Origin of the sequence: Citrobacter sp. RHB35-C21 (assembly GCF_013816515.1) — a bacterium.
In the GTDB taxonomy this organism is placed as follows: domain Bacteria; phylum Pseudomonadota; class Gammaproteobacteria; order Enterobacterales; family Enterobacteriaceae; genus Citrobacter; species Citrobacter braakii.
In genome coordinates this window covers 4,253,071-4,368,413 of record NZ_CP057147.1, presented here as the reverse complement: position 1 = coordinate 4,368,413, position 115,343 = coordinate 4,253,071, and the positions used below count along the sequence as shown (strand labels likewise).

At 53.1% G+C, this 115,343-nt stretch carries 100 protein-coding genes, 1 pseudogene and 1 riboswitch (2 of these 102 only partly in view); of the genes and pseudogenes, 61 read left to right on the top strand and 40 right to left on the bottom strand.

All coding sequences use genetic code 11. The annotated features are described in order from the left end of the window. Together mog and HVZ39_RS21165 are read left to right on the top strand one after the other, a co-directional pair. Positions 1–240, top strand: the 3' portion of a protein-coding gene (gene mog / locus HVZ39_RS21170) for a molybdopterin adenylyltransferase (RefSeq protein ID WP_181632929.1). It extends 348 nt beyond the left edge of the window; only the last 240 of its 588 coding nucleotides appear in the window; its start codon lies beyond the left edge, outside the window; it ends in the stop codon at positions 238–240. Positions 241–364: 124 nt separating this feature from the next. After that, positions 365–1,672, top strand: coding sequence for an MFS transporter (locus HVZ39_RS21165; RefSeq protein WP_016151633.1), 1,308 nt, complete (start codon positions 365–367; stop codon positions 1,670–1,672). 34 nt (positions 1,673–1,706) lie between these two features. Here HVZ39_RS21165 and satP read toward each other — a convergent pair whose 3' ends face one another. Beyond that, positions 1,707–2,273, bottom strand: a complete 567-nt coding sequence (gene satP, locus HVZ39_RS21160) for an acetate uptake transporter (RefSeq protein WP_003018969.1) — start codon at positions 2,271–2,273, stop codon at positions 1,707–1,709. A gap of 611 nt (positions 2,274–2,884) precedes the next feature. Between satP and dnaK the strand changes: the two genes are divergently transcribed. From dnaK to nhaR, 6 genes are all read left to right on the top strand, one after another. Then, the gene (gene dnaK, locus HVZ39_RS21155) at positions 2,885–4,807 is read left to right on the top strand and encodes a molecular chaperone DnaK (RefSeq protein ID WP_016151634.1); all 1,923 of its coding nucleotides are present in this window, start codon (positions 2,885–2,887) and stop codon (positions 4,805–4,807) included. An 85-nt stretch (positions 4,808–4,892) separates the two neighbouring features. After that, positions 4,893–6,026, top strand: a complete 1,134-nt coding sequence (dnaJ, locus tag HVZ39_RS21150; RefSeq protein ID WP_008786151.1) for a molecular chaperone DnaJ — start codon at positions 4,893–4,895, stop codon at positions 6,024–6,026. A gap of 239 nt (positions 6,027–6,265) precedes the next feature. Next, positions 6,266–6,963 (top strand): IS1 family transposase gene (locus HVZ39_RS21145; protein WP_223335778.1). Its coding sequence is split into 2 segments (ribosomal slippage): positions 6,266–6,515 and positions 6,515–6,963, totalling 699 coding nucleotides; the frame shifts between segments, so codons are not numbered across the junction. Positions 6,964–6,984: 21 nt separating this feature from the next. Next, the gene (locus tag HVZ39_RS21140; protein WP_046274470.1) at positions 6,985–8,700 is read left to right on the top strand and encodes an aryl-sulfate sulfotransferase; all 1,716 of its coding nucleotides are present in this window, start codon (positions 6,985–6,987) and stop codon (positions 8,698–8,700) included. A gap of 156 nt (positions 8,701–8,856) precedes the next feature. Continuing rightward, positions 8,857–10,023 (top strand): Na+/H+ antiporter NhaA, encoded by a 1,167-nt coding sequence (gene nhaA, locus HVZ39_RS21135; RefSeq protein ID WP_016151635.1) that lies wholly within the window; start codon positions 8,857–8,859, stop codon positions 10,021–10,023. Between the two features lie 38 nt (positions 10,024–10,061). Continuing rightward, the gene (gene nhaR, locus HVZ39_RS21130) at positions 10,062–10,961 is read left to right on the top strand and encodes a transcriptional activator NhaR (protein WP_016151636.1); all 900 of its coding nucleotides are present in this window, start codon (positions 10,062–10,064) and stop codon (positions 10,959–10,961) included. Between the two features lie 292 nt (positions 10,962–11,253). Here nhaR and rpsT read toward each other — a convergent pair whose 3' ends face one another. Then, positions 11,254–11,517 (bottom strand): 30S ribosomal protein S20, encoded by a 264-nt coding sequence (rpsT, locus tag HVZ39_RS21125; RefSeq protein ID WP_003018940.1) that lies wholly within the window; start codon positions 11,515–11,517, stop codon positions 11,254–11,256. Positions 11,518–11,622: 105 nt separating this feature from the next. Between rpsT and HVZ39_RS26715 the strand changes: the two are divergent. From HVZ39_RS26715 to HVZ39_RS21085, 9 genes and pseudogenes are all read left to right on the top strand, one after another. Further along, positions 11,623–11,838, top strand: a pseudogene (locus tag HVZ39_RS26715) (DUF2575 domain-containing protein). A 7-nt stretch (positions 11,839–11,845) separates the two neighbouring features. Next, positions 11,846–12,784 carry a bifunctional riboflavin kinase/FAD synthetase gene (gene ribF, locus HVZ39_RS21120; protein ID WP_016155656.1) on the top strand — a complete coding sequence of 313 codons (939 nt, stop codon included), beginning with the start codon at positions 11,846–11,848 and terminating at the stop codon, positions 12,782–12,784. 37 nt (positions 12,785–12,821) lie between these two features. Further along, positions 12,822–15,638: an isoleucine--tRNA ligase gene (gene ileS, locus HVZ39_RS21115; protein ID WP_181632928.1), complete on the top strand. Its 2,817-nt coding sequence runs from the start codon at positions 12,822–12,824 to the stop codon at positions 15,636–15,638. Then, positions 15,638–16,135, top strand: coding sequence for a signal peptidase II (gene lspA, locus HVZ39_RS21110; protein ID WP_003018932.1), 498 nt, complete (start codon positions 15,638–15,640; stop codon positions 16,133–16,135). The genes ileS and lspA overlap by 1 nt, the downstream gene beginning before the upstream one ends. 117 nt (positions 16,136–16,252) lie before the next feature. Beyond that, positions 16,253–16,702 carry an FKBP-type peptidyl-prolyl cis-trans isomerase gene (gene fkpB, locus HVZ39_RS21105; protein ID WP_003018929.1) on the top strand — a complete coding sequence of 150 codons (450 nt, stop codon included), beginning with the start codon at positions 16,253–16,255 and terminating at the stop codon, positions 16,700–16,702. 1 nt (position 16,703) lies between these two features. Then, the gene (gene ispH, locus HVZ39_RS21100) at positions 16,704–17,654 is read left to right on the top strand and encodes a 4-hydroxy-3-methylbut-2-enyl diphosphate reductase (protein ID WP_047500149.1); all 951 of its coding nucleotides are present in this window, start codon (positions 16,704–16,706) and stop codon (positions 17,652–17,654) included. Positions 17,655–17,719: 65 nt separating this feature from the next. After that, positions 17,720–18,634, top strand: a complete 915-nt coding sequence (rihC, locus tag HVZ39_RS21095; RefSeq protein ID WP_181632927.1) for a ribonucleoside hydrolase RihC — start codon at positions 17,720–17,722, stop codon at positions 18,632–18,634. 97 nt (positions 18,635–18,731) lie between these two features. Then, entirely contained in the window at positions 18,732–19,295 is a 564-nt protein-coding gene (locus tag HVZ39_RS21090) for a glucose-6-phosphate isomerase family protein (RefSeq protein ID WP_016151641.1), read from the top strand. Next, on the top strand, positions 19,288–20,070 hold the full coding sequence (locus HVZ39_RS21085; protein WP_047414458.1) for a glucose-6-phosphate isomerase family protein: 783 nt from the start codon (positions 19,288–19,290) through the stop codon (positions 20,068–20,070). The genes HVZ39_RS21090 and HVZ39_RS21085 overlap by 8 nt, the downstream gene beginning before the upstream one ends. Before the next feature lie 41 nt (positions 20,071–20,111). On the opposite strand, the gene HVZ39_RS21080 is transcribed toward HVZ39_RS21085, so the two are convergent. The 5 genes from HVZ39_RS21080 to HVZ39_RS21060 are packed head-to-tail and all read right to left on the bottom strand — an operon-like array spanning position 20,112 to position 24,425. Beyond that, positions 20,112–20,930 carry a PTS system mannose/fructose/sorbose family transporter subunit IID gene (locus HVZ39_RS21080; RefSeq protein WP_181632926.1) on the bottom strand — a complete coding sequence of 273 codons (819 nt, stop codon included), beginning with the start codon at positions 20,928–20,930 and terminating at the stop codon, positions 20,112–20,114. Further along, positions 20,930–21,730 carry a PTS sugar transporter subunit IIC gene (locus HVZ39_RS21075; protein ID WP_181632925.1) on the bottom strand — a complete coding sequence of 267 codons (801 nt, stop codon included), beginning with the start codon at positions 21,728–21,730 and terminating at the stop codon, positions 20,930–20,932. Before HVZ39_RS21075 ends, HVZ39_RS21080 begins: the two co-directional genes overlap by 1 nt. Before the next feature lie 10 nt (positions 21,731–21,740). Next, positions 21,741–22,235, bottom strand: a complete 495-nt coding sequence (locus HVZ39_RS21070) for a PTS sugar transporter subunit IIB (RefSeq protein ID WP_003837349.1) — start codon at positions 22,233–22,235, stop codon at positions 21,741–21,743. Between the two features lie 11 nt (positions 22,236–22,246). Further along, on the bottom strand, positions 22,247–22,675 hold the full coding sequence (locus tag HVZ39_RS21065; RefSeq protein WP_181632924.1) for a PTS fructose transporter subunit IIA: 429 nt from the start codon (positions 22,673–22,675) through the stop codon (positions 22,247–22,249). 4 nt (positions 22,676–22,679) lie between these two features. Then, entirely contained in the window at positions 22,680–24,425 is a 1,746-nt protein-coding gene (locus HVZ39_RS21060) for a class I mannose-6-phosphate isomerase (protein ID WP_181632923.1), read from the bottom strand. Positions 24,426–24,612: 187 nt separating this feature from the next. On the opposite strand from HVZ39_RS21060, the gene HVZ39_RS21055 reads away from it, so the two are divergent. The 5 genes from HVZ39_RS21055 to caiF all read left to right on the top strand — a co-directional run bounded on the left by HVZ39_RS21055 (position 24,613) and on the right by caiF (position 32,093). After that, entirely contained in the window at positions 24,613–25,620 is a 1,008-nt protein-coding gene (locus HVZ39_RS21055; protein ID WP_016151647.1) for a LacI family DNA-binding transcriptional regulator, read from the top strand. Positions 25,621–25,753: 133 nt separating this feature from the next. After that, positions 25,754–26,575, top strand: coding sequence for a 4-hydroxy-tetrahydrodipicolinate reductase (dapB, locus tag HVZ39_RS21050; RefSeq protein WP_016151648.1), 822 nt, complete (start codon positions 25,754–25,756; stop codon positions 26,573–26,575). Between the two features lie 455 nt (positions 26,576–27,030). Then, the gene (gene carA / locus HVZ39_RS21045; protein ID WP_101741355.1) at positions 27,031–28,179 is read left to right on the top strand and encodes a glutamine-hydrolyzing carbamoyl-phosphate synthase small subunit; all 1,149 of its coding nucleotides are present in this window, start codon (positions 27,031–27,033) and stop codon (positions 28,177–28,179) included. 17 nt (positions 28,180–28,196) lie between these two features. Then, on the top strand, positions 28,197–31,424 hold the full coding sequence (gene carB, locus HVZ39_RS21040) for a carbamoyl-phosphate synthase large subunit (protein ID WP_016151650.1): 3,228 nt from the start codon (positions 28,197–28,199) through the stop codon (positions 31,422–31,424). A 273-nt stretch (positions 31,425–31,697) separates the two neighbouring features. After that, entirely contained in the window at positions 31,698–32,093 is a 396-nt protein-coding gene (caiF, locus tag HVZ39_RS21035) for a carnitine metabolism transcriptional regulator CaiF (RefSeq protein ID WP_016151651.1), read from the top strand. A 42-nt stretch (positions 32,094–32,135) separates the two neighbouring features. Here the strand turns inward: caiF and caiE are convergent, their stop codons facing one another. The 6 genes from caiE to caiT all read right to left on the bottom strand — a co-directional run bounded on the left by caiE (position 32,136) and on the right by caiT (position 39,266). Then, complete coding sequence (gene caiE, locus HVZ39_RS21030; protein ID WP_095715620.1) at positions 32,136–32,732, bottom strand: carnitine operon protein CaiE; 597 nt, start codon at positions 32,730–32,732, stop codon at positions 32,136–32,138. Positions 32,733–32,792: 60 nt separating this feature from the next. Continuing rightward, complete coding sequence (caiD, locus tag HVZ39_RS21025; RefSeq protein ID WP_019078347.1) at positions 32,793–33,578, bottom strand: crotonobetainyl-CoA hydratase; 786 nt, start codon at positions 33,576–33,578, stop codon at positions 32,793–32,795. A gap of 54 nt (positions 33,579–33,632) precedes the next feature. Then, positions 33,633–35,186 (bottom strand): crotonobetaine/carnitine-CoA ligase, encoded by a 1,554-nt coding sequence (caiC, locus tag HVZ39_RS21020; protein WP_181632922.1) that lies wholly within the window; start codon positions 35,184–35,186, stop codon positions 33,633–33,635. Positions 35,187–35,248: 62 nt separating this feature from the next. Continuing rightward, positions 35,249–36,466: an L-carnitine CoA-transferase gene (gene caiB / locus HVZ39_RS21015; protein WP_019078349.1), complete on the bottom strand. Its 1,218-nt coding sequence runs from the start codon at positions 36,464–36,466 to the stop codon at positions 35,249–35,251. A 105-nt stretch (positions 36,467–36,571) separates the two neighbouring features. Next, positions 36,572–37,714, bottom strand: coding sequence for a crotonobetainyl-CoA dehydrogenase (caiA, locus tag HVZ39_RS21010; RefSeq protein WP_003018898.1), 1,143 nt, complete (start codon positions 37,712–37,714; stop codon positions 36,572–36,574). A 34-nt stretch (positions 37,715–37,748) separates the two neighbouring features. Continuing rightward, complete coding sequence (gene caiT, locus HVZ39_RS21005; protein ID WP_016151655.1) at positions 37,749–39,266, bottom strand: L-carnitine/gamma-butyrobetaine antiporter; 1,518 nt, start codon at positions 39,264–39,266, stop codon at positions 37,749–37,751. A gap of 480 nt (positions 39,267–39,746) precedes the next feature. Here caiT and HVZ39_RS21000 point away from each other — a divergent pair, with 480 nt between their 5' ends. From HVZ39_RS21000 to folA, 9 genes are all read left to right on the top strand, one after another. Next, positions 39,747–40,517, top strand: coding sequence for an electron transfer flavoprotein FixA (locus tag HVZ39_RS21000; RefSeq protein WP_103766841.1), 771 nt, complete (start codon positions 39,747–39,749; stop codon positions 40,515–40,517). Positions 40,518–40,532: 15 nt separating this feature from the next. After that, on the top strand, positions 40,533–41,474 hold the full coding sequence (locus HVZ39_RS20995; protein ID WP_181632921.1) for an electron transfer flavoprotein subunit alpha/FixB family protein: 942 nt from the start codon (positions 40,533–40,535) through the stop codon (positions 41,472–41,474). A gap of 49 nt (positions 41,475–41,523) precedes the next feature. Further along, entirely contained in the window at positions 41,524–42,810 is a 1,287-nt protein-coding gene (locus HVZ39_RS20990; protein ID WP_016151658.1) for an FAD-dependent oxidoreductase, read from the top strand. Beyond that, positions 42,807–43,094: a ferredoxin-like protein FixX gene (gene fixX, locus HVZ39_RS20985; RefSeq protein WP_000203736.1), complete on the top strand. Its 288-nt coding sequence runs from the start codon at positions 42,807–42,809 to the stop codon at positions 43,092–43,094. Before HVZ39_RS20990 ends, fixX begins: the two co-directional genes overlap by 4 nt. A 109-nt stretch (positions 43,095–43,203) precedes the next feature. Next, the gene (locus HVZ39_RS20980) at positions 43,204–44,547 is read left to right on the top strand and encodes an MFS transporter (RefSeq protein ID WP_016151659.1); all 1,344 of its coding nucleotides are present in this window, start codon (positions 43,204–43,206) and stop codon (positions 44,545–44,547) included. A gap of 90 nt (positions 44,548–44,637) precedes the next feature. After that, positions 44,638–44,871: a YgdI/YgdR family lipoprotein gene (locus HVZ39_RS20975; protein WP_003018880.1), complete on the top strand. Its 234-nt coding sequence runs from the start codon at positions 44,638–44,640 to the stop codon at positions 44,869–44,871. 103 nt (positions 44,872–44,974) lie between these two features. Further along, on the top strand, positions 44,975–45,505 hold the full coding sequence (gene kefF / locus HVZ39_RS20970) for a glutathione-regulated potassium-efflux system oxidoreductase KefF (RefSeq protein WP_016151660.1): 531 nt from the start codon (positions 44,975–44,977) through the stop codon (positions 45,503–45,505). Next, a complete protein-coding gene (kefC, locus tag HVZ39_RS20965) occupies positions 45,498–47,360 on the top strand; it encodes a glutathione-regulated potassium-efflux system protein KefC (RefSeq protein ID WP_181632920.1) in 1,863 nt (620 codons plus the stop codon). The genes kefF and kefC overlap by 8 nt, the downstream gene beginning before the upstream one ends. 198 nt (positions 47,361–47,558) lie before the next feature. Beyond that, positions 47,559–48,038 (top strand): type 3 dihydrofolate reductase, encoded by a 480-nt coding sequence (gene folA, locus HVZ39_RS20960; protein ID WP_016151662.1) that lies wholly within the window; start codon positions 47,559–47,561, stop codon positions 48,036–48,038. 94 nt (positions 48,039–48,132) lie between these two features. On the opposite strand, the gene apaH is transcribed toward folA, so the two are convergent. Genes apaH through lptD form a run of 6 tightly spaced genes read right to left on the bottom strand, consistent with a single transcriptional unit; the run spans position 48,133 to position 54,878 of the window. Continuing rightward, positions 48,133–48,981: a bis(5'-nucleosyl)-tetraphosphatase (symmetrical) ApaH gene (apaH, locus tag HVZ39_RS20955; protein WP_181626528.1), complete on the bottom strand. Its 849-nt coding sequence runs from the start codon at positions 48,979–48,981 to the stop codon at positions 48,133–48,135. A 10-nt stretch (positions 48,982–48,991) separates the two neighbouring features. Next, a complete protein-coding gene (gene apaG, locus HVZ39_RS20950) occupies positions 48,992–49,369 on the bottom strand; it encodes a Co2+/Mg2+ efflux protein ApaG (protein WP_003018867.1) in 378 nt (125 codons plus the stop codon). 2 nt (positions 49,370–49,371) lie between these two features. Then, positions 49,372–50,193 (bottom strand): 16S rRNA (adenine(1518)-N(6)/adenine(1519)-N(6))-dimethyltransferase RsmA, encoded by an 822-nt coding sequence (rsmA, locus tag HVZ39_RS20945; protein ID WP_003018865.1) that lies wholly within the window; start codon positions 50,191–50,193, stop codon positions 49,372–49,374. Then, complete coding sequence (gene pdxA / locus HVZ39_RS20940; RefSeq protein ID WP_181632919.1) at positions 50,186–51,178, bottom strand: 4-hydroxythreonine-4-phosphate dehydrogenase PdxA; 993 nt, start codon at positions 51,176–51,178, stop codon at positions 50,186–50,188. Before pdxA ends, rsmA begins: the two co-directional genes overlap by 8 nt. Beyond that, a complete protein-coding gene (gene surA, locus HVZ39_RS20935; RefSeq protein WP_016151665.1) occupies positions 51,178–52,464 on the bottom strand; it encodes a peptidylprolyl isomerase SurA in 1,287 nt (428 codons plus the stop codon). Before surA ends, pdxA begins: the two co-directional genes overlap by 1 nt. A 53-nt stretch (positions 52,465–52,517) precedes the next feature. Continuing rightward, a complete protein-coding gene (lptD, locus tag HVZ39_RS20930; protein WP_049042515.1) occupies positions 52,518–54,878 on the bottom strand; it encodes an LPS assembly protein LptD in 2,361 nt (786 codons plus the stop codon). Positions 54,879–55,221: 343 nt separating this feature from the next. Between lptD and djlA the strand changes: the two genes are divergently transcribed. After that, positions 55,222–56,037 (top strand): co-chaperone DjlA, encoded by an 816-nt coding sequence (djlA, locus tag HVZ39_RS20925; protein WP_046276044.1) that lies wholly within the window; start codon positions 55,222–55,224, stop codon positions 56,035–56,037. A 94-nt stretch (positions 56,038–56,131) separates the two neighbouring features. Here the strand turns inward: djlA and rluA are convergent, their stop codons facing one another. The 3 genes from rluA to polB all read right to left on the bottom strand — a co-directional run bounded on the left by rluA (position 56,132) and on the right by polB (position 62,238). After that, positions 56,132–56,791 carry a bifunctional tRNA pseudouridine(32) synthase/23S rRNA pseudouridine(746) synthase RluA gene (gene rluA, locus HVZ39_RS20920; protein ID WP_016151668.1) on the bottom strand — a complete coding sequence of 220 codons (660 nt, stop codon included), beginning with the start codon at positions 56,789–56,791 and terminating at the stop codon, positions 56,132–56,134. Positions 56,792–56,802: 11 nt separating this feature from the next. Further along, positions 56,803–59,709: an RNA polymerase-associated protein RapA gene (gene rapA, locus HVZ39_RS20915; RefSeq protein WP_047498352.1), complete on the bottom strand. Its 2,907-nt coding sequence runs from the start codon at positions 59,707–59,709 to the stop codon at positions 56,803–56,805. Between the two features lie 177 nt (positions 59,710–59,886). Further along, positions 59,887–62,238 carry a DNA polymerase II gene (gene polB / locus HVZ39_RS20910; RefSeq protein ID WP_181632918.1) on the bottom strand — a complete coding sequence of 784 codons (2,352 nt, stop codon included), beginning with the start codon at positions 62,236–62,238 and terminating at the stop codon, positions 59,887–59,889. 600 nt (positions 62,239–62,838) lie between these two features. Here polB and HVZ39_RS20905 point away from each other — a divergent pair. Next, entirely contained in the window at positions 62,839–63,222 is a 384-nt protein-coding gene (locus HVZ39_RS20905) for a DUF4751 family protein (protein WP_016155677.1), read from the top strand. Positions 63,223–63,266: 44 nt separating this feature from the next. Here the strand turns inward: HVZ39_RS20905 and araD are convergent, their stop codons facing one another. The 3 genes from araD to araB are packed head-to-tail and all read right to left on the bottom strand — an operon-like array spanning position 63,267 to position 67,242. Then, complete coding sequence (araD, locus tag HVZ39_RS20900; RefSeq protein ID WP_016151673.1) at positions 63,267–63,962, bottom strand: L-ribulose-5-phosphate 4-epimerase; 696 nt, start codon at positions 63,960–63,962, stop codon at positions 63,267–63,269. Positions 63,963–64,019: 57 nt separating this feature from the next. Further along, positions 64,020–65,522, bottom strand: coding sequence for an L-arabinose isomerase (gene araA / locus HVZ39_RS20895; RefSeq protein ID WP_181632917.1), 1,503 nt, complete (start codon positions 65,520–65,522; stop codon positions 64,020–64,022). Positions 65,523–65,532: 10 nt separating this feature from the next. Further along, positions 65,533–67,242: a ribulokinase gene (gene araB / locus HVZ39_RS20890; protein WP_181632916.1), complete on the bottom strand. Its 1,710-nt coding sequence runs from the start codon at positions 67,240–67,242 to the stop codon at positions 65,533–65,535. Between the two features lie 339 nt (positions 67,243–67,581). Between araB and araC the strand changes: the two genes are divergently transcribed. Continuing rightward, positions 67,582–68,427, top strand: coding sequence for an arabinose operon transcriptional regulator AraC (gene araC / locus HVZ39_RS20885; protein WP_003018834.1), 846 nt, complete (start codon positions 67,582–67,584; stop codon positions 68,425–68,427). 119 nt (positions 68,428–68,546) lie between these two features. Beyond that, positions 68,547–69,314 (top strand): DedA family protein, encoded by a 768-nt coding sequence (locus HVZ39_RS20880; protein ID WP_016151676.1) that lies wholly within the window; start codon positions 68,547–68,549, stop codon positions 69,312–69,314. 49 nt (positions 69,315–69,363) lie between these two features. Here the strand turns inward: HVZ39_RS20880 and thiQ are convergent, their stop codons facing one another. From thiQ to sgrR, 4 genes are all read right to left on the bottom strand, one after another. Further along, positions 69,364–70,065: a thiamine ABC transporter ATP-binding protein ThiQ gene (thiQ, locus tag HVZ39_RS20875; protein WP_016151677.1), complete on the bottom strand. Its 702-nt coding sequence runs from the start codon at positions 70,063–70,065 to the stop codon at positions 69,364–69,366. Next, on the bottom strand, positions 70,049–71,659 hold the full coding sequence (thiP, locus tag HVZ39_RS20870; RefSeq protein ID WP_181632915.1) for a thiamine/thiamine pyrophosphate ABC transporter permease ThiP: 1,611 nt from the start codon (positions 71,657–71,659) through the stop codon (positions 70,049–70,051). Before thiP ends, thiQ begins: the two co-directional genes overlap by 17 nt. Beyond that, a complete protein-coding gene (gene thiB, locus HVZ39_RS20865; protein ID WP_047498368.1) occupies positions 71,635–72,618 on the bottom strand; it encodes a thiamine ABC transporter substrate binding subunit in 984 nt (327 codons plus the stop codon). Before thiB ends, thiP begins: the two co-directional genes overlap by 25 nt. Before the next feature lie 33 nt (positions 72,619–72,651). Next, positions 72,652–72,754: riboswitch (TPP riboswitch) on the bottom strand. A 239-nt stretch (positions 72,755–72,993) separates the two neighbouring features. Further along, on the bottom strand, positions 72,994–74,649 hold the full coding sequence (sgrR, locus tag HVZ39_RS20860; RefSeq protein ID WP_016155682.1) for an HTH-type transcriptional regulator SgrR: 1,656 nt from the start codon (positions 74,647–74,649) through the stop codon (positions 72,994–72,996). 99 nt (positions 74,650–74,748) lie between these two features. Here sgrR and sgrT point away from each other — a divergent pair, with 99 nt between their 5' ends. After that, positions 74,749–74,871 carry a glucose uptake inhibitor SgrT gene (gene sgrT, locus HVZ39_RS20855; RefSeq protein WP_016151681.1) on the top strand — a complete coding sequence of 41 codons (123 nt, stop codon included), beginning with the start codon at positions 74,749–74,751 and terminating at the stop codon, positions 74,869–74,871. 115 nt (positions 74,872–74,986) lie between these two features. After that, positions 74,987–76,165 (top strand): sugar efflux transporter, encoded by a 1,179-nt coding sequence (locus tag HVZ39_RS20850; protein ID WP_065554749.1) that lies wholly within the window; start codon positions 74,987–74,989, stop codon positions 76,163–76,165. A 45-nt stretch (positions 76,166–76,210) separates the two neighbouring features. On the opposite strand, the gene leuD is transcribed toward HVZ39_RS20850, so the two are convergent. Genes leuD through leuA form a run of 4 tightly spaced genes read right to left on the bottom strand, consistent with a single transcriptional unit; the run spans position 76,211 to position 80,892 of the window. Further along, positions 76,211–76,816: a 3-isopropylmalate dehydratase small subunit gene (gene leuD, locus HVZ39_RS20845; RefSeq protein WP_065554750.1), complete on the bottom strand. Its 606-nt coding sequence runs from the start codon at positions 76,814–76,816 to the stop codon at positions 76,211–76,213. 10 nt (positions 76,817–76,826) lie between these two features. Beyond that, positions 76,827–78,227: a 3-isopropylmalate dehydratase large subunit gene (gene leuC, locus HVZ39_RS20840; RefSeq protein WP_047498383.1), complete on the bottom strand. Its 1,401-nt coding sequence runs from the start codon at positions 78,225–78,227 to the stop codon at positions 76,827–76,829. A gap of 2 nt (positions 78,228–78,229) precedes the next feature. Next, a complete protein-coding gene (gene leuB, locus HVZ39_RS20835) occupies positions 78,230–79,321 on the bottom strand; it encodes a 3-isopropylmalate dehydrogenase (RefSeq protein WP_016155686.1) in 1,092 nt (363 codons plus the stop codon). Further along, entirely contained in the window at positions 79,321–80,892 is a 1,572-nt protein-coding gene (gene leuA, locus HVZ39_RS20830; RefSeq protein ID WP_016151686.1) for a 2-isopropylmalate synthase, read from the bottom strand. The genes leuB and leuA overlap by 1 nt, the downstream gene beginning before the upstream one ends. An 832-nt stretch (positions 80,893–81,724) precedes the next feature. Between leuA and leuO the strand changes: the two genes are divergently transcribed. From leuO to mutT, 23 genes are all read left to right on the top strand, one after another. After that, positions 81,725–82,672 (top strand): transcriptional regulator LeuO, encoded by a 948-nt coding sequence (gene leuO / locus HVZ39_RS20820; RefSeq protein ID WP_016151687.1) that lies wholly within the window; start codon positions 81,725–81,727, stop codon positions 82,670–82,672. Between the two features lie 318 nt (positions 82,673–82,990). Then, entirely contained in the window at positions 82,991–84,715 is a 1,725-nt protein-coding gene (gene ilvI, locus HVZ39_RS20815; protein ID WP_016151688.1) for an acetolactate synthase 3 large subunit, read from the top strand. Positions 84,716–84,717: 2 nt separating this feature from the next. Further along, a complete protein-coding gene (ilvN, locus tag HVZ39_RS20810) occupies positions 84,718–85,209 on the top strand; it encodes an acetolactate synthase small subunit (RefSeq protein ID WP_003829566.1) in 492 nt (163 codons plus the stop codon). Positions 85,210–85,384: 175 nt separating this feature from the next. Next, a complete protein-coding gene (cra, locus tag HVZ39_RS20805; protein WP_101700752.1) occupies positions 85,385–86,389 on the top strand; it encodes a catabolite repressor/activator in 1,005 nt (334 codons plus the stop codon). Positions 86,390–87,002: 613 nt separating this feature from the next. Continuing rightward, positions 87,003–87,461, top strand: a complete 459-nt coding sequence (gene mraZ / locus HVZ39_RS20800) for a division/cell wall cluster transcriptional repressor MraZ (RefSeq protein ID WP_181632914.1) — start codon at positions 87,003–87,005, stop codon at positions 87,459–87,461. Position 87,462: 1 nt separating this feature from the next. Then, complete coding sequence (rsmH, locus tag HVZ39_RS20795; protein WP_016151690.1) at positions 87,463–88,404, top strand: 16S rRNA (cytosine(1402)-N(4))-methyltransferase RsmH; 942 nt, start codon at positions 87,463–87,465, stop codon at positions 88,402–88,404. After that, the gene (ftsL, locus tag HVZ39_RS20790) at positions 88,401–88,766 is read left to right on the top strand and encodes a cell division protein FtsL (RefSeq protein ID WP_006686695.1); all 366 of its coding nucleotides are present in this window, start codon (positions 88,401–88,403) and stop codon (positions 88,764–88,766) included. Before rsmH ends, ftsL begins: the two co-directional genes overlap by 4 nt. 15 nt (positions 88,767–88,781) lie before the next feature. Beyond that, the gene (gene ftsI, locus HVZ39_RS20785) at positions 88,782–90,548 is read left to right on the top strand and encodes a peptidoglycan glycosyltransferase FtsI (RefSeq protein ID WP_016151691.1); all 1,767 of its coding nucleotides are present in this window, start codon (positions 88,782–88,784) and stop codon (positions 90,546–90,548) included. Then, positions 90,535–92,022, top strand: coding sequence for a UDP-N-acetylmuramoyl-L-alanyl-D-glutamate--2,6-diaminopimelate ligase (murE, locus tag HVZ39_RS20780; protein ID WP_016151692.1), 1,488 nt, complete (start codon positions 90,535–90,537; stop codon positions 92,020–92,022). The genes ftsI and murE overlap by 14 nt, the downstream gene beginning before the upstream one ends. Continuing rightward, positions 92,019–93,377: a UDP-N-acetylmuramoyl-tripeptide--D-alanyl-D-alanine ligase gene (gene murF, locus HVZ39_RS20775; RefSeq protein ID WP_181629223.1), complete on the top strand. Its 1,359-nt coding sequence runs from the start codon at positions 92,019–92,021 to the stop codon at positions 93,375–93,377. The genes murE and murF overlap by 4 nt, the downstream gene beginning before the upstream one ends. Further along, positions 93,371–94,453, top strand: a complete 1,083-nt coding sequence (gene mraY, locus HVZ39_RS20770) for a phospho-N-acetylmuramoyl-pentapeptide-transferase (protein WP_016151694.1) — start codon at positions 93,371–93,373, stop codon at positions 94,451–94,453. Before murF ends, mraY begins: the two co-directional genes overlap by 7 nt. A 2-nt stretch (positions 94,454–94,455) precedes the next feature. After that, positions 94,456–95,772, top strand: coding sequence for a UDP-N-acetylmuramoyl-L-alanine--D-glutamate ligase (gene murD, locus HVZ39_RS20765; protein ID WP_181629221.1), 1,317 nt, complete (start codon positions 94,456–94,458; stop codon positions 95,770–95,772). Next, complete coding sequence (gene ftsW / locus HVZ39_RS20760) at positions 95,772–97,016, top strand: cell division protein FtsW (protein WP_016151696.1); 1,245 nt, start codon at positions 95,772–95,774, stop codon at positions 97,014–97,016. The genes murD and ftsW overlap by 1 nt, the downstream gene beginning before the upstream one ends. Then, complete coding sequence (murG, locus tag HVZ39_RS20755; RefSeq protein ID WP_047499873.1) at positions 97,013–98,080, top strand: undecaprenyldiphospho-muramoylpentapeptide beta-N-acetylglucosaminyltransferase; 1,068 nt, start codon at positions 97,013–97,015, stop codon at positions 98,078–98,080. The genes ftsW and murG overlap by 4 nt, the downstream gene beginning before the upstream one ends. 51 nt (positions 98,081–98,131) lie before the next feature. After that, positions 98,132–99,607, top strand: a complete 1,476-nt coding sequence (gene murC / locus HVZ39_RS20750; RefSeq protein WP_016151698.1) for a UDP-N-acetylmuramate--L-alanine ligase — start codon at positions 98,132–98,134, stop codon at positions 99,605–99,607. Further along, entirely contained in the window at positions 99,600–100,520 is a 921-nt protein-coding gene (locus HVZ39_RS20745) for a D-alanine--D-alanine ligase (protein WP_016151699.1), read from the top strand. Before murC ends, HVZ39_RS20745 begins: the two co-directional genes overlap by 8 nt. 1 nt (position 100,521) lies before the next feature. Further along, complete coding sequence (ftsQ, locus tag HVZ39_RS20740) at positions 100,522–101,355, top strand: cell division protein FtsQ (RefSeq protein WP_003018758.1); 834 nt, start codon at positions 100,522–100,524, stop codon at positions 101,353–101,355. Next, positions 101,352–102,614, top strand: coding sequence for a cell division protein FtsA (ftsA, locus tag HVZ39_RS20735; protein WP_003018755.1), 1,263 nt, complete (start codon positions 101,352–101,354; stop codon positions 102,612–102,614). Before ftsQ ends, ftsA begins: the two co-directional genes overlap by 4 nt. 186 nt (positions 102,615–102,800) lie before the next feature. After that, on the top strand, positions 102,801–103,952 hold the full coding sequence (gene ftsZ, locus HVZ39_RS20730; RefSeq protein WP_003018753.1) for a cell division protein FtsZ: 1,152 nt from the start codon (positions 102,801–102,803) through the stop codon (positions 103,950–103,952). A gap of 100 nt (positions 103,953–104,052) precedes the next feature. Further along, positions 104,053–104,970, top strand: coding sequence for a UDP-3-O-acyl-N-acetylglucosamine deacetylase (gene lpxC / locus HVZ39_RS20725; RefSeq protein ID WP_006686706.1), 918 nt, complete (start codon positions 104,053–104,055; stop codon positions 104,968–104,970). Between the two features lie 285 nt (positions 104,971–105,255). Next, the gene (gene secM, locus HVZ39_RS20720; RefSeq protein WP_016151701.1) at positions 105,256–105,762 is read left to right on the top strand and encodes a secA translation cis-regulator SecM; all 507 of its coding nucleotides are present in this window, start codon (positions 105,256–105,258) and stop codon (positions 105,760–105,762) included. A 60-nt stretch (positions 105,763–105,822) separates the two neighbouring features. Next, positions 105,823–108,528, top strand: a complete 2,706-nt coding sequence (secA, locus tag HVZ39_RS20715) for a preprotein translocase subunit SecA (protein ID WP_016151702.1) — start codon at positions 105,823–105,825, stop codon at positions 108,526–108,528. Positions 108,529–108,584: 56 nt separating this feature from the next. Continuing rightward, a complete protein-coding gene (mutT, locus tag HVZ39_RS20710) occupies positions 108,585–108,974 on the top strand; it encodes an 8-oxo-dGTP diphosphatase MutT (RefSeq protein ID WP_016155691.1) in 390 nt (129 codons plus the stop codon). A gap of 88 nt (positions 108,975–109,062) precedes the next feature. Here mutT and yacG read toward each other — a convergent pair whose 3' ends face one another. From yacG to coaE, 3 genes are read right to left on the bottom strand one after another with little or no spacing between them, the layout of a single operon-like run. Further along, the gene (gene yacG, locus HVZ39_RS20705; RefSeq protein ID WP_115190995.1) at positions 109,063–109,257 is read right to left on the bottom strand and encodes a DNA gyrase inhibitor YacG; all 195 of its coding nucleotides are present in this window, start codon (positions 109,255–109,257) and stop codon (positions 109,063–109,065) included. 9 nt (positions 109,258–109,266) lie between these two features. Next, positions 109,267–110,010, bottom strand: a complete 744-nt coding sequence (zapD, locus tag HVZ39_RS20700) for a cell division protein ZapD (RefSeq protein WP_016151705.1) — start codon at positions 110,008–110,010, stop codon at positions 109,267–109,269. Then, positions 110,010–110,630 carry a dephospho-CoA kinase gene (gene coaE / locus HVZ39_RS20695; RefSeq protein ID WP_046275369.1) on the bottom strand — a complete coding sequence of 207 codons (621 nt, stop codon included), beginning with the start codon at positions 110,628–110,630 and terminating at the stop codon, positions 110,010–110,012. The genes zapD and coaE overlap by 1 nt, the downstream gene beginning before the upstream one ends. Before the next feature lie 225 nt (positions 110,631–110,855). Between coaE and HVZ39_RS20690 the strand changes: the two genes are divergently transcribed. Then, positions 110,856–111,899 carry a GMP reductase gene (locus HVZ39_RS20690; RefSeq protein WP_003829510.1) on the top strand — a complete coding sequence of 348 codons (1,044 nt, stop codon included), beginning with the start codon at positions 110,856–110,858 and terminating at the stop codon, positions 111,897–111,899. 55 nt (positions 111,900–111,954) lie between these two features. Here HVZ39_RS20690 and hofC read toward each other — a convergent pair whose 3' ends face one another. From hofC to nadC, 4 genes are all read right to left on the bottom strand, one after another. Then, a complete protein-coding gene (gene hofC, locus HVZ39_RS20685) occupies positions 111,955–113,157 on the bottom strand; it encodes a protein transport protein HofC (protein WP_181632913.1) in 1,203 nt (400 codons plus the stop codon). After that, on the bottom strand, positions 113,147–114,532 hold the full coding sequence (gene gspE, locus HVZ39_RS20680) for a type II secretion system protein GspE (protein WP_049269183.1): 1,386 nt from the start codon (positions 114,530–114,532) through the stop codon (positions 113,147–113,149). The genes hofC and gspE overlap by 11 nt, the downstream gene beginning before the upstream one ends. Before the next feature lie 9 nt (positions 114,533–114,541). Then, complete coding sequence (gene ppdD / locus HVZ39_RS20675) at positions 114,542–114,979, bottom strand: prepilin peptidase-dependent pilin (protein WP_016151710.1); 438 nt, start codon at positions 114,977–114,979, stop codon at positions 114,542–114,544. 244 nt (positions 114,980–115,223) lie between these two features. Then, on the bottom strand, positions 115,224–115,343 hold the final stretch of the coding sequence (gene nadC, locus HVZ39_RS20670; protein WP_016151711.1) for a carboxylating nicotinate-nucleotide diphosphorylase. It continues 774 nt past the right edge of the window; the window shows 120 of its 894 coding nt (coding positions 775–894); its start codon lies off the right edge, out of view; it ends in the stop codon at positions 115,224–115,226.

Sequence of the window (115,343 nt, the reverse complement as noted above, 5' to 3'; positions counted from 1 at the left end):
TCCCGTCAGGTTGGCGTGATTCGCAAGCAGGCGTTGATCCTGAATCTGCCTGGGCAGCCAAAATCGATCAAAGAGACGCTGGAAGGCGTGAAAGAAGCCGACGGTAAGGTTATCGTGCCGGGTATTTTTGCAAGTGTACCGTATTGTATACAGCTATTAGATGGGCCGTATGTGGAAACCGCAGCGACTGTTGTAGCATCTTTTCGTCCTAAAAGCGCAATACGCGATACAAATGCCTGAAAGTAGCCCGATCGTGACATTAGTGCCAATGACAGTGGAGTGTTGAATTGTTTACGATATAGTAATTTTTGCTTTACATATATCAACGAACAGATTCAATTACTTCACTGACTCATGGTTTGCTATGTCACAACACACTCGACCGCTGAATCGCCAGGATTATAAAACCCTTACGCTTGCTGCCCTTGGTGGTGCGCTTGAGTTTTATGATTTCATTATCTTTGTCTTCTTTGCCGCTGTTGTTGGCGAGCTCTTCTTCCCCGCAGACATCCCTGAATGGCTACGTCAGGTGCAAACCTTCGGCATTTTTGCCGCCGGCTATCTGGCGCGTCCGCTGGGGGGCATCATCATGGCGCACTTTGGCGATCTGGTCGGGCGCAAGAAAATGTTCACCCTGAGCATTTTGCTGATGGCGATACCGACGCTGGCGATTGGTCTGTTGCCTACCTACGCCTCAATGGGGATCCTCGCGCCGCTGCTGTTACTTCTGATGCGTATTTTGCAAGGCGCTGCCATCGGCGGAGAAGTTCCGGGCGCGTGGGTGTTCGTGGCGGAGCATGTACCGGAGCGTCGCATCGGCATTGCCTGCGGAACGCTGACTGCCGGCCTGACGGTGGGAATTCTGCTGGGGTCGGTGGTTGCGACGCTGGTGAACACCAGCCTGACGCAGCAGGCGGTGCATGATTACGGCTGGCGTATTCCTTTCCTGCTGGGGGGCGTGTTTGGGCTGGTGGCGATGTACCTGCGTCGCTGGCTGCAGGAGACGCCCATATTTCTCGAAATGCAGCAGCGTAAAGCGTTGGCGCAAGAGCTACCGGTGAAGTCAGTGGTGAGCAAACATAAAAAAGCGGTGGTTATTTCAATGCTGCTGACCTGGCTGCTATCGGCTGGGATTGTGGTGGTGATCCTGATGTCACCAGTCTGGTTGCAGAAGCAGTATGGCTTTGCGCCGGCGCTAACGTTACAAGCCAACAGTGTCGCTACCATTATGCTGTGCGTCGGTTGTCTGCTGGCCGGGTTTATTGTCGACCGGGTCGGCGCCAGCAAAACCTTTATTGTCGGCAGCCTGCTGCTGGCCTGTTCAAGCTGGTTTTTCTATCACCTGACCGGCAGCCATCCCCAGCATTTGTTCCTGTTATACGGGCTGGTAGGGTTATGCGTTGGCGTGGTGGGTGCTGTGCCTTATGTGATGGTGCGGGCGTTTCCGGCGGAAGTCCGCTTTACCGGAATATCCTTTTCTTACAACGTGTCGTACGCCATTTTTGGTGGTCTGACGCCAATCGCCGTCACGATGTTAATGAGCGTGTCGCCAATGGCTCCGGCCTGGTATGTGCTGGCGTTATCGCTGGTAGGGCTAGGTTTGGGGATTTGGCTGCGACAGGATCTTTATCATCGCGATTCGAGCGTACAGGCAGAGTTACAGCGCTTGTAAGGAATATCCCCCCGTCAGGGGGGATAGCATCAGATTAGTGCGCTTCACCAATCGGCAGGATGGTACGGCCAAATTGTTCGTTCAGCACTTCACCCATCGCCAGGTAAATGGCGCTTGCGCCACACACTAAGCCTACCCAGCCAGCAACGTGAATGATCGCTTCGTTACCCGCAATGTTGCCCACGGCCAGCAGGGCGAACAGCACTGTCAGGCTCAGGAACACGAACTGCAGCATGCGCGCGGCTTTCAGCGTACCGAAGAACATGAACAGAGTGAACACGCCCCACAGACCGAGGTAAGCGCCCAGGAACTGACCATTGGTTGCATCCGCCAGGCCCATTTTCGGCATCAGCAGGATCGCAACCAGCGTCAGCCAGAACGAACCGTAGGAGGTAAAGGCGGTTAAACCGAAGGTGTTGCCTTTTTTATATTCCAGCAGTCCAGCAAAAATTTGCGCGATACCGCCGTAGAAAATGCCCATCGCCAGAATAATAACGTCCAGAGCGAAGAAACCCGCGTTGTGCAGGTTGAGCAGAATGGTGGTCATGCCAAAGCCCATCAGGCCCAGCGGTGCCGGATTAGCCAACTTAGTGTTGCCCATAATTCCTCAAAATCATCATTGATTGAATGGTGAAATAGTTTCCCCGAATAACGATCGCTGTCTTCGGGGCGCGGCATGATAATCAGGGGAGAAGGCACTGTCTATGATCTAACGAAGGGAAAATGAATTATTTCCCCTGTGATGGGCATCACGCTTGCCAGTTACGGCGGTGCTGCTCAGCAGAAGGCCCATAAGCAGGCTGGCGGAAAGGGTTAATACAGATTTCATGGAGTTTCTCTTTGACGGCTGCAAAAGTGTGTGACTTCAGACCATATTACCGTCGTCATAAAAACGATTCATGCTCGTAATTTTTTATTTTTATTGCAATTTTTATGTGAATGGCTTTCCTGATTTAATTTGTTGTATGAATTAATTCTGGTTGGCGACTATTCATTTTTCTCTCTTTTTGCCTTTTTTCTGCGAATTTAATGCCACAAGGCTAAAAAAATTTTTCATGCCCCCCTTGATGACGTGGGTTACGACCCCATCTTGTAGACAACCGCAGTGGTGAGTCTGAAAAAAAACGATTCAGGGTAGTTGAAACCGCACGTTTCGCCCTTATTACAGATTCACAACCACATGATGACCGAATTTTTAGTGGAGACGTTTAGATGGGTAAAATTATTGGTATCGACCTGGGTACTACCAACTCTTGTGTAGCGATTATGGATGGCACTACTGCACGTGTGCTGGAGAACGCCGAGGGCGATCGCACCACGCCTTCTATCATTGCTTATACCCAGGATGGTGAAACTCTGGTTGGTCAGCCGGCTAAACGTCAGGCAGTGACAAACCCGCAAAACACCCTGTTTGCGATTAAACGCCTGATTGGCCGCCGCTTCCAGGACGAAGAAGTGCAGCGTGATGAAGCCATCATGCCGTACAAAATCATCGGTGCTGACAACGGTGATGCATGGATTGATGTAAAAGGTCAGAAAATGGCACCGCCGCAGATTTCTGCTGAAGTGCTGAAAAAAATGAAGAAAACGGCTGAAGATTACCTAGGTGAACCGGTAACTGAAGCAGTTATCACCGTACCTGCATATTTTAACGATGCTCAGCGTCAGGCAACCAAAGACGCCGGCCGTATCGCAGGTCTGGAAGTAAAACGTATCATCAACGAACCAACCGCAGCTGCACTGGCTTACGGTCTGGATAAAGAAGTCGGCAACCGTACTATCGCGGTTTATGACCTGGGTGGTGGTACTTTCGATATCTCTATTATCGAAATCGACGAAGTTGACGGTGAAAAAACCTTCGAAGTTCTGGCAACCAACGGTGATACCCACCTGGGTGGTGAAGACTTCGATAGCCGTATGATCAACTACCTGGTTGACGAATTTAAGAAAGATCAGGGTATCGACCTGCGTAACGACCCGCTGGCGATGCAGCGTCTGAAAGAAGCCGCTGAGAAAGCGAAGATCGAACTGTCTTCCGCTCAGCAGACCGACGTGAACCTGCCGTACATCACTGCAGACGCGACTGGTCCGAAACACATGAACATCAAGGTGACCCGTGCGAAACTGGAAAGCCTGGTTGAAGACCTGGTTAACCGTTCTATCGAGCCGCTGAAAGTTGCTCTGCAGGATGCTGGTCTGTCTGTTTCCGACGTTCAGGACGTTATCCTGGTCGGTGGTCAGACTCGTATGCCGATGGTACAGAAGAAAGTTGCTGAGTTCTTCGGTAAAGAGCCGCGTAAAGACGTTAACCCGGACGAAGCTGTAGCAATCGGTGCTGCCGTTCAGGGTGGTGTATTGACCGGTGATGTGAAAGACGTGCTGCTACTGGACGTTACCCCGCTGTCTCTGGGTATCGAAACCATGGGTGGCGTGATGACTGCACTGATCGCGAAAAACACCACTATCCCGACCAAGCACAGCCAGGTGTTCTCTACCGCTGAAGACAACCAGTCTGCGGTAACCATCCACGTGCTGCAGGGTGAACGTAAACGTGCCGCTGATAACAAAGATCTGGGTCAATTTAACCTGGATGGCATCAGCCCGGCTCCGCGCGGTATGCCGCAGATCGAAGTTACTTTTGACATTGATGCCGACGGTATCCTGCACGTTTCCGCGAAAGACAAAAATAGCGGTAAAGAGCAGAAGATCACCATCAAGGCTTCTTCTGGTCTGAACGAAGAAGAAATTCAGAAAATGGTTCGTGAAGCAGAAGCGAACGCAGAATCTGACCGTAAGTTTGAAGAGCTGGTTCAGACCCGTAACCAGGGTGACCATCTGCTGCACAGCACTCGCAAGCAGGTTGAAGAAGCAGGCGACAAACTGCCGGCTGATGACAAAACTGCCATCGAGTCTGCACTGACCGCGCTGGAAACTTCTCTGAAAGGCGAAGACAAAGCGGATATCGAAGCGAAAATGCAGGCGCTGGCACAGGTTTCCCAGAAACTGATGGAAATCGCTCAGCAGCAGCACGCACAGCAGCAGGCTGGCGCAGCAGGTGCTGATGCTTCTGCAAACAACGCGAAAGATGACGACGTTGTCGACGCTGAGTTTGAAGAAGTGAAAGACAAAAAATAATCGCCCTTTGAACGGGTAATTACTGGCACGGGCGAAGAGGTTTCCTCTCCGCCCGTGCACGCATGTTAGGGGCAGATAAAAAGAGATGGCTAAGCAAGACTATTACGAGATTTTAGGCGTTTCCAAATCAGCGGAAGAGCGTGAAATCAAAAAGGCCTACAAGCGCCTGGCCATGAAATATCACCCGGACCGCAACCAGGGTGATAAAGAGGCCGAAGCCAAGTTTAAAGAGATCAAAGAAGCGTACGAGATCCTCACCGATGCGCAAAAACGTGCGGCTTATGATCAGTACGGCCATGCAGCGTTTGAGCAAGGCGGTATGGGCGGCGGCGGCGGTTTTGGCGGCGGGGCCGACTTCAGCGATATCTTTGGTGACGTGTTTGGCGATATCTTTGGCGGCGGTCGCGGTCGTCAGCGCGCCTCACGTGGTGCTGATTTACGTTACAACATGGATCTCACTCTGGAAGAAGCCGTGCGTGGCGTCACCAAAGAGATCCGTATTCCGACGCTGGAAGAGTGTGATGTTTGCCACGGCAGCGGTGCGAAGGCGGGCACGCAACCCCAGACCTGTCCAACCTGTCACGGTTCTGGTCAGGTGCAGATGCGTCAGGGCTTTTTTGCCGTACAGCAGACCTGTCCACACTGTCAGGGCCGCGGTACGTTGATTAAAGACCCGTGCAACAAATGCCATGGTCATGGCCGCGTTGAGAAGAGCAAAACGCTGTCCGTTAAGATCCCGGCAGGGGTTGATACTGGCGACCGTATTCGTTTAGCGGGTGAAGGTGAAGCCGGTGAACATGGCGCGCCAGCAGGCGATTTGTACGTTCAGGTGCAGGTAAAACAGCACCCAATTTTCGAACGTGAAGGCAATAACCTGTACTGCGAAGTGCCGATTAACTTTGCGATGGCAGCGCTGGGCGGCGAGATTGAAGTGCCGACGCTGGACGGTCGTGTGAAGTTAAAAATCCCGGGCGAAACGCAGACCGGCAAACTGTTCCGCATGCGTGGTAAAGGCGTTAAGTCAGTACGCGGCGGCGCACAGGGCGATCTGCTGTGCCGTGTGGTGGTTGAAACCCCGGTAGGCCTCAACGACAAGCAGAAGCAGTTGCTGAAAGATCTGCAGGACAGCTTTGGCGGCCCGACCGGCGAGCAAAACAGTCCGCGCTCTAAAAGCTTCTTCGACGGTGTGAAGAAATTTTTTGACGATTTGACGCGCTAATTTACAGCTGTCTTATTAATTAAAAGGCCTTGGATTGAAGAATCCTGGGCTTTTTATTTTTGTATCGAATACAAAAATAATTAGTTAGATATCAAGAATAAATCTTCAGGAAAAATGATGAGAAATGATTTTTTAAAATAAAGATTTTCTTCTATTTTTTGCTCAGTTAATAGAAGAAAAGGTGGGTGATGCTGCCAACTTACTGATTTAGTGTATGATGGTGTTTTTGAGGTGCTCCAGTGGCTTCTGTTTCTATCAGCTGTCCCTCCTGTTCAGCTACTGACGGGGTGGTGCGTAACGGCAAAAGCACCGCCGGACATCAGCGCTATCTCTGCTCTCACTGCCGTAAAACATGGCAACTGCAGTTCACTTACACCGCTTCTCAACCCGGTACGCACCAGAAAATCATTGATATGGCCATGAATGGCGTTGGATGCCGGGCAACCGCCCGCATTATGGGCGTTGGCCTCAACACGATTTTCCGCCATTTAAAAAACTCAGGCCGCAGTCGGTAACCTCGCGCATACAGCCGGGCAGTGACGTCATCGTCTGCGCGGAAATGGACGAACAGTGGGGATACGTCGGGGCTAAATCGCGCCAGCGCTGGCTGTTTTACGCGTATGACAGGCTCCGGAAGACGGTTGTGGCGCACGTATTCGGTGAACGCACTCTGGCCACACTGGAGCGTCTTCTGAGCCTGCTGTCGGCCTTTGAGGTCGTGGTATGGATGACGGATGGCTGGCCGCTGTATGAATCCCGCCTGAAGGGAAAGCTGCACGTTATCAGCAAGCGTTACACTCAGCGCATTGAGCGACATAACCTGAATCTGAGACAACATCTGGCAAGGCTGGGACGGAAGTCACTGTCGTTCTCAAAATCGGTGGAGCTGCATGACAAGGTCATCGGGCATTATCTGAACATAAAACACTATCATTAAGTTGGAGTCATTACCCGCATAATGAAAAAGATTATTTCCCCCGATATTAAGTTGCCTACACCTCGTCCCGCTGTTAATCAGGAGATTGACAGCAATAATGAGATGGTTCTCAGTCATACAGCTGTTTATCAAGATTGTCTGGCTCGGATCACTGATGAGAATACGTTGGAAAATGCGGTCATTGTTCTAAACCCTTATGGTACAGCCCCTTTAAGTGCATATGCCGGTGTTTGGAGTGCTGAAGAACGTACTGTAACGCTGAAAATTCAGGATCTGGCGCAAAGCGCGATACAAGTCGTGCAAGATTTTACGTTGAATGTGGGGGCGAATCTGCTGCCTGTACTTGGCCTCGTGGCAGATGTCGATAACCAACTGGCTATTTTGGTTGATGAAGTCGTTATCGCCACTTATACGATAGCAACCCAACCTTTACCTGCAACGGATTCTGCAGATGTGCAGTTAGGGTTTCCTGTTATCAATGTGACTCAACCGGTGACTGACGCTGACCTGATTGCGCCGGGCTGCTATTTCATTACGCATTTCGACCGCTATAACTACGCTCTGGATCAGGATGGCGTGGTGCGTTGGTACGTGACACAGGACTTCCCGTCATTCAATTTGGTGCGCATTGATAACGGTCATTTCCTGGCTACATCAGAAGCTAAAAACACCTACCTTGAGATGTATGAGTTCGACATGATGGGACGGCTGTATACTTTTTATATTCTGGATAACCAATTCCACCACTCAATTTGGCAATGGGACAGTAATACCATCGTCGCGCCTTCCGAATATACCTCGGGCAGACCGGATTCACTGAAGACTAATGAAGATGGCGTCTCAGTCGTGGATTTATCTACCGGGCTGGAAATTGCCTATTACGACATGGCCGCTATTCTTGATACCTCACGTACAGCGAGACCAACGGGGACGGCACCTGGTGAAGATCCGACCGCTCAGGACTGGCTGCATATCAACCAAAGCTATGTTAATGAAACGAATAGTTTGCTGATCGCTTCAGGGCGTCATCAGAGCGCTGTTTTTGGCATCAGCCTCGAGACTGAATCGCTGCAGTTTATTATGTCCACGCATGAAGATTGGAGCGAGGAGTATAAGCCTTACCTTCTGACTCCGGTCGACAGTGATGGTGTCCCTCTTTATGACTTCAGCAATCAGGATGATGTGGATGCGGCAAACCGTGATTTTTGGTCGTGGGGACAACACAATGTGACTGAAGTGGCTAATGACGAACCAGGAATGGTCGAATTTATGGTATTCGACAATGGTAACTATCGCTCTCGTGTTGATAGTAAAAGCCTGCTTCCACCAGATAATTACAGCCGGGTTGTACACTTTATCGTTGATTTGAACGCAATGACGGTAATGCGCCCTTTTGAATACGGTAAGGAGTTGGGAGCTCGCGGTTATAGTAGTTGTGTAAGCGCCAAAGAGGTGTTGCAGAATGGCAACATCGTTGTGCATTTCGGCGATTGCACATTTGACGAAAATGGCCGAGCTATCTCTTGCCAGCCGGGGGATAGCGACATTATTGACCCGCAGGAAGGAAATGAAGCATTGGGGAATTTGCTTCTGCAAGAAATTGAACCGGTAACCAAGTCGGTGCTTTTTGAGGCGACAATGACCTCTGGTTACTATAAAAACGAGGAAGTGAATGGCGTAGGCTATCGCTATGACATCACCAGTTTCCGCGTTTATAAAATGGGACTGTATGCCTGATTAGGTCTCAGTGTTTTGCGCTCTATGCCCGACATCTGTTCGGGCTTTTTTATTCGTAAAAACCGATCTATTCATCATGAATAATCTAATTTTAACGAGCTTTCTGAAGGTGTAAGATAGTATTTACGAAGTATTCACCCAATAGAGAGAATAAAAGTGAAACATCTGCATCGTTTTTTTAGTAGTGACGCCTCGGGGGGCATCATTCTGATCATCGCTGCCGTGGTTGCTATGCTGATGGCAAATATCGGGGTTACCAGTGGATGGTACCACGCCTTTCTGGAAACGCCCGTTCAACTGCGGGTTGGCGCGCTTGAGATCAACAAAAATATGCTGCTGTGGATCAATGACGCGTTGATGGCGGTGTTCTTCCTGTTGATCGGTTTGGAAGTGAAGCGCGAGTTAATGCAAGGTTCGCTGGCCAGTCTGCGCCAGGCGGCGTTTCCGATCATTGCCGCTATCGGGGGCATGATTGTCCCGGCGCTGCTGTATCTGGCATTCAACTATGCTGACCCTATCACCCGTGAGGGTTGGGCGATCCCGGCGGCAACGGATATCGCTTTTGCATTAGGCGTGCTGGCGCTGTTGGGCAGCCGTGTCCCGCTGGCGTTGAAAATCTTCCTGATGGCGCTGGCGATAATCGATGACCTCGGCGCTATTGTGATCATCGCGTTGTTCTACACCAGCGATCTCTCGCTGTTGTCGCTGGGCGTTGCCGCGTGCGCGATCCTTGTCCTGGCAGCATTGAATCTGTGCGGTGTAAGACGCACCGGTATTTATATTCTGGTTGGCGTAGTGCTGTGGACGGCCGTACTGAAGTCTGGCGTGCATGCAACTCTGGCGGGCGTGATCGTCGGTTTCTTCATTCCGCTGAAGGAAAAACACGGGCGTTCACCGGCGAAGCGTCTGGAGCATGTTCTGCACCCGTGGGTGGCATACCTGATCCTACCGTTGTTTGCCTTCGCTAACGCGGGTGTCTCACTGCAGGGCGTCACCATTGATGGACTGACCTCGGTGTTACCGCTGGGGATCATTGCTGGCCTGTTAATCGGGAAACCACTGGGTATCAGCCTCTTTTGCTGGCTGGCGTTACGCTTCAGGATGGCGCAATTGCCGGAGGGAACGAATTTCCAGCAAATTATGGCGGTCGGTATTCTGTGCGGCATTGGCTTTACGATGTCGATTTTCATCGCCAGCCTGGCGTTTGGGACCGTCGATCCTGAGCTGATTAACTGGGCGAAACTAGGGATCCTGATCGGTTCTTTGCTGTCGGCGGTAATAGGTTACTGCTGGTTACGCACCCGGTTGAACGCAGCAGCCTGACGGGATAACCCTTTCGTGACAATTTTCAGGGAGAGTGTATGTCTCATATAAACTACAACCACCTGTACTACTTTTGGCATGTATATAAAGAAGGATCGGTGGTTGGTGCAGCAGAGGCGCTTTATCTGACACCGCAGACCATTACCGGGCAGATTAAAGCGCTTGAGGAACGCTTACAGGGAAAGTTGTTCAAGCGGAAGGGGCGTGGACTGGAGCCCAGCGAATTAGGTGAATTGGTTTTTCGTTATGCGGATAAGATGTTCACGTTAAGCCAGGAAATGCTGGATATCGTGAACTATCGCAAAGAGTCGAATTTACTGTTCGATGTCGGCGTGGCGGATGCGTTGTCCAAACAGCTGGTCAGCAGCGTGCTGAATGCTGCAGTCGTTGAAGATGAACAAATCCATCTGCGTTGTTTTGAATCAACGCACGAGATGCTGCTGGATCAGCTCAGCCAGCATAAACTGGATATGATTATCTCCGACTGCCCGATCGATTCTACGCAGCAGGAAGGGTTGTTCTCAGTGCGGATTGGCGAATGCAGCGTGAGCTTTTGGTGCACCCAGCCATTGCCTGAGAAACCATTTCCGGCCTGCCTCGAAGAGCGTCGCTTGCTGATCCCAGGGCGCCGTTCGATGCTCGGGCGTAAGCTGCTGAACTGGATTAATTCACAAGGGCTGAACGTTGAAATCCTTGGTGAGTTTGATGACGCCGCGCTGATGAAAGCGTTCGGCGCAACGCATAACGCTATTTTTGTTGCGCCTACGCTTTATTCCCATAATTTCTATGCCGATGATTCTATTGTTGAAATTGGACGCGTAGAGAATGTGATGGAGGAGTATCACGCCATATTTGCGGAAAGAATGATCCAGCATCCAGCGGTGCAGCGTATTTGCAATGCGGACTACTCGGCATTATTTAAGCTGCAATCAGCCTGATCGTCGTAATGCTTCCGGCTGCGGTGATTGCCTACAGCCGGAAGGATTCTACTGCTTTAATAAATTCCGGTACTGACCACCTTCGCGGATAAATACCGGAATTCTGTTCCGTGGCCAGCCGTTTTCACGCATCTCCCGATATCTCTTGGGGCGGTTATCCACCTTCGGCCAGACAGAGACTATCAGCTCAATGCCTAGTGAATGACGGTTGCTGTCGAATCCGGCTGCAAACGACGGGCATAAAAAAACCCGCTTACGCGGGTTTTTTCACAAAGCAACAACAAGCAGGCGATTAAGCCAGTTTGTTGATCTGTGCAGTCAGGTTTGCTTTATGACGTGCAGCTTTGTTTTTGTGGATCAGACCTTTAGCAGCCTGACGGTCCACGATCGGTTGCATTTCGTTAAATGCTTTCAGTGCAGTAGCTTTGTCGCCAGCTTCGATAGCTGCGTATACTTTCTTGATGAAAGTACGCATCATAGAGCGACGGCTAGCGTTGTGCTTGCGGGCCTTTTCAGACTGAACGGCGCGCTTCTTAGCTGATTTGATATTAGCCAAGGTCCAACTCCCAAATGTGTTCTATATGGACAATTCAAAGGCCGAGGAATATGCCCTTTTAGCCTTCTTTTGTCAATGGATTTGTGCAAATAAGCGCCGTTTAAATTGCAGCACTCGTTGCGTAGTGATGGCGCAGGATTCTACCAGCTTGCGGGGCGTGAATACAGCCTTTCCACGAGAAAAATTGCATTGGTGTGCCCGTGAAGGGCGTCAATTTGTTTCATAACGATGAAAACCATCCTCTTTCTGTTTCGTAGAAACAATCGCCGGTTAACGTTGAACGCGGTACAGGGTATACTTTCACGATTTTCACTGTTTTGAGCCAGACATGAAGCTGATACGAGGCATACATAATCTCAGTCAGGCCCCGCATGGGTGTGTGCTGACTATTGGTAATTTCGACGGCGTGCACCGTGGCCATCGTGCGTTGCTGCAGGGCTTACGGGAAGAAGGGCGCAAACGCAATTTACCGGTGATGGTGATGATTTTCGAGCCGCAGCCGCTGGAGCTGTTTGCGACGGACAAGTCACCTGCGCGCCTCACCCGCCTGCGGGAAAAACTGCGTTATCTGGCGGAGTGCGGCGTTGATTACGTGCTGTGCGTGCGTTTTGACAGACGCTTCGCGGCATTAACGGCGCAGACCTTTATCAGCGATCTGCTGGTGAAGCGCCTTGGTGTACAATTTCTTGCCGTTGGTGATGATTTCCGCTTTGGCGCTAGCCGTGCGGGCGATTTCTTGTTATTACAGGAAGCGGGCGCTGAGTATGGTTTTGATATCACCAGCACCCAAACTTTCTGTGAAGGCGGTGTGCGCATCAGCAGCACCGCGGTACGTCAGGCGCTGGCGGAAGATAACCTGCAACTGGCCGAAAGCCTGCTTGGGCATCCTTTTACTATCTCAGGACGCGTAGTTCACGGTGACGAGTTAGGGCGCACTATCGGTTTTCCGACGGCAAACTTACCGCTTCGTCGCCAGGTTTCTCCGGTGAAAGGGGTTTATGCGGTTGAAGTAATGGGGCTGGGTGACAAACCTTTCCCCGGCGTCGCCAACATCGGCACACGCCCGACGGTAGCAGGCGTACGCCAACAGTTGGAAGTGCATCTATTGGACGTTGTAATGGACCTGTATGGTCGCCATATAGATGTAGTACTGCGTAAAAAAATACGCAGCGAACAGCGATTTGCCTCGCTGGATGAACTAAAAGCGCAGATTGCGCGTGATGAGTTGACTGCCCGTGAATTTTTTGGGCTAACAAAACCGGCTTAATGCCTATACGAGTTTTAAATACGGAACCGAGAATCTGATGAGTGACTATAAATCAACCCTGAATTTGCCGGAAACAGGGTTCCCGATGCGCGGCGATCTCGCCAAGCGTGAACCGGGAATGCTGGCGCGTTGGACTGATGATGACCTGTACGGCATCATTCGTGCGGCCAAAAAAGGCAAAAAAACCTTCATTCTGCATGATGGCCCTCCTTATGCGAATGGCAGCATTCATATTGGTCACTCGGTTAACAAGATTCTGAAAGACATTATCGTGAAGTCCAAAGGACTCACGGGATTCGACTCGCCTTACGTTCCGGGCTGGGACTGCCACGGTCTGCCTATCGAGTTGAAAGTAGAGCAGGAATACGGCAAGCCGGGCGAGAAGTTCACCGCCGCTGAGTTCCGCGCCAAATGCCGTGAATACGCAGCGACGCAGGTTGACGGTCAGCGTAAAGACTTTATCCGTCTTGGCGTGCTGGGCGACTGGTCGCATCCGTACCTGACCATGGACTTCAAAACTGAAGCCAACATCATTCGTGCGCTGGGTAAAATCATCGGTAACGGTCACCTGCACAAAGGTGCGAAGCCGGTGCACTGGTGCGTTGATTGCCGTTCCGCGCTGGCGGAAGCGGAAGTTGAGTATTATGACAAAACCTCCCCGTCCATCGACGTTGCGTTCCACGCCGCCGATCAGGACGCGGTAAAAGCGAAATTTGGCGTTTCTGACGTCAATGGCCCGATCTCACTGGTTATCTGGACTACCACCCCGTGGACGTTACCGGCGAACCGCGCAATCTCTCTGGCGCCTGATTTTGACTATGCGCTGGTGCAGATTGACGGGCAGGCTGTGATTCTGGCGAAGGATCTGGTTGAAAGCGTCATGCAGCGTATTGGTGCGGCTGAATACACTATTCTGGGCACCGTAAAAGGCGCCGAGCTGGAACTGCTGCGCTTTACTCATCCGTTTATGGGCTTTGACGTGCCGGCTATTCTTGGCGATCACGTTACGCTGGATGCGGGTACCGGTGCGGTCCATACCGCCGGCGGCCACGGTCCGGATGACTACGTCATTAGCCAGAAATACGGTCTGGAAATCGCTAACCCGGTTGGCCCGGACGGCGCATATCTGGCGGGTACCTATCCGGATCTGGACGGTGTGAACGTCTTTAAAGCCAACGACAAAATCGTTGCGCTGCTGAGCGATAAAGGCGCTCTGCTGCACGTTGAGAAGATGCAGCACAGCTACCCGTGCTGCTGGCGCCACAAATCGCCGATCATCTTCCGTGCGACTCCGCAGTGGTTCGTCAGCATGGATCAGAAAGGTCTGCGCGCGCAGTCGCTAAAAGAGATCAAAGGCGTGCAATGGATCCCGGATTGGGGTCAGGCACGTATTGAATCGATGGTTGCCAACCGTCCTGACTGGTGTATCTCCCGTCAGCGTACGTGGGGTGTGCCGATGTCTCTGTTTGTTCACAAAGACACCGAAGAGCTGCATCCGCGTGCTATCGAACTGATGGAAGAAGTGGCCAAACGCGTTGAAGTTGACGGCATCCAGGCGTGGTGGGATCTCGATCCGAAAGATATCCTCGGCGATGAAGCTGACCAGTATGTCAAAGTCCCGGATACGCTGGACGTGTGGTTCGACTCCGGTTCAACCCACTCATCCGTCGTGGACGTGCGTCCTGAGTTTGCAGGCCATGCGGCAGATATGTATCTGGAAGGTTCTGACCAGCACCGCGGCTGGTTCATGTCTTCTCTGATGATCTCCACTGCAATGAAGGGCAAAGCGCCATACCGTCAGGTACTGACCCACGGTTTCACCGTTGATGGTCAGGGTCGTAAAATGTCCAAGTCTATCGGTAACACCGTAAGCCCGCAGGACGTAATGAACAAACTGGGCGCGGATATTCTGCGTCTGTGGGTCGCTTCTACCGACTATACCGGCGAAATGGCCGTTTCTGATGAAATCCTGAAACGTGCTGCCGACAGCTATCGTCGTATCCGTAACACCGCGCGCTTCCTGCTGGCGAACCTGAATGGGTTCGATCCGGTAAAAGATATGGTGAAACCGGAAGAGATGGTGGTGCTGGATCGCTGGGCGGTAGGTTGTGCGCAAGCGGCGCAGGAAGAGATCCTGAAAGCTTATGAAGCCTATGACTTCCACGAAGTAGTACAGCGCCTGATGCGCTTCTGCTCCGTAGAAATGGGTTCGTTCTACCTCGACATCATCAAAGACCGTCAGTACACCGCGAAAGCGGACAGCGTGGCGCGTCGTAGTTGCCAGACTGCGCTGTTCCATATTGCAGAAGCGCTGGTACGCTGGATGGCGCCGATCATGTCCTTCACCGCTGATGAAATCTGGGGTTACCTGCCGGGCGATCGTGAGAAGTACGTCTTTACCGGTGAATGGTACGAAGGTCTGTTTGGCTTAGGCGAAACCGAAGCGATGAACGATGCCTACTGGGACGAGTTGCTGAAAGTGCGCGGCGAAGTGAACAAGGTCATCGAGCAGGCACGTGCGGATAAGAAAGTCGGTGGTTCGCTGGAAGCGGCGGTTACTCTGTACGCTGAACCAGAACTGGCGGCGAAACTGACCGCGCTGGGCGAAGAGTTGCGCTTTGTTCTGCTGACCTCCGGTGCGACGGTTGCGGATTATGCAGCGGCTCCTGCTGACGCTCAGCAGAGCGAACTGCTTAAAGGTCTGAAAATCGTACTGAGCAAAGCCGAAGGTGAGAAATGTCCGCGCTGCTGGCATTACACTACCGATGTCGGCCAGGTGGCGGAACATGCATATATCTGCGGACGCTGTGTCAGCAACATCGCCGGTGATGGCGAACAACGTAAGTTTGCCTGATGAGTAAGCCTCTCTGTTCAACAGGACTACGCTGGCTGTGGCTGGTGGTAGTCGTGCTGATTATCGATTTAGGCAGCAAATACCTGATCCTCCAGAACTTTGCTCTGGGGGATACGGTGTCGCTGTTCCCGTCGCTTAATCTGCACTACGCGCGTAACTATGGTGCGGCGTTTAGCTTCTTAGCCGACAGCGGTGGCTGGCAACGTTGGTTCTTTGCCGGTATCGCCATTGGTATCTGCGTTATCCTGATGGTGATGATGTATCGCTCGAAGGCGACGCAGAAGCTAAACAACATTGCGTATGCGTTAATCATTGGCGGTGCGCTGGGCAACCTGTTCGACCGCCTGTGGCACGGCTTCGTGGTTGATATGATTGACTTTTACGTCGGTGACTGGCATTTCGCGACATTCAACCTTGCTGATACGGCGATCTGTATCGGTGCGGCATTGATTGTCCTCGAAGGCTTCTTACCGTCGAAAGAGAAAAAAGCCGCATAAAAAAATGCCGGATGGCGCTATGCTAATCCGGCCTACAATATACTGCGATCCTTGTAGGCCCGGTAAGCGTAGCGCTATCGGGCAAACAGGCGGCAGCAATTTTAAAGAGCAACCTGCATGTCTAAATCAGTACAGAGTAACAGTGCGGTGCTGGTGCACTTCACCCTTAAGCTCGACGATGGCTCCACCGCAGAGTCAACCCGCAATAACGGCAAGCCTGCGCTGTTTCGCCTGGGCGACGGTTCTCTGTCTGAAGGACTGGAACAACACCTGCTGGGGTTAAAAGAAGGTGATAAAACCACTTTTGCTCTGGAGCCGGATGCCGCCTTCGGCGTGTCCAGCCCGGACTTAATTCAGTATTTCTCGCGTCGGGAATTTATGGACGCGGGCGAGCCAGAAATTGGCGCTATCATGCTCTTTACCGCAATGGACGGCAGTGAGATGCCTGGTGTGATCCGCGAAATCAATGGTGACTCGATCACGGTTGATTTCAACCATCCGCTGGCCGGGCATACCGTTCATTTTGATATTGAAGTGCTGGAAGTCGAACCGGCACTGGAGGCGTAAAATGCAGATCCTGTTGGCCAACCCGCGCGGTTTTTGCGCTGGCGTAGACCGCGCTATCAGCATTGTGGAAAACGCGCTGGCTATTTACGGCGCACCGATTTATGTCCGTCATGAAGTGGTGCATAACCGCTATGTGGTGGATAGCCTGCGCGAGCGCGGCGCTATTTTTATTGAGCAAATCAGCGAAGTACCGGATGGCGCGATCCTGATTTTCTCCGCTCATGGTGTGTCTCAGGCGGTGCGTAACGAAGCCAAAGGCCGCGACCTCACGGTTTTTGATGCGACCTGCCCGCTGGTAACGAAAGTGCATATGGAAGTTGCCCGCGCCAGCCGTCGCGGTGAAGAGTCAATTTTAATTGGTCACGCCGGGCATCCGGAAGTTGAAGGCACGATGGGCCAGTACAGTAACCCGCAGGGGGGAATGTATCTGGTCGAATCACCTGAAGATGTGCTGAAACTGAATGTAAAAAATGAAGGCAAATTGTCCTTCATGACGCAGACTACTCTCTCCGTTGATGACACCTCTGACGTTATTGACGCGCTGCGAAGCCGTTTCCCGAAAATTGTCGGGCCGCGCAAAGACGATATCTGTTATGCCACGACCAACCGCCAGGAAGCGGTCCGTGCGCTGGCAGAGCAGGCCGATGTTGTGCTGGTGGTCGGCTCGAAAAACTCTTCTAACTCCAACCGTCTGGCTGAACTGGCCCAACGAATGGGGAAAGCGGCGTATCTGATTGACGATGCGACCGATATCCAGGAAGCGTGGGTGAAAGAAGCCAGGTGCGTGGGCGTGACGGCCGGTGCCTCGGCGCCTGATATCCTGGTGCAAAACGTGATTGCTCGCCTGCAGGAGCTTGGCGGTGGGGAAGCTATTCCGCTGGAAGGGCGTGAAGAAAACATCGTTTTCGAGGTACCGAAAGAGCTGCGTGTGGATGTTCGTGAAGTAGAGTAAGTCTTTCCGGTTACGATTATGAGAAGATGCCAGACTTAACGTCTGGCATTTTTTATGGAGAAACCATGCGCTTACCGATCATTCTTGATACCGATCCCGGCATTGATGATGCTGCCGCTATTGCCGCCGCGCTGTTTGCCCCTGAGCTGGATCTGCAACTGATGACCACGGTAGCAGGTAATGTGTCGGTGGAAAAAACCACCCGTAATGCATTGCAACTGCTGCACTTCTGGAATGCGGATATTCCACTGGCGCAGGGGGCATCGATGCCGCTGGTGAGACCGCTGCGAGATGCCGCTTCCGTACACGGTGAATCAGGTATGGAAGGGTATGAATTTGTCGAACACGACCGCCAGGTGATGGCAAAACCTGCCTTCCAGGCCATTCGCGATGCGTTGATGCATGCCCCGCAGCCTGTGACGCTGGTGGCAATTGGCCCCCTGACCAACATTGCACTGCTGCTGACTCATTATCCTGAATGCATATTCAACATTCACCGTCTGGTGATTATGGGCGGTTCTGCCGGGCGCGGGAACTTCACGCCAAACGCCGAGTTTAATATTGCTATTGATCCCGAGGCCGCCGCAAAAGTCTTCCAGAGCGGGCTGGAGATTGTGATGTGTGGGCTGGATGTCACTAATCAGGCCATGCTCACCCCTGACTATCTGGCGACGTTGCCGCAGCTTAACCAGACGGGAAAAATGCTGCACGCGCTGTTTAGCCATTACCGTAGCGGCAGTATGAATACGGGGCTACGAATGCACGACCTGTGCGCTATTGCCTGGCTGGTGCGCCCGGAACTGTTTACCCTGCAGCCGTGCTTCGTGGCGGTTGAAACTCAGGGGGAATATACCTCGGGTACGACGGTGGTGGACATTGACGGACGTTTAGGGCATCCGGCAAATGCCCAGGTCGCGCTGGGGTTGGACGTTGAGGGGTTCCAGCAGTGGGTGGCAGAGGTACTGACGCTGGCACCTTGAGGCTGTGATCCGGCCCGCAATATGCAGATAGCGATAGCAGGTTAATCGATTAATCTGCTAATCTGATCCTGTTGTTCTCCTCGGGCCGGAGACACATATGAACCTTTCTTTTATCCAGCCACCGCAGGTGGCGTGGGCAAGCGGCGCTTTAGCTGATGGCCTGTTATTGCGTAAATCCACCCGTATTGAGGATCTTCCAGACGTTTTTGCCGATGAACACGCCCGTCAACAGCTGGCTGGCGAGCAGGTCGTGTATGACGTCGAGATGCTGGATACCTCTCCCGCTGAAGGTGAACTCTACACCGGTGTTACCCATCTTTACCCTGGCCGGGTCGGCTGTGAGTATTTTATGACCCGCGGGCATTTCCATGCGCGCCGCGAACAGGGGGAAGTCTATTTTGGTCTGCGTGGCACCGGTTTGCTGCTGTTGCAAACTGAGCAGGGCGACGCGAGGCTGGAAAAAGTATTCGCGGGATCTGTCCACATTATCCCCGGCTTTACCGCGCATCGGTTAATCAACACCGGGGAAGAGGTTCTGTCGGCGCTCGCCGTATGGCCAGGGATTGCGGGTCATGATTATGCAGCGCTTGCCAGCGGCTTCAGAATAAGGGTCTTTGAGGAAAATAAGACGGTTCAGGCGAAGGAGGTACAGAATGGGTGACTTAGCGCATTCTTACGGCCTGGATATGACGGTCCATCATCACCCGCTTGGTTTTAGCTATGGGGATGAGGTTACCGGGCCGATGCCGGAGATTCGTCAACTTGACCAGATTCGCGCCTCGCTACGCGATCCGCACTGTGAAGGGCCGCAAGAGGTGTATGCCATAGCGATGGATGTGGCGCGAATGCAGGATCGCGAAGAGTTGAAAAAGCGGATGCTGTTGTTTGGCGTGGTGACCTATGCGGCGGGACGGCTGGGAGAAGAGCCGGTGCGTAGTCAGGGACATATTCATCGTATTAGTCAGCACAGCGGCTGGTCTCCGCCAGAGCTTTATGAAATCTGGCAGGGAAAAGCGATCATTTATATGCAGGAATATGTTGAGGACGACCCAGGCCGCTGTTTTGCTGTAATTGCCGGACCCGGTGAGAAAGTGTTGGTACCACCCGGTTGGGGGCATGCGACTATATCCGCAGACCCGGATGTACCGTTAACCTTTGGCGCGTGGTGCGATCGTGAATATGGTTTTGAGTACGACGCCGTGCGTGCGCATAAAGGACTGGCATGGTATCCGCTGCTGCAGGGCAACAACGTTATCTGGCAGCATAATCCGCGTTACATCCCTGGACGACTGCAGGCCGTTACGCCCAGACAATATACGGAATTCTCGATTACTTCCGCACCTGTTTATCAACAATTCATCGAGGACCCGGCGCGTTTCCAATTTATCTCACGCCCGGACAAGCACCCCGAGCTATGGCAAAACTTTCATCCATAAAAAAACCGGGGCATAGCCCCGGTTGTACCGTTTTCTGTGTGTTATCCCGCAAACAGGCCCGTGCCGACGCCGAGGGCGGCCAGTATCAACAGTAAAATCATCGCTTTCACTGGTGACACACCGCGCTTGGCCATAAGATACCAGGTACCAAGCACCACAATCAGCGGCAGTAACTGCGGGAAGATACCGTCCAGCATCTGTTGAACATGGATATTCACCCCATCTTTGGTAATAAACTCCAGTCCGGTGCCAAGTTTAACGTAGCTGGCCGCCACGCCCCCCATGACAAACACACCCAGCAGCGATAACGCTTCACGCAGACGGGCAGACTTGCTGCTCACCAGCATTTCCACCGAGCCAGAACCCATTTTGTAGCCTTTCAGGAACAAGAACCACGAACCGGGAATGATGATGGCCAGCCAGGCAACGGTATAAAATAGCGGCCCCAGAATGTTACCGCCGGCCGCCAGGGCCATGCCGATGCTGAGCAGGATAGGGATCAGCATGCCAGGGATCATTGAATCGCCGATCCCGGCAATAGGGCCCATCAGGCCAACCTTCAGGGTATTGATGGTCTCCCCATCGATCGGCTCACCGTTCGCTTTTTTCTCCTCCAGCCCCAGCACCATACCGTTTACGATCGCGCCTATCTGGGGCTCCGTATTATAGAATGAGGCATGACGGCGCAGCATTTCAGTACGTTGGGCTGCGTCGGGATAGAGCTTTTTCGCCACCGGAAGCATACTCAGACAAAAGCCAAAAGATTCCAGACGTTCAAAACTCATCGATGATAAGTTGTGCATCATCCATGCGCGCCAGCAGCGGCGAAGATCTTTACGTGTAAGTATACGTTCTTCCATCAGAATTCATCCTCATCATCATCGGCTACCGACTTTGCATTCGCGGCCTGCGACGGTTCCGGTTTGTAGTTGTAATGGATCAACGCCAACAGCGAACCGACGATCACCAGCGCGACCATGTTGAGTTTTAAAAATACGATGCAGACAAAACCGACGAGGAAGTAGATCAGCATGGTGTAGTTTTTGATGATCTGCTTTAGCAAAATCGCGATCCCGACGGCGGGTAAAATGCCGCCCAGTACGTTCATCGTTGACAGAACTATTTTCGGCAAGCTGTCCATAAAACCGCTGATATATTGCGCGCCGAAGTAAACCGCAATAAAAGTTGGCACAAAACGCAGGACAAAGTTTGTCACCTGTGGCCAGATGGCGCTGTTCAGGTAAATACCGCGTTCGTCGCCCCGTTCCAGCGCCACATCTGCCCTGTGATTCCAGAAGGAGTTCAGTACCATCATCGCGTTAAACAAAATGGTTCCGGCGATACCGATGGTCGCCGCCAGCGCGACCGCGACCTCGGGGCCTTTTCCTGAAAGGATCCCTAAGGCGATTGCGGGGTAAGCAACAAAGTTGAGATCGGCCGGCATCGAACCGCCAGGCGTTACCATCGCGATATACACCGCCTGAACCGCGACGCCAATCATGATCCCGGTTTTAATGTCGCCGAGAATTATCCCGACCAGCATTCCGGAAATCAGCGGGCGGGTGATCAGATACCAGCCGCCGGTCAGCCCCAGAAGCCAGGGACTGCTGAGAGCGCCGAGATAGCAAAGTATGCCAATCAACGTAGCTTCGATAATCATCGTGCGCTCCTTATTTCAACTTCTGACGTGCGTCCTGCCAGCTGTAGCAACTGGCATCAGGAACCAGGCGAAACTCAACCAGGTGTCCATGTTGCGTCAGCCAGTCAAAGGCGGCAATTTCATCCCCGTTGACCGACTGATTCGGGCCGATGGTGGTGGTATCAGCACGCGCGCTCATCGGACCTACATTAATCTTGCCGTTGGCATTTTTCAGGCTGATACCTGCTTCTTCAATGCGTTTGAGCGTGACGGGTGATTTGCCAATGACGAAATAACGTTTCTCGCTGGCAATGACTTTTGGCAATTTTTCAATCGCGGTGGCCGTATCAAACAACCAAACTTTGGTGTCCTGTACGGCGCCTTTCATCACCGAAGAGAGCAAAGGGTCGGCCGCGACGGCGTCGTCTATAGCGACGATCCCATCACAGGGCAGCTCTTTGGCCCAACGTGTCACGAGCTGCCCATGGATTACGCGGTCATCGATACGTACAAAAGAAATACTCATAATGGTTTCCTTTAAAAATCGTCGGACTGAACGGATAAAACCGGGGCGGCTTTAATCAGCGTGGGTATCGTCAGCGCCAACAGCTCGACGGCTGCGGCGTGAACATCCGTTAAATGGCAAATCTCCTCGCTTTGTAACAGCATCGGGAAATTGACCCCCGCTACGACGGCAACGGGAGGAACCGTTTGTGAAGAAAAAGCATGATGGCAGGCGACATTCCACGGCGTACCGCTTTGCATGTCACACAGCACCAGTACGCCGTCAGCGTCTTTTCCGGCACTGGTGAGAACCTGAGAGAACGTCGCTTTAAACCCTTCGATACCTGTCTGTTCACTCAGCGCGACGGGGTAAACATGCGGTAATTCTCCATAAACCATACGACCGCTGGCGAGAAGCGCGTCCGCCAGGGGACCATGGGTGGCAACAATTACGTTAATCATGCGCTTATCCTCTAACCCAGGCTTTAATCGTGGCGAGCTGTTGACCGATGCCTTTGCCAAACGGTGAAATACGATATTCTCCGACGGCGGCAGGGATGATAAAGGTCTCTGCATAGTTGACGACAAACGGGGGAAACGCACCGCTCGGGCTTTCAACAACGGCCTGCGCACCTTCGACCAGGTTCAGGACGTTGACGCCGCCATGGGTATGGTGAGTGACCGGTGCCGTAAACCAATGGCGACGCGTTTCGATAAATTCGCGTTCGTGCATTCCGGTTCTTTCTTCCCGCCAACCCTCTCCTTCAGCCAGGGGTTCAATACGGTTGACGAGGTTGTCGTGCACCCATTGCGTGTCGCGCTGCCAGTCAATAACCTGCTGACCGTGATCCAGATGCACCGGACGCGGTAAGCCGTCTAACCCTAAGCGGCCCCAATCCCACAGCTTGAAGGTGAAGATATAGGGCGTTGCGCTGATCTCCAGCACCATGGTTCCTGTACCCGAGCAGTGTACGGTTCCGGCGGGGATCAGGAAGTGATCGTGTTTATGTGCGGGGATCTGGTTAACGAATCGTTCATCATCAAAGGTTTTTTCGCCACGACCCGCGGCCCGGAGGTCGTCGAGCATATCCTGCGGTGCGATCCCGGTTTTGGTCCCGAGATACACTACGGCGTCCGGCTCGGCTTCGAGAATGTAATAGCTCTCATCCTGGGTATAGTGCATACCAAACTGCTGTTGAATGTACTCCGTGAGCGGATGAACCTGAAAGCTCAAATTCTGGCCGCCAATAGTGTCGAGGAAGTCAAAACGGATCGGGAATTCCGCGCCAAAGCGCGCGTGAACTTTTTCACCCAGCAGGGGGCGGGGACAGGTCAGCACCAGATCCTGAGAGGGGATCTCGATCCGCACGTTGCCAAAACGCAGTAACAGGCTGTTTTCCTCGGGCACGCAATCAAAACACCACGCGTAATTGGGGGCTGAGGGATCGAGATCGAAGCGTTGTTTCATCCATTGCCCGCCCCAGACGCCTGGGTCAAAGAAAGGGGCAACGCGAAACGGTTGTTCGGTGGTTTGTTGCAGACCGGCGCGTAACGCGTCGCCGCTGACCATCGCGGGACTATTTTCTACCGTGGTATCGAGCAAATAATCGGCGCGTTTGAGTAACGGCGTTTTATGTTTGTCGAATACCCGCCATTCAATGAAAAAAGCACGTTTGTAACGACGAAGAATATCTTCATCCTGGTTTTCTGCACCCCAGTTACCCAGCCCGTTATGACGCATACGCTGTTGAATTTCCCAGCGCGGAAGATCGGCATAAACCAGTACGTCACCAGGGTGTGCCAGCGCAGCGCCCGAGCCGTACACCACAACCAGCCCTGTGGTAACGGCATCAATCTGTTGGCGGAGTTGGCTGAGTTTGTCGCTATCAAAAAATTCATCCAGGTGATGACAGGAGAGAACGCCGAATACGCGATCGTCGGTAAGGTTACGCGCCAGTAAATCATGCAGGGCCTGCTCATCGCGGCGGGCGGATTCAATATTTAGCACCAGTGCGGTATCTAATGTCGTAACAAGCTGTTGCTCCAGCTCGTCAAGCCGCACGCCCGGATAGCAATCCACGATCAATACGGTTTTGGCGGCGGTAGAAACCCTGGTGTTAAGCACTGAATGAATTGACGACCAACCCTGCCAGGCGTGGTTGTCATAGCCCTGAACGTTAACCTCAGGGAATTTATTATAGGTTGTACGCATATTCTGTCTCCGTGTTGGCTTATTTAAGATTAATCGATTAACCTTATTTTCATAGTGTGGTTAACGCGATTAACCCGCCATAATCAGAATCCAGTGCGGTGAAAAGCACGTTAGCGTGATGTGAATCACACGTAAAAAGGCAAAATTTCGGTTATTCGATTAACCTTCGAAATAAACAGGAGAGGTCATGACTACAGTCACGCTGGCGCAGGTTGCTGAACGCGCGGGAGTCTCCACGGCAACCGTTTCAATGGTGTTGCGTAACCGGGGGCGCATTTCTCAGGCCACACGTGACAGGGTGCTCAAAGCGCTGGACGATGCCGGCTACGTTTATAATCAAACCGCCGCTAACCTGCGTAACCGGAGCAGTAATCAGGTCGGATTGTTGTTACACGATATCACTAACCCTTTTTACGGTGAGATGACTGCAGGGTTAAGCCATGAGATGGAGCGGCATGACCTGCTTCTGTTTCTGGCAAACAGTGAAGAGTCAGGAGAAAGGCAGCAAAAATTTGTCGACTCGTTGATGCGCAATAATGCCTGCGGCATGGTGCTCTGCGCGGCGCGCGAAACACCGACCTCCTTCTTCGAGGCGCTGAAAAGGCGCAATATTCCCGCCATCATGGTGGTTCGCCCTCTTAGCGATCCTGATTTTGATTTTGTGGGAACCGATAACTTTCTCGGTACGCAAATGGCCACCACCCATTTAGTCAAAATGGGGCATAAGAATATTGCGTTTATCGGTGGTAGCCCAAGTTCCGGGAGCCGGGCACAGCGTATCGGTGGATTCACCAGCACGTTGCTGGAGCAGGGAATATCGCCGAATCCGCAATGGATAGTGGCGACGCAGGCCAGCCAGATTGACGGCGCAAAAGTGGCAGAGTCGCTTCTTATGCGGTTCCCGGAAATTACCGCCGCCGTTTGTTATCAGGATATTGTGGCGCTTGGGGTTATGCAGGCATTACGCAAAATGGGGCGTGAACCAGGGCGCGATTTTGCGCTGGTGGGGTTCGATGACATCACCGAAGCGGCGCTGGTACAACCTGCGCTCACCACCGTGTCGGTGGCCGCAAAAGAGATAGGTCGCAAGGCTGGGGAGCTACTTTATAGTCGCATTCAGGGAAATGACGAACCTCCGAAACGCATTATTCTGCCACCTGCGCTGGTGGTCAGAGAATCATGTGGTTTTCGCTGATCGTCATGCCTTTTACTGATATCTCTGCCTGTTTATCATTAAATTCTAATTATCGACGTTTTCGGCTGGCGGCGCAGCGATGTGCTGGTTAATCTGAAAACGATTTACGTAAAATTAACAAAAGAGAATAGCTATGCATGATGCACAAATCCGCGTTGCCATCGCGGGAGCCGGAGGGCGCATGGGGCGTCAGTTGATTCAGGCCACTCTTGGCATGGATGGCGTACAGCTCGGCGCGGCGCTGGAGCGCGAAGGTTCTTCTTTGCTGGGAAGCGATGCCGGAGAATTAGCGGGAGCCGGTAAAACGGGCGTTACCGTGCAAAGTAGTCTTGAGGCGGTGAAAGATGATTTTGATGTTTTCATCGATTTTACTCGCCCGGAAGGCACGCTGGCGCATCTGGCGTTTTGCCGCCAGCACGGTAAAGGGATGGTGATTGGCACCACTGGCTTTGATGACGCGGGCAAACAGGCTATTCGTGATGCTGCGCAGGACATTGCTATCGTTTTCGCCGCGAACTTTAGCGTTGGCGTTAACGTCATGCTTAAGCTGCTGGAGAAGGCGGCGAAAGTGATGGGTGATTACACCGATATTGAGATTATTGAAGCCCATCACCGTCATAAAGTGGATGCGCCGTCAGGCACTGCGCTGGCGATGGGGGAGGCGATTGCCGGGGCGCTGGATAAAGATTTAAAAGAGTGTGCCGTCTATTCGCGTGAAGGTTACACCGGTGAGCGCGTACCCGGTACGATCGGTTTTGCCACGGTGCGGGCGGGAGATATCGTTGGTGAGCATACCGCGATGTTTGCCGATATTGGCGAGCGCATTGAGATCACGCATAAAGCCTCCAGCCGCATGACCTTTGCCAATGGCGCAGTACGATCGGCAATTTGGCTGAAATCAAAGTCAAACGGTCTTTTTGATATGAAAGATGTGCTTGATTTACGCAGTTTATAACTTTTATTACCCTTCGTGATGTGGTTATTGTAATCATAACTATTTGATTACATAGGGCAATATTTTATTGCCCTTTTATTTTTCGCTTTTTAATTTGATTTTTTATTTAATGACCTATTTGTTGGTGTTTTGCAGGGTTATTTTGTTATTTCAATGTAAATTTTGACCAAATGGTCCACTTTTATCTATCGCGCTTCCTGTTTTTACACTCTTTATCTTCCGCAAGCGTTTTCCACCCCAAGTTAGCTGATCTTTTTGCCTGTTAAATCGTGTGTTTTATCTCAGTGGCGTAAAATAATAATAAAAAATGCCCTTTTGGGTAGACTTTTACGTGGGCTATCTCTAGAATGCCGCCGTTTGCCAGAAATCCATAGGTAAGCAAATTTGCATTGATTCATGAGGTGTTAATGAATTAATATGCAAATAAAGTGAGTGAATATTCTCTGGAGGGTGTTTTGATTAAGTCAGCGCTATTGGTTCTGGAAGACGGAACCCAGTTTCACGGTCGGGCCATAGGGGCAACAGGTTCGGCGGTTGGGGAAGTCGTTTTCAATACTTCAATGACCGGTTATCAAGAAATCCTCACTGATCCTTCCTATTCCCGCCAAATCGTCACTCTTACTTATCCTCATATCGGTAATGTCGGCACCAATGAAGCCGATGCAGAATCTTCTCAAGTACATGCGCAAGGCCTGGTCATCCGCGACCTGCCGCTGATTGCCAGCAACTTCCGCGATACCGAAGACCTCTCTTCTTACCTCAAACGCCATAATATTGTGGCAATTGCCGATATCGATACCCGTAAGCTGACGCGTTTGCTGCGTGAAAAGGGCGCACAGAACGGCTGCATTATCGCGGGTGATAACCCGGATGCGGTGCTGGCGCTGGAAAAAGCGAAAGCCTTCCCGGGGCTGAACGGTATGGATCTGGCGAAAGAAGTGACCACCGCGGAGCCTTATAGTTGGACGCAAGGTAGCTGGACGCTGGCCGGTGACCTGCCGGAAGCTAAATCCGCCGATGAACTGCCGTTCCACGTAGTGGCCTACGATTTCGGCGCTAAACGTAACATTCTGCGTATGTTAGCGGATCGCGGCTGCCGCCTGACGGTTGTGCCGGCGAAAACCTCTGCTGAAGATGTTCTGAAGATGAATCCGGACGGTATCTTCCTGTCCAACGGTCCTGGCGATCCGGCGCCGTGCGACTACGCGATTACCGCGATTCAGAAATTCCTCGAAACCGATATTCCGGTATTTGGCATCTGCCTCGGCCATCAACTGCTGGCGCTGGCAAGCGGTGCGAAGACCATTAAGATGAAGTTTGGCCACCATGGCGGCAACCATCCGGTAAAAGATATTGATAACAACACCGTGATGATCACCGCTCAGAACCACGGTTTTGCGGTCGATGAGGCCTCCATGCCTGCCAACCTGCGCGTGACCCACAAGTCGCTGTTCGACGGCACCCTGCAGGGGATTCATCGTACCGACAAACCGGCGTTCAGCTTCCAGGGGCACCCTGAAGCAAGCCCGGGTCCACACGACGCTGCGCCGCTGTTCGACCACTTTATCGAGTTAATTGAGCAATACCGTCAGTCCGCGAAATAATCAGGAGTAAAAGAGCCATGCCAAAACGTACAGACATAAAAAGTATCCTGATTCTGGGCGCGGGTCCGATCGTTATCGGTCAGGCGTGTGAGTTTGACTATTCCGGCGCGCAGGCGTGTAAAGCCCTGCGTGAAGAGGGTTACCGCGTTATTCTGGTGAACTCCAACCCGGCGACCATCATGACCGACCCGGAAATGGCCGATGCCACCTACATCGAGCCGATTCACTGGGAAGTGGTACGCAAAATCATTGAGAAAGAGCGCCCGGATGCGGTGCTGCCAACCATGGGCGGTCAGACGGCGCTGAACTGTGCGCTGGAGCTGGAACGTCAGGGCGTACTGGCTGAGTTCGGCGTGACCATGATTGGCGCGACGGCGGATGCCATTGATAAAGCGGAAGACCGTCGTCGCTTCGACATCGCGATGAAAAAAATCGGTCTCGATACCGCACGTTCAGGCATCGCTCATACCATGGAAGAAGCGCTGGCGGTTGCCGCTGACGTCGGCTTCCCGTGCATTATCCGTCCGTCTTTCACCATGGGTGGCACCGGCGGCGGTATCGCCTACAACCGCGAAGAGTTTGAAGAAATTTGCGAACGCGGTCTGGATCTTTCCCCAACCAACGAACTGCTGATTGATGAATCGCTGATTGGCTGGAAAGAGTACGAGATGGAAGTGGTGCGTGATAAAAACGACAACTGCATCATCGTCTGCTCCATCGAAAACTTCGACGCGATGGGCATCCATACCGGTGACTCCATCACCGTTGCGCCAGCCCAGACGCTGACCGACAAAGAATATCAAATCATGCGTAACGCCTCGATGGCGGTGCTGCGTGAAATCGGCGTTGAAACCGGTGGTTCTAACGTCCAGTTTGCGGTAAACCCGAAAAACGGTCGTCTGATTGTTATCGAGATGAACCCGCGCGTCTCCCGCTCCTCGGCGCTGGCATCCAAAGCAACCGGCTTCCCGATTGCTAAAGTCGCAGCCAAGCTGGCGGTAGGTTACACCCTCGACGAACTGATGAATGACATCACCGGCGGGCGGACTCCGGCTTCGTTTGAGCCGTCCATCGACTACGTTGTGACGAAAATTCCACGCTTCAACTTCGAGAAATTTGTTGGCGCTAACGACCGTCTGACCACCCAGATGAAATCTGTCGGTGAAGTGATGGCGATTGGCCGCACCCAGCAGGAGTCTCTGCAAAAAGCGCTGCGCGGTCTGGAAGTGGGCGCGACCGGCTTCGACCCGAAAGTAAGTCTGGATGACCCGGAAGCGCTGACCAAAATCCGCCGCGAGCTGAAAGACGCGGGCGCCGAGCGTATCTGGTACATCGCCGATGCTTTCCGTGCTGGCCTGTCCGTCGATGGCGTGTTCAACCTGACCAACATCGACCGCTGGTTCCTGGTGCAGATTGAAGAACTGGTGCGCCTGGAAGAAAAAGTCACAGACCTTGGCATCAACGGCCTCGACGCTGACTTCTTGCGCGTACTGAAGCGCAAAGGTTTCGCCGATGCGCGTCTGGCGAAACTGGCCGGCGTACGCGAAGCGGAAATCCGCAAGCTGCGTGACCAATATAACCTGCACCCGGTCTACAAGCGCGTGGATACCTGCGCGGCAGAATTTGCCACCGATACCGCTTACATGTACTCCACTTATGAAGACGAGTGCGAAGCGAATCCAACTCAGGATCGTGACAAGATTATGGTGCTGGGCGGTGGTCCAAACCGTATCGGTCAGGGCATTGAATTCGACTACTGCTGCGTACACGCCTCGCTGGCGCTGCGCGAAGACGGTTACGAGACCATCATGGTCAACTGTAACCCAGAAACCGTTTCTACCGACTACGATACCTCCGACCGTCTGTACTTCGAGCCGGTAACGCTGGAAGACGTGCTGGAAATCGTGCGCATCGAGAAGCCGAAAGGCGTTATCGTGCAGTACGGCGGCCAGACTCCGCTGAAGCTGGCGCGCGCGCTGGAAGCGGCAGGCGTGCCGGTTATCGGCACCAGCCCGGATGCTATCGACCGTGCGGAAGACCGTGAACGCTTCCAGCAGGCGGTTGACCGTCTGAAGCTGAAACAACCGGCTAACGCCACCGTGACCGCCATTGAAATGGCGGTTGAGAAGGCGAAAGAGATTGGCTACCCGCTGGTGGTGCGTCCGTCCTACGTTCTCGGCGGCCGCGCGATGGAAATCGTCTACGACGAAGCCGACCTGCGTCGCTACTTCCAGACCGCGGTCAGCGTTTCTAACGATGCGCCGGTGCTGCTGGACCGTTTCCTTGATGACGCGGTTGAAGTGGACGTGGACGCCATCTGCGACGGCGAAATGGTGCTGATTGGCGGTATCATGGAGCACATCGAACAGGCGGGCGTGCACTCCGGTGACTCCGCATGTTCTCTGCCTGCGTATACCCTGAGTCAGGAAATTCAGGATGTGATGCGCCAGCAGGTGCAGAAACTGGCCTTCGAACTGCAGGTTCGCGGTCTGATGAACGTCCAGTTTGCGGTGAAGAATAACGAAGTTTACCTGATTGAAGTGAACCCGCGTGCGGCGCGTACCGTTCCGTTCGTCTCCAAGGCAACGGGCGTACCGTTGGCGAAAGTTGCAGCGCGCGTGATGGTCGGGAAAACGCTGGCACAGCAGGGCGTCACCAAAGAAGTTATCCCGCCGTACTACTCGGTAAAAGAAGTGGTGCTGCCGTTCAACAAGTTCCCGGGCGTTGATCCGCTGTTAGGGCCAGAAATGCGCTCTACTGGTGAGGTGATGGGCGTGGGCCGTACCTTCGCGGAAGCGTTCGCCAAGGCACAGCTCGGCAGCAGCTCCACCATGAAAAAACAGGGTCGTGCGCTGCTCTCCGTTCGCGAAGGCGATAAAGAGCGCGTGGTTGATCTGGCGGCGAAGCTGCTGAAGTTTGGTTTCGAGTTGGATGCGACGCACGGCACCGCGATTGTGCTGGGCGAAGCCGGTATCAATCCACGTCTGGTGAACAAGGTGCATGAAGGCCGTCCGCACATTCAGGACCGTATCAAGAATGGCGAGTACACTTACATCATCAACACTACCGAAGGCCGTCAGGCGATTGAAGACTCCAAGCTGATTCGCCGCAGCGCACTGCAGTACAAAGTGCATTATGACACCACCCTGAACGGCGGTTTCGCAACGGCGATGGCGCTGAATGCCGATGCTACCGAGAAGGTGACCTCGGTTCAGGAAATGCACGCGCAGATCAAAAAGTCATAAAAAAAAGGTCCGGTGATAATTGCGCTAACCGGGCCTGCAATATAATTGGGAAAGGGTTTCTGTAAAGAAACCCTTTTTTTATCTCTCATAAGCTCATTCCTGGCCAACCGCGCTTTCATAACCACATTTTCAATGTAATAAGCACGATGTTGCTCACACTAATCAACATTCAAGTCGCATACTATCCATTATATCCACAATTTTAATATGGCTTAGTTTTTATTAATTTGGACAGGCCGTAGCCAGATTTTTAATTTGTGAAATGGTGTGCTTATGTGTGAAAAATATGTTGAAAGACCGCTTTATTTGTTAATTGCTGACTGGATGATGGCTGAAGATCGTTGGATCACAGCAAAGGAAATTTCCCGCCATTTTGATATTGAACACTGCAAAGCAATTAATACGCTCTCTTATATTCTGTCGGAAGTGGGAGAAATTGTTTGTGAAGTTAAGATGATCCCTAATCAAATTGCAGGTCGCGGCTGCCAGTGCCAGCGTTTGGTGAAAGTCATTAGTATTGATTCTCATCTCTACAGACGATTGAATCACAATTTGCAGGAAAAAAAGGTGAGTGTGGCGAAAACGCCGCGACTGCCAGCGGTTCCCCCAACAGAGCTTAACCGTGAGCAGAAATGGCAGATGATGCTCTCCAAGAGCATGCGTCGATAATGGTGATTTGCCGGATCGGCGTGAGCGCTTCTCCGGCATAAATTACCGTGCTGATTTTGGCTTTACGTCCGTCGTGCCTTTCAGGCGCGGTCGGTTTTTTTCGACCTGCGTTAATGGCAAGGTTTCGTGTAGTCCTGTTTGGCAGCGGATTGCAAGGTCCTGATACTCTTTGGTGTTCAGCCGTTTCCAGTGCAGCTCCTGGTCCGTGACTTCACGCAGTACGCGAACCGGTGAACCAACCAGCATCTGCCTTGCCTCTCCCTGAAATCCGGCTTTGACAAAGCTCATGGCGGCGACAATACTCTCTTCGCCAATCACCGCGCCGTCCATAATCACGCTGTTCATGCCAATTAGCGCATCTCTGCCCACCACGCAGCCGTGCAGGATTGCGCCATGGCCGATGTGTCCATTCTCATGCACGATAGTGTCGGTGTCGCAGTAGCCGTGCATGATGCAGCTATCCTGCAGGTTAGAACCGGCTTCCAGAATCAGGCGACCATAGTCACCGCGCAATGAGGCGTGTGGACCAATATAAACCCCGGCCCCCACAATGACATCGCCAATCAGCACAGCGCTGGGATGGACATAGGCATCCGGATGTACCACCGGAATCAGGCCCTCAAAGGCGTAATAGCTCATTGTCTTATCTCGGTTTTATTGCCGGATTGCGGCGTAAATATCTTATCCGGCATAGGCACATTAACGACCTTTCCATACCGGATCGCGTTTTTCCGCAAATGCCTGTGGTCCTTCGAGCGCATCTTCCGAGTGCAGCACTGATGGATAGTGCTTCAGCACACCGCTGCGGATGTACCGGTAGCCTTCTTCCACCGGCATTTCGCTGGTCGCACGGTAAATCTCTTTCAGCGCGGCGATAGCCAGCGGGGCGCTATTTACCAGCTGCTGCGCCAGTTCGCGCGCGCTATCCATCAGTTCGCTCTGGCTGACAACGCGGTTGACGATGCCCCAGCGCAGTGCTTCTTCGGCGCTCATTCGTCTGCCGGTCATCACCATTTCGTTGACGATAGCTGGTGGCAGCAGTTTAGGTAGACGCAGTACGCCGCCGCTGTCAGGCACGATCCCGAGTTTTGCTTCCGGCAGCGCGAAGCTGGCATTTTCCGCACAGACGATAAAATCCGCCGCCAGCGCCAGCTCAAAACCGCCGCCAAACGCGTAGCCGTTTACCGCGGCGATGACCGGCTTATCGAGGTCGAAAATTTCGGTTAAACCAGCGAAGCCGCCTGGGCCAAAATCGGCATCTGGCGCTTCACCGTCGGCCGCCGCTTTTAAGTCCCAGCCCGCAGAAAAGAATTTCTCTCCGCCGCCGGTGATAATTGCTACGCGTAATTCCGGGTCATCACGAAAATTAAGAAAAGCTTCCCCCATTGCAAAGCTGGTTTTAGCGTCAATGGCATTGGCTTTAGGCCGGTCAAGGGTAATTTCCAGGATCGGGCCGTTACGGGTCAGATGTAATGATTCACTCATAGTTCATCTCCAGATAATTAGGTTTCCCGGCCGGAGGAATTCCGACCGGAGGGGTTATTTCAGATTTTTTTTGATTATTTTTCCTGAACAATTGCGCGGCAGGTCGGTTCTTATCTCCATAAAAGAAGGAACCTTGAATTTCGCCATATTGTTTTCGCAGAAGCTGAAGAACTCAGCTTCGCTTAATGTTTCACCCTCATTAAGGACGACAAAAGCTTTAATGGCTTCATCACGGATCGAGTCTTTAATACCGACAACCACAATGTCCTGAATTTTCGGATGCGCAGAAATAATATTTTCCAGCTCGACGCAGGAGACATTTTCCCCACCGCGTTTAATCATGTTGCAGCGTCTGTCGACGAAATAAAAAAAACCGTCCGCATCCTGGTAACCCGAATCACCGGTATGTAACCACCCTTCAGGTTCCAGCGCTTTGGCAGTAGCGTCGGGTTGCGCGTAGTACTCTTTGAAGATTGTTTTTCCCGGCACGCCTTTAATGCAGATTTCGCCAATTTCTCCGGCGGGTAGGGGACGGTTGTGATCGTCACGGATTTCGGCTTCATAGCTAAAACCCACGCGACCAATAGAGGGCCAGCGCCGTTTGTCTCCGGGGCGATCGCCAATAATGCCTACGATGGTTTCGGTCATACCGTAGGAGGTCAGTAGTCTGACGCCAAAGCGGTCGATAAAGGCATCTTTTTCCTGTTCGGATAAATTGAGATAGAACATCACTTCGCGCAGGTGATGCTGTCTGTCCGTTGGGGCTGCGGGTTGGACCATCAGCGTTCTGATCATCATCGGGATGCATTCGGTGACCGTCGCCTGATATCTACGCACCTGATCCCAGAACGCCCTGGCGCTGTACTTCTCCACCAGCACAAAGGTGCTGCCTGCGGAGAAGGCGGCCATGGCAGCCGTACACTGACAGTCGATATGAAAAGCGGGCATCACCGTCATATAGACGTCATCATCGCGCAGAGCGATTTGCCAGGAGGTGTAGTAGCCCGCAAAGCGCAGGTTGTAGTGGGTAATCACCACCCCTTTAGGCCGCGAGGTGGTGCCTGAGGTAAACAGAATTTCCGCCGTATCGTCAGTGGATAACGCAGGCGTATAGCACATATTAGTCGACTGGCGGGCTTGCAGTTGGGTAAAGTGGCTCACGCCGTCGTCAACCGGAAGCTGCTCGCCAATCAGACAGATATGATTTAGCGGAGTGGTATTTTCCAGCCGTATCTGGCGGTACATAGGATAAAACTCGGCACTGGTGACCAGCAGGCTCACCTGGCTGTTTTGCAGGATCCAGGCGCTCTCTTCGCCCAGCAAGCGGGCATTAATCGGCACCATAATGGCGCCAATTTTTGCCAGTCCAAACCAGCAAAAGATAAATTCCGGACAGTTATCCAGATGCAATGCGACCTTGTCGCCCTTGCGGATCCCTAAGGAATGGAAAAGGTTCGCCGTGCGGTTTATCTCTTCATTGAGCGAGGCATAGCTATACTGCCGAACGATTCCTTCGCAGGATTCGAAAATTAACGCCGTTTTATCTCCGTACACCCCGGCCAGATCGTCCCACATCTGACGTAAGTTTTGTCCGCCAACGATATCCATAATGCTTTATCCACTGAAATCAGGCGTGAGCGCTAACCAACCAGCAGGTCAGCGCGTCGCGTTTATTCCTCAACTCTGGCCAGGCCTTTGCCGACCAACTCATTTATGTCTGCTTCGCTATAACCAATGTTTTTCAGAATGGCGGCGGTATCCATGCCGTGTGACGGCATGCCACGCCAGATTTTCCCCGGGTTGTTTTTAAATTTCGGCATGATGTTCGGCCCTTTGCAGGTGCGGCCGTCCATCGTTTGCCACTGAGTAATGGATTCACGGGCAACGTACTGCGGGTTGCCTTCCAGTTCAGGAATGGTCAGTACCTTCGCGCAGGCGATATTCAGCTCAGCAAAGCGCGCCTGGACTTCGGCGATAGTGTGCGTTGCCAGCCAGGCATCCAGTTTCTCTTCCACGAGCGGGCCGTAAGGGCATTCCACGCGATGGATAAGCTGGGTACCTTCCGGGACTTCCGGTGTGCCAAGAATGTGGGCGAGGCCAATATCCTTGAAGCACTCGTTGATTTGCGTGATGCCGACCAGCTCCATGACGATATAGCCATCGGCGCATTTATAGAGACCGCAGCCAGCGTAATACGGGTCTTTGCCTTTGGTCATGCGTGGACAAATTTCGCCGCCGTTGAAGTAGTCCATCATGAAGTACTGACCCATACGCAGCATCACTTCGTACATGGCGATATCAATGCTTTCACCCTTACCCGTTTCGCGTACTTTGTGCAGGGCTGCCAGCGCTGCTGTCGTTGCGGTCATCCCGGAGAAGTAATCGGCGGTGTACGGGAAGGCCGGCATCGGCTGATCAACATCACCGTTTTGGATCAGATAGCCGCTGAACGCCTGCGCGATGGTGTTATATGCCGGAAGATTGGTGTACTCCTCGGTACCAAACTGGCCGAAGCCGGAAAGGTGGGCGATAACCAGTTTTGGGTTATGTTCCCACAGCACGTCATCGGTAATGCCGCGGCGAGCAAAGGCCGGGCCTTTACTGGCTTCAATGAAAATATCGGTGGTTTCCATGAGCTTCAGAAACGCTTCCCGGCCTTCATCTTTGAAAATATTCAGCGACAGGGCGTGCAGGTTGCGGCGTGAGAGCTGTGGATAGTTAGGTTGCACGCGGATGGTATCGGCCCATGCGACGTTTTCAATCCAGATAACCTCAGCACCCCATTCGGCGAACATCTGTCCGGCGAACGGGCCGGCAATTTCGATCCCTGAAAAAACCACGCGTACCCCGGCAAGTGGGCCAAAGGTGGGCATTGGTAAATGATTCATAATTTTGCTCCTGGCATTTTTTGTAGGCCCGGTAGGCGCAGCGCCACCGGGCATGTTGCCGGATGGCGGCGTAAACGCCTTATCCGGCCTACGAATCGTGCTGAATTAGCGGTATTGCTTGAGTACCGCACGACCCAACGTCAGGATCTGCATTTCATCAGAGCCACCAGAAACACGGTCAACGCGCAGATCGCGCCAGAAACGCGTGATGCGATGGTTACCCGCGATACCTACACCGCCCAGCACCTGCATGGCGGTATCGACCACTTCAAACGCAGCGTTGGCGCAGAAGTATTTGCACATTGCTGCATCGCCCGAAGTAATGGTGCCGTTATCCGCTTTCCATGCCGCTTCAAGCAGCATGTTTTTCATGGAATTCAGTTTGATCGCCATATGCGCGAACTTCTCCTGAATCAGCTGGAAGCGGCCGATCGTTTCGCCAAACTGCACGCGCTGATTGGCGTAGCGCGCGGCGTCTTCAAAAGCGCACATTGCCGTACCGTAGTTGGTCAGTGCGACAAGGAAGCGTTCATGATCGAACTCTTCTTTCACGCGGTTGAAACCATTACCTTCCCGACCGAACATGTCTTTCTCGTCCAGTTCAACGTCGTCAAAGGTGATTTCACAGCAGCTATCCATGCGCAGACCGAGTTTCTCCAGCTTGTTGACCTTGATACCCGCTTTGCTCATGTCAACGAACCACTCGGTGTAAACAGGTTTATCCGGCGATGCACCATCTCTCGCCATAACCACGATGTACGGGGTATAGGCGCTACTGGTGATAAAGCACTTACTGCCATTAAGATAAACCTTACCATTTTTACGTGTATAAGTGGTTTTCAGGCTGCCAACATCCGATCCCGCTCCCGGTTCGGTGATGGCAGAGTTCCACATCTGCTTACCGGTTCCCTGGAACGCCATGATTTTATCGATTTGTTCCTGAGTCCCTTCACGCAGGAACGTGTTAAAACCGCCCGGTAACTGGTACAGCACATAGGTTGGTGCGCCCAGGCGTCCGAGTTCCATCCAGACTGCAGCGACGGTAACAAAACCCGCTTCCAGTCCACCGTGTTCTTCCGGAATCAACAGGCTATCGATGCCCATATCCGCCAGTGCTTTAACAAAACGCTCAGGGTAGACGCTGTCACGATCGCACTCGGCAAAATAAGCTTCCCAGTTCTCACTGGCCATCAATTCACGAATACCGGCGACAAACAGCTCCTGCTCGTCATTTAAGTTGAAATCCATCTTTCAGCCTCTTGATCAATTGGGTTAATAAGAATTACTTGTCTTTCCAGTGCACTTTGGCGTCTTTAATAAAGGACAGCGTCACCATGATGTTGACGAAGAACAGCGGACATCCTCCGGCGATAATCGCGGTCTGAATCGGCTTCAGCCCACCCAGCGCCAGCAGAACGATACCGATGATGCCGACCAGAACGGACCAGCCGATACGCACTAACAGCGGCGGTTCTTCACCATCGCGGACTTCACGACAGGTGGACATCGCCAGGGTGTAAGAGCAGGCGTTAATCAGCGTCACGGTGGCAATAAAGCAGAGGATGAAGAATCCCCACATGGTGGCGGTGCTGAGCGGTAGAGCAGCCCAGGTTTCGATAATGGCGCGCGCCACGCCGTGTTGTTCAATCAGCTGCGGGATATTGAGAACGTTTTTATCCATCAGCAGCAGCGTGTTGCTGCCAAGGACTGTCCACAGGATCCAGGTCGACGCGGTCAGGCCCAGCACCATCCCGAAGCACAGTTCACGGACGGTACGACCACGCGAAATACGGGCCAGGAAGATACTCATCTGGATGGCGTAAATGACCCACCACGCCCAGTAGAAGACGGTCCAGCCCTGTGGGAAGCCGCCTTTACCGATGGCATCGGTATAGAACAGCATCCGCGGCAGATACATCAACAGCATGCCGACGGAGTCGGTGAAGTAGTTCATGATGAAGCTGGCGCCGCTGACGATAAACACCCAGCCCAGCATCAGGAAGCTCAGATAGCTACGCACGTCGCTGGCGATCTTGACCCCTTTTTGCAGGCCGCAGGCCACGCAAATGGCGTTCAATATGATCCAGCAGGTAATGATGATTGCGTCGAGTTGCAGCGTATGCGGAATACCGAACAGATACTGCATGCACTCGGTTACCAGCGGAGTGGCCAGACCGAGGCTGGTACCCATCGCAAAGATCAGCGCCACCAGATAGAAGTTATCGACGATGGTGCCGAACAGCCCTTTCGCATGCTTCTCGCCCACTAACGGTACCAGCGTGGAGCTGGGACGGATGACGTCCATCTTGCGCACAAAGAAGAAGTAGGCGAAAGCCACAGAAAGGAAACTGTAGGTTGCCCACGGCAACGGTCCCCAGTGGAACAGGCTGTACGCCAGGCCCAGCTCTTTCGCGCCCGTGGAGTTAGGCGCGAGAGCAAACGGCGGGGTGGAAATGTAGTAGTAGATCTCGATGGAACCCCAGAACAGCACCGCGGCGGATGTACAGGAAGCGAACATCATAAAAATCCAGCTGGTGGTACTAAACTCTGGTTTTTCGTCGCCTAATTTCTTTTTGGCATACGGGCCAAAGACCAACCAGAACCAGCCGAAGAGCATGACGACCATATACCATTCAAATGCCCAGCCCCAGACATTGGTGACATAACTGAATACCGCATTAATAACGACGTTAGCGGCATCGAGATCTCTTACAGTTAGCCAACAAAGTATCCCAACTATTATTAATGGCGGAAAAAAAACCTTCGGTTCAATTCCCGACTTTCTCTTTTCATTTTTCATAAGTGAATTCCAGTGTGAAAACGAAACTTATTTAGCGTGCCCGTGCATGATCTTTTGTTTATTTATTATTAATGATTTGTTGATAACTTTTAACCTCTGGGAGCGCCTCAGTGAGTAACCCATAATGAGTATTCATATCGGGTGGTTCTGTTATCTCTGTCACACTTTTTTATGCTGAGTAATTCGCTTAAAAATTTGATGTTTTTTGTTTTTAATCAATTGGTTGGTTGTGGTTTTTTAACTTTTTTAAGTGACTGGCGTTCAATATTGTTGAACCCGCAGACAATATTGAAAATTTTCATATTTGACGTGATTCTTTCAATATTGGTGAGGTGCATAACACTATTGAAAGTTACGAATTTCAATGTGTGACATTTTCAATATTGGTGATTAAGGTTTTATTTCCGAATTAAAGAGCGTGATATCTGTATTTAACACTGCCGATATAAATACGTTTCCTTCATGATTTCTGGAGATGCAATGAAGATAATTACTTGCTACAAATGCGTACCTGATGAACAGGATATTGCGATTAATAATGCTGATGGCTCACTCGATTTCAGCAAAGCGGATGGCAAAATAAGCCAGTATGATCTGAATGCGATCGAAGCGGCTTGTCAGTTGAAACAACAGTCAGGAGAGGCCCAGGTTGTGGCCATGAGCGTCGGCGGCAAAGCGCTGACCAATGCAAAAGGGCGAAAAGATGTGCTTTCCCGTGGCCCAGATGAACTGATTGTTGTTATTGACGATCAATTTGAGCAGGCGCTGCCGCAACAAACTGCCAGCGCGCTGGCAGCCGCCGCGCAAAAAGCAGGTTTCGATCTGCTTATTTGCGGTGACGGTTCTTCCGATCTTTATGCTCAGCAGGTTGGTCTGCTGGTGGGCGAAGCGCTGAACATTCCGGCGATTAACGGCGTGAGTAAAATCCTCTCTCTTACCGACAGCACTCTGACGGTAGAGCGTGAACTGGAAGATGAAGTCGAAACTCTGAGCATTCCGCTTCCGGCGGTGATCGCGGTCTCAACAGACATCAACACCCCACAAATCCCTTCCATGAAAGCCATTCTTGGCGCGGCGAAAAAACCGGTTCAGGTCTGGTCGCCGGCAGACATTGGCCTGAGCAGCGCGCAGGTATATTCCGAACAACACGTTGCTGCACCGAAGCAGCGCGAGCGTCAGCGCGTTGTAATTGAAGGTGACGGTGAAGAACAGATTGCCGCGTTTGTCGAGAATCTTCGCAAAATCATTTAATTATCAGGGGATGTTATGAACAAATTTTCCAGTATCTGGGTATTCAGCGATACCCCTTCTCGTCTGCCGGAACTGATGAATGGTGCGCAGGCTTTAGGTGAAAAAGTTAACACGTTTGTGCTGAGTGAAGCGGACTGCGCGACGGCATGCCATTTAGGCGCAGATGATGTCTGGTTACTCAGCGGTAAACCAGATGACCGTATGGTCGAAGACTACGCTGATGTGATGGCCGAAACTATTCGTCAGCACAGCGAGGGCGGGGCGGTGCTGCTGCCGAATACGCGTCGCGGCAAGCTGTTAGCGGCAAAACTGGGTTTTCGCTTGTCGGCAGCGGTCTCCAACGACGCCAGTGCAGTCGCCGTACAGGATGGAAAAGCGGCGGTAAAACATATGGTCTACGGCGGCCTGGCGATGGGGGCAGAAACAATCGCTTCGCCGTTCGCCGTGATAACGCTCAGCAGTGGAACGTTTGACGCGCAGCAACCGGATACCGCCCGCAGCGGCGAGGTGCACACTGTGTCATGGCAGGCTCCGGCTGTAGCCGTTACTCGTACGGCAACTCAGGCACGTCAGAGCAATAGCGTCGATCTCGACAAAGCCCGTCTGGTGGTTAGCGTGGGACGCGGGATCGGCAGCAAAGAAAATATCTCGCTGGCGGAGGCGCTGTGCCAGACGATTGGTGCCGAGCTGGCGTGCTCCCGTCCGGTGGCGGAAAACGAGAAGTGGATGGAACACGAACGCTACGTCGGCATCTCCAACCTGATGCTCAAGCCGGAACTGTATCTGGCCGTGGGGATCTCCGGGCAGATCCAACATATGGTCGGCGCCAACGGCGCGCAGACGATTTTCGCCATCAACAAAGATAAAAATGCGCCGATCTTCCAGTATGCGGATTTTGGCATCGTTGGCGATGCGCTGAAGATCCTGCCTGCGCTGACGGCTGCTTTAGCGCGTTAAACCATTTCGGGCAGGATGCGAAGGTGTCCTGCCGCTGACAGGAGTACGTATGTCCGAAGATATCTTTGATGCCATCATCGTGGGTGCAGGTCTGGCGGGTTCGGTTGCGGCGCTGGTGCTGGCTCGGGAGGGCGCACAGGTGCTGGTTATCGAGCGCGGCAATTCTGCTGGCGCGAAGAATGTCACCGGTGGGCGCATGTATGCGCATAGCCTGGAGAATATCATTCCCGGTTTTGCTGAGCAGGCCCCCATTGAACGCATCATCACCCACGAAAAACTCGCCTTTATGACCGACAAAGGGGCGATGACCATCGACTATTGCAACGGCGAAGACGCCAAATCGTCGCAGGTTTCTTACTCTGTCTTACGCAGTAAATTTGACGCCTGGCTGATGGAACAGGCCGAAGAGGCGGGCGCTCAGCTCATCACCGGTATCCGCGTGGATAACGTTGTGCAGCGCGAGGGCAAAGTCGTGGGCGTGGAAGCCGATGGCGATATTCTGGAAGCCAAAGTGGTGATCCTTGCCGACGGAGTGAATTCTCTGTTGGCTGAAAAGTTGGGTATGGCAAAGCGCGTCGAGGCATCGCATGTTGCCGTCGGCGTAAAAGAGCTGATCGAGTTGCCGAAATCGGTAATTGAAGATCGTTTCCAGTTACAAGGGAACGAAGGGGCTGCCTGTCTGTTTGCCGGATCGCCCACCGATGGGTTGATGGGCGGTGGCTTTCTCTATACGAATGAAACGACCCTTTCTCTGGGACTGGTCTGCGGCCTTCATCATCTGAAAGATGCGAAAAAATCGGTTCCGCAAATGCTGGAAGATTTCAAACAGCATCCGGCGGTTGCCCCGCTGATCGCCGGTGGCAAGCTGGTGGAATATGCCGCGCACGTCGTACCGGAAGCCGGTATCAACATGCAGCCAGAACTGGTGGGGGACGGCGTATTGATTGCTGGTGACGCTGCTGGAATGTGTATGAACCTCGGCTTTACCATTCGCGGTATGGATCTCGCCATATCCGCAGGTGAAGCGGCGGCGAAAACGGTGCTTTCCGCAATGAAGCGCGACGATTTTAGCAAGCAGTCGCTGGAGGAATACCGTCAGCATCTGGACGAAGGCCCGATGCGCGATATGCGCATGTATCAAAAGCTACCCGCTTTTCTTGATAACCCACGCATGTTTACCGCTTATCCGGAAATGGCGGTCAGTATTGCGCGCGACCTGTTCACCGTGGATGGTTCGGCACCGGTGCCAATGCGTAAAAAAATCCTACGCCATGCGAAGAAAGTGGGCTTCATCAACCTGATGAAAGATGGCCTGAAAGGAGTGACCGTATTATGACATCTCCCGTCAACGTGGACGTCAAACTGGGCGTCAATAAGTTCAATGTGGATGAAGACAGTCCGCATATCATTCTCAAAACCGATCCTGATAAACAGGCGCTGGAGGTGCTGATTAAGGCCTGTCCGGCTGGACTGTATAAAAAGCAGGATGACGGTAGCGTACGTTTTGATTATGCCGGATGCCTGGAATGCGGAACGTGCCGCATTCTCGGACTGGATACAGCGCTGGAAAAATGGGAATACCCGCGTGGGACGTTTGGCGTGGAGTTCCGCTACGGCTAAACCTGGTGCCGGATGGCGGCTTCGCCTTATCCGGCCTACAGGAACAATGCGTAGGCCTGATAAGCGTAACGTCATCAGGCATTAAGTTAAAATAAAACAGGACATAACCATGCAGCAGCCCAGGAACTTTGATGACATCAAATTCACCTCTATTCACCGCCGGATAATGCTGTGGGGAAGCGGTGGGCCGTTTCTGGATGGTTATGTGCTGGTGATGATTGGCGTGGCATTGGAACAGCTCACGCCAGCATTGAAACTGGATGCGCAGTGGATTGGTCTGCTGGGCGCCGGTACGCTCGCGGGGCTGTTTGTGGGGACGTCGCTGTTTGGCTACATTTCCGACAAGGTCGGGCGGCGCAAAATGTTCATTATCGATATTATCGCCATTGGCGTGATATCGGCGGCAACCATGTTTGTCTCCTCGCCCGTTGAGCTGTTGGTAATGCGCGTGCTGATCGGTATTGTGATTGGTGCCGACTACCCGATCGCCACCTCGATGATCACCGAGTTTTCCAATACCCGCCAACGCGCTTTCTCCATCGGTTTTATCGCCGCTATGTGGTATGTCGGCGCCACCTGTGCCGATCTGGTCGGCTACTGGTTGTATGATGTTGAGGGCGGATGGCGTTGGATGTTGGGCAGCGCGGTGATCCCCTGCATTTTGATCCTGATTGGGCGTTTCGATCTTCCTGAATCGCCGCGCTGGCTGCTGCGTAAAGGTCGGGTGAAAGAGTGTGAGGAGATGATGATCAAACTGTTCGGCGAACCGGTGGTGTTCGACGAAGAAGCGCCGCAGGAGACGCGCTTTCTTCAGCTATTTAATCGCCGTCATTTCCCGTTTGTACTGTTTGTCGCCGCTATCTGGACTTGTCAGGTGATCCCGATGTTTGCCATTTATACCTTTGGTCCGCAGATTGTGGGGCTGCTGGGGCTTGGTGCCGGGAAAAGCGCCGCGTTAGGAAATGTGGTAATCAGCTTATGCTTTATGTTGGGGTGCATTCCTCCCATGTTCTGGCTTAATAGCGCGGGCCGACGACCGCTGTTAATTGGCAGCTTCATTATGATGACGCTGGCGCTGGCCGTGCTAGGGTTAATCCCTGATATGGGCGCGTGGCTGGTGGTGCTGGCGTTTGCCGTATACGCGTTCTTCTCCGGGGGACCCGGAAACCTGCAATGGCTATACCCTAACGAACTGTTTCCCACCGATATTCGTGCGTCTGCCGTCGGGGTGATTATGTCCTTAAGCCGTATCGGCACCATTGTTTCAACTTGGGCGCTGCCGGTGTTCATCACCAAATACGGGATCAGTAATGTCATGCTGATGGGGGCGGGAATTTCACTGATCGGCCTGCTCGTGTCCATTGCTTTCGCCCCGGAAACGCGAGGTCTGACGCTGGCGCAAACCAGCCAAATGACGATCCGCAGTAAACCCGTGACCAGGACGGGTTATTAGGAGTGTTCTGTATTTTCCCTGCAACTCAGTCAGTTAGCCTACAGTTAACGGGTATATCACTGAAAACGACTGAAAAGCAGGGAGAACACCATGCAAAAACATATTCTGATCACCTCTATTTTTACCGCAGCAGCACTGTTCACCGTAGCCGGTTGCTCCTCGAACCAGGCGGTTAAAACGACCGATGGCAAAACAATCGTGACCGACGGCAAACCGCAAGTCGATGATGATACAGGCCTGGTGTCGTACAAAAATGCGCAAACGGGTAAGACGGAACAAATTAACCGCGATCAGGTTAAAGATATGAGCGAACTGGATAACTAGTTCAGTTTTCTCCATTCAACCACTCAATAATATTGACTGTTAGCCTGCGGATTAACTGACTAAACTCACTGTTATTACAATAATGCAGTGAAACAGGCTAATCATGATCCTCATCATTTATGCGCATCCCTATCCGCAGCACTCGCATGCGAATAAGCGGATGCTTGAACAGGCAAGGATGCTGGAGGGCGTGGAGATCCGCTCGCTCTACCAGCTCTACCCCGACTTCAATATCGATATTGCCGCTGAACAGGATGCGCTGGCGCGCGCTGATTTGATTATCTGGCAGCATCCTATGCAATGGTATAGCACTCCTCCCTTACTCAAGCTGTGGATGGATAAGGTCCTTTCGCACGGTTGGGCGTATGGCCACGGCGGGACTGCGCTCCACGGTAAACATCTGCTGTGGGCAGTGACGACCGGCGGCGGCGAAAACCACTTTGATATTGGCTCCCATCCCGGATTTGATGTGCTTTCCCAGCCCTTACAGGCAACAGCACTCTACTGTGGCCTCAAATGGCTGCCGCCGTTTGCGATGCACTGTACGTTTATCTGTGATGATGAAACTCTGCAGGCGCAGGCGCGTCATTACAAACAGCGTCTGTTGGAGTGGCAGGAGGTTCATCATGGATAGCCATACGCTAATACAGGCGCTGATTTATCTCGGATCGGCGGCGCTGATTGTCCCCATTGCCGTGCGACTGGGGCTAGGGTCAGTGCTGGGGTATCTCATCGCAGGGTGCATTATTGGACCATGGGGTCTGAGGATGGTGACCGACGCTGAATCAATCCTGCATTTTGCCGAGATCGGCGTGGTGCTGATGCTGTTTGTCATCGGTCTGGAGCTGGATCCGCAACGTTTGTGGAAACTGCGGGCCTCGGTGTTCGGTGGTGGTGCGCTGCAGATGGTGGTTTGCGGCGGTCTGATTGGTTTGTTCTGTATGTTCCTCGGCCTGCGCTGGCAGGTAGCGGAACTGATCGGCATGACGCTGGCGCTTTCCTCCACGGCTATTGCTATGCAGGCGATGAATGAGCGAAACCTGATGGTTTCGCAAATGGGACGCAGCGCGTTTGCCGTGCTGTTGTTCCAGGATATCGCCGCTATTCCTCTGGTGGCGATGATCCCATTACTTGCGGCGAGCGGCGCATCGACAACGCTTGGGGCGTTTGCGCTCTCCGCCCTTAAAGTGGCGAGCGCCCTGGTGCTGGTGGTGTTGCTGGGGCGTTATGTGACGCGTCCGGCCTTGCGTTTTGTCGCTCGCTCTGGCCTGCGGGAAGTATTCAGTGCCGTTGCGCTGTTCCTCGTTTTTGGCTTCGGTCTGCTGTTGGAAGAGGTTGGACTGTCGATGGCGATGGGCGCGTTCCTGGCTGGCGTGCTGCTGGCAAGCTCTGAGTATCGTCACGCGCTGGAAAGCGATATCGAGCCATTTAAAGGGCTGCTGCTGGGACTGTTTTTCATCGGCGTCGGGATGTCTATCGACTTTGGTACGCTGATTGATAATCCCTTGCGCATTATCATTCTGTTGGTCGGTTTCCTGGTTATCAAAACTGTCATGCTGTGGCTGATAGCGAAACCCTTACAGGTGCCGAACAAGCAGCGCAGATGGTTTGCCGTGTTATTAGGGCAGGGCAGTGAGTTTGCCTTTGTGGTGTTTGGCGCGGCGCAAATGGCAAACGTGCTTGATCCTGATTGGGCGAAATCTCTGACGCTGGCGGTGGCGCTGTCGATGGCGGCGACGCCGATTTTACTGGTAATTCTGACGCGTCTGGAAAAATCGGCGACCGGTGAAGAGCGGGAAGCAGATGAAATCGACGAGGAACAACCTCGGGTGATCATCGCCGGGTTTGGGCGATTTGGTCAGATAACCGGTCGTCTGTTGTTGTCGAGCGGGGTCAAAATGGTGGTTCTTGATCATGACCCGGACCATATCGAAACGCTGCGTAAATTCGGCATGAAGGTTTTCTATGGCGATGCGACGCGGATGGATCTGCTGGAGTCTGCCGGGGCGGCTAAAGCTGAAGTTATTATTAACGCCATTGATGATCCGCAAACCAGCCTGCAACTGACCGAAATGGTGAAACAGTATTTCCCGCATCTGCAAATTATTGCCCGTGCGCGCGATGTGGATCATTACATCCGCCTGCGCCAGGCTGGCGTGGAGATGCCGGAACGTGAAACCTTTGAGGGCGCGCTGAAGACCGGACGTTTGGCACTGGAAGGTCTTGGGCTTGGACGCTATGAAGCGCGTGAGCGGGCCGATGTATTCCGCCGCTTCAACACGCTGATGGTTGAGGAGATGGTGAAAGGGGAAAATGACGCAACGTCCCGCGCGGCGGTATATAAACGCACCAGCGAAATGCTGAGTGAAATTATTGCGGAAGATCGTCAGCACTTATCATTAATTCAACGCCATGGCTGGCAAGGCACGGATGAAGGTAAGCATACGGGCGACGTCGCCGATGAGCCGGAAGTGAAACCGTCAGCATAGGGTAAAAAATGTGATGTTCTGCAAACTTTACTGCTAATTGGCTGTTTTTGAACTACTGTAATGCTGGCGTACCACCTTAAATAGGTCGGTTCGCCAGCAGAACGGAAAATTTTCATGCTCATCCTCTTTCCGCCAGTCGACGAAAGATTGCGCTTTCCGTATAGTGGCGACAATTTTTTTGTATCCGGGAAACATTCAATGATCAGTCTGATTGCGGCGTTAGCGGTAGATCGCGTCATCGGTATGGAAAATGCCATGCCATGGAACCTACCTGCCGATCTCGCCTGGTTTAAACGTAATACCTTAAACAAGCCGGTTGTCATGGGACGCCACACGTGGGAATCCATCGGGCGACCGTTGCCAGGGCGTAAAAATATCGTCATCAGCAGCAAGCCTGGCACCGACGATCGCGTGCAGTGGGTGAAGTCTGTTGAGGAAGCGATCGCGGCCTGTGGCGATGAACCTGAAATTATGGTTATTGGCGGTGGGCGTGTGTATGAGCAGTTCCTGCCGAAAGCGCAGAAACTGTATCTGACACACATTGATGCGGAAGTTGAAGGGGATACGCATTTCCCGGACTACGAACCGGATGACTGGGAATCAGTGTTCAGTGAATTCCACGATGCTGACGCGCAAAACTCCCACAGCTACTGCTTCGAGATTTTGGAACGTCGTTAATGTGGATGCCTGATGGCGTTGCGCTAATCAGGCCTACAGATTGCACATTCGTCTGCCGGATTAGGTGTAAGCACCGCCATCCGGCAGACGGCTATCAGGCGTTGACGGCCTCGCCGGGATCCAGATTCAGATGGCGATTTGATGGCTGTACAAAGTACTGTTTGTCTTCCCAGCGCAGACAGGTGAGATCCCCGCCCCAGCAACACCCCGTATCTAACGCGTAAATACCTTCTGGCGTGCCTTTGCCCTCCAGCGATGCCCAGTGCCCGAATGCAATGCTATAGGCTTCACTGACCGGTCCAGGAATGGCAAACCACGGCTTCAGCGGGGCAGGCGCATCTTCTGGCGACTCTTTGCTGTACATGTCCAACTGACCGTTGGGGAAGCAGTAACGCATGCGGGTAAACGCGTTGGTAATAAAACGCAGGCGCGCCAGCCCCGTCAGTTCCGGGGTCCAGTTATTTGGCATGTCGCCGTACATGGCATCAAGAAAGAATGGATAAGAGTCGCTCGACAGCACGGCTTCAACGTCGCGAGCACAGTCCTTCGCCGTCTGCAGATCCCACTGTGGGGTAATCCCTGCATGCGCCATGACCAGTTTCTTCTCTTCATCAACCTGCAACAGCGGCTGGCGACGTAGCCAGTTAAGCAGCGTGTCAGCATCCGGGGCCTCAAGCAGCGGCGTGAGCCGGTCTTTCGGTTTATTACGGCTGATGCCAGCAAACACGGCCAGCAGGTGTAAATCGTGATTACCGAGGACTAACCGCACGCTGTCGCCCAGCGATTTAATGTAGCGCAAAACGTCTAACGACCCTGGCCCACGCGCAACCAGATCGCCGGTGAGCCATAAGGTGTCTTGTTCTGGATTAAAGTCAACCTGGTGCAGCAAGGCTACCAGTTCATCGTAACAACCGTGAACGTCGCCAATGAGGTATGTTGCCATAGCTATTGTTTTAATGAATGAGTGTAGGAACGGCGAGTCGGAACACGGGAATGTCGATGGTAAAGGCGATCCCTTGCTCATCGATCATTTCGTAATGACCCTGCATGGTGCCCAGCGGTGTTTCAATCACCGCACCGCTGGTGTACTGGTACTCTTCGCCAGGTTCGATGTGGGGCTGAACGCCAACCACGCCTTCGCCCTGAACTTCGGTTTCACGGCCATGACCATTGGTGATCAACCAATAACGCCCCAACAGCTGCACAGGCGCTCGCCCCAAATTGCGGATAGTCACGGTATAAGCAAAAACGTAACGTTCATCATCAGGTGAGGATTGCGCCTCAATGTAGACGCTTTGTACCTGAATGCACACTCGGGGCGAATTGATCATGTTTAACTCTCCTTCGATGGCGCGTTTTCTGACAGATAGTTAGCCATCCGGCAGTATTGCGCGACAGAGATATTTTCCGCTCGCATCGCCGGATCAACGCCCAGCTCTGTCAGTACTTCAACGCTAAACAGGTTGCCGAGACTATTACGTACCGTTTTGCGACGCTGATTAAACGCTTCAGTGGTAATACGGCTCAGCACACGAACATCTTTAACGGGGTACGGCATTGTCGCGTGAGGGACCAGACGCACCACGGCGGAATCGACTTTAGGCGCAGGCGTAAATGCGGATGGCGGCACTTCAAGTACCGGGATCACATTGCAGTAATACTGCGCCATGACGCTTAATCGACCATACGCTTTACTGTTTGGCCCTGCAACCAGACGGTTGACCACCTCTTTTTGCAACATGAAATGCATGTCGGCGATGGCATCAGTATAGGAAAAAAGATGGAACATGAGCGGCGTGGAGATGTTATACGGCAGGTTGCCGAATACGCGCAGCGGCTGACCCATCGTTTGTGCGAGTTCGCCGAAGTTCATGGTCATGGCATCTTGCTGATAAATCGTCAGCTTCGGCCCTAAAAACGGGTGTGTTTGCAGGCGGGCGGCGAGATCGCGGTCCAGCTCAATGACCGTGAGCTTGTCCAGGCGTTCGCCTACAGGTTCGGTCAACGCTGCCAGGCCCGGGCCGATTTCGACCATAGCCTGACCTTTCTGCGGGTTGATAGCAGAGACAATACTTTCGATCACAAACTGATCGTTGAGGAAGTTTTGCCCGAAACGTTTACGGGCTAAGTGGCCCTGATGGACTCGATTATTCATTGGTATTAACAATCATTTTGATGGCGAGATTAAGCGCCGTAATAAAACTGCCGACATCTGCTTGCCCACGACCCGCAAGTTCAAGCGCGGTGCCGTGATCGACGGATGTGCGAATAAAGGGCAGGCCCAGCGTGATATTCACACCGCGACCAAATCCCTGGTATTTTAGCACGGGGAGACCCTGATCGTGGTACATTGCCAGCACGGCATCCGCGTGGTCGAGATATTTGGGCTGAAACAGCGTATCTGCGGGCAGCGGGCCGTTTAATTTCATCCCCTGCGCACGCAGTTCATCAAGGACCGGAATGAGGGTGTCTATCTCTTCCGTTCCCATATGACCACCTTCACCGGCATGCGGGTTAAGACCGCACACCAGAATATGCGGATCGGCAATGCCAAACTTGGTGCGCAAATCATGATGCAAAATACCGATCACTTCTTTAAGCAGAGCAGGCGTAATGGCGTCGGCAACGGCTCTGAGCGGCAAATGAGTGGTTGCCAGGGCAACGCGCAGCGTTTCAGTCGCCAGCATCATGACGACTTTCTTCGCCTGTGAGCGCTCTTCAAAAAACTCGGTATGTCCGGTAAACGGGACGCCTGCGTCATTGATTACGCCTTTGTGCACCGGACCGGTAATCAGCGCCGCAAACTCACCTTGCAGACAACCATCGCAGGCGCGAGCCAGCGTATCCACCACATATTGTCCGTTCTCTACCGCCAACTGACCCGCGATAACAGGCGCCCGCAGAGCAATCGGCAACAGCGTCAACGTACCTGCTGATTGCGGTCTGGCTGGGGTATCTGGAGAGTATGGGAGGAGTGAAAGCGGTAAACCGAGCATTGCTGCCCGGTCACTGAGGAGTGTGGCATCCGCACAGACAACGAGTTCTACAGGCCACTCACGCTGGGCGAGCTGAACCACCAGGTCCGGGCCAATCCCGGCGGGTTCGCCGGGAGTGATCACAACGCGTTGAATACGAGTCATTAGTTGCTCAGAACTTTAACGTAGGCGCTGGCGCGCTGTTCCTGCATCCAGGTCGCAGCTTCTTCCGAGAATTTGCGGTTCATCAGCATACGATAAGCTCTGTCTTTCTGCGCCGCGTCAGTTTTATCAACGTTACGCGTGTCCAGCAGCTCGATCAGATGCCACCCGAAAGAGGAGTGCACCGGGGTACTCATCTGGCCTTTGTGAAGTTTGGTCAGCGCATCGCGGAAAGCGGGATCGAAAATATCCGCTGCAGCCCAGCCCAGATCGCCGCCCTGGTTGGCAGAACCCGGATCCTGAGAAAACTCTTTAGCCGCTGCCGCGAAGGTTGTTTTACCGCTCTTAATATCAGCTGCGATTTGTTCCAACTTCAGACGAGCCTGTTGATCGGTCATGATCGGCGATGGCTTGAGCAGAATATGGCGGGCATGAACTTCAGTCACGGAGATGCTCTGGCTTTGACCACGCATATCGTTAACTTTCAGGATGTGGAAGCCGACACCAGAACGAATTGGGCCGATGATATCGCCTTTTTTCGCGGTGCTTAGCGCCTGGGCAAAGATGCCCGGCAGCTCCTGAATACGTCCCCAACCCATCTGGCCGCCTTTCAGCGCCTGCTGGTCAGCGGAATAGGTGATAGCCAGTTTGCCGAAATCGCTACCGTTACGCGCTTCATCAACAACAGAGCGCGCCTGACTTTCAGCCGCGTTAACCTGGTCAGAAGTTGGGTTTTCCGGTAATGGGATCAGAATGTGGCTCAGGTTCAGCTCGGTGCTGGCATCGTTTTGGTTGCCGACCTGCTGCGCCAGGGCATCCACTTCCTGAGGCAGGATAGTAACGCGACGGCGAACTTCGTTGTTACGCACTTCAGAGATGGTCATCTCTTTGCGGATCTGGTTACGATAGGTCGAATAGCTTAAGCCATCCTGTGCCAGACGGCTGCGCATCTGATCCAGCGTCATGTTGTTTTGCTTGGCGATGTTGGCAATCGCCTGATCCAGTTGCTCGTCAGAGATTTTAACACCCATCTTCTGACCCATCTGCAGGAGGATTTGATCCATGATCAAACGTTCCAGGATCTGATGACGCAGCGTGGCGTCGTCCGGTAATTGTTGACCAGCCTGACCCGCATTAAGTTTTACTGACTGCATTAAGCCATCGACGTCGCTTTCCAGAACGACGCCGTTATTGACGACGGCTGCGACTTTATCGACTACCTGTGGGGCAGCGAAACTGGTATTCGCGATCATGGCGATACCGAGAAGCAGCGTTTTCCAGTTCTTCATACTTTTTCCATTTCAATTAACCGCAAAGCGGATTACGTTGTAAATCAATCAGATCATAAAGAGCTTTGATACGGCAAAATGTTAGAACGCAACATTTGGTTGGTGCCGAGACCGTAGTTGGAACTCAGGCCGCGTAGTTCGATATTAAAGCCGATCGTGTTGTCATAAACTGCATGTTTCTGAGTGTCATCCCAGCCGTTCAGCTTACGTTCGTAGCCGAAGCGAATGGCGTAACAGCAGGAGTTGTACTGCAGACCCAGCATGGAATCCGCTTCTTTGTTCACGTTGGTATCAAAGTAGTAAGCCCCGACAATCGACCAGCGGTCGGCGATCGGGAAGCTTGCTACCGCGCCCACCTGTGAAATCCCGTTTTTATACTGCTCTGCTGTAGAGTAGTAAGACGGCAGGGTTGCCTGGATATATTCAGAGCTGGCATAACGGTAGTTCAGCTGCAGCATACGGTTTTCGTCGCGGCGGTATTCGATACTGCTGCTGCTGGTTGCAACGCTGTCCAGACGCGTGTCGTACTGGATCCCACTGCGTAAACCCCAGCGATCGGAGATGCGCCAGTAGGTGTCGCCAGCCCATACCAGTGAGCCCGTTTTGTCGTCATTCTCCCATTTAATGTTGTCATCGCCAGTGCGAGACTCGGTGAAATAGTAGATTTGACCCACAGAAATATTAAAACGTTCAACGGCCGCGTCATCATAAACGCGAGATGTGACCCCGGTCGTTACCTGGTTGGCAGACGCGATGCGGTCCAGACCGCCATAGGTGCGATCGCGGAACAGGCCGCTGTAGTCAGATTGCAGCAGGGACGAGTCATAGTTATAGATATGACTTTGGTCGCGATACGGTACATACAGGTACTGAGCACGGGGCTCCAGCGTTTGGGTATAGCCCGGCGCTAACATGTTCATGTCGCGCTCGAAGATCATCTTGCCGTCAACTTTAAACTGCGGCATGACGCGGTTGGCGGAATCATCGAGCTTGTTAACGTTACTCGGGTTGTTGTTGTACCAATCCAGGTTAGTTTGCTGATAGTGCGTTGCCAGCAGCTTCGCTTCGGTATTGATACTTCCCCAGTTATTCGACAATGGCAGGTTGATGGTCGGTTCGAGGTGAACACGCGTTGCTTCCGGCATGTTGTCGTTGGTATTAACGAAATGGACTGCCTGACCATAGATACGGGTATCAAACGGACCGACATCATTCTGGTAGTAGTTGACGTCTAACTGCGGCTGAGCGGAATAGCTACTGTTGTTCTGATCGTCAAAGACCTGGAACTGCTTGGTCGAAACCGTCGCATCAAAGTTTTGTACAGCATAGCCGACGCTGAATTTTTGCGTGGCGTAGCCGTCAGTACTGGAACCGTATTTATTATCAAAATCGTTAAAGTAGCTGGAGTCGCTGACCTTGGTGTAGTCAACGTTAAAACGCCACACCTGATCCATTACACCGGCGTGCTGCCAGTAGAACAGCCAGCGGCGGGAATTATCATCCTTCGGGTGTTCATCCTCGTACACTTTATCGGAATTCAGATAGTCGAACTCCATCAGACCTGCGCCCGCCTGGGTGAGGTAGCGGAATTCGTTCTCCCACATGATACCGCCACGACGATGTATATAATGCGGCGTGATGGTGGCGTCCATATTGGGCGCAATGTTCCAATAATACGGGAGATAGAACTCAAAATAGTTATTGGTAGAGTATTTTGCGTTCGGGATCAGGAAACCAGAGCGACGCTTATCGCCGACGGGTAACTGTAAATAAGGACTGTAAAAGACCGGAACCGGACCCAGTTTAAAACGGGCGTTCCAGATCTCTGCGACCTGTTCTTCACGGTCGTGAATGACTTCGCTACCGACGACGCTCCAGGTATTGGAACCTGGCAGACAGGAGGTGAAGCTACCGTTTTCCAGAATGGTATAGCGGTTTTCCCCACGCTGCTTCATCAGATCGGCTTTTCCGCGCCCCTGACGACCTACCATCTGATAATCACCTTCCCAGATGTTGGTATCTTTGGTATTCAGATTAGACCAGCCCTTCGGCCCCTTCAGAATAACCTGATTGTCATCATAATGGACATTGCCCAGCGCATCGACGGTACGAACTGGCTCCGGCTGGCCTTCTGCCTGCTTCTGATGAAGCTGCACTTCGTCGGCCTGCAGGCGGCTGTTACCCTGTGCGATGTCCACATTGCCGGTAAACACCGCGTCATCCGGGTAATTCCCTTTCGCGTTGTCAGCAGTGATGGTGACGGGTAATTCATTGGTCTCGCCCTGTACCAGAGGACGGTCATAGCTTGGCACGCCCAGCATACACTGTGAGGCGAGATCGGCTGCCAGACCCTGATGGCTATAGAGGGCGCTGGCAATCATGGTGGCCAGAAGAGTGGGAATACGTTTTTTCATACGTTGTATTTATTGTTCCATCATCAGTAGCGTCGCGCGTGACAAACGGTCACAGCCTAACTTATCTCATCTTCACTTCGCTAGTATTAATCCTGCCCATTTTATCCCGCCACCTTTCAAGCTGCATCTTCGTTCCAGACGAATTGGTCACTGCGTTGCCGCCTTGTTGCAACTCGAAATCCAACGGGTATAGCGTTTGTGGTGTTAGGCACGGCATAGAATGACAGGTATGATAATGCAAATTATAGGCGATGTCCCACAATTGACCGCAGCCGTAAATCGGTAAAAGCACCTTATATTGTGGGACATATCCTGGCTGAGAGCAGAAAGATTTGGGGAGTCTATGCAGTATTGGGGAAAGATAATTGGTGTCGCCGTGGCCTTAATGATGGGCGGCGGCTTCTGGGGTGTGGTTCTGGGCCTGTTAGTTGGTCACATGTTCGACAAAGCCCGCATGCGCAAAATGGCGTGGTTTGCCAACCAGCGTGAACGCCAGGCGCTGTTTTTTGCCACCACTTTTGAGGTGATGGGGCACCTGACCAAATCCAAAGGTCGCGTCACGGAAGCCGATATCCATATCGCCAGTCAATTGATGGATCGAATGAATTTGCACGGTGACTCGCGTACCGCCGCGCAACATGCCTTCCGGGTGGGAAAATCGGACAATTACCCATTACGTGAAAAAATGCGTCAGTTTCGCAGCGTCTGTTTTGGTCGCTTCGATCTGATCCGCATGTTTCTGGAGATTCAGATCCAGGCGGCTTTTGCCGATGGGTCGTTGCATCCGAACGAGCGTGAAGTGCTGTATGTGATTGCTGAAGAGTTGGGGATCTCACGTACCCAGTTTGATCAGTTTCTGCGCATGATGCAGGGCGGCGCTCAGTTCGGCGGCGGATATCAGCAGCAGTCCGGCGGCGGTGGCTGGCAGCAGACGCAACGCGGTCCGACGCTGGAAGACGCCTGCAATGTGCTGGGTGTGAAAGCGACCGATGATGCGACCACCATTAAACGCGCATACCGTAAGCTGATGAGCGAGCACCATCCGGACAAACTGGTGGCGAAAGGTCTGCCGCCAGAAATGATGGAAATGGCGAAGCAAAAAGCGCAGGAAATTCAAAAAGCTTACGAGCTAATTAAAGAACAGAAAGGCTTTAAATAATCGTTATGCCGGATGGCTGCTAGCGCCTTATCCGGCCTACGTTAATGAATGTAGGCCGGGCAAGCGAAGCACCCGGCCTAAATGGGTCCTGCGTTTAAAAATCTGCCGGAACTTTAAACGTCATACTGTTGCCGTATTCGGGATGCGTGATAGTTAACATCTCTGCGTGCAGCAGCAGGCGCGGCGCTAACGCCAGGGCCTGTGGCGGGGCGTAGAAGCGGTCGCCCAGGATCGGATGCCCTAATGCCAGCATATGCACACGTAACTGGTGGGAGCGTCCGGTAATGGGTTTGAGCACGACCCGGGCGGTGTTATCTTCCGCGAACTCCACCACTTCATACTCGGTCTGCGCCGATTTTCCGGTCTCATAACACACTTTCTGCTTTGGCCGATTCGGCCAGTCGCAAATCAGCGGTAAATCAACCAGCCCCTCGGCCGGAGCGGGATGTCCCCAGACGCGTGCGACATACTGTTTCTTCGGCTCGCGTTCGCGAAACTGGCGCTTTAGCTCGCGCTCTGCCGCTTTAGTTAGCGCCACTACAATCACGCCGCTGGTTGCCATATCCAGACGATGTACGGATTCAGCCTGCGGGTAATCGCGCTGAATACGCGTCATCACGCTGTCTTTGTGTTCATCCAGACGACCCGGCACGGACAACAAGCCGCTCGGCTTGTTGACCACCATAATGTGCTCATCCTGATACAGGATAACCAGCCAGGGTTCCTGCGGCGGATTATAGTTTTCCATCCCCATGTCAGGCTCCGTTACTGATGCGTCACGACGATCAGGCGCAGGGCATCCAGACGCCATCCCGCCTGATCCAAGCTTTCCATCACCAGCTGACGATTGCTTTCAATGGCGCTGAGTTCGTCATCACGGATGTTCGGGTTAACGGCACGCAGCGCTTCCAGACGGGAGAGTTCAGCCGTCAGCTTCTCGTCCGCTTCTTTGCGCGCCGCGTCGATCAGCGCGCGGGCCGATTTTTCTACCTGCGCTTCACCGAGTTGCAGAATGGCATGAACATCCTGCTGAACGGCGTTGACCAGTTTACTGCCGGTGTGGCGGTTAACGGCGCTGAGCTGACGGTTAAAGGTTTCGAATTCAACCTGCGCGGCAAGGTTGTTGCCGTTTTTGTCCAGCAGCATGCGTACCGGAGTTGGCGGCAGGAAGCGGTTTAGCTGCAGCTGTTTTGGCGCTTGCGCTTCAACGACGTAGACCAGTTCAACCAGCAGAGTACCGACCGGTAATGCTTTGTTTTTCAGCAAAGAAATGGTGCTGCTTCCGGTGTCGCCGGAGAGGATCAGATCCAGACCATTACGGATCAGCGGATGCTCCCAGGTAATAAACTGCGCGTCTTCACGCGACAGGGCAACATCACGCTCAAACGTAATGGTACAGCCATCTTCCGGCAGCCCAGGGAAATCCGGCACCAGCATATGATCGGACGGTGTCAGCACGATCAAATTGTCGCCACGGTCATCCTGATTAATACCAACGATATCAAACAGGTTCATGGCGAAGGCGATCAGGCTGGTATCGTCGTCCTGTTCTTCAATACTCTCAGCCAGCGCCAGCGCTTTTTCGCCGCCGTTAGAGTGGATCTCCAGCAGGCGATCGCGACCTTGCTCCAGCTGTGCTTTCAGCGCGTCATGCTGTTCGCGACAGGTTTTGATCAGATCGTCAAAGCCATCGGTGTTTTCTGGCTCAGCCAGGTAGCCGATCAGATTGTTATATACCGTGTCATAGATGGTACGTCCGGTCGGGCAAGTGTGTTCGAACGCATCCAGACCTTCGTGGTACCAACGCACCAGCACGGATTGCGCGGTTTTTTCCAGGTATGGAACGTGGATCTGGATATCATGCACCTGACCAATACGGTCCAGACGGCCAATACGCTGTTCCAGCAGGTCCGGATTGAACGGCAGATCAAACATCACCAGATGGCTGGCGAACTGGAAGTTACGCCCTTCGGAGCCGATTTCAGAGCACAGCATCACCTGGGCGCCGCTATCTTCTTCGCTAAACCAGGCCGCAGCGCGGTCACGTTCAATGATCGACATCCCTTCATGGAACACGGCGGCGCGGATACCTTCGCGCTCGCGCAGAACCTGCTCCAGCTGAAGCGCAGTGGTGGCTTTCGCACAGATGACCAGAACTTTTTGCGAGCGGTGGCTGGTCAGGTAGCCCATCAGCCATTCCACGCGCGGGTCAAAGTTCCACCAGGTGCCGGTGTCGCCTTCGAATTCCTGATAAATCTGCTCCGGGTAGAGCATGTCGCGCGCGCGGTCTTCCGCACTCTTACGCGCGCCCATAATGCCGGAGACTTTAATGGCCGTCTGGTATTGGGTTGGCAACGGCAATTTGATGGTATGCAGCTCGCGTTTAGGGAAGCCTTTCACACCGTTACGGGTATTTCGGAACAGCACGCGGCTGGTGCCGTGGCGGTCCATCAGCATCGAAACCAGCTCCTGACGCGCGCTCTGGGCGTCTTCGCTGTCGCTGTTTGCCGCCTGCAATAACGGCTCAATGTCCTGTTCGCCAATCATGTCACCTAACATGTTCAGCTCATTGTTACTCAGCTTGTTGCCAGCCAGTAACATGGCGACGGCGTCGGCGACCGGACGGTAATTTTTCTGTTCTTCAACAAACTGGGCGAAATCGTGGAAGCGGCTTGGATCCAGTAGGCGCAGGCGCGCAAAGTGGCTTTCCAGGCCCAGCTGTTCCGGCGTTGCGGTCAGCAGCAGGATGCCTGGTACGCGCTCTGCCAGCTGTTCAACGGCCATATATTCACGGCTGGGCGCGTCTTCGCTCCACACCAGGTGATGGGCTTCATCGACAATCAGCAGATCCCATTCGGCATCACACAGGTGCTCCAGACGCTGTTTACTGCGACGGGCAAAGTCCAGCGAACAGATAACCAACTGTTCGGTTTCAAACGGGTTGTAGGCATCGTGCTGCGCTTCTGCATAACGCTCATCATCAAACAGCGCAAAGCGCAGGTTGAAACGACGCAGCATTTCGACCAGCCACTGGTGCTGTAACGTCTCCGGGACGATGATCAGCACGCGCTCCGCGGCGCCTGACAGCAGCTGTTGATGCAGGATCATCCCTGCTTCAATGGTTTTACCTAAACCCACTTCGTCTGCCAGCAACACGCGAGGGGCATGACGACGGCCGACATCATGGGCAATGTTGAGCTGGTGGGGGATCAGGCTGGTACGTTGACCACGCAAACCACTCCACGGCATACGGTACTGTTCGCTCTGAAATTTACGTGCGCGATAGCGCAGCGCAAAGCGGTCCATACGGTCAATCTGGCCGGCAAACAGGCGATCCTGGGGTTTACTGAAAACCAGTTTGCTGTCGAGCAGCACTTCACGCAGCGTTACACCGGTTTCTTCGGTATCAAGGCGGGTTCCGATATAGGCAAGCAGGCCGTTTTCTTCTTTTACTTCATCGACATGCAGTTGCCAGCCTTCATGGCTCGTGATCGTGTCGCCAGGGTTGAACATCACGCGGGTCACGGGGGAATCACTGCGCGCATACAGACGGTTTTCACCCGTCGATGAGAAAAGTAAAGTGACGGTTCGCGCATCCATGGCGACAACAGTACCAAGTCCCAATTCGCTTTCTGTATCGCTGATCCAGCGTTGACCAAGTGTAAAAGGCATATATGTTCGGCTCTATATCTTTAATTGCAGGCAATACTCGTCATTTTCCGGGCTAGTCCCCGTTATTGAGAGCATACGACCCCGCTACCAGGCTAATAAATCAGTGGTAGGGGTGTTAAATGGGTCCAGGAATGGAAAGGGCGCTATGGTACTGGATGGCGGCGGTTTCGTCACGCGTCAAAATAACCCCAGTTGTCCTGTGAGTAGTGTAGCAAAATTATCATCAATAAAGGGAAGAATTCCCTCGGCAACCGGCTGGATCTGGCGGGTTAGATAATGCTCGTAATCAAGTGCAGATAGCTGATAATCAACAGGTTCAGGTCCATTTATCGTCCAGACATATTTAATCGTGCCACGATTCTGATACTGCTGCGGACGCCCCAGTTTGACGTTCTGCTCATCGGCGAGCCGCGCGGCGCGAACGTGCGGCGGAACATTCCGCTGGTATTCGCTCAACGGGCGGCGCAGGCGTTTGCGGTACACCAGGTGTTCATCCAGTTCACCCGCCATCAGACGGTCGATAGTCTCGCGAACAAACTCTTGATAAGGCTCGTTACGAAAAATTCGCAGGTACAGCTCCTGCTGAAACTGCTGGGCCAGCGGCGTCCAGTCGGTGCGTACCGTTTCCAGACCTTTAAATACCATGCGTTGCTCAGCACCTGACTGAATCATTCCGGCGTAGCGTTTTTTGCTGCCGGTATCTGCACCGCGAATGGTCGGCATCAGAAAGCGACAAAAGTGGGTTTCAAATTCCAGCTCCAGCGCGCTGGTCAGGTTTTGCTGCTTCAGCGATTGCGCCCACCAGTTGTTGACATAGCTTACCAGTTCCCGACCAATCCGGGCCGCATCGTCTTCCGAGTGCGCCTTTTTAAGCCAGACAAAGGTGGAGTCGGTGTCGCCATAGATGACGTCGTAACCCTGAGCCTCAATCAGCGCTTTGGTCTGACGCATGATCGCGTGACCGCGCATGGTGATAGACGAAGCCAGCCTCGGGTCGAAAAAGCGGCAGGCGGTGGTGCCAAGAACGCCGTAAAACGCGTTCATGATGATTTTCAGCGCCTGTGAGAGCGGCTTATTGCCGCGGCGTTTGGCTTCATCACGCCCATGCCAGATCTGGGTAACGATTTCCGGCAGACAGTGCTTTTCGCGTGAGAACCAGGCGTCAAGGAACCCCTCGGTACTGTGTTCCCGATCCGGCTGTGCCATCCCTTCGATAAGTCCCACTGGATCGATCAAAAAAGTACGAATAATTGACGGGTACAGGCTTTTGTAATCCAGCACCAGCACGGAGTCGTACAAACCCGGGCGCGAGTCCATCACGTAGCCACCGGGGCTGGCGTGCGCGGGAACTTCCCCCAGATTCGGTGCCACATAGCCCGCCCGGTGCATTCGCGGTAGGTAGAGATGGCCGAAGGCGGCAACGGAACCGCCATGCCGGTCGACCGGCAGGCCGTTTACCGTCGATCGTTCCAGCAAAAATGGCATGATCTCGGTTTTATGAAAAATACGCGTGACCAGCTCACAGTCTTTGAGATTGTAGGAGGCGAGTGCGGGCTTATCCTGGGCAAACCGGCGATCTATTTCGTCCATCCTGTCCCAGGGATTATCTATCGACTTCCCTTCGCCCAGCAGCTCCTGTGACACCGTTTCCAGTGAAAAGGATGAGAAATTCCAGAATGCGGATTTAAGCGCCTCAATGCCGTCGATAATCAGGCGACCTTTAGCCTGCGCGAAGAATACGCCGTTTTTGAAGCCATGTTCGCGCCACTCCAGCTCGCTATTGTCACGGCCAAAACGCAGGGGAATGCGGTAACGTTCAGCATGCTTTTGCAGGACGCGTAAATCGAATTGCACGACGTTCCAGCCGATTACCACATCAGGATCGTGACGGGCAATCCAGTCGTTGAGCTTTTCCAGTAACTGCGGGCGGCTTGCGACATATTCAAGTTCAAAATCCAGCGCTGAGGCATCGCCGTTTGCCGGGCCGAGCATGTAGACAATACGCTGCCCACAGCCTTCAAGGCCGATACAGTAGAGTTCGCCGTGGCGCGTGGTTTCGATATCCAGCGAGACCCATTTCAGCGGCGGTCGATAGTCAGGGTTCGGCTTCAACCGGGCATTAACCAGCGTACCGTTAAGTCTGTCGCCTTCAACCCAAACAGGTGAGGTGATAAAACGCTCCATCAGATACCGTTCCGGCGGACGCACGTCGGCCTCGTAGACGGTAATTGCGTTTTCACGCAGCAGCTTTTCCAGCCGCATGAGCTGGCGATGTGAGCGGCAATACAGGCCGGAAACGGGCTGGCGGTGGAAGTCTTGCAATTGCAGCGGCGTCAGACGATAGCCGTTTTCATTGCGTAATAATGACGCTACGCGAGGAACCTGACTGACAGGAATAAACGCGACCGACTCCTGAGGCGCGAGCGTGACCTGTAGCGGCCCGTCGTCTGTAGCCAGCCAGAATGTGACCTCAGTTCCCTGCGGAGTGTCCCGCCAGTGCCGGGTTAAAATAAAGCCTGCCTGCGCCACGCTGCGTACCCATTAAAAAACCAGGCATTATTATAGCCTGGTTTACACGATTGTACTGTTATTTTGTACAGTTAAAAATGAGAACTGTAGGAAGTTATTGTGACAGTAACAGTAAAATGCCCTCCGCAGTAAAAGTGTTACAGGATAGGGTTTGGTATTTAATAAATGAATGCCTTAATTGAAAACTCTTCCTTGAATTATTTTATTGGCCTGTCATGGCTATTTTTATTTATTATTGTTTTGTAATTATGTTTGTTTCATTAATTGGAAGTCCGTTTCAGGATTTTTATGTCATTTTCGGAATCGTGCTCGTACGGTTTTGTTACTCATCCCTCGGTTCAGGAAAAATGGTTATTTTTTTTATTTGTTTTTATTCATGGTTAGTGTAACTATTTTAATCAAACACTCGGGTTACCAGGTTGAATATAATATATTTTTATGGCTTGCTATTGTCTGGATAAAAACGGATTTTCGGTTCGATTTCGTCGGGAATATCTCTCTGTATAATTTGATTTTTATCGCTGAATATAATTTTATTCATCTGATAGCTCGGGTGTTTTATATCAATAGCTTGGGTGCGTAGTGTTATGGAGGCCTATTATGGATATTTATACTCAGGCGTTACAGGTAGGATATGATCACTATTTATTTGTTAATACTCAGTTATCTAACCCTACAATTAAATCAGTAAGTCAATATATTGAGTATAGAACGTGGTCAGGTCAAATTTGGCGTACTGAGGTTATTGAACGTGGGAATGCTTTCTTTCACTGGCAAGGGCATGACAGAATAAATGGTCATCGTGATACGGTGATTAATTATCTGTTGAATGGACAGCGCTGGCAGTCAACGATTACAGATTACATTTTCTTTCATTCACTGGATGGTGAAGAGGCGCAGGGACATTATGACAACGTGATTAAATACGTTTGTGCTAATAACTGTGTGTATCGAAGTGCGTTTGCGGAATATATAAAGGAATAACCAGAGAGCGCGCCACCGAGATTCCGGGCGCGCTCAGATTGTTTTCACTGGCCGTAGTAGGCTTTTGCGCCGTGTTTACGTAGGTAATGTTTATCTAACAGGGTTTGCTGCATATCCGGCAATTGCGGCGCGAGCTGGCGACAGAAGATCCCCATGTAGGCGACTTCTTCCAGCACGATGGCGTTGTGTACCGCATCTTCGGCGTTTTTTCCCCACGCAAACGGACCGTGAGAGTGCACCAGCACGCCAGGCATCTGCGAAGCGTCAATGCCTTGTTTCTCAAAGGTTTCAACGATTACGTTACCGGTTTCCCACTCATATTCGCCGTTGATTTCTTCCTCGGTCATTTTCCGTGTGCAGGGAATCGATCCGTAGAAATAGTCCGCATGGGTGGTACCCGTGGCTGGAATCGACTGGCCCGCCTGCGCCCAGATGGTCGCATGACGCGAATGGGTATGAACAATGCCGCCAATGGTCGGGAATGCCTGATACAGCAGACGGTGCGTTGGGGTATCGGAGGAGGGTTTCTTCGTACCTTCTACAACCTCACCGGTGGCGATACTGACTACGACCATATCTTCTGCGGTCATAACGCTGTAATCGACCCCGGAAGGTTTTATCACAAACACGCCGCGCTCGCGATCGACGGCACTCACGTTCCCCCAGGTCAAGGTGACCAGGTGGTGCTTAGGCAACGCCAGATTGGCTTCCAGCACCTGACGTTTGAGATCTTCTAACATGTTGATTCCTCTGTGCCGGATGGCGGGCAAACGCAGAGCCATCCGGCAACAACATAATTAACGTTTAAAACCGTAATAGACGTCGTTCCAGCGCAGCGCGTCCTTAAAGGCCGGCAGGCGGGTATCGTTGTCGATCACGGCGATCTCGATATCGTGCATTTCAGCGAACTGGCGCATATCGTTCAGATCCAGCGCGTGGCTGAAGACGGTGTGGTGCGCGCCACCGGCCAGGATCCAGGCTTCAGATGCGGTTGGCAGATCAGGCTGGGCCTTCCACAATGCGTTAGCCACCGGCAGTTTCGGCAGGGAGTGCGGTGTTTGAACTGTGTCGATGCAGTTAACCAGCAGGCGATAGCGATCGCCAAGATCGATCAGGCTGGCAACGACTGCCGGACCAGTTTTGGTGTTGAAGATCAGACGAGCGGGATCGTCTTTACCACCAATGCCGAGATGCTGAACGTCGAGCATCGGTTTATCTTCCACCGCGATAGACGGGCACACTTCCAGCATGTGCGAGCCGAGCACCAGATCGTTGCCTTTCTCGAAGTGGTAGGTGTAATCCTCCATAAATGAGGTGCCGCCCTGCAGACCGGTTGACATCACCTTCATGATGCGAAGCAGAGCGGCGGTTTTCCAGTCGCCTTCGCCCGCAAAGCCATAGCCTTGCTGCATCAGACGCTGTACGGCCAGACCCGGGAGCTGTTTCAGGCCGTGTAAATCTTCAAATGTCGTGGTAAAGGCGTGGAATCCGCCCTGTTCCAGGAAGCGCTTCATCCCCAGTTCAATACGGGCCGCTTCCAGTACGTTTTGACGTTTCTCACCGTGGACTTGTGTTGCCGCCGTCATGGTGTATGTGCTTTCATACTCATCGATTAGCGCGTTGATTTCGCCATCGCTAATGGAGTTCACTACCTGCACCAGATCGCCTACGGCCCAGGTATTTACCGAGAAGCCAAATTTGATCTGCGCAGCGACTTTATCGCCATCGGTGACCGCGACTTCACGCATGTTGTCGCCAAAACGGCAGACTTTCAGATGGCGGGTATCCTGTTTGGACACGGCCTGGCGCATCCAGGAGCCGATGCGTTCGTGCGCTTGTTTGTCCTGCCAGTGACCGGTGACCACGGCGTGCTGCTGACGCATACGTGCGCCGATGAAGCCGAATTCACGGCCGCCGTGCGCGGTCTGGTTCAGGTTCATAAAGTCCATATCAATGCTGTCCCACGGCAGGGCGGCGTTGAACTGGGTATGGAATTGCATCAGCGGCTTGTTGAGGATAGTCAGACCGTTAATCCACATTTTGGCCGGAGAGAAAGTGTGCAGCCAGACCACCAGACCTGCGCAGCGATCGTCGTAGTTAGCGTCACGACAAATAGCGGTAATCTCGTCAGGTGAAGTACCCAGCGGTTTTAAAACCAGTTTGCAGGGCAGTTTAGCTTCAGTATTCAGCGCGTTAACGACGTGCTCGGCATGTTGGGTTACCTGACGCAGGGTTTCAGGGCCATACAGATGCTGGCTACCAATCACAAACCACACTTCATAGTTATCAAAAATCGTCATTGTCGTGTCCTTAATGTGTCAGGGTTGCCTGGTCTACCGGGGTTTGTTGCGCCGGAGCGGCAGTCGGAAGGTATTGTTGTTCAGCGCTAACCGCCCACTGCTGGTAGCGGCGGTAAAGCTGTTCAAAACGTTGAGCCTGCTCTGGTCGAGGTTGCAGCGTGTTTTCCACGGCGCTTGCCATCTGTTGCTGAGCGGCTGGGATATCGGTGTGTACTTTCGCGGCAACGGCGGCAAAGATAGCCGCACCGAGTGCGCAGCACTGGTCTGAAGCGACAATCTGTAGCGGACGGTTGAGCACGTCACAGCAGGCCTGCATGATGACCGGATTTTTACGGGCGATGCCGCCTAGCGCCATTACGTTGTTAACCGCAATGCCTTGTTCGGTGAAGCATTCCATGATGGCGCGTGCACCAAAGGCGGTGGCGGCAATCAGACCGCCGAACAGCGCTGGCGCGTCGGTTGCCAGATTCAGATCGGTAATCACTCCTTTCAGACGCTGGTTGGCATTGGGCGTACGGCGACCGTTGAACCAGTCGAGCACCACCGGCAGGTGATCCAGCGACGGATTTCTCGCCCAGGCTTCGGTTAGCGCTGGTAGCAGCTGTTTTTGGCTGGCTTTAATCTGGGTCTTCAGCTCCGGGTGCTGCGCGGCAAGCTGCTCCAGCGGCCAGCTCAGCACACGGCTAAACCAGGCATAGATATCGCCGAACGCGGACTGGCCTGCCTCGAGGCCAATAAAATGCGGCACCACGCTGCCATCAACCTGGCCGCAAATGCCTTTCACCGCGCGCTCGCCGACGCTGTGTTTGTCAGCAATCAGAATGTCGCAGGTCGACGTGCCAATGACTTTCACCAGCGTATTGGGCTGTGCGCCCGCGCCGACCGCGCCCATATGGCAGTCAAAAGCGCCGCCTGCAATCACCACGCTTTCCGGTAGTCCCAGACGCTGCGCCCACTCGGCGCACAGGGTGCCAACCGGCAGGTCGGCTGTGAAGGTATCGGTAAACATCGGGTATTGCAGATGGCGGTTGAGGATGGGGTCGAGTTCGTCAAAGAAACTGGCTGGCGGTAGACCATCCCAGCTTTCATGCCACAGGGATTTATGCCCGGCGCTGCAGCGACCGCGACGAATATCCTGTGGACGTACGGTATTAGAGAGCAGGGCCGGAACCCAGTCGCACAGTTCAATCCACGAAACCGCGGCCTCGGCAACCGCGTGGTCCTGACGGGTCACATGCAGGATTTTCGCCCAGAACCATTCGCTGGAATAAATACCGCCGATATAGCGGGAGTAATCGATCTTGCCCGGTGTGTGGCACAGACGGGTAATTTCTTCAGCTTCTTCTACTGAGGTGTGATCTTTCCACAGGACAAACATTGCATTTGGGTTTTCAGCGAACTCCGGACGCAACGCCAGTACGTTGCCGTCGGCATCGATGGGGGCCGGGGTTGAACCGGTGCTGTCAACGCCAATCCCGACCACTTCCGCACGCTGTTTAACGCTCAGTTCGGCCAGCACGGTTTTCAGCGCCGCTTCCATTGATTCAATGTAGTCGCGTGGATGATGGCGAAACTGGTTGTTTGGGCCATCGCAATACTGTCCTTCCTGCCAACGTGGGTACCACTCTACGCTGGTGGCGATTTCTTCACCGGTGGCACATTCCACTGCCAAAGCGCGTACTGAATCACTGCCAAAATCGAGGCCAATTGCAATCGCCATCGTCTTACTCCATCCAAAAATACGGGTATGGATAAACAGTAGTTAGTAGGGATAAAAACCGTCAGGCAGGATTCGCTAATCTTATGGACTAAAATGCTGTGGCATCACAAAGTGTGACGCCGTGCAAATAATCAATGTGGACATTTCTGCCGTAGTTATAGACACTTTTGTTAGCCGATTTTAACGTTGGTGCAGTACATATTTTTTACAAAGTGCTTTTCACAAGCGGGGTTGATGGTCCATTACCGCAAACACAGCGGCCCGCAGGGGCGACGGCAATGATGTCTGGCGTAATATGGACAAATTGTTTCTTAGCAGAACATAGGGAGTATTGAAATTATGGCTGAAACGCAAAACGATCCCCTGCTGCCAGGCTATTCGTTTAACGCGCATTTGGTGGCCGGATTAACCCCCATCGAGGCGAACGGATACCTGGATTTTTTTATCGACAGGCCGCTGGGTATGAAGGGTTATATCCTCAATCTCACTATCCGTGGCGAAGGGGTTATCAATAATCAGGGCAAACAATTTGTCTGTCGGCCTGGCGATATTTTGCTGTTTCCGCCCGGAGAAATTCACCACTACGGACGCCATCCTGATGCCAGTGAGTGGTATCACCAGTGGGTTTACTTTCGCCCACGCGCCTACTGGCAGGAGTGGCTGACCTGGCCGGCCATTTTTGCCCAGACTGGATTCTTTCGCCCGGATGAAGCACATCAGCCGCATTTTAACGAACTGTTTGGGCAGATAATCAACGCCGGGCAGGGAGAAGGTCGCTATTCCGAACTGCTGGCGATTAATTTACTGGAACAGTTATTGCTCCGACGTATGGAAGCCATTAATGAATCGCTACATCCCCCCATGGACAACCGCGTGCGCGACGCCTGTCAGTACATCAGCGATCACCTGGCGGACAGTAATTTTGATATTGCCAGCGTCGCACAGCACGTCTGCCTGTCGCCTTCCCGTTTGTCGCATCTGTTCCGTCAGCAGTTGGGTATCAGCGTATTAAGCTGGCGCGAGGATCAGCGTATCAGCCAGGCCAAGCTATTGCTGAGTACCACTCGTATGCCCATTGCTACGGTGGGGCGCAATGTTGGCTTTGACGATCAGCTCTATTTTTCTCGCGTTTTCAAAAAATGTACCGGCGCCAGTCCGAGCGAGTTTCGCGCCGGATGTGAATAAAAAGTGAATGATGTGTCCTGAAAGTTGTCATAACTCGCAATCTATTCAGACAATTGATGGCTTGACGAAGTTGAGACGGGTTATCAAAATCCCTGCTTCGTAAATCTGACGGACACATTATGCAAGCATTGCTGGAACACTTTATTCTTCAGTCCGCCCTGTACTCCCTGATCGCCGTACTGCTGGTGGCCTTTCTGGAGTCACTGGCGCTGGTTGGTCTGATTCTGCCCGGTACCGTGATGATGGCGGGGCTGGGGGCGCTGATTGGCAGTGGCGAACTGAACTTCTGGCATGCCTGGCTTGCGGGCATCATTGGTTGCCTGTTGGGGGACTGGATCTCTTTCTGGTTGGGCTGGCGCTTTAAAAAGCCGCTGCATCGTTGGTCGTTCATGAAAAAGAACAAGGCGTTGCTGGATAAAACCGAGCACGCGCTGCATCAGCACAGCATGTTTACCATTCTGGTGGGGCGTTTTGTGGGACCGACGCGTCCGCTGGTGCCAATGGTGGCGGGCATGCTGGATCTGCCTGTCGCTAAATTTATCGTCCCGAATATTATTGGTTGCGTACTGTGGCCGCCGTTCTACTTCCTGCCGGGGATCCTGGCGGGGGCGGCAATTGATATTCCTTCTGAGATGCAGAGTGGGGATTTTAAATGGTTGCTGCTGGCGACGGCGCTGTTGCTATGGGTAGGGGGCTGGTTTTGCTGGCGACTGTGGCGTAGCGGCAAAGCGGCAGTCGATCGCTTAACCGCGTATTTCCCCCGCAGCCGTTTACTGTATCTGGCGCCGTTGACGCTTGGGATCGGCGTGGTCGCGCTGGTGGCGTTACTGCGCCATCCGCTGATGCCGGTGTATATTGATATTCTGCGTAAAGTCGTGGGTTTCTGACGATTCTTTTGCCGGATGGCGCTGACGCTTATCCGGCCTGGGAAATCAATCACTCGGCTTTGATGCCCAAGAGCGTCGAGGCGCTGGCCTGACCGCTTAATAACTCATCCGTTTTGCCCTGCCAGGCGATGCGCCCGTCGGCGACCACAATCGAACGGGATGCAATTCGCGCCGCATCTTCTACACTGTGGGACACCATCAGCAAGGTAAGCTGTTTATCGCGACAGACCTCGGCAACCAGCGTTAACATCTCCTGGCGCAGGGCGGGATCGAGCGCAGAGAACGGTTCATCAAGCAGCAAAATGGGTTGTTCCCGCACCAGGCAACGCGCCAGCGCTACGCGCTGTCGCTGACCGCCGGAAAGCTCACCGGGGAGGCGCTCCAGCAGTGAGTCGATCCCCATTTGCTGGGCGATGTGATGCATTTTCTCCCGCTGCGATGCGTTCAGCTTCAATCCCGGGTTAAGGCCCAGGCCGATGTTTTGTTGCACGCTCAGGTGGCTGAACAGGTTATTTTCCTGAAACAGCATCGAAACGGGGCGACGTGAGGGAGGCGTGGCGGTGTGATCTTCACCTTCAATCAACATGGTACCGCTGGCAGGCGTGAGAAAGCCGGCGATCAGATTCAGCAGCGTACTTTTCCCGGCGCCGCTGGGCCCGAGGATCGCGACCTGCTCACCGCGTGCGATCGACAGCGTAAAGCGCATCGGCAAATGGTGATAAAGCCATGTGATATCAATCAGTTTTAACATTTCGACCCGGCAATTTCTCAATAACGGTAAACAGCGTAAAGCACAGGATCAGCAGCAATAACGCCGTAACTGCGCCATCCTGACTGCGATAAGAGCCAATCTGCTGATATAAATAAAACGGCAGGGTGCGGAAATCCTCATTACCAAATAGCGCGACCACGCCAAAATCGCCAATCGACAGCACGCAGGCAAAAGCCATCGCCTGCGCCAGCGGGCGCTTCAGGGCACGCAGTTCAACCACTTTCAGGCGCGACCATCCCTCAATTCCCAACGACTGGCACAACATACTGTAGCGGGCGGTGACGTCCCGCATTGGGTTTTCCAGCACCTTCAGCGCGTAAGGGATCGCCATCAGCGCATTGGTAAAAATGACAATGCCGTCGGCTGATTCGGGGAGTCCAATGGTGTTATTGAGCAGCAGAAAGAAGCCGGTTGCCAGCACGATGCCCGGCATGGCGAGGATCATCATGCCGCTAAGTTCCAGCATCTGACCTGCCAGCACCTGCTGTCGGGCACGCAGTTCACGACTGCTCCATAACAGCATCATGGTGAGAACTACGCACAACGCACCTGCCGCCAGCGCAATGCGCAGCGAGGTTCCCAGCGCGTGCCACAGTACAGGTTGCTTAAGAACATCCAGCATATGGCGGTTAATACCATCGACAATTACCGCCAGCAGCGGCGGCAGCAGTAGCAGCAGGGCCAGAATAATCAGCAGTGCGTCTGCCAGGCGGCTGTGCAGACGATCGTCGGGATCGCGCCAGCCCTGAACCAGCGTGGTACCGGGGGCAATGGCGCGGCTCAGACGTTGGCTGAAGAGCACCAGCGCTAAACAACAAACCATCTGGATCAACGCCAGCATGGCGGCGCGGGCGGGATCGTAATCAAAGTTCAGCGCCTGATAAATCGCCAACTCGATGGTTGTGGCCTGCGGTCCACCGCCCAGCGACAAAACGGTGGCGAAGCTGGCGAAACAGAGCATAAAGATGAGCGCCGCGACGGGAAGGATTTGCCGACGCAGCCACGGCCATTCAACAAAGCGGAAGAAATGCCAGCCGCGCAGGCCCAACTGAGCGGCTAACTGTCGCTGCTCGCCGGGAATATTCTCCAGCGACTGCAACAGCAGACGACTGGCCATTGGCAGATTGAAAAAGACGTGCGCCAGCAGAATGCCCTGCAGACCGTACGGCGAAAACGTCCATTCCAGCCCGAATGTATGCCAGATCGAGGCCAGCCAGCCTTGACGACCGTACACGCTAAGAATACCGAAGACCGCGACCAGCACTGGCAGGATTAACGTCATCGCGCACAGGCGCAGCAGCGCCAGTCGTCCTGGAAAACGGCGGCGATAGAGCGCTCTGGCAAGGAAAATCGCCGGGATGACCGACAGCACTGCGGATAAAAAAGCCTGCCAGAAAGAAAAGCGCACCACGTGCCACAGGTAGTCGTCTTGCCACAGTGAGAGCCACTCCCCCCGTGGGGCGTTAAACCACAGCGCCAGAAACGCGGCCAGGGCAACGGCCACCATCAGCGTGGCGGCGGTAAGCCCTGGAACCAGCCAGCCGGGAATTAACGGCTGACGGCGCGTTGCCATTCGCTAATCCATGCCTGGCGTTGAGCCGCAACCTGCTGCGGCGTAAATTCCAGCGCGGTGGCTGGCTTATTCAGTTGCTCGAATCCAGACGGCAGGGCGACCTGGGTTACCGGATACATCCAGTTACCGGTCGGAATCGCATTCTGGAAGGCCGGAGACACCATAAACTTGAGGAATTTCTCGGCCAGTTCCGGCTGTTTGCTGGCCGCAGTACGGGCGGCGACTTCTACCTGCAAATAGTGGCCTTCGCTAAAGTTGGCTGCGGCGTAGTTGTCTTTTTTCTCGGTGATGATGTGATAGGCCGGAGAGGTGGTATAGCTGAGTACCAGGTCGCTTTCGCCTTTCAGGAACAGGCCGTAGGCTTCACTCCAGCCCTTGGTGACCGTGACGGTTTTTGCCGAAAGCGCGCGCCAGGCCTCCGGCGCCTTATCGCCATAGACTTTTTGCATCCATAGCAGCAGGCCCAGCCCCGGCGTGCTGGTACGCGGGTCCTGATAAATGACGCGCCATTTTTGATCGCTCTCTACCAGTTCTTTCAGGCTTTTGGGCGGATTCTTCAGTTTGTTCTTATCATAAACGAAGGCGAAATAGCCGTAATCAAACGGAACGAAGGTATCGTTTTTCCAGCCGCCGGGCACGTTTACGGCTTCACTTGCTACACCGCTTTTGGCAAACAGTTTGGTTTGGGTGGCGGCTTCCAGAAGGTTGTTATCGAGGCCCAGTACGACGTCAGCTTTACTGTTTTTTCCTTCCATGCGCAGGCGGTTAAGCAGCGAGACGCCATCTTCCAGCGCGACCAGTTTCAGTTCACAGTTGCAGTCAGCTTCAAAGGCTTTTTTTATTGTCGGGCCCGGGCCCCAGTCAGCTGCGAACGAGTCGTAGGTATATACGGTCAGTACAGGTTTGGCGAAAGCAGGCGCTGCGCACAGCAGTAAAAGCGGAAGACATTTTTTAAACACTTTGCACCTCATAAAGTTGGGTGGCAAAGGACTTGAGTTGCAGCCTCAAATCCCTTCGCCGGCATTATCCGGATCAGGTTCGACGGGTATCTCTCAGCCCATACACTTCATCATTCACGCTGCCTCTGTGTTGGCTGCGTTACTCGGCCCATCTCCGGGCCTCGCCCCTTCGGGGCCGCTGCAAGCAGCGTTCAAATCTGCTCCCGGCAGATTTGTCGCTCACCCCAGTCACATAGTTATCTATGCTCCTGGGGACTCACTCGCTTGCCGCCTTGATGCAGCGTGAATGATTTTGTGTATGTTTTTATTTAGCACCCCGTTGAGAACGGCGTTAGTGTAATGATTTTGTTGCTATGCGGCAATCAAGAGCCGGATCTAAGGATCCGGTGGTGCAAACCACGCCGATTTAAAATCAAACCAGCCGAGGGTGTTCATGCGTAATCCGCGCATACTGCGCTGTCCTTGAATGATGAGCCAGTGGTGGATCAGCGGCACAATGGCCTTTGTGGCGAGCAGCTGTTGGCACCATGCCGCCAGGCTCATTTCGCCCGTTCGCCAGCGGGCCGCATCGTTTTCCCAGTCCCGCGAGATACAGTTTTGCAGCAACGGGACTTCGCACAAATGGGCGAACAGCGAGAAATCCAGCGGTAGGGTAAAGTTGGCGCTGTTGAGCCAGATATCGCTGACGATTTCACCCGCATGCCATTGATCGTAGTCGATCTCCTGAATATTTAACTGTACCTGATGCTCTGCCAGCAACGTCTTCATGATCTGCGCGATAATCCGATGTTCGATGTGATCGCGATAGTAGGTGATCGTCAGCGTTTCCAGTCCGGCGGGTTTTTCACCATGGCCGGGTTTGGCATGGTGCCAGCGGGGGAGCAAACCGTAGGCGGGAAACCACAGTCGCTGGAACTGTTCGTCGGCGTGGCAGATGAGATGGGTTGGCGAAAGAACGCGGCTAACCCAATCGCGAACCTCCTGATTAGCGCCACGGTGGGTGCGCGCATCAAACAGCAGGTAGTAGCAACCTTCTTCGAGGCGGCTTTCGATCGCCTTTTCATCCTCCGTGGGGCCTTTTAGCGTCAACCCACCGCCAGGCTCTTCACCGATATCGGGTAAAACCCAAACGTTAACTTCGTCGATCAGCGCCCGGTAGCCAAAATAATCATCAAATGCATGAATTTTCAGTTGGTTATTGGTATTGCGCATCACCGCATAGGGACCAGTGCCAATTGGGTGGCTGGAGAAGTTGCTGAGCGTCTCCCATTCTCGCGGCAGGATCATGGCGGGGACTTGCCCCAATAGCCAGGGAAGCCAGCGGTCGGGTTGGGCGAGATGGATATCCAGCGTCCAGGCCGTGGGAGAAACGATCTGCGTGATGTGCGAGTACAGCGGCAGGGCGTTAATGCGCATCAGCGAGGTGATGACATCTTCCATTTCCAGTTCGCGGCCATGATGAAAATGAATCCCCGGACGCAGGAAGAATCGCCAGTGTAAAGGTGAAATCTGCTGCCAGTGATGGGCGATGTCCGCCTCCAGTTCCCCATTTTCCTCATTTACCCGAATTAAGGCGCTGAAGATTTGCCGGGCGATATGAGTTTCTGAACGGCGTAGCGCCGTACCGGGAAGCAGGTTGTGCATGGGACGATAATAGAGAACGCGCATGATGTGCCGCCCCTGGCGAAAACTGCGTCCCAGGTGCGAAACCAGCATCTGTCGTACGGCCGTTTTGTCACCGACCAGCTGCACCAGTTGATCGATGCGATCCTGTTCCAGCAGGTCTTCTGCCCGCTGCTGCTGGAGTGCCAGCCCGGTATAGAGGAAAGTCAGGCGCGAGCGTTTACCTCGCCCAACTTCGGCTTCCCACGTTAACCAGCCGCGTTCTTGCATGGTATTGAGCAGGGTACGCATATGGCGGCGCGAACAACTCAGCAGCTCCGCCAGCTCGTTCAGCGTCGTGTCTTGCGTTTTGCCATCACAGCATTGCCACAGACGGATGAACTGTTGTTGCAGACGACCAGAAGACATAAAAGGGGAACTCCTGCGAAAAACTCAGCAATTTTATTATCCCTATATTAAGCCAATAATAGATTCCGATGAAGCGATGAGACAACGAAGGGGTCATCTATGCGTCAGTTCTGGTTGAAATACTTTACCGCGACGGAAAAATCGTCCTGGTTGGCTTGCCTGAGCGCACCGCAGCGCTTAAAGATGCTCGAAGAACTGATGCAGTGGGAGGTGACAGCCTGACTCCTGAATTGGGAATTGCAGACATCATGTGTGACTGAGTATTGGTGTTAATCGCCGCGCCAGCAGATAATCACTGCTGGCTTTTTTTGTTTCTGCTGCGCTAAAAGGAACTGTAATGCTCTGGATTATGACCATGGGACGGCGCCTCAACGGCGTTTACGCGGCATTTATGCTAGTCGCTTTTATGATGGGCGTAGCAGGTGCATTGCAGGCACCCACGCTGAGCTTGTTCCTGAGCCGTGAAGTCGGGGCGCAGCCGTTTTGGGTCGGGCTGTTTTATACCGTCAATGCGATTGTCGGGATCGTTGTCAGCCTTGGCCTCGCGAAACGATCCGACAGCCAGGGCGACAGGCGCAAGCTGATCATGTTCTGCTGCCTGATGGCAATCGGAAACGCGCTGCTGTTTGCGTTTAATCGCCACTATCTCACGCTTATCACCTGCGGCGTACTGCTGGCCTCGCTGGCGAATACCGCCATGCCGCAGCTGTTTGCGCTGGCGCGGGAATACGCTGATAACTCCGCGCGTGAAGTGGTGATGTTTAGCTCGGTGATGCGTGCGCAGCTTTCGCTGGCCTGGGTAATTGGACCGCCGCTGGCCTTCATGCTGGCGCTGAATTACGGCTTTACGGCGATGTTTTCCATTGCCGCAGGGATTTTCGCCATTAGCCTGGTGCTGATTGCGCTGATACTGCCGTCAGTCACGCGGGTGGAGCAACCTGTTGACGTACCGCTGGAACAGACCGGCGGTTGGCAGGACAAAAATGTGCGCATGTTGTTTATTGCCTCCACGCTGATGTGGACCTGCAATACCATGTACATCATCGATATGCCGCTGTGGATAAGCCTTGAGCTGGGGTTACCGGACAAGCTGGCCGGTATCCTGATGGGGACGGCGGCTGGGCTGGAAATTCCGGCGATGATCCTGGCGGGCTACTATGTGAAGCGCTTTGGTAAACGGCGAATGATGATCGCGGCCGTCGCGGCGGGCGTACTGTTTTATCTTGGTTTGATCTTCTTTCACAGCCGCACGGCGCTGCTGGTGCTGCAACTATTTAATGCAGTATTTATCGGTATCATCGCCGGGATAGGAATGCTGTGGTTTCAGGATCTTATGCCCGGGCGTGCGGGGTCAGCGACCACATTATTTACCAACAGTATTTCAACGGGGGTCATTCTCGCGGGAGTGATTCAGGGGGCTGTTGCGCAAAGCTACGGTCACTTTGCCGTCTATTGGGTGATTGCGGCGATTTCTGTGATCACGCTGGTGATGACCGGGCGGGTGAAGGACGTTTGATTTTTGGAGTGCCGGATGCGCTGCGCTTATCCGGCACTCCAAGGCCTAGCGCATAAACGCTGGCTGCTTGTCTTCGTACTCGGTGATGGCTGCTTCATGCTGCAGCGTCAGCCCGATGCTGTCCAGACCGTTCAGCATGCAGTGGCGGCGGAAGTCGTCGATTTTAAAGCTGTAGGACTTATCGCCCGCTTTCACCACCTGCGCTTCCAGATCCACTTCAAATGTAATGCCCGGATTGGCTTTCACCAGGGCGAACATTTCATCTACCTGCGCGTCGCTCAGGGTCACCGGCAGCAGTTGGTTATTGAAGCTGTTGCCGTAGAAGATGTCGGCGAAGCTTGGCGCGATCACTACTTTAAAGCCGTAATCGGTCAGCGCCCATGGCGCATGTTCACGGGAAGAGCCGCAGCCAAAGTTTTCCCGCGCCAGCAGAATTGACGCGCCTTTATATTCCGGGAAGTTCAGTACGAACTCTGGGTTAGGCTGTTGCCCTTTTTCATCCAGAAAACGCCAGTCGTTAAACAGATGAGCGCCAAAACCGGTGCGCGTAACCTTCTGCAAAAACTGTTTGGGAATAATCGCGTCGGTATCCACGTTGGCGGCATCCAGTGGGACAACCAGGCCGGTATGTTGGGTAAATTTCTCTGCCATGGTAGTTTCCTTATTTGATGCTGCGAATGTCGGCAAAATGACCGGTAACGGCGGCAGCGGCGGCCATGGCCGGGCTGACTAAATGCGTGCGACCACCGCGGCCCTGGCGGCCTTCAAAGTTACGGTTGCTGGTGGATGCACAGCGCTCGCCTGGGTTCAGGCGGTCATTGTTCATGGCCAGACACATGGAACAGCCCGGTAAACGCCATTCAAACCCGGCTTCGATGAAGATCTTGTCCAGACCTTCCGCTTCAGCCTGCGCTTTCACCGGACCAGAACCCGGCACAACCAGCGCCTGTACGCCTGGCGCAACTTTGCGTCCTTTGGCGATTTGGGCCGCAGCGCGTAAATCTTCAATACGCGAGTTGGTACAGGAACCGATAAACACTTTATCAATAGCCACTTCTGTTAACGGAATACCCGGTTTCAGCCCCATATATGCCAGCGCTTTTTCAGCCGATGCGCGCTCAACGGGATCGGAAAATGACGCCGGGTCGGGAATATTATCGTTCACCGAGATGACCTGACCCGGGTTCGTACCCCAAGTGACCTGCGGTGCGATCTCTTCTGCCTGCAGGGTAACGACGGTATCAAACGTCGCGTTGTCGTCGGTTTTCAGCGTTTTCCAGTACGCAACCGCGTTGGTAAAATCCTCACCCTTCGGTGCGTGTAAACGCCCCTGCACATAGTTAAAGGTGGTTTCATCCGGTGCGACCAGACCCGCTTTGGCGCCCATTTCAATGGCCATGTTGCACAGGGTCATACGGCCTTCCATGCTCAGCGCACGGATGGCTTCGCCACAAAATTCAACGACGTGTCCGGTACCGCCTGCACTACCGGTTTTACCGATAATCGCCAGCACGATATCTTTGGCGGTAATGCCAGGTGCTGCCGCGCCGTTAACTTCAATCTTCATGGTTTTGGCACGCCCCTGTTTCAGGGTCTGCGTCGCCAGAACGTGTTCAACTTCAGAGGTGCCAATACCAAAGGCCAGCGCGCCAAACGCGCCGTGTGTGGCGGTGTGGGAGTCGCCGCAAACGATGGTCATACCCGGCAACGTTACGCCTTGCTCAGGCCCCATCACGTGAACGATCCCCTGGTACGGGTGGTTCAGGTCGTACAGTTCGACGCCAAATTCATTGCAGTTTTTGATCAATTCCTGCATCTGAATACGCGCCATTTCGCCGGAAGCGTTAATGTCTTTGGTTTGCGTGGAGACGTTATGGTCCATGGTGGCAAAGGTTTTACCCGGCTGGCGCACCTGACGGCCATGCGCACGCAGGCCATCAAACGCCTGCGGAGAGGTCACTTCATGCACCAGATGTCTGTCGATATACAACAGCGGGGTTTCGTTTTGCGCTTCGTAGACGACGTGCGCATCGAACAATTTTTCGTATAACGTTTTGGCCATGATTACACCCCTTCTGCGACGTAACGGGCAATAATGTCACCCATTTCATCGGTACCGACTGCGGCAGCGCCACGGGCTAAGTCACCGGTGCGAATGCCTTCTTCTAATGCGCGGTTGATGGCGCTCTCAATTGCGGTTGCCGCATCATTGGCGTCCAGGCTGTAGCGCAGCAGCAGCGCCAGCGAAAGGATTTGGGCGATAGGGTTAGCAATGTTTTTCCCGGCGATATCCGGAGCGGAGCCGCCAGCGGGCTCGTACAGACCAAAGCCCTGCTCATTCAGGCTGGCGGACGGTAACATCCCCATTGATCCGGTGATCATGGCGCATTCGTCAGACAGAATGTCGCCAAACAAGTTGGAGCACAGCAGCACGTCGAACTGGGATGGATCTTTGATCAACTGCATCGTTGCGTTGTCGATGTACATATGCGCCAGCTCAACATCCGGATATTCATTAGCAATTTCATTGACGATTTGGCGCCACAGAATAGACGTTTGCAGTACGTTGGCTTTATCAATCGACGTGACTTTGCGGCGACGCTGGCGAGCAGATTCAAACGCGATACGTGCGATACGCTCGATCTCGAAACGGTGATAAACCTCGGTATCAAAGGCTTTTTCATGTTGTCCGCTGCCTTCGCGGCCTTTTGGCTGACCGAAGTAGATACCGCCGGTCAGTTCGCGCACGCACAGGATGTCGAAACCGTTCGCGGCAATATCTGCGCGCAGAGGGCAAAATGCTTCCAGACCCTGGTACAGCTTAGCCGGGCGCAGGTTGCTGAATAATTTGAAGTGTTTACGCAACGGCAGCAGCGCGCCGCGTTCAGGCTGCTGATTGGGTGGCAGATTTTCCCATTTCGGGCCGCCAACGGAGCCAAACAGAATGGCGTCAGCTTGCTCACAGCCTTCAACCGTCGCTGGCGGCAGCGGCTGACCATGGTTATCGATAGCGGCCCCCCCTACGTCGTAGTGGCTGGTGGTAATGCGCATGTTAAAACGGTTGCGGATTGCGTCCAGTACCTTCAGGGCTTGCGCCATCACTTCCGGGCCAATACCGTCGCCCGGCAAAACAGCAATATGATAATTCTTCGACATCACACGGTTTCCTTGTTGTTCTCGTTGTTCTGAGCTTTGCGTTGCAATTCTTTTTCGACTTCTTCGGCGCGCCAAATGTTGTTCAGCACATGAACCATCGCTTTCGCGGACGATTCGACGATATCTGTTGCCAGACCGACGCCGTGGAAGCGGCGACCGTTATAATTAGCAACGATATCCACCTGGCCCAGCGCATCTTTACCGTGCCCTTTGGCGGTCAGGCTGTATTTCACCAGTTCGATGTTGTACTCGGTCACACGGTTGATGGCCTGATAAATGGCATCGACCGGACCGTTACCGTTCGCCGCTTCGGCTTTGACTTCTTCACCGCAGGCCAGCTTGACGGAGGCGGTGGCGATGTCATTTGAGCCGGACTGCACGCTGAAGTAATCCAGACGGAAATGCTCCGGCTCTTCCTGCTGTTTATTAATAAAGGCCAGCGCTTCCAGGTCGTAATCAAATACCTGACCTTTTTTATCCGCCAGCTTCAGGAAGGCGTCGTACAGGTTGTCCAGGTTGTATTCATTCTCTTTATATCCCATCTCGTCCATACGGTGTTTCACCGCGGCGCGTCCGGAACGGGAAGTCAGGTTCAACTGCACCTGGTTCAGACCGATGGATTCAGGCGTCATGATTTCGTAGTTTTCACGATTTTTCAGTACGCCGTCCTGATGGATGCCAGAGGAGTGGGCAAAGGCGCCGCTACCGACAATGGCTTTGTTGGCCGGAATGGGCATGTTGCAGATTTGGCTGACTAACTGACTGGTACGCCAGATTTCCTGGTGATTAATGCGGGTCTGTACGTTCAGGATATCTTTGCGCACTTTGATCGCCATGATCACTTCTTCCAGTGAGCAGTTACCGGCGCGTTCGCCGATACCGTTCATCGCGCCTTCCACCTGGCGAGCACCGGCGTGGACGGCCGCCAACGCGTTGCCAACGCCCAGACCTAAATCATCATGGGTGTGCACGGAGATGATGGCTTTATCGATATTCGGTACGCGTTCATACAGACCAGAAATGATTGCTCCGAATTCGAAAGGCATGGTGTAGCCAACGGTATCGGGGATATTGATAGTTTTGGCTCCCGCATTAATCGCGGCTTCGACCACGCGGGCCAGATCGGCAATAGGGGTACGGCCAGCATCCTCGCATGAGAACTCCACGTCATCCGTATAATTACGCGCACGCTTCACCATGTAGACTGCTCGCTCGATCACTTCATCCAACGTGCTGCGCAATTTCGTCGCGATATGCATCGGCGAGGTGGCGATGAACGTATGAATGCGGAAGGCCTCAGCGACCTTCAGAGATTCTGCGGCAACGTCGATATCTTTTTCTACGCAGCGGGCTAAGGCGCAAACGCGGCTGTTCTTAACCTGACGAGCGATGGTTTGTACGGACTCAAAGTCACCCGGTGAAGAGACCGGAAAACCTACCTCCATCACGTCAACGCCCATACGCTCGAGGGCCAGCGCAATCTGCAGTTTTTCTTTCACACTCAGGCTCGCCTGTAACGCCTGTTCACCGTCACGTAAGGTGGTATCGAAAATAATGACTTGCTGGCTCATGTTTTAGGTCCTTGGTCTTTAGGGCGCCTTGCTTCGAGCATAAAAAAACCCGCGCAACGGCGCGGGTTTTTTGTCTTAACTGGAGCTGACTTAATGCTGAATGTCGTCCACCAGTCTACCGCGCAATGAGAATGCGTTTAGTAGTAGTAGACCGATAAAACGAGCAATGTAAGTCATCAATCAAGCTCCAGGCGAATGCGATATGCTTTTAGTGGTACTGGATATGAAGACTGATGTCAACCCCATTCCCTGCAAATGCTCCCGTTAAGGGGGGGAAGTTTATGATAAACTTAAGCGAATTGTGCTGAATTTCTCAGGGTATATTAAATTAATCATCTGATCGTTGAACATGTTTTTCACGGTTTGACATATTTAAGCATATTTATTTGCATTTATGGTCACGAAGAACTGAAGATAACGCCTCGTTTGGGATTTCATATCTTTATGATTTATCAGAATTTATAGCTATTCTGAATGGATTGAATCAATGTGCCACCCTATAATTGATAAATTAATGTTAACTTTTAATGTGTTAATAATAGAAATGTTTAATTAAAACTTAAAAACGTATTCACTGTGCGCATGATTGTGTATTCGCCACGCTTATGGTTATATTGTTTTCGAAATTTAAACATATGAATCATCGCGCAGTGACATCTGCCACACTTCGTTTGTAGTGTTTTTTTGTACATTTAGATTTGTGCCTTTATGTTTTCCTAATTTTAATGTTTTTCCTTTTTCTTATTTTATATGCATGGTAAATCATATTAACGGAGATTATTTCTGCACTCCGTCTGGGAAAAGGGAGTTTAGAGTGACAGTGGAGTTAAATATGCCAGAAGTAAAAATAATAGATAAATCTAATCTCATAGAGATGGGGAAGCCACAGCTTCGCATGGTTGATCTTAATTTATTAACTGTTTTTGATGCGGTGATGCAGGAACAAAATATTACGCGTGCTGCACATACGCTGGGGATGTCGCAACCCGCTGTCAGTAATGCGGTCGCACGCCTGAAAGTCATGTTTAACGATGAGCTTTTTGTTCGTTATGGCCGTGGAATCCAGCCGACAGCAAGAGCCTTCCAGCTGTTTGGCTCCGTTCGTCAGGCTTTACAATTAGTGCAGAATGAACTGCCTGGTTCCGGCTTTGAACCTACCAGCAGCGAGCGTGTATTCAATCTTTGCGTATGCAGTCCATTGGATAATATTCTTACTTCGTTGATTTATAATCGGGTTGAGCAAGTCGCACCGAACATCAATGTCGTTTTTAAATCCTCACTAAATCTAAATACCGAGCACCAATTACGTTATCAGGAAACTGAGTTTGTTATTAGCTATGAAGAATTCCGTCGTCCGGAATTTACCAGTGTTCCGTTATTCAATGACGAAATGGTGTTAGTGGCAAGTAAAAAACATCCGCGCATTAGTGGCCCATTGCTGGAAAGCAATCTCTATCATGAACAGCATGCCGTGGTTTCGCTTGATCGCTTCGCCTCATTCAGCCAGCCGTGGTATGACACACCGGATAAACAATCCTGCGTGGCTTATCAGGGAATGGCATTAATCAGCGTGCTTAATATTGTGTCGCAAACGCACCTGGTCTCTATTGCGCCGCGTTGGTTGGCGGAAGAGTTCGCCGATTCTTTAGAACTGCAGATATTGCCTTTACCTTTAAAATTGAATAGCCGCACATGTTATCTTTCCTGGCATGAGGCTGCGGGGCGCGATAAAGGACATCAATGGATGGAAGAACTGTTAGTCTCCGTCTGTAAGAAGTAGCCGCTGGCAGAATAAATCGGGGAATACATCTGGTTTATTCTGCTTTTATCTTTATATCTAAAATTTTGTGCTGAACTCGACTTTTTACGTATGTCCGAAAGTGTAAAAAAATAGACTAATTGCTGTAAGTCCCCCTTTTTAAGCGATTATTTATCATATCAATTGCTTATGCTGGTTTAATTCTCCATTTATTCAATTCTGACCTCCGTTTTATTCTTATTTACTCCAGTGCCCCCCCTTCGGAGTCAATTGCCATGCGTCATCGTCAGCGGTTAATGTGTTGTTAAACCGTAATTCATTATAAGAGTGAGGCAAGCCATGGAGATGTTGTCTGGAGCCGAGATGGTCGTCCGATCGCTTATCGATCAGGGTGTGAAGCAGGTATTCGGTTATCCCGGGGGGGCCGTCCTCGATATTTATGATGCATTGCATACGGTCGGCGGTATTGATCATGTGTTAGTCCGTCATGAGCAAGCCGCAGTACATATGGCTGATGGCCTGGCTCGTGCCACGGGAGAAGTGGGCGTCGTTTTGGTCACTTCCGGACCAGGGGCAACCAATGCGATCACCGGGATTGCAACGGCATATATGGATTCCATTCCGTTGGTGATCCTCTCTGGCCAGGTCGCCACCTCCCTGATTGGCTACGATGCCTTCCAGGAGTGCGACATGGTGGGTATATCCCGCCCGGTGGTAAAACACAGTTTTCTGGTTAAACAAACGGAAGATATCCCGCAGGTGCTGAAAAAAGCCTTCTGGCTGGCGGCAAGCGGTCGTCCGGGGCCGGTGGTGGTGGATTTGCCGAAAGATATTCTGAATCCGGCGAAAAAACTGCCTTATAGCTGGCCGGAGTCGGTGAGTATGCGTTCGTATAACCCGACAACGACCGGGCACAAAGGACAGATAAAACGTGCTTTGCAGACGCTGGTCGCGGCGAAGAAACCGGTTGTCTATGTTGGTGGTGGCGCGGTGAATGCCGCCTGTCACGAACAACTGGGGCAAATTGCCGAAGCACTCAATCTGCCGGTTGTCTCCTCGCTGATGGGGTTAGGCGCGTTTCCGGCCACGCATCGCCAGGCGCTGGGAATGTTGGGCATGCATGGTACTTACGAAGCGAATATGACCATGCATCATTCTGATGTGATCTTTGCCGTCGGCGTTCGTTTTGACGATCGAACGACCAATAACCTGGCAAAATATTGCCCGAATGCGACCGTGCTGCATATCGACATCGATCCGACCTCAATTTCAAAAACCGTCACTGCGGATATTCCGATTGTGGGCGATGCTCGCCTGGTGCTGGATCAGATGCTTGAACTGCTGCCGCAGGAGAAATCGCAGCAGCCGCTGGATGATAACCGTGACTGGTGGCAACAGATCGAACACTGGCGCGCTCGTCAGTGCCTGAAATACGACACGCAAAGTGAAAGTATTAAACCGCAGGCGGTGATTGAAACCATCTGGCGTCTGACGAAAGGGGATGCATACGTGACCTCTGACGTTGGCCAGCATCAAATGTTTGCCGCACTTTACTATCCGTTCGATAAACCACGCCGCTGGATTAACTCAGGCGGCCTCGGCACCATGGGATTCGGTTTACCCGCGGCGTTAGGGGTGAAAATGGCGCTGCCGGATGAAACAGTGGTGTGCGTCACCGGGGATGGCAGCATTCAGATGAACATCCAGGAACTGTCGACGGCGCTGCAATATGAGCTACCGGTACTGGTGCTCAACCTTAACAACCGCTATCTCGGCATGGTCAAACAGTGGCAGGACATGATTTACTCCGGGCGTCACTCCCAGTCTTACATGCAGTCGCTACCTGATTTTGTGCGCCTTGCTGAAGCTTATGGGCATATCGGTATCCAGATTAATCATCCAGGCGAACTGGAGAGCAAGCTGGGCGAAGCGCTGGAACATGTGCGTAACCATCGCCTGGTGTTTGTTGATGTCACCGTCGACGGCAGTGAGCATGTCTACCCGATGCAGATTCGTGGGGGCGGGATGGACGAAATGTGGTTAAGTAAAACGGAGAGGACCTGATTATGCGCCGGATATTATCAGTATTGCTGGAAAACGAGTCGGGTGCATTGTCACGTGTGATTGGCCTCTTCGCCCAGCGCGGATACAACATTGAAAGCCTGACCGTCGCGCCGACTGACGACCCGACCTTATCGCGGATGACGATTCAAACGGTAGGGGATGAGAAAGTCCTGGAGCAGATCGAAAAGCAGCTACACAAACTGGTGGATGTTCTGCGCGTCAGCGAACTGGGGCAGGGCGCCCACGTTGAACGAGAAATCATGCTGGTGAAAATCCAGGCCAGCGGCTATGGCCGGGAAGAGGTGAAACGCAACACGGAGATATTCCGTGGGCAAATCATCGATGTTACGCCGTCGATCTACACCGTACAGCTGGCGGGCACCAGCGATAAGCTGGATGCGTTTCTGGCAACGCTACGGGAAGTCGCCAAAATCGTGGAAGTTGCCCGTTCCGGCGTGGTGGGGCTTTCCCGCGGCGATAAAATTATGCGCTAACGCTTACCTGACCTACGTGAGATGCATTGGCTACTGGTTGCTTTTTTTTGCGAAATCAGCAGTAACCAGAGACAAAAGCGGTTGCCGCAGTCATTATTCTGCGCTTAGATGTTAAGAAGTTTAACCCATGCCATCTCAAAGGTTATGGTTTGTACATTTTACGCAAGGGGCAATTGTGAAACTGGATGAAATCGCTCGGTTGGCCGGCGTTTCGCGAACGACTGCAAGCTACGTTATTAACGGCAAAGCAAAGCAATACCGCGTAAGCGACAAAACGGTTGAAAAAGTCATGGCGGTGGTGCGTGAGCATAATTACCACCCGAATGCCGTGGCGGCCGGGCTGCGTGCTGGACGCACACGTTCTATCGGGCTGGTGATCCCGGATCTCGAAAACACGAGCTATACCCGGATTGCAAACTATCTGGAGCGCCAGGCGCGTCAGCGCGGGTATCAACTACTGATTGCCTGCTCTGAAGATCAGCCTGATAACGAAATGCGCTGTATTGAGCATCTTTTACAACGTCAGGTTGATGCCATTATCGTTTCGACTTCCTTGCCGCCTGAACATCCGTTTTATCAGCGCTGGGCGAACAGTTCATTCCCGATTGTGGCGCTGGATCGCGCGCTGGATCGTGAACATTTCACCAGCGTGGTGGGCGCTGACCAGGATGATGCGCAGATGCTGGCGGAGGAGTTACGTAAATTCCCTGCTGAAACCGTGCTCTATCTGGGGGCGCTTCCTGAATTGTCCGTCAGTTTCCTGCGCGAACAGGGTTTCCGTACCGCGTGGAAGGACGATCTGCGTGAAGTGCATTTTCTCTATGCCAACAGCTATGAGCGGGAGGCGGCCGCGCAGTTATTTGATAAATGGCTGGAAACGCATCCAATGCCTCAGGCGCTGTTTACCACGTCGTTTGCCCTGTTGCAGGGGGTGATGGATGTGACCCTGCGCCGCGACGGGCAGTTACCGTCTGATTTAGCGATTGCGACTTTTGGCGACCACGAGCTGCTCGACTTCCTGCAGTGCCCGGTACTGGCGGTGGCGCAGCGCCATCGGGATGTCGCGGAACGCGTGCTGGAGATTGTGTTGGCAAGCCTGGATGAGCCGCGTAAACCCAAACCAGGTTTAACGCGTATACGGCGTAATCTGTACCGTCGCGGTATTCTAAGCCGTAACTAAGTTGCCTCAATTGATGATGTCGGCGGATAAGCCTCTGACATCATCAATTATCCCGTTCTCGGAAATAACCGCATTATAATTAAGAATATTCTTTAGAATTATCTGAAATTGATTCTTCTATTATGCCGAATTAAAAATGCAACTATCCATTTTTGGGTAATTGAGACGTAACGATGCGTTACGGTTGTATTATTTTGTTACAAGCATGTAGGGATTTGCCGAATTAACAAACACTTTACTGGTGTGTTGCGACAATCTCGCCCTTATCTTGCTCCTGTGCGGCGTACAGACTGATTAACTGGTACTGTTATCTCGCTGCATATTGTCCTAAAATGCCGCTCGCGTCGCAAACTGACACTTTATATTTTTCTTTTGATGATATTCAGTTGTTTTAAACAATCATGAGTTGTTGGATTTTTTTCTTACAAATATTCATGACGTTAATTTGCTTCGTTTGCTGTACGGAATTTGTTCAACGCTGATATTAGCCGTAAACAATGGGTTTTTTGCTCCGCTAAGCGCCGTGACTTGCTTGACAAGGTTTTCCTCCGCTCCGTAAACTCCTTTAAGTGGGAATTTGTGGGATAAAGTGGTAATCGGGGGTGAGGCTGGCATGTTCCGGGGAGCAACGTTAGTTAATCTCGACAGTAAAGGGCGCTTATCTGTGCCTACCCGTTATCGGGATCAACTGCTCGAGAGCGCTATCGGTCAAATGGTTTGCACCATTGACATCCATCACCCGTGCCTGCTGCTGTACCCCCTGCCTGAATGGGAAATTATCGAGCAGAAGTTATCGCGTCTGTCGAGCATGAATCCAGTTGAGCGTCGCGTACAGCGCCTGTTGTTGGGTCATGCTAGCGAATGTCAGATGGATAGCGCTGGCCGATTATTGATAGCGCCCATTCTGCGGCAACACGCAGGGCTAACGAAAGAAGTGATGCTGGTTGGGCAGTTCAATAAGTTTGAGCTGTGGGATGAAACGACCTGGTATCAACAGGTCAAGGAAGATATCGACGCTGAGCAGTCTGTTACCGGCGCGCTGTCGGAACGATTGCAGGATTTGTCTCTATAAAATGATGGAAAATTATAAACATACAACGGTGTTGCTGGATGAAGCCGTAAACGGCCTGAATATTCGTCCAGACGGCATCTACATTGACGGGACATTTGGTCGCGGTGGTCACTCACGTCTGATCCTCTCGCAACTTGGCGAAGAGGGGCGTTTACTGGCCATCGATCGCGATCCGCAGGCGATTGCCGTTGCAAAGACGATTACCGATCCCCGTTTTTCCATCGTCCATGGTCCTTTTTCTGCGCTGGCTGATTATGTCGCCGAGCGCGGACTTACCGGTAAGATCGACGGGATTCTTCTTGATCTTGGGGTGTCTTCTCCACAGCTTGATGATGCTGAGCGCGGATTTTCATTTATGCGTGACGGCCCGTTAGATATGCGTATGGACCCAACACGCGGTCAGTCAGCGGCCGAATGGCTGCAAACCGCCGATGAAGCAGACATTGCTTGGGTGATTAAAACCTTTGGCGAAGAGCGCTTCGGCAAACGTATTGCTCGCGCCATCGTAGAGCGCAACCGCATCGAACCGATGACCCGCACTAAAGAGCTGGCGGAAGTGATTGCGGCGGCAATGCCGGTGAAAGACAAATTCAAACATCCCGCGACCCGTACCTTCCAGGCGGTGCGCATTTGGGTGAACAGTGAACTGGAGGAGATAGAGCAGGCGCTAAAAAGCTCGCTCAGCGTGCTGGCACCAGGTGGTCGCCTTTCGGTAATCAGTTTCCATTCGCTTGAAGATCGCATTGTGAAACGCTTTATGCGCGAACAAAGCCGTGGTCCTCAGGTTCCGGCTGGAATACCGATGACCGAAGCGCAGATCAAAAAGCTGGGCGGCCGTGAGTTAAGAGCACTAGGCAAGATGATGCCGGGTGAAGAAGAGGTAGCTGAAAATCCTCGTGCCCGTAGTTCAGTTCTGCGTATTGCAGAGAGGACGAACGCATGATCAGCAGAGTGACAGAAGCCCTCAGCAAAGTTAAAGGATCGATAGGAAGCAACGAGCGCCATGCCTTGCCTGGCGTGATCGGTGACGATCTTTTGCGGTATGGGAAGCTGCCACTCTGCCTGTTCATTTGCATTATTTTGACGGCGGTTACCGTCGTGACAACAGCACACCATACGCGGTTACTGACCGCGCAGCGTGAGCAGCTGGTTCTGGAGCGAGATGCGTTGGATATCGAATGGCGCAACTTGATCCTTGAGGAGAACGCGCTCGGCGACCATAGCCGTGTTGAACGGATCGCAACGGAAAAGCTGCAAATGCAGCATGTTGATCCCTCACAAGAAAATATCGTAGTACAAAAATAAGGATAAACGCGACGCATGAAAGCAGCGGCAAAAACGCACAAGCCAAAACGCCAGGAAGAACAAGCCAACTTTATCAGTTGGCGTTTTGCGTTACTGTGCGGCTGTATTTTGCTGGCACTGGGTTTTCTGCTGGGGCGCGTTGCCTGGCTGCAAATCATCGCGCCGGACATGCTGGTGCGTCAGGGCGATATGCGCTCTCTGCGCGTACAGGAAGTGTCCACATCGCGCGGGATGATTACCGACCGTTCAGGTCGTCCGCTGGCGGTGAGCGTTCCGGTTAAGGCGATTTGGGCCGACCCCAAAGAGGTGCATGACGCAGGCGGCGTAAGCGTTGGTGAACGCTGGAGAGCGCTGTCGACCGCGCTGAATCTCCCGCTCGATCAACTGGCTTCCCGCATTAACGCCAACCCGAAAGGGCGCTTTATCTATCTGGCGCGTCAGGTAAACCCTGACATGGCTGACTACATCAAAAAACTGAAGCTGCCAGGCATTCACCTGCGCGAAGAATCCCGCCGTTACTATCCTTCCGGAGAAGTGACCGCTCACCTTATCGGCTTTACTAACGTCGACAGCCAGGGGATTGAAGGCGTTGAGAAGAGCTTCGACAAATGGCTCACCGGGCAACCGGGCGAACGTATTGTACGTAAAGACCGTTATGGCCGCGTCATTGAGGATATTTCCTCAACCGACAGCCAGGCGGCGCATAACCTTGCGCTAAGTATCGATGAGCGTTTACAGGCGCTGGTCTACCGCGAACTGAATAACGCCGTGGCGTTTAACAAGGCGGAGTCAGGCAGTGCGGTACTGGTGGATGTGAACACCGGTGAAGTGCTGGCGATGGCCAACAGCCCGTCCTACAACCCGAACAATCTCACCGGTACGCCGAAGGATGCGATGCGTAACCGTACGATTACCGACGTTTTTGAACCGGGTTCCACCGTCAAACCGATGGTGGTGATGACGGCGCTGCAGCGTGGTGTGGTTCGCGAAAATACCGTACTTAACACTATCCCTTACCGAATTAATGGCCACGAAATTAAAGACGTGGCGCGTTATAGCGAATTGACCCTCACCGGGGTTTTGCAGAAGTCGAGTAACGTCGGTGTTTCCAAGCTGGCGTTAGCGATGCCGTCCTCAGCGTTAGTAGACACTTACTCACGTTTTGGGCTGGGAAAAGCGACCAATTTGGGGTTGGTCGGAGAACGCAGTGGCTTATATCCTCAAAAACAACGGTGGTCTGACATAGAGAGGGCCACCTTCTCTTTCGGCTATGGGCTAATGGTAACGCCGTTACAGTTAGCGCGAGTCTATGCAACGATCGGCAGCTATGGCGTTTATCGGCCACTGTCGATCACCAAAGTTGACCCTCCTGTTCCGGGCGAGCGTATCTTCCCGGAATCAACCGTGCGTACCGTAGTGCACATGATGGAAAGCGTGGCGCTGCCCGGCGGCGGCGGCGTGAAGGCGGCGATTAAAGGCTATCGTATCGCCATTAAAACCGGTACGGCGAAGAAAGTAGGGCCGGATGGCCGCTACATCAACAAATACATTGCTTATACCGCAGGCGTTGCGCCTGCGAGTCAGCCGCGCTTCGCGCTGGTTGTTGTTATCAACGATCCGCAGGCGGGTAAATACTACGGTGGCGCCGTTTCCGCGCCGGTCTTTGGTGCCATCATGGGCGGCGTACTGCGCACCATGAACATCGAACCGGATGCGCTGACAACGGGCGATAAAAATGAATTTGTGAATAATCAAGGCGAGGCAACAGGTGGCAGATCGTAATTTGCGCGACCTTCTTGCTCCATGGGTGCCGGGTGCACCGGAGCGAGCACTGCGGGAGATGACGCTCGACAGCCGTATGGCTGCATCGGGCGATCTCTTTGTCGCAGTATTGGGTCATCAGGCGGACGGGCGTCGGTATATCCCGCAGGCGATAGCGCAAGGTGTGGCTGCCATTATTGCAGAAGCAAAAGATGAAGCTACTGACGGTGAAATCCGTGAAATGCACGGCGTTCCAGTTATCTATCTCAGTCAGCTTAACGAACGTTTATCTGCACTGGCGGGCCGCTTTTACCACGAGCCTTCTGAAAAAATGCGACTGGTCGGCGTGACCGGGACCAACGGTAAAACCACCACCACCCAATTGCTGGCACAGTGGAGCCAACTGCTTGGCGAAACCAGCGCGGTGATGGGAACAGTCGGCAATGGCCTGCTGGGCAAAGTGATCCCGACGGAAAATACCACCGGTTCAGCCGTAGATGTCCAGCATGTGCTGGCAGGGCTGGTTGCACAAGGCGCAACGGTTGGCGCAATGGAAGTGTCTTCACACGGTCTGGTTCAGCATCGCGTGGCGGCGCTGAAGTTTGCCGCATCAGTATTTACTAACTTAAGCCGCGACCATCTTGATTACCACGGCGACATGGAACATTACGAAGCCGCGAAATGGCTGCTGTATTCCACGCACCATTGCGGCCAGGCCATCGTTAATGCGGATGATGAAGTCGGTCGTCGCTGGTTGGCCAAACTTCCGGATGCGGTTGCCGTATCGATGGAAGATCACATCAACCCGAACTGTCATGGTCGTTGGTTAAAGGCGATTGACGTGAATTATCACGACAGCGGGGCAACGATTCGTTTTACCTCCTCATGGGGTGACGGCGAAATTGAAAGTCGCCTGATGGGCGCGTTTAACGTCAGCAATCTGCTGTTGGCGCTGGCAACGCTGCTGGCGTTGGGATATCCGTTAGCTGATTTACTGAAAACGGCAACACAATTACAGCCAGTTTGTGGGCGCATGGAAGTGTTCAGCGCGCCGGGTAAAACCACCGTTGTGGTTGATTATGCCCATACGCCAGATGCGCTGGAAAAAGCGCTGCAGGCGGCACGTCTGCACTGTACTGGCAAACTGTGGTGCGTCTTTGGCTGCGGCGGCGATCGCGACAAAGGTAAACGTCCGTTGATGGGCGCGATTGCCGAGCAGTTTGCTGATGTTGTCGTGGTGACCGATGACAACCCGCGTACCGAAGAGCCGCGCGCCATTATTAACGACATTCTGGCGGGTATGCTGGATGCCGGACAGGCGAAAGTGATGGAAGGTCGCGCAGAGGCTGTGACAAACGCCATTATGCAGGCGAAAGAAAACGACGTGGTGCTGGTGGCCGGGAAAGGTCACGAAGACTACCAGATCGTTGGCTCGCAGCGCCTCGACTATTCTGACCGCGTTACGGCAGCGCGTCTGCTGGGAGTCATCGCATGATTAGCGTAACGCTCAGCCAACTGGCGGAGATCCTCCGCGGCGAACTGAAAGGAGCCGATCTGACTCTTGATGCGGTGACAACTGATACGCGTAAAGTTACGCCGGGCTGCCTGTTTGTCGCGCTGAAAGGCGAACGCTTTGATGCCCACGATTTCGCAGACAAGGCGCAAGAGAGCGGGGCGGGTGCGCTGCTGGTCAGCCGTCCGTTGGACACCAACCTGCCGCAGCTGATTGTTAAAGATACACGTCTGGCGTTTGGTGAACTGGCGGCATGGGTACGCGCTCAGGTTCCGGCGCGCGTTGTCGCGCTGACCGGCTCTTCCGGTAAGACGTCCGTTAAAGAGATGACCGCATCCATTCTGAGTCAGTGTGGCAACACCTTATATACCGCGGGCAACCTGAATAACGACATCGGCGTACCGATGACGCTGTTGCGCTTAAACAACGATTACGACTATGCCGTGATTGAGCTTGGCGCTAATCATCAGGGCGAAATCGCCTGGACCGTTGGCCTGACGCGTCCGGAAGCGGCGCTGGTGAATAACCTGGCGGCCGCGCATCTGGAAGGCTTTGGTTCACTGGCAGGCGTTGCGAAGGCAAAAGGTGAGATTTTTACCGGCCTGCCAGCGAACGGAATCGCCATTATGAATGCCGACAACAACGACTGGCTGAACTGGCAGAGCATTATCGGCGATCGCAAAGTCTGGCGTTTCTCCCCGAATGCGGGCAACAGCGACTTTTCGGCGGCCAACGTTCATGTGACTTCACACGGCACAGAGTTTTCTCTGCAAACGCCAACCGGAAGCATTGATGTTCTGCTGCCGCTGCCGGGTCGTCACAACATTGCTAACGCCCTGGCGGCGGCTGCGCTCTCTATGGCGGTAGGCGCGACGCACGAAGCGATTAAAGCGGGTCTGAAGGAACTGCAAGCGGTACCGGGGCGTCTGTTCCCGATTCAACTGGCAGAAAATCAGCTACTGCTGGATGACTCCTATAACGCAAATGTCGGGTCAATGACCGCAGCGGTAAACGTGCTGTCCGAAATGCCGGGCTACCGCGTGCTGGTCGTTGGCGATATGGCAGAGCTTGGCGCGGAAAGCGAAGCATGCCACGTGCAGGTGGGTGACGCTGCGAAGGCTGCAGGTATCGACCGTGTGCTGAGTACAGGGAAACTGAGTCAGGCAATTAGCCATGCCAGCGGTGTGGGTGAGCATTTTGCGGATAAAACCGCGTTGACCGCGCATCTTAAGGCGCTGATTGCAGAACATCAGATTATGACGATTTTAGTGAAGGGTTCACGTAGTGCCGCCATGGAAGAGGTAGTACGCGCATTACAGGAGAATGGGACATGTTAGTTTGGCTGGCCGAACATTTGGTCAAATATTATTCCGGCTTTAACGTCTTTTCCTATCTGACGTTTCGCGCCATCGTCAGCCTGCTGACCGCGCTGTTCATCTCTTTGTGGATGGGCCCGCGCATGATCGCCCGCTTGCAAAAAATGTCCTTTGGACAGGTCGTGCGTAACGACGGTCCGGAATCACACTTCAGTAAACGCGGTACGCCGACCATGGGCGGGATTATGATCCTTACCGCGATTGTTATCTCCGTACTGCTGTGGGCATACCCGTCGAACCCGTACGTATGGTGCGTGCTGGTGGTATTGGTCGGTTACGGCATTATCGGTTTTGTCGATGACTACCGCAAAGTGGTACGCAAAGACACCAAGGGCCTGATCGCGCGCTGGAAATACTTCTGGATGTCGGTGATTGCGCTGGGGGTGGCCTTTGCCCTGTATCTGGCTGGTAAAGATACCCCGGCCACTGAGCTGGTGGTGCCGTTCTTTAAAGACGTGATGCCGCAGTTGGGGCTGTTCTACGTGCTGCTGGCGTACTTCGTGATTGTGGGTACTGGCAACGCGGTCAACCTCACCGATGGTCTGGATGGTCTGGCGATTATGCCGACCGTGTTTGTGGCCGCAGGTTTTGCGTTGGTGGCGTGGGCGACCGGTAACATGAACTTCGCCAACTATCTGCATATTCCCTATTTACGTCATGCCGGCGAATTGGTGATCGTTTGTACGGCAATTGTTGGCGCGGGTTTAGGCTTCTTGTGGTTTAACACCTATCCGGCGCAGGTCTTTATGGGCGACGTCGGATCGCTGGCGCTTGGCGGCGCGCTGGGCATTATTGCCGTGCTCCTGCGTCAGGAGTTCCTGCTGGTGATCATGGGCGGTGTATTCGTCGTAGAAACACTGTCGGTCATTTTGCAGGTTGGCTCCTTTAAGCTGCGCGGACAGCGCATCTTCCGTATGGCGCCGATCCACCATCACTATGAACTGAAAGGCTGGCCGGAACCGCGCGTAATTGTACGCTTCTGGATTATTTCGCTGATGCTGGTGCTGATTGGCCTGGCAACGCTGAAGGTACGTTAATCATGGCTGATTACCAGGGTAAAAAAGTCGTCATTATCGGTCTGGGTTTGACCGGGCTGTCCTGCGTGGATTTCTTCCTGGCGCGTGGCGTGACGCCGCGCGTAATGGATACCCGCGCGACGCCGCCGGGCCTGGACAAATTACCGGAAGCGGTTGAGCGTCATGTTGGCAGCCTGAATGATGACTGGCTGCTGGCCGCTGATCTTATTGTCGCCAGCCCTGGTATTGCCCTGGCGCATCCTTCGTTGAGCGCCGCCGCCGATGCGGGAATTGAAATTGTCGGCGACATTGAACTGTTCTGTCGCGAAGCACAGGCACCGATCGTCGCGATCACCGGTTCCAACGGGAAAAGCACAGTCACTACGCTGGTAGGTGAGATGGCGAAAGCGGCCGGTGTGAACGTGGGGGTCGGCGGTAATATTGGCCTGCCCGCGCTGATGCTGCTGGATGACGAACGTGAGCTGTATGTTCTGGAACTGTCGAGCTTCCAACTGGAAACGACCTCAAGTTTACAAGCCGTAGCCGCTACCATTTTGAACGTCACCGAAGACCATATGGACAGATATCCGTTTGGCTTGCAGCAGTACCGTGCGGCCAAACTGCGCGTCTATGAAAACGCGAAAGTGTGTGTGGTCAACGCTGATGATGCGCTGACCATGCCGGTTCGCGGGGCGGATGAGCGTTGCGTGAGCTTTGGCATCAACATGGGTGACTATCACCTGAACCGTCAGCAGGGCGAAACCTGGCTGCGAGTGAAGGGTGAAAAAGTCCTTAACGTGAAAGAGATGACGCTTTCCGGTCAGCATAACTATACCAACGCCCTGGCTGCGCTGGCGCTGGCGGATGCTGCGGGTCTGCCGCGGGCGTCGAGCCTGAAAGCGCTCACCACGTTTACCGGTCTGGCGCACCGTTTTCAGACTGTGCTTGAGCACAACGGCGTGCGCTGGATTAACGATTCTAAAGCCACCAACGTCGGCAGCACTGAAGCCGCGCTGAATGGCCTGCACGTTGACGGTACGTTGCACCTGTTGCTGGGGGGAGACGGGAAATCCGCTGACTTTACGCCGCTGCAACGATACCTGACCGGCGACAACATTCGTCTGTATTGCTTTGGTCGCGATGGCGCGCAGCTTGCCGCTCTGCGACCTGACGTTACGGAACAAACTGAAACCATGGAGCAGGCAATGCGTCTGCTCGCACCGCGCGTGAAGCCGGGCGATATGGTGCTGCTGTCGCCCGCCTGCGCCAGCCTTGACCAGTTCAAGAACTTTGAGCAACGCGGTGACGTCTTTACCCGCCTGGCGAAGGAGTTGGGTTGATGCGCTTATCTCTCCCTCGTCTGAGAATGCCGCGCTTACCGGGACTGGGTATCCTGGCGTGGGTCTTCGCGGCACTTAAAGGCTGGGTGATGGCTTCGCGTGATAAAGACGCGGACAGCCTGATCATGTATGACCGCATGCTGCTGTGGTTGACCTTTGGTCTGGCAGCGATCGGTTTTGTGATGGTGACATCGGCATCGATGCCCGTAGGGCAACGCCTGGCGGGCGATCCTTTCCTGTTTGCTAAGCGTGACGCACTGTACATCTTCCTCGCCTTCTGTCTGGCGATGGTGACGCTGCGTCTGCCGATGGAGTTCTGGCAAAAGTACAGTACGACGATGCTGATAGCCTCGATCATCATGCTGCTGATTGTGCTGGTGGTGGGTAGCTCCGTTAACGGGGCGTCGCGCTGGATTGCGCTGGGGCCGCTGCGTATTCAGCCTGCGGAATTTACCAAGCTGTCGCTGTTCTGTTACCTCGCCAACTACCTGGTGCGTAAAGTTGATGAAGTGCGTAACAACCTGCGCGGTTTCTTAAAACCGATGGGCGTGATCCTGGTGCTGGCTATTTTACTGCTGGCACAGCCTGACCTTGGTACGGTGGTAGTGCTGTTTGTCACTACCCTGGCGATGCTGTTTCTCGCCGGAGCGAAACTGTGGCAGTTCATTGCCATTATCGGCATGGGGATTTCAGCGGTCGTGCTGCTGATCCTTGCCGAACCGTATCGTATTCGCCGCGTAACCTCCTTCTGGAACCCATGGGAAGATCCGTTCGGCAGTGGCTACCAGCTGACGCAATCCCTGATGGCCTTTGGTCGCGGTGAGGTTTGGGGGCAGGGCTTAGGTAATTCAGTCCAAAAACTGGAGTATTTACCAGAAGCGCACACCGACTTCATCTTCGCCATCATTGGGGAAGAGCTGGGTTATATCGGTGTGGTATTGGCACTTTTAATGGTATTCTTCGTCGCTTTTCGCGCGATGTCGATTGGCCGTAAGGCGTTGGAAATTGACCACCGTTTTTCAGGCTTTTTAGCCTGCTCAATCGGGATCTGGTTTAGCTTCCAGGCACTGGTAAACGTCGGTGCGGCGGCGGGTATGCTGCCAACCAAAGGTCTGACGCTGCCGCTGATCAGTTATGGTGGTTCAAGTTTGTTGATTATGTCGACGGCCATCATGTTTTTGTTACGTATTGATTATGAAACGCGTCTGGAAAAAGCCCAGGCGTTTACACGAGGTGCACGATGAGTGGTCAACCGAAGCGGTTAATGGTGATGGCAGGCGGTACCGGCGGGCATGTGTTCCCGGGGCTGGCGGTCGCGCACCATTTAATGGCCCAGGGCTGGCAGGTTCGTTGGCTGGGCACCGCCGATCGTATGGAAGCGGACTTAGTGCCGAAACACGGCATTGAAATTGACTTTATTCGTATCTCCGGTTTGCGTGGTAAAGGCGTCAATGCGCTGCTTGCCGCACCTGTGCGTATTTTTAATGCCTGGCGTCAGGCGCGCGCCATCATGAAGCAGTTTAAACCCGATGTGGTGCTGGGTATGGGCGGCTACGTGTCTGGCCCTGGCGGTCTGGCGGCCTGGTCATTAGGTATTCCGGTTGTACTGCATGAGCAGAACGGCATTGCGGGATTAACTAACAAATGGCTGGCGAAGATTGCCACTACGGTGATGCAGGCTTTTCCTGGTGCTTTCCCGAATGCGGAAGTGGTAGGTAACCCGGTGCGCACTGACGTGCTGGCGCTGCCGTTGCCAAAAGCGCGTCTGGCCGGGCGTGAAGGTCCGGTTCGTGTATTGGTCGTCGGGGGATCTCAGGGCGCACGCGTACTGAACCAGACGATGCCGCAGGTTGCCGCAAAGCTTGGCGGCGCGGTGACTATCTGGCATCAGAGCGGCAAAGGCGCGCAGCAGACCGTTGAACAGGCGTATGCCGACGCGGGACAACCGCAGCACAAGGTCACTGAGTTTATTGATGATATGGCAGCGGCCTACGCGTGGGCTGATGTCGTGGTTTGTCGCTCAGGCGCGCTGACGGTGAGCGAAATTGCCGCCGCAGGTTTGCCTGCGCTGTTTGTGCCGTTCCAGCACAAGGACAGACAGCAGTATTGGAATGCGCTGCCGCTGGAGAAAGCGGGCGCCGCCAAAATTCTGGAGCAGCCGCAGTTTACTGTGGATGCCGTCGCCAGCACCCTTGCCGGGTGGTCGCGAGAAACGTTATTAACCATGGCAGAACGTGCGCGCGCCGCATCCATACCGGATGCCACAGAGCGCGTTGCAAATGAAGTGAGCCGGGCTGCCCGGGCGTAATTGTGGTGATGCCTTTTGCATCGCATGAACTAAGAAGTTAATGGCTAAAGAATGAATACACAACAACTGGCAAAACTGCGTTCCATCGTGCCCGAAATGCGTCGCGTTCGGCACATTCACTTTGTCGGCATCGGTGGTGCTGGTATGGGCGGTATTGCCGAAGTTTTGGCCAATGAAGGTTATCAGATCAGCGGTTCTGACTTAGCGCCGAATCCTGTGACGCAGCAGTTGACGAATCTGGGTGCCACGATTTTCTTCAACCATCGCCCGGAAAACGTGCGCGATGCGAGCGTGGTGGTGGTATCCAGCGCTATTTCTGCGGATAACCCGGAAATTGTTGCAGCGCATGAAGCACGTATTCCGGTGATTCGTCGTGCTGAAATGCTGGCGGAGTTAATGCGTTTTCGTCACGGTATTGCTATTGCCGGGACGCACGGTAAAACCACGACCACGGCAATGGTCTCCAGCATCTATGCGGAAGCGGGGCTGGATCCCACTTTTGTCAACGGCGGTCTGGTGAAGGCCGCAGGCGTGCATGCGCGCCTGGGTCATAGCCGTTATTTGATTGCCGAAGCGGACGAGAGCGACGCGTCGTTCCTGCATTTGCAGCCAATGGTGGCGATTGTCACCAATATCGAAGCCGACCACATGGATACCTACCATGGCGACTTCGAGAATTTAAAGCAGACGTTTATTAATTTCCTGCATAACTTGCCGTTTTATGGTCGTGCGGTGATGTGCGTTGACGATCCGGTGATCCGCGAACTGTTACCGCGAGTTGGCCGTCAAACCACAACCTATGGTTTCAGTGATGATGCCGATGTGCGCGTTGAAGATTACCAGCAGATTGGTCCACAAGGACACTTCACGCTGGTGCGTCAGGGGATGGCCGATTTACGTGTTACGTTAAACGCGCCGGGTCGCCACAATGCACTGAACGCGGCGGCGGCAGTGGCGGTCGCGACGGAAGAAGGTATTGAAGACGACGCTATTCTGCGCGCGCTGGAAAGTTTCCAGGGTACCGGACGTCGTTTTGACTTCCTCGGCGAATTCCCGCTTGAGCCAGTGAACGGTAAAGCCGGGACCGCGATGCTGGTTGATGATTATGGCCACCACCCAACGGAGGTGGACGCCACGATTAAAGCCGCGCGCGCGGGCTGGCCGGACAAAAACCTGGTGATGCTGTTCCAGCCGCACCGGTTTACGCGTACTCGCGATCTGTACGACGACTTTGCCAACGTGCTGACCCAGGTCGATGCGCTGTTGATGCTGGATGTGTATGCCGCGGGCGAAGCCGCGATTCCGGGTGCCGACAGCCGCTCGTTGTGCCGTACGATTCGTGGCCGCGGTAAGATCGATCCGATTCTGGTATCCGATCCGGCCCAGGTGGCAGAAATGCTGGCACCCGTATTAACCGGCAACGATCTGATTTTGGTGCAGGGCGCTGGAAATATCGGCAAAATCGCGCGTTCCTTAGCTGAAATCAAACTGAAGCCGCAAAACCCGGAGGAAGAACAACATGGCTGATAAAATCGCGGTCCTGTTAGGGGGAACCTCCGCTGAGCGTGAAGTATCGCTGAATTCAGGCGCGGCCGTACTGGCAGGATTACGCGAAGGTGGTGTAGATGCCCATCCGGTTGACCCCAAAGAGGTCGATGTCACTCTTTTGAAATCTATGGGGTTTCAGAAGGTGTTTATTGCGCTGCACGGTCGTGGCGGTGAAGATGGCACATTGCAGGGCATGCTGGAGCTGATTGGCCTGCCGTATACCGGCAGCGGCGTCATGGCTTCCGCGATTTCAATGGACAAACTGCGCAGCAAGCTGCTGTGGCAGGGCGCAGGTTTACCCGTCGCCCCATGGGTTGCGCTGACCCGCGCTGAGTTCGAAAAAGGTCTTAGCGATGAAGCAGTTACAAAAATTTCTGCGTTAGGCTTGCCGTTGATTGTAAAGCCAAGCCGTGAAGGTTCCAGCGTAGGGATGTCAAAAGTTGAAGAAGAAAATGCTTTGCAGGGTGCATTAGCATTGGCTTTTCAGCATGATGAAGAAGTACTGATTGAAAAATGGCTCAGTGGCCCGGAATTTACAGTTGCGATACTTGGCGAAGAAATTTTACCGTCAATACGTATCCAACCCGCGGGAACCTTCTATGATTATGAGGCGAAGTATCTCTCTGATGAGACACAATATTTCTGCCCTGCTGGTCTGGAAGTCGAACAAGAAGCCTTTTTACAGGAATTAGTCCTGAAAGCGTGGACTGCATTGGGCTGTAAAGGTTGGGGTCGCATTGACGTCATGCTGGACAGCGATGGCCAGTTTTATCTGCTGGAAGCGAATACCTCTCCGGGTATGACCAGCCACAGTCTGGTGCCGATGGCGGCGCGTCAGGCGGGCCTGAGCTTCTCGCAGTTGGTGGTAAGAATTCTGGAGTTGGCGGACTGATATGTCGCAGGCTGCGCTGAACACGCGAAACGGTGATGAAGAAGAAGTAAACTCCTCACGCCGCAATAATGGAACGCGTCTTGCAGGAATACTGTTCCTGCTGACAGTGCTGTGCACCGTGTTTGTCAGCGGCTGGGTAGTGTTGGGATGGATGGAAGATGCGCAGCGCCTGCCATTGTCAAAACTGGTGTTAACCGGCGAACGGCATTACACGCGCAATGACGATATCCGTCAGTCCATCCTGGCGCTGGGCGCTCCGGGAACATTTATGACTCAGGATGTGAACATCATCCAGAGCCAGATTGAACGCCTCCCCTGGATCAAACAGGCGAGCGTTAGAAAGCAATGGCCTGATGAATTGAAGATTCATCTGGTTGAATATGTGCCAATAGCGCGTTGGAATGACCAACATATGGTGGATGCCGAAGGAAATACCTTCAGTGTCCCAACCGGTCGGGCCAATAAGCAGGTATTACCTATGTTGTACGGACCGGAAGGCAGCGCAAGTGAAGTGCTGCAAGGGTTCCGCGATATGGGGCAGGTGCTGGCTAAGGACAGATTCACCCTGAAGGAAGCGGCAATGACCGCTCGTCGTTCCTGGCAGTTGACGCTGAATAACGATATTAAGCTGAATCTGGGCAGGGGCGATACGATAAAACGTTTGGCTCGCTTTGTGGAACTCTACCCGGTTTTACAGCAGCAGGCGCAAACCGATGGCAAACGGATTAGCTACGTTGATTTGCGTTATGACTCAGGGGCGGCAGTAGGCTGGGTTCCCTTGCCTCCTGAGGAATCTAATCAGCAACAGAATCAGGCACAGGCAGAACAACAATGATCAAGGCGACGGACAGAAAACTGGTAGTTGGACTGGAGATTGGCACCGCGAAGGTAGCCGCTTTAGTAGGGGAAGTTCTGCCCGACGGTATGGTCAATATCATTGGCGTGGGCAGTTGCCCATCGCGAGGTATGGATAAAGGCGGGGTGAATGACCTTGAGTCAGTGGTGAAGTGCGTACAGCGCGCCATTGACCAGGCTGAACTGATGGCAGATTGCCAGATCTCTTCAGTGTATCTGGCGCTTTCCGGTAAACATATTAGCTGTCAGAATGAAATTGGTATGGTGCCCATTTCCGAAGAGGAAGTGACGCAGGAAGATGTGGAAAACGTGGTACATACGGCAAAATCCGTACGCGTTCGCGATGAACATCGTGTTCTGCACGTCATCCCGCAGGAATACGCCATCGACTACCAGGAAGGTATCAAAAATCCGGTCGGTCTTTCCGGTGTGCGTATGCAGGCAAAAGTCCATCTTATTACCTGCCACAACGACATGGCGAAGAATATTGTCAAAGCCGTTGAACGTTGTGGTCTGAAAGTTGACCAACTGATTTTTGCCGGGTTGGCAGCCAGTTATTCCGTATTGACGGAAGATGAACGTGAACTGGGTGTCTGCGTGGTGGATATTGGTGGTGGTACAATGGACATCGCCGTTTATACTGGCGGGGCGTTGCGCCACACTAAAGTTATCCCTTATGCAGGGAATGTCGTGACCAGCGATATCGCGTATGCCTTTGGTACGCCGCCGAGCGATGCTGAAGCCATCAAAGTGCGTCATGGCTGCGCACTGGGTTCCATCGTGGGTAAAGACGAGAGCGTTGAAGTGCCAAGCGTTGGTGGTCGTCCGCCGCGTAGCCTGCAACGTCAGACTCTGGCAGAGGTCATTGAGCCGCGTTATACCGAGCTGCTCAACCTGGTAAACGAAGAAATTTTGCAATTACAAGAACAGCTTCGCCAACAGGGTGTGAAACATCATCTGGCGGCGGGGATTGTGTTAACCGGCGGTGCTGCGCAAATTGAAGGTCTTGCGGCCTGCGCACAGCGCGTGTTCCATACACAAGTACGTATTGGCGCACCGCTGAATATTACCGGTCTGACGGATTATGCCCAGGAGCCGTATTATTCAACGGCGGTGGGGCTGCTGCACTACGGGAAAGAATCCCATTTAAGTGGTGAGGCTGAAGTAGAAAAGCGCGTAACTGCCTCGGTCGGATCGTGGATCAAGCGACTGAATAGCTGGTTACGTAAAGAGTTTTAATTTTTAAAGAGACCGACGCAAATTAACGGTCTCAGGCGACAGGCACTACACAAAGTCATTCAAGTTGCATCGCGGCGGCAACTGAGCGAATCTCCTGGAGCATAGTTTACTATGTCACGGGAGTGAGTGAAGGCAGCCAACAAAGAGGCGGCTTGAAGGATGAAGTGTAAAACGGAGAGAGAAACTATGTTTGAACCTATGGAACTAACCAACGACGCGGTGATTAAAGTCATCGGCGTCGGTGGCGGCGGCGGTAATGCCGTTGAACACATGGTGCGTGAGCGCATCGAAGGTGTTGAATTCTTCGCGGTGAATACCGACGCTCAGGCGTTGCGTAAAACGGCGGTTGGACAGACCATTCAGATTGGTAGCGGCATCACCAAAGGTCTGGGCGCGGGTGCAAACCCGGAAGTCGGTCGTAATGCGGCAGACGAAGATCGCGAAGCTCTGCGCGCAGCGCTTGACGGTGCAGACATGGTGTTTATCGCAGCTGGCATGGGCGGCGGTACCGGTACCGGTGCAGCGCCAGTGGTAGCTGAAGTCGCAAAAGATTTAGGTATTCTGACCGTTGCTGTCGTGACTAAGCCTTTCAACTTTGAAGGCAAGAAGCGTATGGCATTCGCGGAGCAGGGTATCACCGAGCTGTCCAAACACGTGGACTCTCTGATCACTATCCCGAACGACAAGCTGCTGAAAGTACTGGGCCGTGGTATCTCCCTGCTGGATGCATTTGGCGCAGCGAACGACGTGCTGAAAGGCGCAGTCCAGGGTATCGCTGAACTGATTACTCGTCCAGGCCTGATGAACGTCGACTTTGCAGACGTGCGCACCGTGATGTCCGAAATGGGCTACGCGATGATGGGTTCTGGCGTGGCGAGCGGTGAAGACCGTGCAGAAGAAGCGGCTGAAATGGCTATCTCTTCTCCGCTGCTGGAAGATATCGATCTGTCCGGCGCACGCGGCGTGCTGGTTAACATTACTGCGGGCTTCGACCTGCGTCTGGATGAGTTCGAAACCGTGGGTAACACGATTCGTGCCTTTGCATCGGATAACGCAACCGTGGTTATCGGTACCTCACTGGACCCGGATATGAACGACGAACTGCGCGTGACCGTTGTTGCGACTGGAATTGGTATGGACAAGCGTCCTGAAATCACTCTGGTGACTAACAAACAGGTACAGCAGCCGGTAATGGATCGTTACCAGCAGCACGGTATGGCGCCGTTGACGCAAGAGCAGAAACCGGTAGCGAAAGTGGTTAACGACAATACGCCGCAAACCACGAAAGAGCCGGATTATCTGGATATCCCTGCATTCCTGCGTAAGCAAGCTGATTAAGAATTAGCTGGAATTTGGGAATTGTGGCTCTTTGTGCTAAACTGGCCCACCGAATGTATAGTACACTTCGGTTGGATAGGTAATTTGGCGAGATTATACGATGATCAAACAAAGGACTCTTAAACGTATCGTTCAGGCGACTGGCGTCGGTTTGCATACCGGCAAAAAAGTCACCCTGACATTACGCCCTGCGCCGGCCAACACCGGGGTCATCTATCGTCGCACCGACTTGAATCCTCCGGTAGATTTCCCGGCCGATGCCAAATCTGTGCGTGATACCATGCTCTGTACGTGTCTGGTCAATGAGCATGATGTGCGGATTTCAACCGTAGAGCACCTTAATGCTGCTCTGGCGGGCTTAGGTATCGATAACATCGTTATTGAAGTTAACGCCCCGGAAATCCCGATTATGGATGGCAGTGCCGCTCCGTTCGTTTACTTGCTGCTTGATGCAGGTATTGAAGAACTGAGCAGCGCCAAAAAATTTGTTCGCATCAAAGAGACCGTTCGTGTCGAAGATGGCGATAAGTGGGCTGAGTTTAAGCCGTATAATGGTTTTACGTTGGATTTCACCATCGACTTTAACCATCCGGCGATCGACTCCAGCACGCAGCGCTACGCGATGAACTTCTCTGCGGATGCGTTCATGCGCCAGATCAGCCGCGCGCGTACTTTCGGCTTCATGCGTGATATCGAATATCTGCAGTCCCGCGGCCTGTGCCTGGGCGGCAGCTTCGATTGTGCCATCGTTGTTGACGATTATCGCGTATTGAACGAAGACGGCCTGCGTTTTGAAGACGAATTCGTTCGTCACAAAATGCTCGACGCGATTGGTGACTTGTTCATGTGTGGTCACAACATTATTGGTGCATTCACCGCGTATAAATCCGGTCATGCACTGAATAACAAACTATTGCAGGCAGTCCTGGCAAAACAGGAAGCCTGGGAATATGTGACCTTCCAGGACGATGCAGAACTGCCGTTGGCGTTCAAAGCACCTTCGACTGTACTGGCATAACGACATACGCTGTCGCATAAATTCGACTGGTAAATCTGGCACTCTCTCCGGCCAGGTGAGCCAGTCGTTTTTTTATCTTTCGATTGCAAAACCACCTTATCTGAAGCGACTTTTTCCCCACCGACAGATTAAAACACCGTTCGATCGCTGCTTTCTTAAGCATATTTACCCGCGACTTGCTGTCATTACTGCTGTGGAGCGTACGCTTTAATGGTAATATTTATGCGCAAAAAAATGGTTTTGCATTTGTAACCCCAAACGCAGGGTATATCAGGTGGCAATAACGTGAGTGGAATACTGACGCGTTGGCGACAGTTAGGCAGACGGTACTTCTGGCCGCATCTCCTGTTGGGGATGGTCGCGGCTAGTTTTGGCCTGCCTGCGCTCGGTAATGCTGCTGAACCTAATACTCCCGCGAAGGCGACCGCCAGCAATCACGATCAATCTGCCAAAGTTAACTTTAGCCAGCTTGCTTTGCTGGAGGCGACCAATCGCCGCCCGAATTTTACCGTTGACTACTGGCATCAGCATGCCATTCGTACGGTCATTCGCCATCTTTCTTTTGCTATGGCTCCTCAGGCGCTGCCTGTTGCCGAAGAGCCGTTGCCAATCCAGGCGCACCATCTTGCGTTACTGAATACGCTCAGCGCGATGCTGACGCAAGAAGGCAGACCGCCCGCGGCCGTGAGTCGCGTGACATATGCTCATTTTACCTCTCAGGCCGCATTTAGCGTTCCGGTCTGGATCAGCCAGCTGCAGGGTATCCGCGCTGGCCCTCAACGCCTCAGCTAAAAAAGAACCTTCCAACTTATAATTTTTGACTCCGCACCGCGGGGCGTTTGAGATTTTATTATGCTAATCAAATTATTAACAAAAGTATTCGGTAGCCGTAACGAGCGTACGCTGCGTCGTATGCGTAAAGTGGTCAATGTCATCAATGCAATGGAACCGGAGATGGAAAAACTCTCCGATGATGAACTGAAAGCGAAGACCGCTGAATTCCGCGCCCGTCTGGAAAAAGGCGCCAGCGTTGAAAGCCTGATCCCGGAAGCGTTCGCGGTGGTCCGCGAAGCGAGTAAGCGTGTGTTCGGCATGCGTCATTTCGACGTACAGCTGCTGGGTGGTATGGTGCTTAACGATCGCTGCATCGCGGAAATGCGTACCGGTGAAGGTAAAACCCTGACCGCAACGCTGCCAGCCTACCTCAACGCCTTAAGCGGGAAGGGTGTACACGTGGTTACCGTGAACGACTACCTGGCTCAGCGTGACGCCGAAAATAACCGCCCGCTGTTTGAATTCCTCGGCATGACCGTGGGTATCAACATGTCTGGCCTGCCTGCGCCAGCCAAGCGTGAAGCCTACAATGCCGATATTACTTACGGTACTAACAACGAATACGGCTTTGACTACCTGCGCGACAACATGGCGTTTAGCCCGGAAGAGCGCGTTCAGCGTAAACTGCACTATGCGCTGGTCGATGAAGTCGACTCCATCCTGATCGATGAAGCGCGTACGCCGCTGATCATTTCCGGTCCGGCTGAAGACAGCTCGGAAATGTATAAAAAAGTGAACAAAATCATCCCGCACCTGATTCGTCAGGAGAAGGACGATTCCGACACGTTCCAGGGGGAAGGCCACTTCTCTGTTGATGAGAAAGCGCGCCAGGTCAACCTGACCGAACGTGGTCTGGTACTGATTGAAGAGCTGTTGGTTAACGAAGGCATTATGGATGAGGGCGAGTCGCTGTACTCTCCGGGCAACATTATGCTGATGCACCACGTGACTGCTGCACTGCGCGCGCACGTGTTGTTTACCCGCGACGTTGACTATATCGTGAAAGACGGCGAAGTTATCATCGTTGACGAACACACCGGTCGTACTATGCAGGGCCGCCGCTGGTCCGATGGTCTGCACCAGGCTGTTGAAGCCAAAGAAGGCGTAGATATCCAAAACGAGAACCAGACGCTGGCATCTATTACCTTCCAGAACTACTTCCGTTTGTACGAAAAACTGGCCGGTATGACCGGTACAGCAGACACTGAAGCCTTTGAATTCAGCTCCATCTACAAACTGGATACCGTGGTTGTGCCGACCAACCGCCCGATGATCCGTAAGGATTTACCGGATCTGGTGTACATGACTGAAGCGGAAAAAATTCAGGCGATCATTGAAGATATTAAAGAGCGTACCGCAAATGGCCAGCCGGTGCTGGTTGGTACTATCTCTATTGAAAAATCGGAAGTGGTTTCTAATGAACTGAACAAGGCGGGTATCAAACACAACGTTCTGAACGCCAAGTTCCACGCCAACGAAGCCGCAATCGTCGCCCAGGCGGGTTATCCGTCCGCCGTGACTATCGCGACAAACATGGCAGGTCGTGGTACCGATATCGTGCTGGGAGGTAGCTGGCAGGCGGAAATTGCCGAGCTGGAGGACCCGACTCCAGAACAAATCGCGCAGATCAAAGCCGAGTGGCAGGTTCGCCATGATGCGGTGTTAGCAGCAGGTGGTTTACATATTATCGGTACCGAGCGTCACGAATCTCGTCGTATAGATAACCAGCTGCGTGGTCGTTCTGGTCGTCAGGGGGATGCGGGGTCTTCTCGTTTCTATCTGTCGATGGAAGATGCGCTGATGCGTATTTTTGCTTCTGACCGCGTGTCCGGCATGATGCGTAAACTGGGCATGAAGCCTGGTGAAGCGATTGAACACCCGTGGGTGACTAAAGCGATTGCAAACGCGCAGCGTAAAGTAGAAAGCCGCAACTTCGATATTCGTAAGCAACTGCTGGAATATGATGACGTTGCCAATGACCAGCGTCGTGCAATCTACACCCAGCGTAACGAACTGCTGGACGTAACTGACGTTAGCGAAACCATTAATAGCATCCGTGAGGATGTCTTCAAAGCGACGATTGATGCCTATATTCCGCCGCAGTCTCTGGAAGAAATGTGGGATATCCCGGGTCTGCAGGAACGTCTGAAAAACGACTTCGATCTGGAAATGCCTATTTCAGAGTGGCTGGATAAAGAGCCTGAGCTGCATGAGGAAACGCTGCGCGAACGTATTCTGGCAAACGCCATCGAAGTTTATCAGCGTAAAGAAGAAGTTGTGGGCGCGGAGATGATGCGTCACTTCGAAAAAGGCGTGATGCTGCAAACTCTCGATTCTCTGTGGAAAGAGCACCTTGCGGCGATGGACTACCTGCGTCAGGGTATCCACCTGCGTGGTTATGCGCAAAAAGATCCGAAGCAGGAATACAAGCGTGAATCCTTCTCTATGTTTGCATCAATGCTGGAATCACTGAAGTACGAAGTGATCAGTACCCTGAGCAAAGTTCAGGTACGTATGCCTGAAGAAGTAGAAGCGATGGAGCAGCAACGTCGTGAAGACGCTGAACGTTTAGCGCAGATGCAGCAGTTGAGCCATAAAGGTGACGATTCTGCCGCCGCAGAAGAGCTGGCAGCACAAACTGGCGATCGTAAAGTGGGTCGTAACGATCCGTGTCCTTGCGGTTCCGGGAAAAAGTACAAACAGTGCCATGGCCGTCTGAGCTAAGAAAATAACTTACTGAGAAGGCGCAGAATTCTGCGCCTTTTTTATGGACGATAAAGATGAAAATACTGCAGATCGCCGTCGGGATTATTCGCAACCAGCACCATGAAATTTTTATAACCCAGCGTGCGGCTGATGCCCACATGGCAAATAAGCTGGAGTTCCCCGGCGGGAAAATTGAAGCAGGCGAAACGCCGGAGCAGGCGCTGATTCGCGAGTTACAGGAAGAAGTAGGCATTACGCCGACTCAAAGCTCACTGTTCGAAAAGCTGGAGTACCAGTTTCCGGATCGGCATATCACTCTGTGGTTCTGGCTGGTTGAAAGCTGGGAAGGCGAACCGTGGGGGAAAGAGGGGCAACCGGCGCAGTGGATTGCGCAAGATGCTCTGAATACAGAAGATTTTCCGCCTGCGAATGCGCCGGTAATTGAAAAGCTGATTGCTGGATAAAGGTGTTCGTAGGCCGGATTAGGCAACCCCACCATCCGGCAAATTAGGGCGGGGTCGCTACGCTTGCCCGCCCTACGTTTTAGCTGAATTACTTCTGCTCTTCACTCCAGTCGTCGTTTTCCGACAGATCACCAGAGCTTGGGATACGTTTCTCTTCTGCGGCCCACTCACCCAGATCGATTAACTGGCAGCGCTTGCTGCAGAATGGGCGAAACGGGCTGACTTCACCCCACACTACGGGTTTGCCGCAGTTTGGGCAGTTGACGATGGTTTGTTCAGACATGTTGACTCCTTAACAGCACGCCAGATCAAAATCGAGACGCTCAGGCACCTGGCCATTCTCGCTATCCAGCGGCATAAAGCGAATAGCAAAGCGGCTCTTATGACCAGAAATTTGCGGATAAAGCTGCGAATCAAGCGGCAGCTGCAAGCGAAGCAGATCGGCATCTTCGCCGTTGTCCTGATAAAAACCATTCAAGCTGGTTTGCTTACGGAATGGCGCAGAGTTGCGAATTAAATCCAGCACCAGCGACAGTGCCTGATTGAGCGGATTCAGACTTGCAAGCCAGGTTTCAACCTGCGCGTCGCGATGCGACTGCGGTAGATGTAACCAAATATGCAGAGTCGGCAGATCGAAGCTGCAGCATCCGCCAGGAATACTTAAACGCTGACGTACAAGGCCAATCAGACGATCTTCGCGCAGCGTCTGTCCAATACGCGGAGCCGAAATCAGAATGCTGCCCGCGCTTTTTAACTGCTGGCGCAATGCGTCGATCCTGTTTTGATCGACGCCGGGAACTTCAACCCAGGCCTGGAGTTTACGCTGTTGTCTTTCCAGCTCTTTGAGGAGTTCGGTACGGACTTCGCCGCGTTCAAAGACATCCAGTAAGTCCCCGATGTTGCGGAAAAAATGCAGTGCGCCTGCATGGTCCGCTATGGGTACATTAACGGAGAGCTGTTGGATTAAAAACTCAATGCGCAGCCATGTACGCATCTTCTCATTGAGAGGGTGTTCAAAAAGGACCTGGGTGTGCATTACGGTTTTTCCTGTGAGACAAACTGCAACGCGCATTGCAAATAGAGCGCGTGCAGGCGGGCGACATCCGAGGCGATGGCCTCCGGTGCGCCATTATTATCAATAACATCGTCTGCCACGGCCAGACGCGCTTCGCGCGTTGCCTGGGCAGCAAGAATTTGTTCAACATGCTCACGCGTGACGTCATCGCGCTGCATAGTGCGTCTGAGCTGTGTCTCGGGGGTAACATCCACCACGAGTACGCGGTTGGCTTTTTTATACAGCGAATTTTCCACCAGCAAAGGTACAACCCACAACAGATAAGGGGAGGTTGCTTGCTGAAACTGGCGCTGCGTTTCCTGCTGAATAAGCGGATGGAGCAAGGCATTCAGCCAGCTTTTCTCCTCAGGACTGGAAAAAATGCGTTCGCGTAAAATGCGTCGCTGCAACGATCCGTCGGTAGCTATAACTTCGGTACCAAAATGTTCTTCGATCGCCTTAAGGGCTGGGGTACCGGGTTCAACTACCTGGCGCGCAATAATATCTGCATCAATGACGTTTATTCCGAGGTCAGCGAACGCATTTGCAACGGTACTTTTACCACTGCCAATGCCGCCGGTTAAGGCTACCGTATACCTCATAGATGCAGATCCTGGAGTTTAAGTTTGATTATCAAACAGTTAAAAGTTAAGCGTGCGACGGCGAGGCTGCTGCAGGATTAACCTACTATTCGCCAGGTAAATTTATGGGATTGTAGCGTAAAAAAAGAGAATTTCGCAGTCTTGCGCGGCATTGATTAGTGCGTATGATAGCGTCACTGGAGTTGTGAGTTTCGATTTTTCGCCATTAACCCCAGGAATCCGCACATGCGTATCGAAGAAGATCTGAAGTTAGGTTTCAAAGACGTTCTTATCCGCCCTAAGCGTTCTACTCTCAAAAGCCGTTCCGATGTTGAGCTGGAACGTCAATTTACCTTTAAGCACTCAGGTCAGACCTGGTCCGGCGTACCCATTATTGCCGCGAACATGGACACTGTCGGGACGTTTGCCATGGCAACGGCGCTGGCATCCTTCGACATCCTGACTGCGGTACACAAACACTATTCTGTTGAAGACTGGGCTGCTTTCATCGCAGAGAGCTCTGCTGATGTGCTCAAACACGTAATGGTTTCAACCGGCACCTCTGACGCAGATTTCGAAAAAACCAAACAGATTCTGGCGCTCAACCCGGCGCTGAACTTTATCTGCATTGATGTGGCAAATGGCTACTCAGAGCATTTTGTTCAGTTTGTGTCGAAAGCGCGTGAAGCATGGCCGACAAAAACAATTTGTGCGGGCAATGTGGTTACTGGAGAAATGTGTGAAGAGCTGGTACTTTCCGGCGCGGACATTGTTAAAGTCGGCATTGGCCCGGGTTCTGTATGTACCACACGTGTAAAAACCGGCGTTGGCTACCCACAGCTTTCTGCGGTTATTGAATGTGCCGATGCAGCTCACGGTCTGGGCGGCATGATTGTCAGTGACGGCGGCTGCACAATGCCGGGTGACGTGGCAAAAGCGTTCGGCGGTGGCGCGGACTTCGTTATGCTCGGCGGTATGTTGGCCGGTCATGAAGAAAGCGGCGGCAAAATTGTTGAAGAGAACGGTGAGAAATTCATGCTGTTCTACGGCATGAGCTCTGAATCAGCCATGACGCGTCACGTTGGTGGTGTTGCACAATACCGCGCTGCGGAAGGTAAAACAGTTAAGTTGCCTCTGCGTGGCCCGGTTGATAACACTGCACGCGATATCCTTGGCGGCCTGCGTTCTGCCTGTACCTATGTCGGTGCATCTCGCCTGAAAGAACTGACCAAACGTACAACGTTTATTCGTGTACAGGAACAAGAAAACCGCGTTTTCAATAGCCTGTAAGAACAGGTAGGACTATGACATGCCGGATAAGCAGTGCGCCATCCGGCATTTGAATTTATCCCACCCCGCTCATCGCATCTCCTAAATGAAAAATCGGCAAATACATCGCAACGACCAGCGTACCGATTATCAGCCCCGTAATGACCAGTAACGCAGGCTCGAGTAGCGCAGCCAGATTCTCTGCCTGAGACAATGTTTTCTCGCCGTGGTGATAGGCGAGATTACGCAGCATTGTATCCAGCGAGCCGGAAGCCTCACCTGTTCTGACCAACTGTATGCACAATGGGCTGAATTCACCGCAATTTTTTAGCGCTAACCAGACCGGTTTTCCAGCGCTGATGTCGTGATGTACCTGCGCTAAGCGTTGTGACCAGAAAGGGTTGGCCAGCGTTTCAGTGACGCTCTCAAGACCTTGCAGAAAAGGAATACCTGCATTTTGCGTTAACGCCAGAACAGTGAAGATCTGCGTGAGTTTTTGCCCTCTCACCATCGGCCCTATGACCGGGAAGCCGAGCAGCAATTTCTGGCGCAGAGTGAGCCAGTATGGCTGCTGCTTCATCAGGTGATATGCTGCAACCGCTATCAGGCTGAATGCTCCCGCCAGCCATCCCCATTGGCTGCTAAAATGCGCGATGGCAATAATCCACTGAGTGAGTGCCGGTAGCGGGGTGTTAAACGACTGGTAAATGGCGGCAAACTCAGGGAGTACAAACTGCAGCATCGCGAACACCACCATCACCGCCATCGTGATAATGAAAATCGGATAGCGTAGGGCTTTTTTAACTTTATCCGCCAGTTGCTGTTGATTCTTCTGCTGGCGGGCGAGTTCAAAGCAGCAGTCGTCCAGCTTACCCGTAAGCTCTCCGGTACGGATCATTGCCTGATAAAGAGGCGGAAAAACGTGTTGCCACTGAGATAGCGAGGTGGAGAGAGAAATACCCTGTTCCATATCGTGAGCCAGCGTGCGCAGTAGCGCTTGCCATTGGCTGCTGGGATGCTGTTCAGCCAGCAAAGCTAAACTTGCCGAGAGTGTTAGCCCTGCTTTCAGCAACGTCGCCAGTTGATGTATGGTTTCAGCGCTTTTTTCACGGCTCCAGTGTGAGGCTTTGACACGCATACGATTAATGCGCAGCGGCGTGATATGCCGTTGCTCGAGAGCAAGCATCAATGAGGGGCGGGTATCGGCCCAAAGTACGCCTTCCAGTGGATTACCTTCGTTGCTAATACCCTGCCAGCGCCAAAGCAGTTTAGCTGACATGGGGCATGCCCAGTACGCGTACCAACTCTTCAAATGTTGTTAACCCTTGTTCGACGGCCTTGCAACCATTTTCGAAAAGCGTGCTCATCCCCAGTTGCTGAGCATTCGATTCCACTCCGTCTACGGACGTACCGTTGGCGATGCTCTGGCGCAATGCAGGTGTCACGGGGAGAACTTCAAACAATGCCGTACGGCCATAAAATCCGTGATAGCAATGTTGGCAGCCCGGAGCCTGCCAACGAGGCAGTGGCGTAGGCCAGATCGCTTCCGGGAGCATGATCGGCGTTTCCAGGCGTTGTCGGCAATGGGGACACAATTTTCTCACCAACCGCTGCGCAATAACGAGCGTCAGCGCGGAGGCGATCATCCAGCGTGCAACCCCCATTTGCTGCAAGCGTATTAGTGTTTCTGTGGTGGAATTGGTATGTAGTGTTGATAGAACCAGATGACCGGTTTGTGCGGCTTTAAGGGCTATTTCAGCCGTTTCGCCATCACGGATTTCACCCACCATGATAATGTCGGGATCCTGGCGCAGCAGCGCGCGCAATACTCCCTGAAAAGTGAGACCGGCACGTGGATGAATTTGTGTCTGGTTAAGACCTGCGATCGGGATCTCTACTGGATCTTCCACGCTACAGAGGTTAACGTCCGGAGTGTTTCGGGTCTGCAGCGCACTGTACAGCGTGACCGTTTTACCGCTTCCGGTCGGTCCGGTGACCAGAATCAGCCCCTGAGGCTGCTGCAACGCTTGTGAAAATGCTGCCAGCTGCGCGTCCTGCATTCCCAGCGCGGTGATTTCCAGCGCTTGATCGACCTGATGCAGTAGCCGTAGCACCACTTTTTCGCCAAAGCGACAGGGCAAGGTGGCGATGCGAAACGAGACCGGCTCTCCTGAAATTTCAACGGTAAATTGGCCGTCTTGCGCAAGTCGGTGCTCGGCAATATCCAGACTGCCTAAAACTTTTAGTCTGGCAGTGATGGCGATACCCATCTCGGTCGTGACGTCCGGTAAAGCATGCAGTACGCCATCCACACGTAATCTGATTCGATAGTGATTTTCCGCTGGTTCAAAATGAATATCAGAAGCCCGTTGCACCAGCGCGGATTGAAACGTCTGATTCAGCAAATCTGCTGCGCTGGCGCTGCTTTTCGTGACCACTGCCGGGAGCATTTTCTGTGGCGTATGCGTGTGGCCTTCCATTTGTTGACGCGTCCAGCAGACGATGTCGATACGTCGGGTGGTGGCAAAATGCAGTGCGTCCAGCAATTCGTGGGATGGAGCGTCCACGACGGCGATGTGCACCACTTCATTGTCTGCATCCAGTAATATTCCCTGATGACGTTGGCACAGCGCCGTAAGTTGGGTGGTATTCATCTCTTTTCCTTAATTAATATCGAAACGGAAAACGTCTTCACAGGCCTGTTGCAATGCGCTGTCATTCTGGATAACGCAGTTACGGCTCCAGCCGGTAATACCGTTGGCATTGTCCCAACCCGGCGTCATGGTGATGCTTAACCCGTTCAGGCTTTCTTGTCCGCTGAGGCTGACCACTCCTTTTTCAACGCTCATGGCGGAGACATAACGGGTGGTGGCTGGAGAAGGGATGCCATTCGTTCCGGCATCACAGGTTGTTGTTCCGCCATGCTCCAGCGCACAGAGCTCAACCGCCGTGCGATAGGGAACAAAGGTTTGCAGCATGTCTGTTAACGCGGCTTTGCGCAGATAGTTTTGATAAGCCGGAATACCGATGGCGCTAAGGATGGCAATAATGCCAATGACCACCATGAGTTCGATAAGTGTGAAGCCTCGTTGCTTGTCCATCGTTCGCTCCTTGAGTTAGCTGGCGCTACTTTGGCAAACGCTCGGGTTTACGGCGAGAGGCAAAAAACAGAACGGGAAGGCGGGTTCCGAGGATTTTTATGAAATTACAGAGTCAGACAACGTATTTGCGAAGAGGCTCGAAGAAACAGCCGTATGGCGGCGTAAACGCTTTATCCGGCCGATAGAAAAAACCGGCGTGATGGGCCCGATAAGTGAAAGTACTATCGGGCTAAACCATCAGTAATTAGCGAAAACGCATAGAGAGATCGAGCGCGCGAACATGCTTGGTCAGCGCGCCAACAGAGATGAAATCCACGCCGGTTTCGGCAAATTCGCGCAGAGTTTCATGAGTGACGTTACCCGA

Excerpts from the sequence above, each read along its gene's own strand:
- gspE (WP_049269183.1), bottom strand. The coding sequence starts at position 114,532 with ATGAATACCACCCAACTTACGGCGCTGTGCCAACGTCATCAGGGAATA.
- nhaR (WP_016151636.1), top strand. The coding sequence starts at position 10,062 with ATGTCTCATATAAACTACAACCACCTGTACTACTTTTGGCATGTATAT.
- ftsQ (WP_003018758.1), top strand. The coding sequence starts at position 100,522 with ATGTCGCAGGCTGCGCTGAACACGCGAAACGGTGATGAAGAAGAAGTA.
- secA (WP_016151702.1), top strand. The coding sequence starts at position 105,823 with ATGCTAATCAAATTATTAACAAAAGTATTCGGTAGCCGTAACGAGCGT.
- HVZ39_RS21075 (WP_181632925.1), bottom strand. The coding sequence starts at position 21,730 with ATGATTATCGAAGCTACGTTGATTGGCATACTTTGCTATCTCGGCGCT.
- araD (WP_016151673.1), bottom strand. The coding sequence starts at position 63,962 with ATGTTAGAAGATCTCAAACGTCAGGTGCTGGAAGCCAATCTGGCGTTG.
- HVZ39_RS21085 (WP_047414458.1), top strand. The coding sequence starts at position 19,288 with ATGGGTGACTTAGCGCATTCTTACGGCCTGGATATGACGGTCCATCAT.
- murG (WP_047499873.1), top strand. The coding sequence starts at position 97,013 with ATGAGTGGTCAACCGAAGCGGTTAATGGTGATGGCAGGCGGTACCGGC.
- ftsA (WP_003018755.1), top strand. The coding sequence starts at position 101,352 with ATGATCAAGGCGACGGACAGAAAACTGGTAGTTGGACTGGAGATTGGC.
- dnaJ (WP_008786151.1), top strand. The coding sequence starts at position 4,893 with ATGGCTAAGCAAGACTATTACGAGATTTTAGGCGTTTCCAAATCAGCG.
- HVZ39_RS21055 (WP_016151647.1), top strand. The coding sequence starts at position 24,613 with ATGACTACAGTCACGCTGGCGCAGGTTGCTGAACGCGCGGGAGTCTCC.
- HVZ39_RS21090 (WP_016151641.1), top strand. The coding sequence starts at position 18,732 with ATGAACCTTTCTTTTATCCAGCCACCGCAGGTGGCGTGGGCAAGCGGC.
- HVZ39_RS20995 (WP_181632921.1), top strand. The coding sequence starts at position 40,533 with ATGAACAAATTTTCCAGTATCTGGGTATTCAGCGATACCCCTTCTCGT.
- HVZ39_RS21140 (WP_046274470.1), top strand. The coding sequence starts at position 6,985 with ATGAAAAAGATTATTTCCCCCGATATTAAGTTGCCTACACCTCGTCCC.
- apaH (WP_181626528.1), bottom strand. The coding sequence starts at position 48,981 with ATGGCAACATACCTCATTGGCGACGTTCACGGTTGTTACGATGAACTG.
- mutT (WP_016155691.1), top strand. The coding sequence starts at position 108,585 with ATGAAAATACTGCAGATCGCCGTCGGGATTATTCGCAACCAGCACCAT.
- rapA (WP_047498352.1), bottom strand. The coding sequence starts at position 59,709 with ATGCCTTTTACACTTGGTCAACGCTGGATCAGCGATACAGAAAGCGAA.
- dapB (WP_016151648.1), top strand. The coding sequence starts at position 25,754 with ATGCATGATGCACAAATCCGCGTTGCCATCGCGGGAGCCGGAGGGCGC.
- ftsZ (WP_003018753.1), top strand. The coding sequence starts at position 102,801 with ATGTTTGAACCTATGGAACTAACCAACGACGCGGTGATTAAAGTCATC.
- lspA (WP_003018932.1), top strand. The coding sequence starts at position 15,638 with ATGAGTAAGCCTCTCTGTTCAACAGGACTACGCTGGCTGTGGCTGGTG.
- caiE (WP_095715620.1), bottom strand. The coding sequence starts at position 32,732 with ATGAGCTATTACGCCTTTGAGGGCCTGATTCCGGTGGTACATCCGGAT.
- ftsI (WP_016151691.1), top strand. The coding sequence starts at position 88,782 with ATGAAAGCAGCGGCAAAAACGCACAAGCCAAAACGCCAGGAAGAACAA.
- rsmA (WP_003018865.1), bottom strand. The coding sequence starts at position 50,193 with ATGAATAATCGAGTCCATCAGGGCCACTTAGCCCGTAAACGTTTCGGG.
- fkpB (WP_003018929.1), top strand. The coding sequence starts at position 16,253 with ATGTCTAAATCAGTACAGAGTAACAGTGCGGTGCTGGTGCACTTCACC.
- HVZ39_RS21060 (WP_181632923.1), bottom strand. The coding sequence starts at position 24,425 with ATGCGTACAACCTATAATAAATTCCCTGAGGTTAACGTTCAGGGCTAT.
- apaG (WP_003018867.1), bottom strand. The coding sequence starts at position 49,369 with ATGATCAATTCGCCCCGAGTGTGCATTCAGGTACAAAGCGTCTACATT.
- ribF (WP_016155656.1), top strand. The coding sequence starts at position 11,846 with ATGAAGCTGATACGAGGCATACATAATCTCAGTCAGGCCCCGCATGGG.
- HVZ39_RS21165 (WP_016151633.1), top strand. The coding sequence starts at position 365 with ATGTCACAACACACTCGACCGCTGAATCGCCAGGATTATAAAACCCTT.
- murD (WP_181629221.1), top strand. The coding sequence starts at position 94,456 with ATGGCTGATTACCAGGGTAAAAAAGTCGTCATTATCGGTCTGGGTTTG.
- coaE (WP_046275369.1), bottom strand. The coding sequence starts at position 110,630 with ATGAGGTATACGGTAGCCTTAACCGGCGGCATTGGCAGTGGTAAAAGT.
- HVZ39_RS20905 (WP_016155677.1), top strand. The coding sequence starts at position 62,839 with ATGGATATTTATACTCAGGCGTTACAGGTAGGATATGATCACTATTTA.
- HVZ39_RS20975 (WP_003018880.1), top strand. The coding sequence starts at position 44,638 with ATGCAAAAACATATTCTGATCACCTCTATTTTTACCGCAGCAGCACTG.
- surA (WP_016151665.1), bottom strand. The coding sequence starts at position 52,464 with ATGAAGAACTGGAAAACGCTGCTTCTCGGTATCGCCATGATCGCGAAT.
- lptD (WP_049042515.1), bottom strand. The coding sequence starts at position 54,878 with ATGAAAAAACGTATTCCCACTCTTCTGGCCACCATGATTGCCAGCGCC.
- caiF (WP_016151651.1), top strand. The coding sequence starts at position 31,698 with ATGTGTGAAAAATATGTTGAAAGACCGCTTTATTTGTTAATTGCTGAC.
- caiT (WP_016151655.1), bottom strand. The coding sequence starts at position 39,266 with ATGAAAAATGAAAAGAGAAAGTCGGGAATTGAACCGAAGGTTTTTTTT.
- djlA (WP_046276044.1), top strand. The coding sequence starts at position 55,222 with ATGCAGTATTGGGGAAAGATAATTGGTGTCGCCGTGGCCTTAATGATG.
- araC (WP_003018834.1), top strand. The coding sequence starts at position 67,582 with ATGGCTGAAACGCAAAACGATCCCCTGCTGCCAGGCTATTCGTTTAAC.
- satP (WP_003018969.1), bottom strand. The coding sequence starts at position 2,273 with ATGGGCAACACTAAGTTGGCTAATCCGGCACCGCTGGGCCTGATGGGC.
- fixX (WP_000203736.1), top strand. The coding sequence starts at position 42,807 with ATGACATCTCCCGTCAACGTGGACGTCAAACTGGGCGTCAATAAGTTC.
- rihC (WP_181632927.1), top strand. The coding sequence starts at position 17,720 with ATGCGCTTACCGATCATTCTTGATACCGATCCCGGCATTGATGATGCT.
- murC (WP_016151698.1), top strand. The coding sequence starts at position 98,132 with ATGAATACACAACAACTGGCAAAACTGCGTTCCATCGTGCCCGAAATG.
- araB (WP_181632916.1), bottom strand. The coding sequence starts at position 67,242 with ATGGCGATTGCAATTGGCCTCGATTTTGGCAGTGATTCAGTACGCGCT.
- leuA (WP_016151686.1), bottom strand. The coding sequence starts at position 80,892 with ATGAGCCAGCAAGTCATTATTTTCGATACCACCTTACGTGACGGTGAA.
- HVZ39_RS20690 (WP_003829510.1), top strand. The coding sequence starts at position 110,856 with ATGCGTATCGAAGAAGATCTGAAGTTAGGTTTCAAAGACGTTCTTATC.
- caiC (WP_181632922.1), bottom strand. The coding sequence starts at position 35,186 with ATGGATATCGTTGGCGGACAAAACTTACGTCAGATGTGGGACGATCTG.
- leuO (WP_016151687.1), top strand. The coding sequence starts at position 81,725 with ATGCCAGAAGTAAAAATAATAGATAAATCTAATCTCATAGAGATGGGG.
- mraZ (WP_181632914.1), top strand. The coding sequence starts at position 87,003 with ATGTTCCGGGGAGCAACGTTAGTTAATCTCGACAGTAAAGGGCGCTTA.
- lpxC (WP_006686706.1), top strand. The coding sequence starts at position 104,053 with ATGATCAAACAAAGGACTCTTAAACGTATCGTTCAGGCGACTGGCGTC.
- araA (WP_181632917.1), bottom strand. The coding sequence starts at position 65,522 with ATGACGATTTTTGATAACTATGAAGTGTGGTTTGTGATTGGTAGCCAG.
- HVZ39_RS21080 (WP_181632926.1), bottom strand. The coding sequence starts at position 20,930 with ATGGAAGAACGTATACTTACACGTAAAGATCTTCGCCGCTGCTGGCGC.
- zapD (WP_016151705.1), bottom strand. The coding sequence starts at position 110,010 with ATGCACACCCAGGTCCTTTTTGAACACCCTCTCAATGAGAAGATGCGT.
- HVZ39_RS20880 (WP_016151676.1), top strand. The coding sequence starts at position 68,547 with ATGCAAGCATTGCTGGAACACTTTATTCTTCAGTCCGCCCTGTACTCC.
- yacG (WP_115190995.1), bottom strand. The coding sequence starts at position 109,257 with ATGTCTGAACAAACCATCGTCAACTGCCCAAACTGCGGCAAACCCGTA.
- ilvN (WP_003829566.1), top strand. The coding sequence starts at position 84,718 with ATGCGCCGGATATTATCAGTATTGCTGGAAAACGAGTCGGGTGCATTG.
- rsmH (WP_016151690.1), top strand. The coding sequence starts at position 87,463 with ATGATGGAAAATTATAAACATACAACGGTGTTGCTGGATGAAGCCGTA.
- pdxA (WP_181632919.1), bottom strand. The coding sequence starts at position 51,178 with ATGACTCGTATTCAACGCGTTGTGATCACTCCCGGCGAACCCGCCGGG.
- mraY (WP_016151694.1), top strand. The coding sequence starts at position 93,371 with ATGTTAGTTTGGCTGGCCGAACATTTGGTCAAATATTATTCCGGCTTT.
- leuC (WP_047498383.1), bottom strand. The coding sequence starts at position 78,227 with ATGGCCAAAACGTTATACGAAAAATTGTTCGATGCGCACGTCGTCTAC.
- caiB (WP_019078349.1), bottom strand. The coding sequence starts at position 36,466 with ATGAATCATTTACCAATGCCCACCTTTGGCCCACTTGCCGGGGTACGC.
- ftsL (WP_006686695.1), top strand. The coding sequence starts at position 88,401 with ATGATCAGCAGAGTGACAGAAGCCCTCAGCAAAGTTAAAGGATCGATA.
- hofC (WP_181632913.1), bottom strand. The coding sequence starts at position 113,157 with ATGTCAGCTAAACTGCTTTGGCGCTGGCAGGGTATTAGCAACGAAGGT.
- ftsW (WP_016151696.1), top strand. The coding sequence starts at position 95,772 with ATGCGCTTATCTCTCCCTCGTCTGAGAATGCCGCGCTTACCGGGACTG.
- sgrT (WP_016151681.1), top strand. The coding sequence starts at position 74,749 with ATGCGTCAGTTCTGGTTGAAATACTTTACCGCGACGGAAAAATCGTCC.
- rluA (WP_016151668.1), bottom strand. The coding sequence starts at position 56,791 with ATGGGGATGGAAAACTATAATCCGCCGCAGGAACCCTGGCTGGTTATC.
- carB (WP_016151650.1), top strand. The coding sequence starts at position 28,197 with ATGCCAAAACGTACAGACATAAAAAGTATCCTGATTCTGGGCGCGGGT.
- sgrR (WP_016155682.1), bottom strand. The coding sequence starts at position 74,649 with ATGTCTTCTGGTCGTCTGCAACAACAGTTCATCCGTCTGTGGCAATGC.
- thiP (WP_181632915.1), bottom strand. The coding sequence starts at position 71,659 with ATGGCAACGCGCCGTCAGCCGTTAATTCCCGGCTGGCTGGTTCCAGGG.
- thiQ (WP_016151677.1), bottom strand. The coding sequence starts at position 70,065 with ATGTTAAAACTGATTGATATCACATGGCTTTATCACCATTTGCCGATG.
- HVZ39_RS20745 (WP_016151699.1), top strand. The coding sequence starts at position 99,600 with ATGGCTGATAAAATCGCGGTCCTGTTAGGGGGAACCTCCGCTGAGCGT.
- HVZ39_RS21000 (WP_103766841.1), top strand. The coding sequence starts at position 39,747 with ATGAAGATAATTACTTGCTACAAATGCGTACCTGATGAACAGGATATT.
- kefF (WP_016151660.1), top strand. The coding sequence starts at position 44,975 with ATGATCCTCATCATTTATGCGCATCCCTATCCGCAGCACTCGCATGCG.
- dnaK (WP_016151634.1), top strand. The coding sequence starts at position 2,885 with ATGGGTAAAATTATTGGTATCGACCTGGGTACTACCAACTCTTGTGTA.
- ilvI (WP_016151688.1), top strand. The coding sequence starts at position 82,991 with ATGGAGATGTTGTCTGGAGCCGAGATGGTCGTCCGATCGCTTATCGAT.
- folA (WP_016151662.1), top strand. The coding sequence starts at position 47,559 with ATGATCAGTCTGATTGCGGCGTTAGCGGTAGATCGCGTCATCGGTATG.
- leuB (WP_016155686.1), bottom strand. The coding sequence starts at position 79,321 with ATGTCGAAGAATTATCATATTGCTGTTTTGCCGGGCGACGGTATTGGC.
- murF (WP_181629223.1), top strand. The coding sequence starts at position 92,019 with ATGATTAGCGTAACGCTCAGCCAACTGGCGGAGATCCTCCGCGGCGAA.
- caiA (WP_003018898.1), bottom strand. The coding sequence starts at position 37,714 with ATGGATTTCAACTTAAATGACGAGCAGGAGCTGTTTGTCGCCGGTATT.
- ispH (WP_047500149.1), top strand. The coding sequence starts at position 16,704 with ATGCAGATCCTGTTGGCCAACCCGCGCGGTTTTTGCGCTGGCGTAGAC.
- HVZ39_RS20990 (WP_016151658.1), top strand. The coding sequence starts at position 41,524 with ATGTCCGAAGATATCTTTGATGCCATCATCGTGGGTGCAGGTCTGGCG.
- leuD (WP_065554750.1), bottom strand. The coding sequence starts at position 76,816 with ATGGCAGAGAAATTTACCCAACATACCGGCCTGGTTGTCCCACTGGAT.
- HVZ39_RS21065 (WP_181632924.1), bottom strand. The coding sequence starts at position 22,675 with ATGATTAACGTAATTGTTGCCACCCATGGTCCCCTGGCGGACGCGCTT.
- HVZ39_RS20850 (WP_065554749.1), top strand. The coding sequence starts at position 74,987 with ATGCTCTGGATTATGACCATGGGACGGCGCCTCAACGGCGTTTACGCG.
- HVZ39_RS21070 (WP_003837349.1), bottom strand. The coding sequence starts at position 22,235 with ATGAGTATTTCTTTTGTACGTATCGATGACCGCGTAATCCATGGGCAG.
- HVZ39_RS20980 (WP_016151659.1), top strand. The coding sequence starts at position 43,204 with ATGCAGCAGCCCAGGAACTTTGATGACATCAAATTCACCTCTATTCAC.
- caiD (WP_019078347.1), bottom strand. The coding sequence starts at position 33,578 with ATGAGTGAATCATTACATCTGACCCGTAACGGCCCGATCCTGGAAATT.
- ppdD (WP_016151710.1), bottom strand. The coding sequence starts at position 114,979 with ATGGACAAGCAACGAGGCTTCACACTTATCGAACTCATGGTGGTCATT.
- kefC (WP_181632920.1), top strand. The coding sequence starts at position 45,498 with ATGGATAGCCATACGCTAATACAGGCGCTGATTTATCTCGGATCGGCG.
- ileS (WP_181632928.1), top strand. The coding sequence starts at position 12,822 with ATGAGTGACTATAAATCAACCCTGAATTTGCCGGAAACAGGGTTCCCG.